The 113,041-nt window shown below is 68.8% G+C and carries 101 protein-coding genes (2 of these 101 only partly in view); 51 read left to right on the forward strand and 50 right to left on the reverse strand.

What is annotated here, in order from left to right:
- The 3 genes from AC1RAD_RS30615 to AC1RAD_RS30625 all read right to left on the reverse strand — a co-directional run.
- Nucleotides 1-1,337: the 5' portion of an ATP-binding cassette domain-containing protein gene (locus AC1RAD_RS30615; RefSeq protein WP_492738872.1), read on the reverse strand. It extends 1,075 nt beyond the left edge of the window; only the first 1,337 of its 2,412 coding nucleotides appear in the window; it begins with the start codon at nt 1,335-1,337; its stop codon lies beyond the left edge, outside the window.
- An 86-nt stretch (nt 1,338-1,423) separates the two neighbouring features.
- On the reverse strand, nt 1,424-1,834 hold the full coding sequence (locus AC1RAD_RS30620; protein ID WP_492738873.1) for a VOC family protein: 411 nt from the start codon (nt 1,832-1,834) through the stop codon (nt 1,424-1,426).
- Nucleotides 1,835-1,862: 28 nt separating this feature from the next.
- On the reverse strand, nt 1,863-2,309 hold the full coding sequence (locus AC1RAD_RS30625; protein WP_492738874.1) for a helix-turn-helix transcriptional regulator: 447 nt from the start codon (nt 2,307-2,309) through the stop codon (nt 1,863-1,865).
- 183 nt (nt 2,310-2,492) lie between these two features.
- On the opposite strand from AC1RAD_RS30625, the gene AC1RAD_RS30630 reads away from it, so the two are divergent.
- Nucleotides 2,493-2,699 carry a hypothetical protein gene (locus AC1RAD_RS30630; protein ID WP_062474353.1) on the forward strand — a complete coding sequence of 69 codons (207 nt, stop codon included), beginning with the start codon at nt 2,493-2,495 and terminating at the stop codon, nt 2,697-2,699.
- Nucleotides 2,700-2,785: 86 nt separating this feature from the next.
- Here the strand turns inward: AC1RAD_RS30630 and AC1RAD_RS30635 are convergent, their stop codons facing one another.
- The 7 genes from AC1RAD_RS30635 to AC1RAD_RS30665 all read right to left on the reverse strand — a co-directional run bounded on the left by AC1RAD_RS30635 (nt 2,786) and on the right by AC1RAD_RS30665 (nt 6,251).
- Nucleotides 2,786-3,412: a LysE family translocator gene (locus AC1RAD_RS30635; protein WP_492738876.1), complete on the reverse strand. Its 627-nt coding sequence runs from the start codon at nt 3,410-3,412 to the stop codon at nt 2,786-2,788.
- A gap of 70 nt (nt 3,413-3,482) precedes the next feature.
- Nucleotides 3,483-3,773, reverse strand: coding sequence for a DUF2277 domain-containing protein (locus AC1RAD_RS30640; protein ID WP_070062202.1), 291 nt, complete (start codon nt 3,771-3,773; stop codon nt 3,483-3,485).
- Between the two features lie 89 nt (nt 3,774-3,862).
- A complete protein-coding gene (locus AC1RAD_RS30645) occupies nt 3,863-4,300 on the reverse strand; it encodes a hypothetical protein (protein WP_095949607.1) in 438 nt (145 codons plus the stop codon).
- Nucleotides 4,301-4,481: 181 nt separating this feature from the next.
- Nucleotides 4,482-4,847 (reverse strand): nuclear transport factor 2 family protein, encoded by a 366-nt coding sequence (locus tag AC1RAD_RS30650; protein ID WP_062474347.1) that lies wholly within the window; start codon nt 4,845-4,847, stop codon nt 4,482-4,484.
- A gap of 75 nt (nt 4,848-4,922) precedes the next feature.
- Entirely contained in the window at nt 4,923-5,270 is a 348-nt protein-coding gene (locus AC1RAD_RS30655) for an NIPSNAP family protein (RefSeq protein WP_070062204.1), read from the reverse strand.
- Between the two features lie 25 nt (nt 5,271-5,295).
- The gene (locus AC1RAD_RS30660) at nt 5,296-5,520 is read right to left on the reverse strand and encodes a hypothetical protein (protein WP_492738878.1); all 225 of its coding nucleotides are present in this window, start codon (nt 5,518-5,520) and stop codon (nt 5,296-5,298) included.
- Nucleotides 5,521-5,846: 326 nt separating this feature from the next.
- A complete protein-coding gene (locus tag AC1RAD_RS30665) occupies nt 5,847-6,251 on the reverse strand; it encodes a hypothetical protein (protein WP_390341839.1) in 405 nt (134 codons plus the stop codon).
- Between the two features lie 394 nt (nt 6,252-6,645).
- Between AC1RAD_RS30665 and AC1RAD_RS30670 the strand changes: the two genes are divergently transcribed.
- The gene (locus tag AC1RAD_RS30670; RefSeq protein WP_492738880.1) at nt 6,646-6,993 is read left to right on the forward strand and encodes a TetR-like C-terminal domain-containing protein; all 348 of its coding nucleotides are present in this window, start codon (nt 6,646-6,648) and stop codon (nt 6,991-6,993) included.
- Here the strand turns inward: AC1RAD_RS30670 and AC1RAD_RS30675 are convergent.
- The 4 genes from AC1RAD_RS30675 to AC1RAD_RS30690 form a co-directional block, all read right to left on the reverse strand.
- A complete protein-coding gene (locus tag AC1RAD_RS30675) occupies nt 6,948-7,649 on the reverse strand; it encodes a VOC family protein (protein WP_492738882.1) in 702 nt (233 codons plus the stop codon). The two genes, AC1RAD_RS30670 and AC1RAD_RS30675, sit on opposite strands and share 46 nt — an antisense overlap.
- Nucleotides 7,646-8,158, reverse strand: a complete 513-nt coding sequence (locus tag AC1RAD_RS30680) for a phosphatase domain-containing putative toxin (RefSeq protein ID WP_095746495.1) — start codon at nt 8,156-8,158, stop codon at nt 7,646-7,648. Before AC1RAD_RS30680 ends, AC1RAD_RS30675 begins: the two co-directional genes overlap by 4 nt.
- Nucleotides 8,159-8,199: 41 nt before the next feature.
- Nucleotides 8,200-8,844, reverse strand: coding sequence for a putative DNA-mimic protein (locus tag AC1RAD_RS30685; protein WP_492738884.1), 645 nt, complete (start codon nt 8,842-8,844; stop codon nt 8,200-8,202).
- 84 nt (nt 8,845-8,928) lie between these two features.
- On the reverse strand, nt 8,929-14,919 hold the full coding sequence (locus AC1RAD_RS30690) for an alpha-2-macroglobulin family protein (protein ID WP_492738986.1): 5,991 nt from the start codon (nt 14,917-14,919) through the stop codon (nt 8,929-8,931).
- A 183-nt stretch (nt 14,920-15,102) separates the two neighbouring features.
- On the opposite strand from AC1RAD_RS30690, the gene opgC reads away from it, so the two are divergent.
- Both opgC and AC1RAD_RS30700 read left to right on the forward strand, forming a co-directional pair.
- A complete protein-coding gene (opgC, locus tag AC1RAD_RS30695; RefSeq protein WP_492738885.1) occupies nt 15,103-16,245 on the forward strand; it encodes an OpgC domain-containing protein in 1,143 nt (380 codons plus the stop codon).
- Nucleotides 16,246-16,293: 48 nt separating this feature from the next.
- A complete protein-coding gene (locus AC1RAD_RS30700; RefSeq protein ID WP_492738886.1) occupies nt 16,294-17,106 on the forward strand; it encodes a hypothetical protein in 813 nt (270 codons plus the stop codon).
- Here AC1RAD_RS30700 and AC1RAD_RS30705 read toward each other — a convergent pair whose 3' ends face one another.
- From AC1RAD_RS30705 to AC1RAD_RS30715, 3 genes are read right to left on the reverse strand one after another with little or no spacing between them, the layout of a single operon-like run.
- Nucleotides 17,107-17,883 carry an SGNH/GDSL hydrolase family protein gene (locus tag AC1RAD_RS30705; protein ID WP_492738887.1) on the reverse strand — a complete coding sequence of 259 codons (777 nt, stop codon included), beginning with the start codon at nt 17,881-17,883 and terminating at the stop codon, nt 17,107-17,109.
- A 46-nt stretch (nt 17,884-17,929) separates the two neighbouring features.
- Entirely contained in the window at nt 17,930-18,682 is a 753-nt protein-coding gene (locus AC1RAD_RS30710) for an anti-sigma factor (RefSeq protein ID WP_492738889.1), read from the reverse strand.
- A 16-nt stretch (nt 18,683-18,698) separates the two neighbouring features.
- Entirely contained in the window at nt 18,699-19,274 is a 576-nt protein-coding gene (locus AC1RAD_RS30715) for an RNA polymerase sigma factor (RefSeq protein ID WP_492738891.1), read from the reverse strand.
- A 186-nt stretch (nt 19,275-19,460) separates the two neighbouring features.
- Between AC1RAD_RS30715 and AC1RAD_RS30720 the strand changes: the two genes are divergently transcribed.
- The 6 genes from AC1RAD_RS30720 to AC1RAD_RS30745 all read left to right on the forward strand — a co-directional run bounded on the left by AC1RAD_RS30720 (nt 19,461) and on the right by AC1RAD_RS30745 (nt 26,641).
- Entirely contained in the window at nt 19,461-20,021 is a 561-nt protein-coding gene (locus tag AC1RAD_RS30720; protein ID WP_492738893.1) for a DUF3455 domain-containing protein, read from the forward strand.
- Nucleotides 20,022-20,118: 97 nt separating this feature from the next.
- Nucleotides 20,119-20,658, forward strand: coding sequence for a hypothetical protein (locus AC1RAD_RS30725; protein ID WP_354342697.1), 540 nt, complete (start codon nt 20,119-20,121; stop codon nt 20,656-20,658).
- A 28-nt stretch (nt 20,659-20,686) separates the two neighbouring features.
- Entirely contained in the window at nt 20,687-21,988 is a 1,302-nt protein-coding gene (locus AC1RAD_RS30730; protein ID WP_492738895.1) for a hypothetical protein, read from the forward strand.
- 71 nt (nt 21,989-22,059) lie between these two features.
- A complete protein-coding gene (locus tag AC1RAD_RS30735) occupies nt 22,060-24,252 on the forward strand; it encodes an ATP-binding protein (RefSeq protein WP_492738897.1) in 2,193 nt (730 codons plus the stop codon).
- Nucleotides 24,249-24,869, forward strand: coding sequence for a response regulator transcription factor (locus tag AC1RAD_RS30740; RefSeq protein WP_056572153.1), 621 nt, complete (start codon nt 24,249-24,251; stop codon nt 24,867-24,869). The genes AC1RAD_RS30735 and AC1RAD_RS30740 overlap by 4 nt, the downstream gene beginning before the upstream one ends.
- Before the next feature lie 425 nt (nt 24,870-25,294).
- The gene (locus tag AC1RAD_RS30745) at nt 25,295-26,641 is read left to right on the forward strand and encodes an MFS family transporter (protein ID WP_095949595.1); all 1,347 of its coding nucleotides are present in this window, start codon (nt 25,295-25,297) and stop codon (nt 26,639-26,641) included.
- Nucleotides 26,642-26,686: 45 nt separating this feature from the next.
- Here the strand turns inward: AC1RAD_RS30745 and AC1RAD_RS30750 are convergent, their stop codons facing one another.
- Nucleotides 26,687-28,165, reverse strand: a complete 1,479-nt coding sequence (locus AC1RAD_RS30750) for a rhomboid family intramembrane serine protease (protein ID WP_492738899.1) — start codon at nt 28,163-28,165, stop codon at nt 26,687-26,689.
- Between the two features lie 33 nt (nt 28,166-28,198).
- Nucleotides 28,199-29,596: an argininosuccinate lyase gene (gene argH, locus AC1RAD_RS30755; RefSeq protein WP_095746486.1), complete on the reverse strand. Its 1,398-nt coding sequence runs from the start codon at nt 29,594-29,596 to the stop codon at nt 28,199-28,201.
- Nucleotides 29,597-29,653: 57 nt separating this feature from the next.
- On the opposite strand from argH, the gene AC1RAD_RS30760 reads away from it, so the two are divergent.
- From AC1RAD_RS30760 to AC1RAD_RS30780, 5 genes are all read left to right on the forward strand, one after another.
- Complete coding sequence (locus AC1RAD_RS30760; RefSeq protein ID WP_492738987.1) at nt 29,654-30,727, forward strand: sensor histidine kinase; 1,074 nt, start codon at nt 29,654-29,656, stop codon at nt 30,725-30,727.
- Nucleotides 30,724-31,476 (forward strand): LytR/AlgR family response regulator transcription factor, encoded by a 753-nt coding sequence (locus tag AC1RAD_RS30765; protein ID WP_492738901.1) that lies wholly within the window; start codon nt 30,724-30,726, stop codon nt 31,474-31,476. Before AC1RAD_RS30760 ends, AC1RAD_RS30765 begins: the two co-directional genes overlap by 4 nt.
- Nucleotides 31,473-32,756, forward strand: coding sequence for an AI-2E family transporter (locus tag AC1RAD_RS30770; protein ID WP_492738902.1), 1,284 nt, complete (start codon nt 31,473-31,475; stop codon nt 32,754-32,756). The genes AC1RAD_RS30765 and AC1RAD_RS30770 overlap by 4 nt, the downstream gene beginning before the upstream one ends.
- A gap of 76 nt (nt 32,757-32,832) precedes the next feature.
- The gene (locus tag AC1RAD_RS30775; RefSeq protein ID WP_492738904.1) at nt 32,833-34,014 is read left to right on the forward strand and encodes an acetyltransferase domain-containing protein; all 1,182 of its coding nucleotides are present in this window, start codon (nt 32,833-32,835) and stop codon (nt 34,012-34,014) included.
- 10 nt (nt 34,015-34,024) lie between these two features.
- Nucleotides 34,025-35,350, forward strand: a complete 1,326-nt coding sequence (locus AC1RAD_RS30780; RefSeq protein WP_492738906.1) for an OprD family outer membrane porin — start codon at nt 34,025-34,027, stop codon at nt 35,348-35,350.
- 13 nt (nt 35,351-35,363) lie between these two features.
- On the opposite strand, the gene AC1RAD_RS30785 is transcribed toward AC1RAD_RS30780, so the two are convergent.
- A complete protein-coding gene (locus AC1RAD_RS30785) occupies nt 35,364-35,822 on the reverse strand; it encodes a winged helix-turn-helix transcriptional regulator (protein WP_095746483.1) in 459 nt (152 codons plus the stop codon).
- A gap of 120 nt (nt 35,823-35,942) precedes the next feature.
- Here AC1RAD_RS30785 and AC1RAD_RS30790 point away from each other — a divergent pair, with 120 nt between their 5' ends.
- Nucleotides 35,943-36,884 (forward strand): nitrilase family protein, encoded by a 942-nt coding sequence (locus AC1RAD_RS30790; protein WP_492738908.1) that lies wholly within the window; start codon nt 35,943-35,945, stop codon nt 36,882-36,884.
- Here AC1RAD_RS30790 and AC1RAD_RS30795 read toward each other — a convergent pair.
- Together AC1RAD_RS30795 and AC1RAD_RS30800 are read right to left on the reverse strand one after the other, a co-directional pair.
- Entirely contained in the window at nt 36,802-38,121 is a 1,320-nt protein-coding gene (locus AC1RAD_RS30795; RefSeq protein WP_492738910.1) for an MFS transporter, read from the reverse strand. The genes AC1RAD_RS30790 and AC1RAD_RS30795 overlap by 83 nt on opposite strands.
- Entirely contained in the window at nt 38,108-38,632 is a 525-nt protein-coding gene (locus AC1RAD_RS30800; RefSeq protein ID WP_492738911.1) for a GNAT family N-acetyltransferase, read from the reverse strand. Before AC1RAD_RS30800 ends, AC1RAD_RS30795 begins: the two co-directional genes overlap by 14 nt.
- A 48-nt stretch (nt 38,633-38,680) precedes the next feature.
- Between AC1RAD_RS30800 and AC1RAD_RS30805 the strand changes: the two genes are divergently transcribed.
- On the forward strand, nt 38,681-39,607 hold the full coding sequence (locus AC1RAD_RS30805) for a LysR family transcriptional regulator (protein ID WP_492738913.1): 927 nt from the start codon (nt 38,681-38,683) through the stop codon (nt 39,605-39,607).
- Between the two features lie 6 nt (nt 39,608-39,613).
- On the opposite strand, the gene AC1RAD_RS30810 is transcribed toward AC1RAD_RS30805, so the two are convergent.
- From AC1RAD_RS30810 to ppc, 5 genes are all read right to left on the reverse strand, one after another.
- On the reverse strand, nt 39,614-40,864 hold the full coding sequence (locus AC1RAD_RS30810; RefSeq protein ID WP_095949588.1) for an MFS transporter: 1,251 nt from the start codon (nt 40,862-40,864) through the stop codon (nt 39,614-39,616).
- A 211-nt stretch (nt 40,865-41,075) separates the two neighbouring features.
- Nucleotides 41,076-41,618, reverse strand: coding sequence for a hypothetical protein (locus AC1RAD_RS30815; protein ID WP_492738915.1), 543 nt, complete (start codon nt 41,616-41,618; stop codon nt 41,076-41,078).
- A gap of 35 nt (nt 41,619-41,653) precedes the next feature.
- Nucleotides 41,654-49,876, reverse strand: coding sequence for a glycoside hydrolase family 94 protein (locus tag AC1RAD_RS30820; protein WP_492738917.1), 8,223 nt, complete (start codon nt 49,874-49,876; stop codon nt 41,654-41,656).
- A complete protein-coding gene (locus tag AC1RAD_RS30825; protein ID WP_062474298.1) occupies nt 49,873-50,091 on the reverse strand; it encodes a hypothetical protein in 219 nt (72 codons plus the stop codon). Before AC1RAD_RS30825 ends, AC1RAD_RS30820 begins: the two co-directional genes overlap by 4 nt.
- A gap of 166 nt (nt 50,092-50,257) precedes the next feature.
- On the reverse strand, nt 50,258-53,104 hold the full coding sequence (gene ppc, locus AC1RAD_RS30830) for a phosphoenolpyruvate carboxylase (protein ID WP_070062227.1): 2,847 nt from the start codon (nt 53,102-53,104) through the stop codon (nt 50,258-50,260).
- A 106-nt stretch (nt 53,105-53,210) separates the two neighbouring features.
- Here ppc and hemC point away from each other — a divergent pair, with 106 nt between their 5' ends.
- Genes hemC through AC1RAD_RS30850 form a run of 4 tightly spaced genes read left to right on the forward strand, consistent with a single transcriptional unit; the run spans nt 53,211 to nt 57,291 of the window.
- A complete protein-coding gene (gene hemC, locus AC1RAD_RS30835; protein WP_492738919.1) occupies nt 53,211-54,116 on the forward strand; it encodes a hydroxymethylbilane synthase in 906 nt (301 codons plus the stop codon).
- Nucleotides 54,117-54,135: 19 nt separating this feature from the next.
- Entirely contained in the window at nt 54,136-54,906 is a 771-nt protein-coding gene (locus AC1RAD_RS30840) for a uroporphyrinogen-III synthase (protein WP_492738921.1), read from the forward strand.
- On the forward strand, nt 54,903-55,997 hold the full coding sequence (locus AC1RAD_RS30845; protein ID WP_062482753.1) for a uroporphyrinogen-III C-methyltransferase: 1,095 nt from the start codon (nt 54,903-54,905) through the stop codon (nt 55,995-55,997). Before AC1RAD_RS30840 ends, AC1RAD_RS30845 begins: the two co-directional genes overlap by 4 nt.
- A gap of 7 nt (nt 55,998-56,004) precedes the next feature.
- Nucleotides 56,005-57,291, forward strand: coding sequence for a heme biosynthesis protein HemY (locus AC1RAD_RS30850; RefSeq protein WP_062482750.1), 1,287 nt, complete (start codon nt 56,005-56,007; stop codon nt 57,289-57,291).
- Between the two features lie 22 nt (nt 57,292-57,313).
- Here the strand turns inward: AC1RAD_RS30850 and AC1RAD_RS30855 are convergent, their stop codons facing one another.
- On the reverse strand, nt 57,314-58,882 hold the full coding sequence (locus tag AC1RAD_RS30855; RefSeq protein WP_492738923.1) for an MFS transporter: 1,569 nt from the start codon (nt 58,880-58,882) through the stop codon (nt 57,314-57,316).
- Between the two features lie 111 nt (nt 58,883-58,993).
- Between AC1RAD_RS30855 and AC1RAD_RS30860 the strand changes: the two genes are divergently transcribed.
- Nucleotides 58,994-59,875, forward strand: a complete 882-nt coding sequence (locus AC1RAD_RS30860) for a LysR family transcriptional regulator (protein ID WP_492697203.1) — start codon at nt 58,994-58,996, stop codon at nt 59,873-59,875.
- 61 nt (nt 59,876-59,936) lie between these two features.
- Here the strand turns inward: AC1RAD_RS30860 and AC1RAD_RS30865 are convergent, their stop codons facing one another.
- Nucleotides 59,937-63,170 (reverse strand): Rne/Rng family ribonuclease, encoded by a 3,234-nt coding sequence (locus tag AC1RAD_RS30865; protein WP_492738925.1) that lies wholly within the window; start codon nt 63,168-63,170, stop codon nt 59,937-59,939.
- 548 nt (nt 63,171-63,718) lie between these two features.
- Between AC1RAD_RS30865 and AC1RAD_RS30870 the strand changes: the two genes are divergently transcribed.
- Genes AC1RAD_RS30870 through AC1RAD_RS30885 form a run of 4 tightly spaced genes read left to right on the forward strand, consistent with a single transcriptional unit; the run spans nt 63,719 to nt 66,916 of the window.
- Nucleotides 63,719-64,819: an RluA family pseudouridine synthase gene (locus AC1RAD_RS30870; RefSeq protein ID WP_492738927.1), complete on the forward strand. Its 1,101-nt coding sequence runs from the start codon at nt 63,719-63,721 to the stop codon at nt 64,817-64,819.
- The gene (locus AC1RAD_RS30875; protein ID WP_492738929.1) at nt 64,812-65,495 is read left to right on the forward strand and encodes an HAD family hydrolase; all 684 of its coding nucleotides are present in this window, start codon (nt 64,812-64,814) and stop codon (nt 65,493-65,495) included. The genes AC1RAD_RS30870 and AC1RAD_RS30875 overlap by 8 nt, the downstream gene beginning before the upstream one ends.
- A 10-nt stretch (nt 65,496-65,505) precedes the next feature.
- Nucleotides 65,506-65,874, forward strand: a complete 369-nt coding sequence (locus tag AC1RAD_RS30880) for a Rieske (2Fe-2S) protein (protein WP_070062237.1) — start codon at nt 65,506-65,508, stop codon at nt 65,872-65,874.
- Nucleotide 65,875: 1 nt separating this feature from the next.
- Entirely contained in the window at nt 65,876-66,916 is a 1,041-nt protein-coding gene (locus tag AC1RAD_RS30885; protein ID WP_056572114.1) for a S49 family peptidase, read from the forward strand.
- Nucleotides 66,917-66,929: 13 nt separating this feature from the next.
- On the opposite strand, the gene AC1RAD_RS30890 is transcribed toward AC1RAD_RS30885, so the two are convergent.
- Genes AC1RAD_RS30890 through AC1RAD_RS30900 form a run of 3 tightly spaced genes read right to left on the reverse strand, consistent with a single transcriptional unit; the run spans nt 66,930 to nt 69,444 of the window.
- Nucleotides 66,930-68,096, reverse strand: coding sequence for an MFS transporter (locus AC1RAD_RS30890; RefSeq protein WP_492738931.1), 1,167 nt, complete (start codon nt 68,094-68,096; stop codon nt 66,930-66,932).
- A gap of 2 nt (nt 68,097-68,098) precedes the next feature.
- Nucleotides 68,099-68,866, reverse strand: a complete 768-nt coding sequence (locus AC1RAD_RS30895; RefSeq protein ID WP_492738933.1) for an SAM-dependent methyltransferase — start codon at nt 68,864-68,866, stop codon at nt 68,099-68,101.
- Nucleotides 68,863-69,444 (reverse strand): Maf family protein, encoded by a 582-nt coding sequence (locus tag AC1RAD_RS30900; RefSeq protein ID WP_492738935.1) that lies wholly within the window; start codon nt 69,442-69,444, stop codon nt 68,863-68,865. The genes AC1RAD_RS30895 and AC1RAD_RS30900 overlap by 4 nt, the downstream gene beginning before the upstream one ends.
- A gap of 86 nt (nt 69,445-69,530) precedes the next feature.
- Between AC1RAD_RS30900 and AC1RAD_RS30905 the strand changes: the two genes are divergently transcribed.
- The 23 genes from AC1RAD_RS30905 to nagZ all read left to right on the forward strand — a co-directional run bounded on the left by AC1RAD_RS30905 (nt 69,531) and on the right by nagZ (nt 90,037).
- Nucleotides 69,531-70,088, forward strand: a complete 558-nt coding sequence (locus AC1RAD_RS30905; protein ID WP_095746469.1) for a YceD family protein — start codon at nt 69,531-69,533, stop codon at nt 70,086-70,088.
- Between the two features lie 173 nt (nt 70,089-70,261).
- Nucleotides 70,262-70,444: a 50S ribosomal protein L32 gene (gene rpmF, locus AC1RAD_RS30910; RefSeq protein ID WP_057592299.1), complete on the forward strand. Its 183-nt coding sequence runs from the start codon at nt 70,262-70,264 to the stop codon at nt 70,442-70,444.
- A gap of 61 nt (nt 70,445-70,505) precedes the next feature.
- On the forward strand, nt 70,506-71,603 hold the full coding sequence (plsX, locus tag AC1RAD_RS30915) for a phosphate acyltransferase PlsX (protein ID WP_492738937.1): 1,098 nt from the start codon (nt 70,506-70,508) through the stop codon (nt 71,601-71,603).
- The gene (locus AC1RAD_RS30920; RefSeq protein ID WP_070062242.1) at nt 71,603-72,580 is read left to right on the forward strand and encodes a beta-ketoacyl-ACP synthase III; all 978 of its coding nucleotides are present in this window, start codon (nt 71,603-71,605) and stop codon (nt 72,578-72,580) included. Before plsX ends, AC1RAD_RS30920 begins: the two co-directional genes overlap by 1 nt.
- Nucleotides 72,581-72,631: 51 nt before the next feature.
- Nucleotides 72,632-73,585 (forward strand): ACP S-malonyltransferase, encoded by a 954-nt coding sequence (gene fabD / locus AC1RAD_RS30925; RefSeq protein ID WP_492738939.1) that lies wholly within the window; start codon nt 72,632-72,634, stop codon nt 73,583-73,585.
- Between the two features lie 32 nt (nt 73,586-73,617).
- Entirely contained in the window at nt 73,618-74,361 is a 744-nt protein-coding gene (gene fabG, locus AC1RAD_RS30930) for a 3-oxoacyl-ACP reductase FabG (RefSeq protein ID WP_062475549.1), read from the forward strand.
- 100 nt (nt 74,362-74,461) lie between these two features.
- On the forward strand, nt 74,462-74,701 hold the full coding sequence (gene acpP / locus AC1RAD_RS30935) for an acyl carrier protein (RefSeq protein WP_007830471.1): 240 nt from the start codon (nt 74,462-74,464) through the stop codon (nt 74,699-74,701).
- A gap of 96 nt (nt 74,702-74,797) precedes the next feature.
- Nucleotides 74,798-76,042: a beta-ketoacyl-ACP synthase II gene (gene fabF / locus AC1RAD_RS30940; RefSeq protein WP_492738941.1), complete on the forward strand. Its 1,245-nt coding sequence runs from the start codon at nt 74,798-74,800 to the stop codon at nt 76,040-76,042.
- A 13-nt stretch (nt 76,043-76,055) separates the two neighbouring features.
- Nucleotides 76,056-76,538 carry a hypothetical protein gene (locus AC1RAD_RS30945; protein WP_492738943.1) on the forward strand — a complete coding sequence of 161 codons (483 nt, stop codon included), beginning with the start codon at nt 76,056-76,058 and terminating at the stop codon, nt 76,536-76,538.
- Between the two features lie 9 nt (nt 76,539-76,547).
- Complete coding sequence (gene rpoE, locus AC1RAD_RS30950; RefSeq protein ID WP_390341912.1) at nt 76,548-77,222, forward strand: RNA polymerase sigma factor RpoE; 675 nt, start codon at nt 76,548-76,550, stop codon at nt 77,220-77,222.
- Nucleotides 77,223-77,239: 17 nt separating this feature from the next.
- Nucleotides 77,240-77,914 carry a sigma-E factor negative regulatory protein gene (locus AC1RAD_RS30955; RefSeq protein ID WP_492738945.1) on the forward strand — a complete coding sequence of 225 codons (675 nt, stop codon included), beginning with the start codon at nt 77,240-77,242 and terminating at the stop codon, nt 77,912-77,914.
- Nucleotides 77,915-77,952: 38 nt separating this feature from the next.
- Entirely contained in the window at nt 77,953-79,020 is a 1,068-nt protein-coding gene (locus AC1RAD_RS30960) for a MucB/RseB C-terminal domain-containing protein (protein ID WP_223301400.1), read from the forward strand.
- 108 nt (nt 79,021-79,128) lie between these two features.
- Nucleotides 79,129-80,607, forward strand: a complete 1,479-nt coding sequence (locus AC1RAD_RS30965; protein WP_492738947.1) for a DegQ family serine endoprotease — start codon at nt 79,129-79,131, stop codon at nt 80,605-80,607.
- A 522-nt stretch (nt 80,608-81,129) separates the two neighbouring features.
- Complete coding sequence (gene lepA, locus AC1RAD_RS30970; RefSeq protein WP_070062248.1) at nt 81,130-82,941, forward strand: translation elongation factor 4; 1,812 nt, start codon at nt 81,130-81,132, stop codon at nt 82,939-82,941.
- An 11-nt stretch (nt 82,942-82,952) separates the two neighbouring features.
- Nucleotides 82,953-83,918, forward strand: a complete 966-nt coding sequence (gene lepB, locus AC1RAD_RS30975; RefSeq protein ID WP_062475534.1) for a signal peptidase I — start codon at nt 82,953-82,955, stop codon at nt 83,916-83,918.
- 41 nt (nt 83,919-83,959) lie between these two features.
- Nucleotides 83,960-84,331, forward strand: a complete 372-nt coding sequence (locus tag AC1RAD_RS30980) for a DUF4845 domain-containing protein (RefSeq protein WP_062475531.1) — start codon at nt 83,960-83,962, stop codon at nt 84,329-84,331.
- A 20-nt stretch (nt 84,332-84,351) separates the two neighbouring features.
- A complete protein-coding gene (gene rnc / locus AC1RAD_RS30985; RefSeq protein WP_056572447.1) occupies nt 84,352-85,038 on the forward strand; it encodes a ribonuclease III in 687 nt (228 codons plus the stop codon).
- A gap of 7 nt (nt 85,039-85,045) precedes the next feature.
- Nucleotides 85,046-86,011: a GTPase Era gene (era, locus tag AC1RAD_RS30990; protein WP_056572080.1), complete on the forward strand. Its 966-nt coding sequence runs from the start codon at nt 85,046-85,048 to the stop codon at nt 86,009-86,011.
- A 1-nt stretch (nt 86,012) separates the two neighbouring features.
- The gene (gene recO, locus AC1RAD_RS30995; protein ID WP_062475523.1) at nt 86,013-86,786 is read left to right on the forward strand and encodes a DNA repair protein RecO; all 774 of its coding nucleotides are present in this window, start codon (nt 86,013-86,015) and stop codon (nt 86,784-86,786) included.
- A 44-nt stretch (nt 86,787-86,830) separates the two neighbouring features.
- A complete protein-coding gene (locus tag AC1RAD_RS31000; RefSeq protein WP_492738948.1) occupies nt 86,831-87,706 on the forward strand; it encodes a DUF7164 domain-containing protein in 876 nt (291 codons plus the stop codon).
- Nucleotides 87,707-87,732: 26 nt separating this feature from the next.
- The gene (locus AC1RAD_RS31005; RefSeq protein ID WP_354342759.1) at nt 87,733-88,506 is read left to right on the forward strand and encodes a pyridoxine 5'-phosphate synthase; all 774 of its coding nucleotides are present in this window, start codon (nt 87,733-87,735) and stop codon (nt 88,504-88,506) included.
- Nucleotides 88,503-88,895 carry a holo-ACP synthase gene (gene acpS / locus AC1RAD_RS31010; RefSeq protein WP_056572075.1) on the forward strand — a complete coding sequence of 131 codons (393 nt, stop codon included), beginning with the start codon at nt 88,503-88,505 and terminating at the stop codon, nt 88,893-88,895. Before AC1RAD_RS31005 ends, acpS begins: the two co-directional genes overlap by 4 nt.
- Nucleotides 88,896-88,939: 44 nt before the next feature.
- Nucleotides 88,940-90,037, forward strand: coding sequence for a beta-N-acetylhexosaminidase (nagZ, locus tag AC1RAD_RS31015; protein ID WP_492738950.1), 1,098 nt, complete (start codon nt 88,940-88,942; stop codon nt 90,035-90,037).
- On the opposite strand, the gene AC1RAD_RS31020 is transcribed toward nagZ, so the two are convergent.
- The 3 genes from AC1RAD_RS31020 to AC1RAD_RS31030 are packed head-to-tail and all read right to left on the reverse strand — an operon-like array spanning nt 90,007 to nt 93,725.
- Complete coding sequence (locus tag AC1RAD_RS31020; RefSeq protein ID WP_492738952.1) at nt 90,007-91,905, reverse strand: glycosyltransferase family A protein; 1,899 nt, start codon at nt 91,903-91,905, stop codon at nt 90,007-90,009. The two genes, nagZ and AC1RAD_RS31020, sit on opposite strands and share 31 nt — an antisense overlap.
- Before the next feature lie 19 nt (nt 91,906-91,924).
- Nucleotides 91,925-92,452 (reverse strand): YgjP-like metallopeptidase domain-containing protein, encoded by a 528-nt coding sequence (locus tag AC1RAD_RS31025; protein ID WP_492738953.1) that lies wholly within the window; start codon nt 92,450-92,452, stop codon nt 91,925-91,927.
- Between the two features lie 7 nt (nt 92,453-92,459).
- Complete coding sequence (locus AC1RAD_RS31030) at nt 92,460-93,725, reverse strand: Hsp70 family protein (RefSeq protein WP_492738954.1); 1,266 nt, start codon at nt 93,723-93,725, stop codon at nt 92,460-92,462.
- Between the two features lie 94 nt (nt 93,726-93,819).
- On the opposite strand from AC1RAD_RS31030, the gene AC1RAD_RS31035 reads away from it, so the two are divergent.
- Entirely contained in the window at nt 93,820-95,154 is a 1,335-nt protein-coding gene (locus AC1RAD_RS31035; protein WP_492738956.1) for a galactosyl transferase GMA12/MNN10 family protein, read from the forward strand.
- A 21-nt stretch (nt 95,155-95,175) separates the two neighbouring features.
- On the opposite strand, the gene AC1RAD_RS31040 is transcribed toward AC1RAD_RS31035, so the two are convergent.
- The 5 genes from AC1RAD_RS31040 to AC1RAD_RS31060 all read right to left on the reverse strand — a co-directional run bounded on the left by AC1RAD_RS31040 (nt 95,176) and on the right by AC1RAD_RS31060 (nt 100,688).
- Nucleotides 95,176-95,970 carry a class I SAM-dependent methyltransferase gene (locus AC1RAD_RS31040; RefSeq protein ID WP_492738957.1) on the reverse strand — a complete coding sequence of 265 codons (795 nt, stop codon included), beginning with the start codon at nt 95,968-95,970 and terminating at the stop codon, nt 95,176-95,178.
- A 23-nt stretch (nt 95,971-95,993) separates the two neighbouring features.
- Nucleotides 95,994-97,535 carry a lysine--tRNA ligase gene (lysS, locus tag AC1RAD_RS31045; RefSeq protein WP_492738959.1) on the reverse strand — a complete coding sequence of 514 codons (1,542 nt, stop codon included), beginning with the start codon at nt 97,533-97,535 and terminating at the stop codon, nt 95,994-95,996.
- Nucleotides 97,536-97,681: 146 nt separating this feature from the next.
- Nucleotides 97,682-99,052, reverse strand: coding sequence for a glycosyltransferase family protein (locus AC1RAD_RS31050; RefSeq protein WP_492738961.1), 1,371 nt, complete (start codon nt 99,050-99,052; stop codon nt 97,682-97,684).
- A 17-nt stretch (nt 99,053-99,069) separates the two neighbouring features.
- Nucleotides 99,070-99,693 carry an LON peptidase substrate-binding domain-containing protein gene (locus AC1RAD_RS31055; RefSeq protein WP_307694803.1) on the reverse strand — a complete coding sequence of 208 codons (624 nt, stop codon included), beginning with the start codon at nt 99,691-99,693 and terminating at the stop codon, nt 99,070-99,072.
- A 29-nt stretch (nt 99,694-99,722) separates the two neighbouring features.
- Complete coding sequence (locus AC1RAD_RS31060) at nt 99,723-100,688, reverse strand: glycosyltransferase family 2 protein (RefSeq protein ID WP_492738964.1); 966 nt, start codon at nt 100,686-100,688, stop codon at nt 99,723-99,725.
- 90 nt (nt 100,689-100,778) lie between these two features.
- Between AC1RAD_RS31060 and AC1RAD_RS31065 the strand changes: the two genes are divergently transcribed.
- Complete coding sequence (locus AC1RAD_RS31065) at nt 100,779-101,339, forward strand: YggT family protein (RefSeq protein WP_056572059.1); 561 nt, start codon at nt 100,779-100,781, stop codon at nt 101,337-101,339.
- An 86-nt stretch (nt 101,340-101,425) separates the two neighbouring features.
- Here the strand turns inward: AC1RAD_RS31065 and accD are convergent, their stop codons facing one another.
- The 10 genes from accD to leuC form a co-directional block, all read right to left on the reverse strand.
- A complete protein-coding gene (gene accD / locus AC1RAD_RS31070) occupies nt 101,426-102,298 on the reverse strand; it encodes an acetyl-CoA carboxylase, carboxyltransferase subunit beta (RefSeq protein WP_062475492.1) in 873 nt (290 codons plus the stop codon).
- Nucleotides 102,299-102,322: 24 nt separating this feature from the next.
- Nucleotides 102,323-103,168 carry a tryptophan synthase subunit alpha gene (gene trpA / locus AC1RAD_RS31075; protein WP_307694801.1) on the reverse strand — a complete coding sequence of 282 codons (846 nt, stop codon included), beginning with the start codon at nt 103,166-103,168 and terminating at the stop codon, nt 102,323-102,325.
- Nucleotides 103,168-104,454 (reverse strand): tryptophan synthase subunit beta, encoded by a 1,287-nt coding sequence (trpB, locus tag AC1RAD_RS31080; RefSeq protein WP_062475486.1) that lies wholly within the window; start codon nt 104,452-104,454, stop codon nt 103,168-103,170. The genes trpA and trpB overlap by 1 nt, the downstream gene beginning before the upstream one ends.
- Before the next feature lie 47 nt (nt 104,455-104,501).
- Nucleotides 104,502-105,245, reverse strand: coding sequence for a phosphoribosylanthranilate isomerase (locus AC1RAD_RS31085; RefSeq protein WP_492738966.1), 744 nt, complete (start codon nt 105,243-105,245; stop codon nt 104,502-104,504).
- On the reverse strand, nt 105,242-106,066 hold the full coding sequence (truA, locus tag AC1RAD_RS31090) for a tRNA pseudouridine(38-40) synthase TruA (protein WP_492738968.1): 825 nt from the start codon (nt 106,064-106,066) through the stop codon (nt 105,242-105,244). The genes AC1RAD_RS31085 and truA overlap by 4 nt, the downstream gene beginning before the upstream one ends.
- Nucleotides 106,067-106,097: 31 nt before the next feature.
- Nucleotides 106,098-108,905, reverse strand: coding sequence for a FimV/HubP family polar landmark protein (locus tag AC1RAD_RS31095; RefSeq protein WP_492738970.1), 2,808 nt, complete (start codon nt 108,903-108,905; stop codon nt 106,098-106,100).
- 167 nt (nt 108,906-109,072) lie between these two features.
- Nucleotides 109,073-110,218 (reverse strand): aspartate-semialdehyde dehydrogenase, encoded by a 1,146-nt coding sequence (asd, locus tag AC1RAD_RS31100; RefSeq protein ID WP_062479697.1) that lies wholly within the window; start codon nt 110,216-110,218, stop codon nt 109,073-109,075.
- 90 nt (nt 110,219-110,308) lie between these two features.
- A complete protein-coding gene (gene leuB / locus AC1RAD_RS31105; protein WP_492738972.1) occupies nt 110,309-111,397 on the reverse strand; it encodes a 3-isopropylmalate dehydrogenase in 1,089 nt (362 codons plus the stop codon).
- Between the two features lie 43 nt (nt 111,398-111,440).
- Nucleotides 111,441-112,091 (reverse strand): 3-isopropylmalate dehydratase small subunit, encoded by a 651-nt coding sequence (gene leuD / locus AC1RAD_RS31110; protein WP_062479700.1) that lies wholly within the window; start codon nt 112,089-112,091, stop codon nt 111,441-111,443.
- Nucleotides 112,092-112,105: 14 nt separating this feature from the next.
- Nucleotides 112,106-113,041 carry the 3' portion of a 3-isopropylmalate dehydratase large subunit gene (gene leuC / locus AC1RAD_RS31115; RefSeq protein WP_070062267.1) on the reverse strand. The gene runs 486 nt beyond the window's last position, so only the last 936 of its 1,422 coding nucleotides appear in the window; its start codon lies beyond the right edge, outside the window; its stop codon occupies nt 112,106-112,108.

A 113,041-nucleotide genomic window follows, 5' to 3' on the forward strand; every position in this document is an offset into this window, starting at 1 on the left:
GCCTCGGGCTTGTGCTCCACGACCAGCACCGTGTTGCCCTTGTCGCGCAGGCGCAGCAGCAGCTCGTTCATGCGCTGGATGTCGTGCGGGTGCAGGCCGATGGTCGGCTCGTCGAAGACGTAGGTCACGTCGGTGAGCGAGGAGCCCAGGTGGCGGATCATCTTCACGCGCTGCGCTTCGCCGCCCGAGAGCGTGCCCGAGGGGCGGTCGAGGCTGAGGTAGCCGAGGCCGATTTCCACGAAGGAGTCGAGCGTGTGCGCCAGCTTGGCCAGCAGCGGCGCCACCGAGGGCTCGTTCAGGCCGCCGACCCACGCGGCGAGGTCGCTGATCTGCATCGCGCAGGCCTCGGCGATATTGAGCTTCTTGATGCGCGACGAACGCGCCGCTTCGCTCAGCCGCGTGCCTTCGCATTCGGGGCAGGTGGTGAAGGTCACGGCGCGTTCCACGAAGGCGCGGATGTGCGGCTGCATCGCCTCGACGTCCTTGGCCAGGAACGACTTCTGCACCTGCGGAACGAGGCCCTGGTAGGTGAGGTTGATGCCGTCGATCTTGATCTTGGTCGGCTCCTTGTGGAGCAGGGCGTCGAGCTCCTTCTTGGTGAACTTGCGGATCGGCTTGTCGGGGTCGAAGAAGCCGCAGCCGTTGAAGATGCGCCCGTACCAGCCTTCCATGCTGAAGCCCGGGATGGTGAGCGCGCCTTCGTTGAGCGACTTGCTGTCGTCGTAGAAGGCGCTCAGATCGAAGTCGGTGACCGCGCCCCGGCCCTCGCAGCGCGGGCACATGCCGCCGGTGCGGCTGAAGGTCTGCTTCACCGTCTTGCTGGCGCCGCGCTCCACGGTGATGGCGCCGGTGGCCTTCACCGAGGGCACGTTGAACGCGAAGGCGCTGGGCGAGCCGATGTGCGGCTTGCCCAGGCGGCTGAAGAGAATGCGCAGCATCGCGTTGGCGTCGGTCGCGGTGCCGACGGTGGAGCGCGGGTCGCCGCCCATGCGCTCCTGGTCCACGATGATCGCGGTGGTCAGGCCGTCGAGCACGTCGACCTCGGGCCGCGCCAGCGTCGGCATGAAGCCCTGCACGAAGGCGCTGTAGGTTTCGTTGATGAGCCGCTGCGACTCGGCCGCGATGGTGCCGAACACCAGCGAACTCTTGCCCGAGCCCGAGACGCCCGTGAACACCGTGAGCCGGCGCTTGGGCAGCTCGACGCTGATGTCCTTCAGGTTGTTCACGCGCGCGCCCTGCACGCGGATGAGGTCGTGGTGGTCGGCGGCGTGCCCGCCGTTCGCGTCCTTCGCGCGCGTTGCGCTCTTTGCTTCCTTCTTCGGGGCCTTGCTGCTCATCGGGTCTTTCTCTGGAAGGGACACGGGGCCGCCACGGCGGCGGCGCCCGTGCAGGAGATCAGGGGGCTGCGGCGCCGGAGGCCGGCTCAGCGTGTCTGCTGGATGCGGATCAGGTTGCCCGCCGGGTCGCGCACCGCGCAGTCGCGCACGCCGTAGGGCTGGTCGGTGGGCTCCTGCACGATCTCGGTGCTGCGGGCCTGCAGGCGCTCGAAGGTGCCGGCCAGGTCGGGCGTGGCCAGCAGCAGCGAGGCGAAGGTGCCCTTGGCCATCATCTCGGCGATGGTGCGGCGCTCGTCGTCGGTGAGCCCGGGCGTGGCGGCCGGCGGGTACAGCACGATGGAGGTGGCGGGCTGGCCGGCCGGGCCGACCGTGATCCAGTGCATGCCGCCGTAGGCGACGTCGTTGCGCACCTCGAAGCCCAGGGTGTCGCGGTAGAAGGCCAGCGAGGCCTGCGCGTCGGTGTGCGGGAGAAAGCTCGAGTGGATGCTGAGGTTCATGTCGATGGTCCGAAGTGTGTACGGGCCGTCATGCTAGGTGCGACTCGGGGTTTCGCGCTTCTCGATTCCTGATCGGCCGCGTCACTTGTTTGGCGACGCACGCCGGCATGCCCGCCGTCGCCTGCGCCGCCTCGCGCCGGTAGACGCCGGGCGACACGCCCACCAGCTCGGTGAAGCGCGTGGTGAAGGTGCCCAGCGAGGCGCAGCCGACTTCGAAGCAGACCTCGGTCACGCTCAGGTCGCCGCGGCGCAGCAGCGCCATCGCGCGCTCGATGCGCCGCGTCATCAGGTAGGCGTAGGGCGACTCGCCATAGGCCAGGCGGAACTGGCGGCTGAGGTGCCCGGCCGACATGTTCGCGTCGCGCGCGAGCGCTTCCACGTCCAGCGGCTGCGCATGCTCGCGGTCGATGCGGTCGCGCACGCGGCGCAGCCGTGCGAGGTCGGGCAAGGAGGGCTGGGGCTGCATGGCGGTCATCGGCGGGATCGTGCCACGTCGCTACGGCGTGCTCAAGCGCAGGCAAAGGTTCCACATCCCGTAACGAACTTCACACAAGCGCCTGCATCTGGACACCCGATGCGCACGCGGCGGGGCTTCAATACGGTACGGGCTCGCAGGAGGCGCGCCCGACCGTACAGCCCCACCCAAGGAGAACTCCGCATGACGAAAACACTCGCGCTTCTGCTGGCCGCCTCGGCCATCCTGGCTGGTTGCGTGGTCGCCCCCTACGACCGGGGCCCGCCCCCGCGCGGCCACGGCTACGACCGCGACCGCGACGGCGTGCCCAACCGCTACGACCGTGACCGCGACAACGACGGCGTGCCCAATCGCTACGACCGCCGGCCGAACAACCCCTACCGCTACTGACACCGGGGCCGAAGGCCCCCAAAGAAAAAGACCGCGAGGCGCGCAGCCCCGCGGTCTTTTTCTTTCTTGTGCGTGTGTGGATGTGCTCAGGTGGCGCGGCGCGCCATCAGCGCCCACAGGCCGGCCGCGCTCAGCAGCGAGCCACCAGCGAGGTGGAAGCGCCGCTGCGCGCGCGGCGAGGCGAGCAGCCGGCCGGCCGAGCTCGCGAACACCGCATAGAGCGTGGCGTTGAGCGTGGCCAGCGCCACGAAGGTCAGCGCCAGCACCCACATCTGATGCGACACGTCGGCGCCCGGGCTGATGAACTGCGGCAGGAAGGCCACGAAGAACACGATGCCCTTGGGGTTCAGAGCCGTCACCAGGTAGGTGTTGGCGAACAGGCGCCAGCGCGAGGCCGGTGCGGCCGGCGCGGCGGTCTCGGTGGACGAGATGCCGGCGCGCAGCAGCTTGATGCCCAGGTACAGCAGGTACAGGCCGCCGACCCACTTCACCACCGTGAACCAGAACGCCGACGCGGCCAGCAGCGCGCCCAGCCCCAGCAGCGACACCACCAGCGCGGTCGAGTCGCCCAGCGCCACGGCGGCCACCAGCGGCACGTTGGCGCGTCGGCCGTGCGACATCGAATAGCTGATCACCGTGAGGATGGTCGGCCCCGGAATGATCAGCAGCAGCGCCGAAGCGGCGACGAAGGCGAGCCAGAGTTCGATGGGCATGGGTGTTCCTGAAAGAGGGAAGGAGAGAGGGAAGGGCGGTGCGCCGTTCAGCGCGGGAACGAAGTCTTTTTCATGCGTCCGAGGTCGAAGCCGGTGCGCCGAAACGCAGCGCGGACCGCGCCTTGGCGCGCTCGGCCTCGATGGCACGGTCGCGCGGCTCGGCCGTGGTCACCAGCGATTCGATCAGCCGCGCAGCCGTGGCGGCCACCTCGTCCACGGCGCGCTCGAAGGCCTGCTCGTTGGCGCGCGAGGGCACGCTGAAGCCGCTGAGCTTGCGCACGAACTGCAGGGCGGCGGCGCGGATCTCCTGCTCGGTGGCAGGGGGCTCGAAGTTGTAGAGGGTCTTGATGCTGCGGCACATGGCGAATGCTCCGGTCAGGCGCGGCGCAGGGGCCGCGCGGCCAGTCTAGCGAAACAGCGCCTGGTTGCGCAGCACCCGCCGGGCAAAGGCTACTTCAGGCTCAGGACACCCAGCCCCAACCCGATGACACCCAGCACGAAGCTCACGAGGCTGATCTGCAGCGGGATGCGGTAGGCGGGATCGGGGTGGTCCCAGTGCGCGCGCAGCACCTCGAGCGCGGTGGCCCGGCGGATTTCCATCGCGCAACCGTGAAAGCCCTGCATGTTGATGCTGCTCTTGGGAATCTGCAGCGCGAGCCGGGTTTCGTAGTCGATCTCGATGCCGTCTTCGGGGAAGCCCGGGTCGCGGCCGATGCCCCGGATCATGCGGCAGCAGCGCTTGCCGGCGTTCGTCTTCAGCACCACCCAGGCGTTGCGCCCGCCCAGCGGCGCGAGCCGCAGGTTGTGCACGCGGATCAGCGAGAAAGCCTCGTAGTCCGCCGGGTTGGTGAACGAGCGTTGTTGCGTGACGTGGAGTCCTGTGACCATGATTTCCTCCCCCTGTGAATGAACGCCGGTGCGCCTGCCGGACAGCCCGTGCAGGCGTCGGTTTCGACGTTAGTTCAGAAGGCGGGAGGTGCCCATTGGCGTTGCCATGGAGAGAACGATTCAATCGTCAACAATGGTGAAGCAGGCGGGCGATCCGGTCGCGGCGCGCGCCTGCCCGGGCTCAGTCGCCGTCGTAGAAGAACTCTTCGCGCACGATCTTGCCGTCCTTGACGGTGTACAGCGCCATCTCTTCCATCGTGAAGCGCTGGCCCGTGGGCTTCATGGTCACGTCGAAGCGAAAGCCGACGATGAAGCGGTCGTCGTGCGGCCAGGGGCCGGCCACCTGGAACGAATGCACCTCGTGGTTGGCGACCCACCATTCGCCCTTGGCGCGGATGGCCGACAGGCCCACCGACTCGCGCGACATGCCGGGCGGCGCGCTGGCCTCGACGCTGACGGCCTCGGGCGCGTAGAGCGCCTGGGCTTCATCGAATGTCCCTGCTTTGCACAGCGCCACGAGCTTGGCGGCGATTTCCTGGGTGTTCATGCGTTTCTCCAGTGAGTTGGGGGGATGACGGGAGGCGCAGTGTAGGCCCGCGCACCGTGCGTCGTCGACAGATGTTCAACGCGCTGGTTCGTTGAGCGCGCGCAGGCTGTCGACGCCCTCCGGCGAGAGCCACAGCAGCGTGTTCAGGTAGGTCTCGATGCGGTCGACCAGCGCGCTGCGCGGGCCCTCGCGCCATTCGGTGGAACCGTAGAACGCCGCCTGCTCGGCCTCCAGCGCCTCGCGGCTCGCGTAGGCGCGCACGAGGTGGTAGCTCTCTTCCTCGTGGTCCGACCGGCCGTAGCCGACCACGTCCATGCCCTTGCTGCGCAGCATGGGCACCGCGCGTTCATGCATCGCGCGGTGGAAGTCGTCGAGGGTGCCGGGCTTGAGACGGTAGGTGCGGATTTCGAGCAGGCGGGTCATGAGGCGTCTTTCGCTGCAGCGTGAGTTACGCGTAGAGCAACGTAACCACCGTGAAATACAGAACCAGGAGACATGCCAGGATGCCCTTGGCGTTCTTCGTGACGAAATCAATGTAGCGTGACATGGCCTCGTCCGTGAGCCGAGCCTGCAGCGCATGTTCTGCAGGCAGAACAGCACGTAGCAGATAGCCGCCGAAGAAGATGATGGCCACGAGCACGACCATGAGGAGCAGTGGCAGAAGGAGGAACATGAGGGCTTGAGCGTATTCCGCTGGTTTCTACAGCCGGTCGTCAGAGGTCGACGAAGTCATCGGGCATTGCGGCGTGCGTAGCGACACAGTACCGCACGATGCTCTCGGGTGGAATGTCCCGGGAGAACAGGACTTCTGATTCCAGCTCGAATGTCGGGACCGTCTTCCCTCAGGACACCACGTCAATTCCGCCTCGAGACTTGATCTCGTAGAAAAAACCCCGTCCGTTCAATGCATGGTCAAGTGCAATTTCAAAACGTGTGGATGTGCTCACGTAGATGCTCGCACCCGTCTCTCGCATTGGAATTCGTCGCGGATATCGACCACTATCCCTCGCGGTGCTTGCTCAAGCAGGCCTTGATACTCGTCTCTTCGCGATTGAACTTCACGACGCCACTGTAGTCCGATGTGTCGAGTTGGAAGCGACCGTCGTCGCGGACATAGGCGACCAGAAACTGCGAAGCGGCGACGACAAGGTCCACGCGGTAGCCGTCGGCGCGTTTCGTCTGCCGAACGTGTGGCAGCAGGATGTTCTCCGAGGGGGAAGCCATCGCATCGTTGACGCAATCCACCATTGCTGCCTGCTCCGACTTTCGATAGCGGCCATCCACGATGGTCCGAAACTTTGACGGAGTCGCGACGGTGTTTACGCTCGTGGTGAACTCCCCGGTCGACACGGTGGTACAGCCAGACAAAAGGGCCACGATGGTGAGGGAGGCGGCAAGTTTCACAGGTTCCTTCGCTTGATTGCTGGACGTTGGTACTTCATGCCAGGAAAAGGGCGTCGAGTACGCATTTCTGACGTTGCTCAGTCTACCCACGTGCCGACGGCGGCAACGAGCACTTTGAGCTTCCGGCGAATTGGATCGTGAGTGGGGCAGGGGCGTGAATCACTGTTGCTCTTGTCGAGACCTCAAGAGTCATTCATTGCGGTAGTCCAGCTGACAATGCTGCCGCGGCTGTTGAGCGGCGCGTGCCTGTGGAGCAGCAGATCAGGCTTCCTTCATCGGAACTGCGCTCGGCATCGCTAGGACGGTTGCGTACGGAGTACGCAAGAGCTGATGTTGGGGCGCTTCGGACAGGCATGTCTGTCGGCTTGAGACAGTGAACCCGCTAAGCACGGTGGTGCGCACGCTGTCGTCGCACATGGGGCGCCACATCACGACGATCATTGCGGCCGCGGACCCCGACACCGAGCTGTCGAAGGCCTTTTGCAACCACTTCATCCTGTGGCGCCGCGACGAAGGGCGGGTGCTGTTGCAGCAAGCGGCCGAGGCGGGCGAGATCCGGCCGGATGCCGACCTCGAGATCGTGCTCGATCAGACTTACGGGCCGTTGTTCTTCAGGCCGCTGATGGGGCACGCGCCGCTCGATGCGGGCTTGGCACGAGCCCCGCGAGCGGCAAGCGCAAGCCCGCAACGCGTGCGTCACGGAACAAGGCGGCCTGAAGCGGTGGAGGTGTCGGTGGGCTGAAGCAGGTCCCACTTGTTGCCGCAAAGATCGAGGAAGACGGCAACCGTACCGTGCGGCTCGTGGCGTGGCGCTTCGAGAAAGCGCACGCCGTGGGATGTCATGTGTTCGTGGTCGGACGCGAAGTCCGTGGTGTGCAGGAACAGGAACACGCGTCCGCCGGCCTGCTTGCCGACGCTGGCGCTCTGCTCGTCGGTCACGGCCTTGGCCAGCAGCAGCGCGGTGCCGGCATTGCCGGTGTTGCGTGCTGGCGCAACCACCACCCAGCGCTTGCCCGGACCGCGCGGCGTGTCTTCGACCAACTCGAAGCGCAGCGCCTCGGTGAAGAAGCGGATGGCTTCGTCGTAGTCGTGGACGAGGAGGGTGACGGTGGCGAGTTGGCGGGTCATGGGAGGCGTTTGCGTTGCGCTGTCGTGTGTGCTGGCGCTGTCGTCCGCGATCGCGACGCAGCGCTCCATCAGGGCGGCCTCGCGCACCTCTTCGGTAGTGTTCACCTGGAACACGTTCTTGCCGCAGTCGCTGCAATACCGGACGCCGGGCGTGGCGGTGGCCTCGAGTGCGTCCCAGGGCTTGGGGCATGAGAGCGATCCGTCGTGCCCGCCTTCCGACGGCGCCTGCGGATCGACCGGTGCGCGACCGATGCGGATCGACTTCTTCATGGGGGCGGTGGGCGATGGGTGCCGAGGATGTACTGCGCGACCCATTCCGCCTGTTCCGGTGTGTCGGGCATGTCGACGCCCCGCGAGCGGCTCAGCAGGTGGAAGATGTTCTGGCGCGGAACGCCGAGCCCGTGCAGCAGGCTGCCCGCGATGAGGCCCGTGCGGCCGATGCCGGCGCGGCAGTGGATGGCGATGGCCTTTCCGCTCGCCAGTTCGGCGCCCAGTTCGGCAATGAAGGCCGCCGCGTCCTGCTGCGATGCCGGCAGGCCTCGGTCCGGAATCGGGAAATGCCGGAACACGATGCCATGTTCGGCGCACAGCGCAGGCTCTTCCCGGAGTTCAAGAGCCCTGATTTCCTGCGCCTCGAGCAGGGAGACCACCATGTCCAGCGAGGCACGCTGCCAGGACGCCACCTCGGCGCGCAGCAGGTCGCCGCCGCGCGGACGTGCCATCAGGCCCAGCCGATGCGGCGGTATGTCGCGGACCCAGTGGATGGTGGTCTCGAACATGGTCTGCGGACCTTACAGCCGATCGATCAGCCGCATCGCCCTCAGGTGAAAACGATCGCCGTCTTGTGCGCGATGCTCAGCCGCGCCGATTCGTACAGCAGCAGCCACGACTCGATCTCCCGGTAGAGGCCTTCGTCCTCGCCCATGCTGTCGGCGATCCGCGCGGCTTCCTCGTCCGACAGCTCGCCGTCCGAAAGCGTGATGCCGAGGGCGGGCGCCACCAGCACCAGTTCTTCGAGCAGGCGGTACGACGAGCCGAGCATGCCGCCCGGCAGGTCGGTCTCGTCTTCCCCGGCAAAGATCACTTCGTCGAAGTCGACCGGCAGGTAGAAACCTTCCGCGTCGGAGTGGCACAGCAAGTGGCTTTCGAACATGCCCGCCACGTCTTCGAGCGTCTCGTCTTCCGTGGGGTCGGCGTCCTCCGGCAGGGGCGTGGCGATCCAGCCGGGCGTCGTCACGCGGTGCGCGTAGGCGCGGCGCAGGTAGTGGATGAACGAGTAGGGCAGGCCATCGAGTGGCGCGCGGGATTCGAGCGGCGGCAGGCTGCGCGGCTCCACGTGCGGCGGCAGGCCGGCTTCGGCGAGCTTGCGGTTCGCGGCGGCGAAATCTGCCTCGAAGTGTTCGACGCTCTCGGGATCGTTCTCGATCAGGTCGGCGAGGATGCCGACGCAAATGGCCAGGCCCATGGGGTTCTCCAGGTTGTAGGTTCGCCGCGATGGTGACGAGGCGCGGTGAAGGCGGGATGACGGCCCGCCTTCACCATGACCGCGTTACTTCGCCGCCTCCACCTTCACCCGCGCATTCGGCGTCTCGCCGAACATCTCGGGCGCGTACATCGCTTCCACGCGGCTGGGCGGCAGCGCGAAGTCGCCGACGTTGTTCAGGCGCACGGTGTATTCCATCTTCACCACGCCCTTGGGCAGGTACTCGTAGTAGCTGCGGAAGGCTTCGAAGCTGCGCTCCTCGAACGCCGGCCAGCCGGCACCGCTCTTCTTCTCGCCCTGCGTGGCGATCTGCGAGTCGCGGCCCAGGCCGCTGCCCAGGATGGTGGCGCCGCCCGGGACCGGGTCGGTGATCACGACCCAGGTCATGTCGGTGCTGGCGTTGACCTCGATGTTCACGCGCAGCACGTCGCCGCGCGTGTACTTGCCGGCCACGGCCTGCTCGACCGGCGTGATGGTCTTCTTGAGCGCGTAGCCCGCCGCGAACGGCGCCTTCAGCTGCACGGCGGCCAGCGACTGCAGCGTGAACCACGGCTTGCCGGTGCCTTGCTGCGTCACCAGCAGCGTGTCGCGCACGGGCGCACCCGTGGGCGATGCGGACCAGGGCAGGAACATGGTGTTGTTGCGCAGGTTGCCCGGCGAGGCGGGCGCACCGAACATGGTGGTCTGGTTCGGGGCGCCGGTCGGGTCGCTGGCCTTCACGCGCTCCACCTTGCTCCAGTCGACCTGCGCCTTCACCGCGCCCAGCGTGGCGGCGGTGACGCCGGCCACCGGCGTGCTCTCGAACACCTTGCTGAACTTCTCCAGCGCCAGCCCGCCCCACAGGTTGGCGGTGGTGGTGTGCCAGGCGCCGTTTTGCTGGCGGCCGATGAAGCCGTTGGCGAGCTTGCCGATGTCGTCCTTCCAGGCCGGGTCGTCCATCACCGTGAGCAGCAGGCGCGCGGTGTTGACGTCGCCGTTGGTCATGAGCCACCACCAGTAGTCGTCCTGCTCGGTGCTGAAGATCAACTTGGTGCCCTGGTACGACAGCCGCGCCTTCAGCACGTTGTTGGCCTCGTCCAGGCGCTGCTGGCGCTGCGGCACGTCGTTCACGCGCTTGAGGATGTTGACCCAGTCGATCACCGCGCTGGTGGGCCACTGGTTCGGCGCGATGGTGATGCTGCCGAGCATGCTGCCCTTGGCCTTGCCATAGCGCGACAAGGCTTCGAGCGCGGCGAGCTTGCGCACGTCCAGGTCCTTGCGCGGGCTCCAGAACTCGCGCGTGACGCGGCCTTCGACGAACGCGATCAGGCCCGACTCCATCGGTGCGCGCGCGTCGTCGGCGAGCGCGAAGGCCGGGTTGAGCTGGGCCGCCTCGTGCGTGGCCGCGAGCAGGTACGACGTGAGGATGTCGCTGCCGCGGTTGGCTTCGCCGTCGCGCGGCGGGAAGTAGCTGGCCAGGCCGTCGCTGTCCAGGTAGGTGGGCAGCGTGGCCAGCACGCCCTGCCACATCTTCGCGTCGCGCAGGCCGACCGCCTTGCTGGTCTTCTGCTCGAGGCAGCTGAAGGGGTAGTTGGCGAACCAGTCGCGCACGCCCGGCAGGCCTTCGGCCAGCTTGGGTTGCAGCGACATCTTCAGGCCGCCGCGGCCGGGCAGGGCGTCGGCGGGCGGTGCCACGTCGAGCGTGAACGGCCCGTCGACCTGCACCAGCGTGGCCTGCTGCACCGTGAGCGGCACGGCGGGCACGATGCGCTGGCGCACCTTGAGCGCGTCGCGCGCGCCACCGACCGTGTCTTTCGCCTCGATCTCCCACAGGATCGCTTCGGCACGCGTCTGCGCGAGCTGCGCGGGCGCGGTCACGTTCCAGGCCACTTCACGCGATTCGCCGGCCGGAATGTCGACGGTCTGCGTTTCGAGCGTGAGCAGCGTGGCGCGCGGCGTGGCTTCCACCTTCATCGGTTTCTGCGTGGTGTTGCGCAAGGTGATCTGCGCGCGGAACTGGTCGTCCTCGCGCACCAGCGGCGGCAGGCCGCTGATGATCTGCAAATCTTGCGTGGCCTGGATGCTGGCCTGGCCGGTGCCGAACAGGCTGGTGCCCGCATCGGCCACGGCCACGATCTTGAAGGTGGTGAGCGCGTCGTTGAGCGGCACCGTCACCACGGCCTGGCCGTTGGCGTCGAGCACGATCTTCGGGTTCCACACGAGCAGGGTGTCGAGCAGTTCGCGCGTCTGGCCCTTGCCGCCGCCGCCGCCCGCGGGCACGGCCTTGCGCCCGTAGTGGCGTCGGCCGACGATTTCCATCTGCGCGGTGGAGGTGCTCACGCCCCAACTGCGCCGCTGCAGCATCGCGTTGAGCAGGTTCCAGCTGTCGTTGGGCATGAGCTCCAGCAGGGCCTGGTCGACCGCGGCCAGCGCCACTTCGGCGCCGGCGGCCGGCTTGCCGTCGGGCAGCTTGGCGGTGATGGTGACCTGCGCCTTGCTGCGGATCGGGTAGCTGGGCTTGTCGCTGGTGACGGTCACGTCGAGCTGGTGCGCGCGCGTGCCGACGCGGATCTCGGCCATGCCCAGTCGGTAGGCGGGCTTGCTCAGGTCGACCATCGCGGTGGGCGCGACGTATTCCTTGCCCTCGTACCAGAAGGCGGTCCACCACTCGCGCGGCGCCTTGAAGCCCCAGGTGAAGAAGCTGTACCACGGCACTTCGCGCAGTCGCCCGCGCAGCGCGAGCACGCTGATGTAGGCGTTCGGGCCCCACTCGGGCTTGACCTGCAACGAGACGGTCGGGTCCTTGCCGTCGAGCTGCACCACGTGCGTCTCGATGATGCCTTCGCGTTCCACCGCCACCAGCGCGGTGGCAAAGCGGAACGGGCTGCGCACCTGGAACTTGGCGACCTCGCCGGGCTGGTAGCTCTTCTTTTCGGGCAGCACGTCGATGCGGTCGTTGTCCTCGCCGCCGAACCACAGTTCGCCCTGCTTGGTCACGTAGACCGAGCTCACGGCGCTGGCGCTGCGGCCGTCGCTGTCGGTGGCGCTGGCCACCAGCTCGACCTCGCCGGCCTCCTTCAGCTCCGACTCGCACAGCAGCAGGCCGCGCGAATCGCTCTTGCCGGAGCAGACGGTGCCGATGTCCTTCGTTTCGGTCTTGTTGTCGTAGGTGTAGAAGCCGCCCACCATGCGCTTGCGGCTGGTGGTGGTGATGCGTGCCACGGCGCGCACGTTGAGCGTCACGCCGGCCTGGGGCTTGCCCGTGAGGTCGAGCGCGAGCGCCTGGAACTTGAGCTTCTGGCTGGTCGAGACCCAGCCCTCGGTCTTGATGCCGGCGATGACCGACGCGGGCCACAGCGTCTGCGTGCTGCGAATGGTCTGCACCTCGCCGTTCGGGTCGGCGTAGGTGGCTTCGAGCAGCAGCTCGCGCGCGGCCTTCACCTTGGGCACCTTGTCGATCGTGACCTTGCCGGCGCCGTCCTTGTTCAGCGTGAGCGGCAGCTTGTCGGCGATCACGCGGGTGTCGTTCACGCTGTTGAGGTCTTCCTCGCCGGCGCTCGTGTCGGCGGCGGTGGCGGCTTCGCTGCCGTCGCCGGCGGCGCGCGGCGGGTTGAAGCTGAAGGCGTCGTAGTCGGAAAAGCTCAGGCCCTTGCCGCGCACCATGGCCGACACGCGCACCGGCAGGTTGGCGGCGCCGCCGCCGGCCACGTAGTTGATCTGCACGTCGGTGGGCACGCTCGTGGCGGCCACCAGCGGCTTCTTCTCGGTGGGCGCGATGCGGCCTTCGAGCACGGGCAGTCGGAATTCCTCGACGCGGAAGATGCCGGTCGAGTAGGTGCGGTTGTTGCCTTCGTCGCTGGTGCCGTCGCCGCTGCGCAGCTCGACCTGGTACACGCCGAGCTTGGCGGCCGGCGGAATGGCAAAGCTGTTCTCTGCGCTCAGGCCGCCGGTGGCGGTCTTGCGCCAGGCCAGCGGCTGGGTGAAGCGCTGGCCGCTGCCCATGTGGGTGACGACCAGCGTGTCGGGCCGGTCTGCCGGCAGGCCGAAGCCCTTGCTGGTCTGGGTGCGCAGCAGGCTCTTCATCGACACCGTCTCGCCGGCGCGCAGCAGCGTGCGGTCGAAGATGGTGTGGGCGATGCCGTCGGGGCGCACGTCCAGGCTGGTGGGCACGTTGAAGCGCCAGGGCTCGATGCCGCGCTGCCAGTCGCTCCAGGTGAAGGCGAGGTCTTCCACGCCCTTGTCGTCCTTGGCGCGCGCGCTCACGAACCAGGCGCTGGTCTCGTACTCGTTCGGGCCGTTGCAGCTCGGTGCATCGGGCGACACGCCGTTGAGCATCACGATGCCGCTGGCGTCGGTGGTGCCGGTGGCCACGGCCTTGCCGTCGCAGCTGGACACGCGCACTTCGGCGCCCGCCACCACCTTGCCCTTGTCGAGCGTGGTGACCCAGGCCATGGAGTTCTCGCGGCCCAGCTTGAAGTGCACCGCCAGGTTGGTGGCCAGCGCGGTGGTGCGCACGTACATCGTGCGCCCGGCGTTGTAGCGTTCGTCGAGCAGGGCTTCGCCGAGTTTCTGTGACGCAATTTCAAGCACGTGGAAGCCCGGCGTCAGCGGGATGCCGACGACCTCGAAGGGGCGCGGGTCGCCGCTCTCGGCCTTGGGCATGTCCAGGGCCTTCACGCCCGGCTGGCCGCCGAGCAGCGACACCATGCGCGTCTGCACGTGCGAGCGTTCGTTCTTGTCGATCACCGGGGGCAGGGCGCCCTTCACGTCGCGGCGCGCGGTGTCGCGGCTGACCGTGTAGCTGTCGTAGCGGCGCACCTTGCGGTACCACGCGATGATCTCGGCGTCGGTCTTGGGGTTGAGGTCGCTCACCTTGCCGGGCGTGAGGGCCTGCACCATGAGTTGCGGCTCCACGCGGCGCACCGTGACCGGCATCATGGCCGGGGTGCCGGGCTCGGCCAGGCGCTCGATCACGCCGAAGGGCGAGGCCGCGAACTTGGCCAGCGGCGGCATCGCGCCGGTCGCCACCTTCAGCGGAAAGCTGCCGGGCGTGCCCAGCGCGCGGCCCGAGGCGTCCTGGAAGCCGGAAGGCAGCTCGATGCTGAACTGCGTGCTCTCGGCCAGCGGCGGGCCGAAGCTCGCGCTGTTGACCACGTCGTCGTCGTTCTGCGAGCCGCCGCCGCTTTCGAGCGTGGCCTTGATCGACTTGCCGTCGCCCTTGAGCACGATCTGCGAGGCCACCTTGCGCGTCACCGGCGCGTTGAACTGCAGCTGCATCGGGCGCAGCGGCAGGCAGGCGGCCTGCGCGTTCTCGCGCTCGCAGGTGAAGGACACGGCGAAGGGCTCGCGCACCTGGTAGTCGAAACGGCGTTCCACGTTGTTGGCGACACCCGACGGCGTGGCCACGCCCTTGCCGTAGACGACCTGCACCTTGGCGCCGGGCGTGAGCGTGCGGTTGCACTGCATCGTGATGAAGCGCAGCGGGTCTTTGGCGGCTTCCTTCTCGCGGTGGAAGGCCTTGAGCAGTTCGGTGCGCGCCTCGCCCTCGAGCAGCTTGGCCGGAATGCGTTCGCCGACGCCGTCGGCCGCGCACCAGACGTTCTGGCGCACGCTGTCGATCGTGGCCGCGCCGTTGAGCTCGAGCACGAACATCTGCTGCTCGTCGATGCGGGCGTAGGTGCCCGGCATGTAGTTGCGCACGAACGGGCCGCCGCTATTGAATTGATAGCGCTCGGGACCGGTCAGCTCGCCGCCGCCGGCCGGCTTGAAGGTGGGAACGCGGGTGACCGAGCAGCGCACGCCGGGCGGCAGGTCGTTCTCGAAGTCGTAGACCCAGGCCTTGGCGTCGGTCCAGCGGCCGGTGCCCTTGCCGGCCTGCGCGTCGGAGCAGCTCACGGTCAGCGGCGCGGGCGCCTTGGGGTCGCCGAAGTTGACCGCCGCCTGATCGAATTTGGCGACGACCTGGCGCACGCGCGCCACTTCGCCCTGCGGGGTCAGGCTGGTGATCTGAAGTGCAAAGCCCGGGCCCGCCGCGAGCGCGCCGGCGGCCAGTAGCAATGTCGGAATGAAACGGTTCACGGAGTTCTCCACCTTGAGGCAGCGCGCAGCGTAGCCGATTTGCATGGCGCTCCGGGAGTGCCAAGCGTCATAGGCCGTCCGTGTTTGAAGCGCGCGTTCGGTCGACGTACGCCGGTCTTCTTACAATCGCTGACGTCGTGCGTGCGCTGCGCAGACCGCCACCAAGACCTCGCCGCCGACCGAATGAAACGCTACTGGGAAATAGACGCCTTGCGCGGGCTGATGCTCGTGCTGATGACCGTCACCCACCTGCCCACGCGGCTGACCGATCCACTGGGCCAGCCTTTCGGCTTCGTGTCGGCCGCCGAGGGCTTCGTGCTGCTGTCGGCCTTCGTGGCGGGGCTGGTCTACAGCCGCATCGGCCACGTGCGCGGGGTCGACTCGATGCGCCAGGCCTTCTGGCGGCGCGTGCTCAAGGTCTACCTGTGCCAGGCGGCGATCCTGCTGTTTTTGTTCACCGTGATCGCCGCGCTCGGCGTGCACATCGACCAGCCGGCGGTCAAGAACCTCGTGTCGTACTACCTGGCCGAGCCGCGCGACGGCTTCCTGTTCGGGCTGCTGCTGATCTACGAGCCGCCGCTGCTGGACATCCTGCCGATGTACATCTTCTTCATGCTCATGAGCCCCTGGGTGCTGGCCTTTGCCATGCGCCACGGCTGGACGCTCGTGATGGTGGCCAGCGCCACGGTCTGGGCGATGGCGCAGTTCGGGCTCAGCGAATGGGTCTACGGGCTGGCGGTGCGCTACCTCGGCGTGCCGGTGCCGTTCCACGAGATGGGGGCCTTCAACACCTACGCCTGGCAGTTCCTGTGGTTCGCGGGCCTGTGCCTGGGCGCCAGCCGCAACGCGCCCGAGGCCCGGCCGCTGCGCTTTCCGGCCTGGCTGCTGGTGCTGGCGGCGGGCATCGCGCTGTACGGTTTCTACTGGCGCCACACCGGCATCAACGGCCAGGCGCCGTTCGGCGGCGATGTGGAAATGAACCTGCTGTTCGACAAGTGGCAGCTCGGCCCGCTGCGGATCGTGAACCTGGTGGCGCTGGGCATCCTGGCGGTGCGCTTCGGGCCCTGGCTCATGCGCAAGATCCCGCGCCTGCACTGGCTCGAGGCCATGGGCTCGGCCTCGCTGCCGGTGTTCTGCGCACATCTCGTGGCGGTGCTGCTGGTGCTGGCCTTCTATGGCGACAACCAGATGGCGCGGCCCTGGTGGGGCGACGGCCTGCTGCTGGCGGCGGTGTTTGCGGGGATGTACTTCGTGGCGCGCTTCACGCGCGGCGCCGACGTGCCGCCGCCGGCGGACGATGTGCCTTCGCAGCCGGCGCCGGCGTAGGTGTCTGCAGGGAGCACCGCTCGTTTTTTTGAGAAGAGGGGGAGGGCGATGATCGATTCCGTTGTCTGGAAACGTGCACTGGCGGCCTGCGTGCTGGCGTGGGGTGCGGCGGCGCATTCGGCCTTGCCGCAAGCAGCGCAACAGGACGTGCAACGGCGGCTGGATTGCTACGGTGCCGCCAACCCATCGGCCTGCGAAATCACGCTGGCCGACAGCGGCACCCCGTTCGGCCGCGTGTTCCGCGGCTCGGCGCTCATGATGGGCGTGGAGGTCGATGCCGCGACCCGTGCGCGCGCGATGGAAGACCTCCGCTCGGCGGCGGAGGAAGGCTATACGCCGGCCTATGAATCTCTCGCGGTCTTTCTCAGGCGCGGTGCGGGCCGAAGCGAGAGCCTGCAATGGCGCTGGCTGGCCGCTGAGCACGGCCACGCCGCTGCGGCGAAACATCTGGGCGGAAGCATCGACTTCGACGGGACAGACCGCCAATCGGCGGCCGACCGGATGTTCCTGTCGTGGGTCCACTGCCACCCCGCGTCGTTCGACAGCGACGGTCCCGTGATGAGCGAATTGAACACGGCGCGCAAGGCCTCGCCGGGCGCCGACCTGACGCAGGTGATCGCCCAGGTCCACGCGAAGCGGCTCAACGAAGCCAAGGCCAAGGCCGAGAACTTCCTGCACGGCTGCGTGCCGGGCGCCTACTACCTGGCCAGCCTGTCGCCCGACGACCAGGCCTGGGTGCGCAAGACGGTGCGCGCCCGCATGGCGCAGACGCTGAAGAACATCAAAGCGGCAGTGCGCAAGTTCCCCGACCTGGAGCTGCTCACGCTCCCCGAATACCAGGACCTGCTGCCGCCGCCCTGATCAGGGCGCGTTGGAAGGCGAGGTCGGCACCGCAGGCGGCATCGGAAGATGCGGCGCCACCACCGACTGCCACAGCCGGTAGCCCTCGTCCGTCAGGTGCAGCCGGTCGCCGCGGAACAGCTCGGGGCGCGGGCGGCCGTCCGCACCGAGCATCGGCGTGTGGATGTCGATGTACTCGCTGTTGGGCAGCAGGTTCAGGTAGGCCGAGATCACGTGGTTGGTCTCGCGGATCTGCGGCATGAGCTGCTCGCGCGACGGGCTGGGCTTGACCGAGATGAAGCTGATGCGCGCGTCGGGCAGCTCGGCGCGCACCGCGTTGGCAAAGCGCGCGAAGCTGTCCAGCACCTGCAGCGGCGTGCGGCCCTCGGCCAGGTCGTTGTCGCCCGCGTAGAGCACCACCTGCCGGGGCTTGTAGCGCACCACGAGGTCGCGCGCGAACAGGGCGCAGTCGGCCAGCGTCGAGCCGCCGAAGCCGCGGTTGACGATGCCGCCCGGCACGCGGGAAAAGTCCTGCGACAGGCGCGTCCACATGCGCACCGTGGAGCTGCCCACGAACACCACGCCGCCCGGCGCCGGAAAGCGCTCCTGGTCGGCGCGCGCGAAGGCGGCCAGTTCGTTGTGCCAGCGGGCCTTGGCGGCGAGGTAGGCGGAGGTGGTGTCGGCGGCCGTGGCGCCGTCGGCTTCGTAGGGGAAGGCGGCGGCCGCGGTCTGGGCCTGGGCGGTGAAGGCAGCGGTTGCCAGCAGCAAAGCGGCGGTGGCCGCCAGTGCGGATTTCATCGAAGGCATCGGAAAGAGAACGGAAGCGGAGAAATTCAGGACAGGGTCAGAGCGTTTTTTCGATCAGCGGGCCATGGAACAGCACCGGCCCGGTCGGGCCGCCCGCGCTCGGGACGCCGCCCTTGGGCTCCAGGCTGATCGCCAGCGCCGGCACGCGCACATCGGATGCCGAGGCGGCCAGCCGCAGCGCCGGTGCATTGTCCAGCACGCCGAGCGAGCGCGGCGCGCCGCCGGGCGGCAGGGCCCACAGCTGCAGCGACTTGTCGGCGCCTTCGCGGAAGCTGCCCACGCGCTGCAGCACGAGCTGCTTCTTCTTCGGGTCGAAGGTCACGAGCATGGAGGCGGCGGCCTTGTCGTCGGACAGCACGGCCACGTACTGCACGGCGGGCGCGTTGATCAGCTGCTCGCGCAGGTTCAGGCCCACGCCCACGGCCAGCACGGCCACGAGCGCGCCGGCCGCGGCCGCGCCGCGCCACAGCGCGAGGCTGCGCAGCCAGCCGCCGGTCGATGCAGACGCAATGGGCGCGGCGTTGTCGCGCTGCCGCTCGATAGCCTGCTGCGCCTGCTCGGCGTCGATCAGGTTGCGGATGCGGGTCCAGACGGCCGGGTCGGGCGCGACGGGCTGCTGCAGCTCGGTCATGCCGGCCAGCCGGCCCTGCCAGACCAGCGCGGCGGCGCGCACGGGCGCCTGTTCGCGCGCCAGGGTTTCGAAGCGGCGGCGGGCGCCGCCGCGCAGCGTGCCCAGCGCATGGCTGGCGGCCAGCAGTTCGAGCAGTTCGGGGTGGGCAAGGAGGTTCATGGGGCGGGTCTCGTGGTCAGGCGAAGCGGCCCATGCAGGTGCGCAGCTTCTCGAGCCCGCGCCGGATCCAGGTCTTCACGGTGCCCAGCGGCAGCTTGAGCTGTTCGGCCAGTTCGCCGTGGCTCATCTCGCGCAGGTAGGCCAGGCTGACCACCTCGCGCTGGCGGCCCTCGAGCTGGCTCAGGCACTGGTGCAGCGCCCAGGCCTGCTCGCTCGCATCGGCCATGTCGGCCGGGTTGGGCGCGTCGGATTCGAAGGTGTCGGCCATCAGCTCGTCGAACTCCTGCGTGAGCTGGGCGCGGTCGGCGGTGCGGCGGCGCAGCAGGTCGAGCGAGCGGCTGCGCACGATGAGCCCCAGCCAGGCCAGCGGCGGACTCAGCGAGGCGCGGTAGTCGCCGGCCACGCGCCAGATGGTGAGGAAGGACTCCTGCAGCACGTCTTCGGCCCACTCGCGCTGGCGCACCACCCGCATCGCCAGCCCCATGAGGCGGGGCGCGGTGCGGTCGTACAGCTGTCGCAGGGCGGCTTCGTCGCGATGGCCGATCCGGTCGATCAGCGCCATCAGTTCGGCGTCGGGGCTGGGTGCGGTCATCGGCGGATTGTGGGGCATCGGTGCGCATGCCCGAGGTACGGCCCGGCGGCGCGGGCGGATTCAGCGCGGCCGGTCTGAATCCAACGGGCGTCGGGCTGCGTACACGGGGCAGGGGGCGTCGACATGCAGAACTCCAGACGGCGGCTCTTTCTTTTTCACCACCGATCCGACACCGAGGAAACGACCATGCACATCCGCACCCTGACCGTCCTGGCTTCCACCACCGCAGCGGCGCTTGGCCTGGCCGCCTGTTCCGGCATGGGCGCCAAGCCCATGCCGGTGTTTTCGCAGGCCAGCCTGCCCGACGCCGTGAAGGTGCCCGCCGGCCACCGCGTGGCCATGGAAACCGTGGGCGCGGGCGACATCACCTACGAATGCCGCGCCAAGGCCAACACGCCGGGCGCGCACGAGTGGGTCTTCGTCGGCCCCGACGCCAAACTGATGGACCGCGCCGGCAGGCAGGTCGGCAAGTACTACGGCCCGCCCGCCACCTGGGAGAACGCGGACGGCTCGAAGGTCACGGCCACGCAGGTGGCGGTGGCGCCGAACGGCACCGGCAACATTCCCCACCAATTGGTGAAGGCCAACCCCGCCACCGGCATGGGCGCCATGCAGGGCGTGAGCTACATCCAGCGCGTGGCCACGCAGGGCGGCGTGGCCCCCGCCGCCGCCTGCGGCGCCACGAACATGGGCCAGAAACAGGTCGTGAAGTACCAGGCCGACTACATCTTCTACCGCGCCAGCTGACGCGTTAAGCGCCCTCATCCCGCCGCCGTTTGGAAACATTCGGCAACGTATACTGCGCCGCAAAACGGAGCGGGACCGCGTGCGCGCGGGGGCGGGAATGAAGCAAATTGCGATCGTGATCGCGCTCTGCGTGGGCGCGTGGTACTTCTTTATCGGCGGCCGCAAGCTCGACGAGGCCATGGCGCGCGACTACTACCGCAAGGAAGCGCACGCCATCTATTCGCGCGATGCGCAGGCGCTGTGCAAGCAGCTCAGCCGCAAGGCTGTGATCGAGAGCAAGGTCACGATGATGGGCCGCACCGTCGAGAGCAGCCACAACCGCGAGGAAGCCTGCGAGGCGGTCGAGAAGACCTTCGAGCTGTTCCGCACCGTGGGCGACCGCATGGGCGGCATCCTCACCATCGAGTACGAGTACCACATCGATGCCGTCGAGGTGGCCACCGACCGCAAGAGCGCCGTCGTCACGGGCACCAGCGTGCTCAAGATGGGCGAGGCCGCGCTCCAGTACAAGACCAGTTTCAGCCAGCGCCTGGAGCGCGAGCTCGGCCAGATGCGCCTCGTGCATTCCAGCGACGCCACGGTCGTGCGCATGGGCGGCGCGGGCGCCATGAGCCAGAGCGACTTCTTCCGCAAGTAGCCGCAGCAGCCGCACCACAGGCCCCGCCATGATCGACCGCGACTCCCTGCCGCCGCCCCCGCCGTTCTGGCACCGCCTCAACAGCTTCTTCGCCTTTCCGCTCCAGCTGCGGCCACTGGCCTACGGCCTGGTGCTGTCGTTCTGCAGCCTGCTGTTCGAGGCCGTGTTCTTCCTGCCCGATGCGCTGGCCTTCGTCGTCATCGAGGTCGGCATCATCCTGGCGGCCAGCCGCTACGGCTTCAAGGTCATTGCGCTGGGCGCGCGCGGCATCCGCGACTCGGCCGACTTCGGGCGCGAGTCGAGCGACGAGTGGACCTACCTGCCGTGGAAGCTCTTCGCCATCTCGCTGGTGCAGACGATGCTCATCGGCTGGCTCGCCTGGTACGAGCCGGTGCTGGGCACGGTGGGCCTCTTCATCATGTCCTTCACCTTCCCGGCGGCGGTGATCGTGCTGGTGCAGTCGGGCAGCTTCTTCCAGGCCATGAACCCGGGCTACGTGATGGACGCGATGCGCACCATCGGCTGGCCTTATGCGCTGCTGTGCTTCTTCCTGTTCCTGCTGAGCACGGGCGCGCAGGTGGCGATCTCGATGGTGCTGCCGGTGTTCGACGGGCGCATCGTGCTGCCGATCGTCAACTTCGCGTTCATCTACTTCGGCTGGGTGATGGCGAGCCTCCTGGGCTACGTGATGTACCAGCACCACGACGCCTTCGGCATCGACCTCGTGCCCGGCGCGGGCGCCGACATCGGTGCACCAGTCGACCGCCGCACGCCCGCGCAAATCGCCGCGCAGCGCACCGACGCCGAGGTGGCGCAGTGCATCACCGACGGCGACCTGGCCGCCGCGCTGGGCATCGCCTACGAGGCGCAGCGCACCGCCGACGCCGACGACCTGGCCGCGCAGCGCCGCTACCACCGCGTGCTGGCGCTCATGCCCGAAAAGAAGGACACGCTGTTCGACCACGCGCGTCGTTTCATTCCACTGCTGATGCGGCGCGACCTCACATCGGACGCGCTGAAGGTCTTCAAGGCCTGCCGCGCGATCGACAAGAGCTTCGTGATTGACGACCCGGCCATGGTCATCGCCATGGCCCGCGCCGAATGGCGCGGCGGCGACGCGCACGGCACGCTGGCGCTGCTGTCGGGCTTCGACAAGCGCTTCCGCGGCCACGCGGCGATCCCGCAGGCCTACGAACTCGCGGCCCGCGTGCTGGTGCAGGGGCTGGGCCGCGCGGACATGGCGCAGCCGATCCTCACGACGCTCGAGGCCCGCTACCCCGAGAGCGAGCAGACGCAGGAAGTGCGCTGGCTGCTGCGGCCGGCGGCCTGAGGGAGGGCCGGCCCGCGGATCAGGGCAAAATTCCGCACGCCGCGCCGGCCGGACCTGCGGACCTGCCTCCCATGCCGCCCCTTTCGCCCGAACCGTCTCTTCCTGCTTCCTCTTCTTCTGCATCGCCGGCGCGTTCCCGCCGCCGCGCGCTGGTGGCCTGGGCGGGCGCCGTCGCGCTGGCGCTGCTGCTGATCGCCGTGGCCGGCCAGTGGGCCGCGCGGCGCGAGGCGAACTTCCAGGCCGACTCGATCCGCCGCGCCATGGAAGTGCACGTGCTCGGCCTGCGCGACGCCGCCGGCAAGTACGGCTACCTGCCGTTCACCGCCGGCATGCACCCCGACGTGCTGGCCGTGCTGGCCCACCCGCAGGACCCCGCCGCGCGGCAGCGCGCCAACCACCACATCGAGGAGGTGAACCGCCTCGCGGGCTCCGACGCGCTGTACCTCACCGACCCGCAGGGCCTCACGCTGGCCGCGAGCAACTGGGCCACGCCGCAGAGCTTCGTGGGCGAGTCGTACGCCAACCGGCCGTACTTTCTCGACGCGCGGGCCGGGCGGCGCGGCCTGTTCTACGGCGTGGGCCAGACCACGGGCGAGCCGGGGCTGTTCATGTCGGCACCGGTACGCGCCGAGGGCGGCGGCGAGGTGCTGGGCGTGGTCACCGTCAAGGTCAGCCTGCGCCAGCTGCACGACGCCTGGGCCTTCGTGCGCGATCCGATCCTGCTGACCGACGCGCGCGGCATCGTGTTCCTGAGTTCGGTGCCGGGCTGGATGTACCAGGCCACGCGGGCGCTGAGCCCCGCCGACCTGGCCGGCATCGAGCACGACCAGCAGTATGGCGCGCGCACCCGCTTCGCGCCGCTGCCCTGGCGTGTCGAGCACCTCGAGGGCGCGCCGGGCTACCTGGTGCGCACCACGGTCGGCGGCAAGGCGCGCCGTTTTCTCGCTGTGGACGAGCCCTTGCCCGACCTGGGCTGGACCCTGACGGTGATGGCCGACCACGCCGAAGTCACCCGCGCGCGCGAGCGCACCTGGATGCTCGGCCTGCTGGGCGCCGGCGTGCTGCTGCTGGGCGCGCTGTACTGGCGGCTGCGCGAGCGCCGCTTCGCCGAGCAGCGCGACGCGCGGCGCGACCTGGAACTGCGCGTGCGCGAGCGCACCCACGAGCTGGACCAGGCCCACGCCTTTCGCAAGGCGATGGAAGACTCGCTGCTGGTCGGCATGCGCGCGCGCGACCTGCAGGGCCGCATCATCTACGTCAACCCGGCCTTCTGCGAGATGACCGGCTACGGCGCCGACGAGCTGCTGGGGCGGCTGCCGCCGTACCCCTACTGGCACCCCGACGACGTGACGCAGCACTGGTTCCACTACGAGGCCATGATGAGCGGGCAGCCTGCGCGCTCGGGCTTCGAGTCGCGCCTGCGGCACCGCGACGGGCACGAGGTCATCACCATGGTCTACACCGCGCGGCTCATCGACGCCGACGGCCGCCACAGCGGCTGGATGAGCTCGGTGGTCGACATCACCGAGCAGAAGCGCGCCGAGCTGCGCCAGCGCCAGAACGACGAGCAGCTGCAGCACGCGCAGCGCCTGGCCAGCCTGGGCGAGATGGCCTCCACGCTGGCGCACGAACTCAACCAGCCGCTGATGGCGCTGAGCAACTTCGCCAGCGCCGCCAAGGCCTTCGCCGCGCAGGGCAACCAGCCGCTGCTGGCCAGCAGCCTGGACGAGACCGTGGCGCAGGCCAAGCGCAGTGCCGAGATCGTGCGGCGCATCCGCGGCTTCGTGCGCCAGCGCACCGCCGGCACCGAAGACTGCGTGGTGGCCGCGCTGGTGGCCAATGCGCTGGCGCTGTTGCAGGGCGAGATGCGCCAGCGGCAGGTGCGCGCCGAGGTGCGCATTCCGCCCGCACTGCCGCCGGTGCGCGGCGACCGCGTGCTGCTCGAGCAGGTGCTGCTGAACCTGCTGTCCAACAGCCTGCAGGCGATGCAGCAGGGCACGCCGCCCGAGCGGCGCGTGGTCGAGGTCGAGGCCGAGCTGCGCGAAGGCCGCGTGCACATCCGCATCGCCGACCACGGCCCCGGCATCGACGCCGCGCTGGCCGAGCAGGTCTTCGCGCCCTTCTTCACCACCAAGGCCGGCGGGCTCGGGCTGGGCCTGAACATCTGCCGCACCATCGTGGAGGCCCACCGCGGCCGGCTGTCCTTTGCCGACCGGCCCGGCGGCGGCACGGTCTTCACCCTCGAACTGGAGGCTTCCCCGTGAACGCACCCCTGCTTGCCAACCACCTGTGCGTCGTCGACGACGACGAGGCCGTGCGCCGCTCCCTGGGCCTGCTGCTGCTGTCGCGCGGCCATGCGGTGCAGGCCTTTGCCTCGGGCGAGGCCTTCCTGGCCGGCGCCGACCTGCAGCGCCCGGGCTGCGCCATCCTCGACCTGCGCATGGAGGGCATGAGCGGGCTGCAGGTGTTCGACGCGCTGCGCGCGCAGGACAGCCCGCTGGTCGTGATCTTCCTGTCCGGGCACGGCGACATCCCGATGGCGGTCGAGGCGGTGCAGAACGGCGCCTTCGGCTGGCTGGAAAAGCCCTGCAACGACGAGCGCCTGCTCGACAGCATCGCCAAGGCGTTGCAGAAAGCCGAAGAGATTGCCGTGCGCCGCCAGGCCCGGCAGGCCGCGCAGGCGCTGTGGGCCAAGCTCACGCCGCGCGAGATGCAGGTCGCCCGGCTCGTGGCCGAAGGCCTGCCCAACAAGCGCATCGCGCAGGAACTGGCGCCGCTGGAGCTGCGCACGGTGGAAACGCACCGGGCGCACATGTTCGCGAAGTTGGGCTTTTCGAGCAGCCTGGAGCTGGATCGCTTCCTGCGCGAGCACGGGCTGTAGTTCTGTTCGGGGCGCGTGCCCAGGCCACCGGGTACTTCCCTCCGCGAATGTCCCCCGCCTTCGGCTCCTCCTTGATTTCGCTGCGGGAAGCACCCGGTGGCCTGGGCACAGGGCACGCTGTGGGTGCTCGCCGATCAACGACTGCACTGAACACGCTCACGCCGATGGGGCGCCTTGCGCAGCGAAATCAAGGAGGAGGGCGAAGCCCGGGGGACATTCGCGGAGCAAGGTGCCCCATCGGCGGGAGCGTCGCCCTGAAGGCGCCCCAACCTCTGGCTAGAATTTAGGGTTTACCCCTGCGTACCGGTACGCAGTCCCGCGGCGGGGGCCCTACGGACGACAGCGCGCCCCCGGCGGACCAGACTCCCCGGCACGGCTTTCCGCGGGCTTCGCGGGGGCTGCAGCCAGAGACAAGGACCCCCCGCATGACCGCCATTGCCAGCAGCAGCACGAGCGCCGGCGCTTCCAGCCCGGACGCGACCCGCGACACCACCCCCTACACCTTCGAGGAAAAGCGCAAGCGCATCTTCGCCATCTTTGCCGCTTCGTCCGGCAACCTGGTGGAGTGGTTCGACTTCTACGTCTACGCCTTCTGCGCGATCTACTTCGCGCCCTCGTTCTTCCCCAAGTCGGACCCGACGGTCCAGCTGCTGAACACCGCCGGCGTGTTCGCCGCCGGCTTCCTGATGCGCCCGATCGGCGGCTGGCTGTTCGGCCGGCTGGCCGACCGCAAGGGCCGCAAGACCTCGATGGTGACCTCGGTCGTCATGATGTGCGTCGGCTCGCTGGTCATTGCCTGCCTGCCCACCTACGCCCAGATCGGCGCCTGGGCGCCCGCGCTGCTGCTGGCTGCGCGCCTGCTGCAGGGCCTGTCGGTCGGTGGCGAGTACGGCACCACGGCCACCTACATGAGCGAAGTGGCCATGCGCGGCCAGCGCGGCTTCTTCTCGTCGTTCCAGTACGTCACGCTGATCGGCGGCCAGCTGCTGGCCGTGGTGGCCGTGGTGGTGCTGCAGCAGCTGCTCACCGAGGCCGAGCTCAAGGCCTGGGGCTGGCGCATTCCCTTCGTGCTGGGTGCCCTGGCCGCCGTCGTGGCGCTGATGCTGCGCCGCACGCTGACCGAAACGGCCAGCACCAAGACCCGCGCCGCCAAGGGCGCCGGCAGCGTCGCCGAGCTGTTCAAGCACCACAAGCGCGCCTTCCTCGTCGTGCTGGGTTACACGGCCGGCGGCTCGCTGATCTTCTACACCTTCACCACCTACATGCAGAAGTACCTGGTGAATTCGGCCGGCATGTCGATCAAGACCGCCAGCAACGTGATGACGGCGTGCCTCTTCCTGTACATGTGCATGCAGCCGCTGTTCGGCGCGCTGTCGGACCGCATCGGCCGGCGCAGCAACATGCTGCTGTTCGGCGCCCTGGGCGCGCTGATGACGGTGCCCGTGCTGAGCAACCTGCAAAACGTGAGCAGCCCGCTGATGGCCGGCGTGCTGATCACGCTGGCGCTGGCGGTGGTGAGCTTCTACACCTCGATCAGCGGCATCGTGAAGGCCGAGATGTTCCCGCCCGAAGTGCGCGCGCTGGGCGTGGGCCTGTCGTACGCGGTGGGCAACGCCATCTTCGGCGGCAGCGCCGAGTACGTGGCGCTGGGCCTGAAGTCGATCGGCCACGAGTCGTACTTCTACTGGTACGTGACGGCGATGATGGGTGTGGCCTTCCTGGTCAGCCTGCTGCTGCCGAAGCAGGCCACCTACCTGCACAACGACAAGTAAGCGCAGCGCCGCTTCATCAACGAACCCGGCCTCGCGCCGGGTTTTTTACGTGCGCTGCAAGGCGCGCGTGACCATGTCGTTGGGCGCCAGCCGCAGCAGGTGCGGCAGCAGGCCCAGGGCGCGATCGCGTTCGCCCGCGTGCAGCAGCCCGTTGGCGCACACCGAGAGCGTGTCGGCCAGCTCGGGGTGGTCGGGCGCGGTCTTCAGCAGGATGCGGCAGAGCTTGTCGGCGTCGCCGAACTGGCGGATGCGCGCGAAGCGGCGCGCCAGCCGGGCCATGTCGTCGGGCTTCAGGCGCACGCCGGGTTTGGCCTGGTCGAGGTAGGTCGTGAAGCTGGCGTGCTGCAGCGCCAGCGTGTCGGCGTCGGTGGCGGGCAGGCGGAAGATGCGGCGCGCGGCCTGGTGGAAGTCGTCGCTGGCGGGCTGCAGGCGCGCGGTGTGGAACCAGGCGCGCAGCGTGTCGGTGTCGCCGGGGCGCAGGGCGGCGGCGGCGCGCCATTCAACGCACGCGGGCTCGAACTTCATGGCCGCCGACAGCTTGCGCGCGGCGGCCACGTGCTGCGCGAAGCGGTGGTCGTCGGTCACCATTTCCGACTTCACGGTCTCGGGCGTCTTCACGCGGCCCAGCCACATCGCGCCGGCCATCAGCGCGGCGCCCGTCAGCAGGCCGCCCAGGTGGGCCATGTAGGCGATGCCCTGGCCGCCGATCCAGTGTTGCACCAGCTCGTTGACGATCCAGGCCGGCAGCAAGAGCAGGGCGGGCGCCGTGACGTAGTTGAAATAGAAGAACAGCTGGTAGAAAAAGCGGATGCGCCGCAGCCGGTACATCACGGCGTACATGCCCATCAGTGCCGAGATCGCGCCGGAGGCGCCCAGCCCGTAGCCGCCCTTGCCCGCATAGGCCCAGCCGGCCAGCAGCGCGGAGCCCACGCCGCCCAGCAGGTAGAAGCTCAGGTAGGTGCCGCGCCCCAGCGCCAGCTCGACCGAGAAGCCGAACAGGAAGAGGAACAGCATGTTGCCCAGCAGGTGGCCCGTGCTGCCGTGCAGGAAAGTGGCGGTGAGCCAGGTCCAGGGCTTGAACTCGGCGTCCTTGCCGTAGTCCTGCGACCAGCGCGCGGTGAACGGCGCGGGCAGCATCGCCTCGTACTGGCGGCGGTCGCGCTGCCATTCGTCGAAGCGCGGATTCGCGGGCGTCACGACCTGGTCGGCGCGCAGTTTCTTCAGGAAAGGCTGGTCGTTCTGCAGGCCTTCGAGCAGCTGCGGGTAGGCCTCTTCATGCGCCAGCATGCGGCGCGCCAGCTTGCCGCGCTTGGGGTCGGTCTTTTCGAGCCACTCGACGAAGGGCGGCAGCTCCAGTTCGGGCAGCACGCTCTGCACGTAGAACTGCGCGGCGCGCTCGCGGCCGTTGTCTTCGCTGCGCTGCGGCCCCCAGAACACGAGCATGTTCAGGAGGATCAGCAGCACCGTCATCCACGGCGGGTTGCGCCAGCTCGGCCTGTTTTCGAGCGGGATGGCGTAGAACATGAAGTGCGGCCCTCGGTGGCGTGGCCGCGGGCTTCAGCCCAGGCGCGCGCGGTGGCGGGCGACTTGGGCCTTCACTTGCACGGGCGCGGTGCCGCCCAGCACGTTGCGGGCGTTGAGCGAGCCGCGCAGGCTCAGCACGTCGTACACGTCTTTTTCGATGTTCGGGTTGAACTGCTGCAGCACCGCCAGCGGCAGCTCCGACAGGTCGACCTGGTGCGAGGTGGCGGCCTTCACGGCGTGGGCCACGGTTTCGTGCGCGTCGCGGAAGGGCAGGCCCTTCTTCACGAGGTAGTCGGCCAGGTCGGTGGCGGTGGCGTAGCCGCGCAGCGCGGCGGCCTCCATGGCCTGCGGCTTCACGGTGATGCCGCCGATCATCTCGGCAAAGATGCGCAGGGTGTCCTTGAGCGTGTCGACGGTGTCGAACAGCGGCTCCTTGTCTTCCTGGTTGTCCTTGTTGTAGGCCAGCGGCTGGCCCTTCATGAGCGTGATCAGCGCCATCAGGTGGCCGACCACGCGGCCGGTCTTGCCGCGCGCCAGCTCGGGCACGTCGGGGTTCTTCTTCTGCGGCATGATCGACGAGCCGGTGGTGAAGCGGTCGGCGATGTTGATGAAGCCGAAGTTCTGGCTCATCCAGATGATGAGTTCTTCGCTCAGGCGGCTCACGTGCACCATGCACAGGCTGGCGGCGGCGGTGAACTCGATCGCGAAGTCGCGGTCGCTCACGGCGTCCAGGCTGTTCTGGCAGACGCTGTCCATCTTCAAGGTGCGCGCCACGAGCTCGCGGTCCAGCGGGTAGCTGGTGCCGGCCAGGGCGGCGGCGCCCAGCGGCAGGCGGTTGACGCGCTTGCGCACCTCGCCCATGCGCTCGGCGTCGCGGCTGAACATTTCCACGTAGGCCAGCATGTGGTGGCCGAAGCTCACGGGCTGGGCCACCTGCAGGTGGGTGAAGCCGGGCAGGATCACCTCGACGTTCTTCTCGGCGATGTCGACCAGCGCCTTCTGCAGCTCGACCAGCAGGTCGCCGATGAGGTCGATCTCGCCGCGCAGCCACAGGCGCACGTCGGTGGCGACCTGGTCGTTGCGGCTGCGGCCGGTGTGCAGGCGCTTGCCGGCGTCGCCCACGAGCTGGGTCAGGCGGGCCTCGATGTTCAGGTGCACGTCCTCGAGGTCGAGCTTCCATTCGAAGCTGCCGGCCTCGATCTCGCCGCGGATCTGCGCCATGCCGCGCTCGATGGCGGCGTGGTCCTGCACGCTGATGATGCCCTGGGCCGCGAGCATGCCGGCGTGCGCCAGCGAGCCCTCGATGTCGGCTTGCCACAGGCGCTTGTCGAAGAAGACGCTGGAGGTGTAGCGCTTCACCAGGTCGCTCATCGGTTCGGAGAACAGGGCCGACCAGGCTTCGGATTTCTTGTCGAGTTGGTTTTGGGTCATGGGAGCCGTCCAGGAAGGCAATAATGGGTTGGTCACCCGATGGATCTGATGTCTGCGATGCGCAACCCGGCGATTTTATCGGCCAGCTCCCCCTCCACGTCCGCTTCGTCGCCGGAACGCGTGCGCACGCCCGTGCGCGGCGGCCCGGCGCTGTTCGATGCCTGCCAGATCGGCGTGGTGCTGCGCACCGTGGTGTTCGTCGAAGCGGTGGTGGCGGTGGCCACGCTGTTCGTGGTCGGCTCCTTCGGCGAATGGCTGGTGCAGGCGGCCACGGTCACCGGCGGCGCGCTGCCCGCCACGCTGCTGTGGCTGGTGGCGGCCTGCGGGCTCAAGAAGCAGTTGCGGCGCCTGCCGCCCCCGGGCCAGTACGCCGCGGGCGCCGTGCTGGGCGCCGTGGCCTCGCTGTATGGCTGCGGCCTGCTGCGCCTGACCGGCGTGATCGCCAGCGCCCCCTGGCTGGCCAGCGCGCTGGCCGGCGCGCTGTTCGCGGGGCTGGTGATGGCGGCGATGGTGCTGCGCGCGCGCGGCCAGACGCCGGCCGCCACCACGGCCCGGCTCGAAGAGCTGCAGTCGCGCATCCGCCCGCACTTTTTGTTCAACACGCTCAACAGCGCCATCGCGCTGGTGCGCGAGGAGCCGGCCAAGGCCGAGACCATGCTCGAAGACCTGGCCGAGCTGTTCCGCCAGGCGCTCACCGTGCCGGGCGAATCGGGCACGCTGGCCGACGAGATCGCGCTGGCCGAGCGCTACCTGGCCATCGAGCAGGTGCGCTTCGGCGAGCGCCTGCGCATCCGCTGGGACCTCGATGCCGCCGCCAGCGACGCGCGCCTGCCGCCCCTGCTGCTGCAGCCGCTGGTCGAGAACGCCATCAAGCACGGCGTGGAGCCCAGCCCCGAGGGCGGCAAGCTGCGCATCCGCACCGAGCGGCGCGGCGGCATGGTCGTGATCGAGGTGGTCAACAGCCTGCCGCCGTTGCGCTGGGCCGACGAGCCGCTGCCGCGCGGCCACGGCATCGCCCTGGACAACGTGCGCGAGCGGCTGCGCCTGTTGCACGACATGCAGATGCAGTTCAGCGCCGGCATGGACCAGAAGAACTACCGCGTACGCATTGCCATCCCCGCCGAATCATGAGCCTCAAGACCCTGATCGTTGACGACGAAGCCCTGGCCCGCTCGCGCCTGCGCACGCTGCTGCGCGACTGCAGCTCGCCCGCCGCCGAGGTGACGGCCGAGGCCGCGCAGGGCGAAGAGGCACTGGCCCACCTGGCCGCAATGGACCTCGACCTGGTGCTGCTCGACGTGCACATGCCCGGCATCGACGGCATCGAGGTGGCGCGCGCGCTGCGCAGCCGGCCCGACGCGCCGGCCGTGGTGTTCGTGACGGCGCACGCCAGCCACGCGGTCACGGCCTTCGAGCTGGAGGCGGTCGACTACCTCACCAAGCCCGTGCGCGCCGAGCGGCTGCAGCAGGCGCTGCAGAAGGTCGAACGCTTCCTGAAGGAGCGCCGTGCCGCGCAGCCGGCCGCCGAGGCCGCGCCCGAATGCGTGCTGATCCAGGACCGGGGCCGCGCCGAGCGCGTGCCGCTGTCCGAGGTGCTCTACCTCAAGTCCGAATACAAGTACCTCACGGTGCGCACCGCCACGCGCAGCCACATCCTCGATGGCTCGCTGAACGATTTCGAGGAGCGCTACCCGCACCGCTTCCTGCGCGTGCACCGCAACGCGCTGGTGGCGCGCGCGGCGATCCGTGCGCTCGAGCGCTACGACGACGGCGAGGACGCCGAAGGCTGGGCGCTGCGGCTCGATTCGGTGCCCGAGCCCGTGGCGGTGTCGCGCCGCCAGCTGGCCGCGGTGCGCGAGATGCTGAAGGAATCGCGATGACCGACGACACCCCGGCCGGCCCGAAGCCGCCGCCCGAACGGCCGGTGGCCGCCGAAGAGCCGCCGCCTGCGCCTGCACCCGCCCCGGCGCCGCCGCCACCGGTCGACCCCGTCGAGCCCGCAGCGCCGGTCGAGCCGAGCGCGACCGCCGAAGAGGCGACCTCCGCCCTGCGCAGGCGCTTCGTGCTGCACATGCCGGTCGACGTGCGCAGCGCCTCGCTCGTGGTGCTGGCCGTGCTCGCCAGCGTCTTCGCGTTGCGCTGGGGCCAGGCCGTGTTCGTGCCACTGATGCTGAGCCTGCTGCTGAACTACGCGCTGTCGCCGCTGGTCGAGCGCCTGCACCGCTGGTACGTGCCACGCTGGATCGGCGCGGCGGCGATCCTGCTGGGCCTGTTCGGCGGGCTCGGGTGGACGGGCTATTCGCTCTCGGGCAGCGCCTCGCAACTGCTCGACTCGCTGCCGGTCGCCGCGCAAAAACTCGGCCAGGCCATGCGCCGCGACAAGAACGCCAGCGCCACCCCGCTGGACAGCGTGCAGCAGGCCGCCGCGCAGCTCGAGAAAGCGGCCGAGGAAAACTCGGCGCGCGTCGCTTCGCGCAAGGGCGTGGCGCGCGTCGTGATCGAACGGCCGGGCTTCAACGTGCGCGACTACCTGCTCAGCGGCACCGTCGGCCTGCTCAACGCCTTGGGGCAGCTCACGCTGGTGGCCTTCCTCACCTACTTCGCGCTGTGTTCGGGCGACACCTTCCGGCGCAAGCTCATCAAGATCACCGGGCCCAGCCTGCAGAAGAAGAAGGTCACGGTGCACGTGCTGGACGACATCACGCGCAACATCGAGCGCTACCTGCTGGTGCAGATTTTGGTGAGCGGGCTGGTGGGGCTGGCCACCGGCCTGGCGTTCTGGCTGCTCGGCGTGGAGAACGCGGCCGTGTGGGGAATCATCGCGGCCGTGACCAACCTCATTCCCTACATCGGCTCGGTGATCGTGCTGGTGGCGGCGGGGCTCATGGCCTTCCTGCAGTTCAGCAGCATCGAGATGGCGCTGCTGGTGGGCGGCGTCTCGCTGGCCATCCACACGGTGGTGGGCAACCTGCTGATGCCCTGGCTCACCAGCCGCACCAGCCGCATGAACCCGGTGGCGGTGTTCGTGGGCGTGATCTTCTGGGGCTGGCTGTGGGGCATCTGGGGGCTGCTGCTGGGCATTCCGATCACCATGGTCATCAAGTCGATCTGCGACCGGGTGGAAGACCTGCAGCCGATCGGCGAACTGCTGGGCGGATAAACCGGCCCTTCAAACCCTTCAGGAGGGTGCGTCGTCCGATGCTGTAAATTATTGCGAATCAATTCGCAATAATTAAATGCCCGACGTTCCATCCGCTTCCTTGCCACCCGGGGCCGGCGCCCCGGCCCGGCTGCTCTCCATCGACGCGCTGCGCGGCCTCGTGATCCTGTTCATGCTGCTGGACCACGTGCGCGAGACCTTCTACCTGCACCACCAGGTGCCCGACCCGATGCTCGTGGCGCAGACGCCGCCGGCGCTGTTCTTCGGCCGCCTGCTGGCGCACCTGTGCGCGCCGGTGTTCGTGTTCCTGACCGGGCTGTCGGCCTTTCTCTACGGTGCGAAGCAGGCGGACGGCCGCGCGGCGGCGTCCTCGTTCCTGTGGAAGCGGGGCCTGTTCCTCGTGCTGCTGGAGGTCACGGTCGTCAACTTTGCCTGGACCTTCCAGTTCCCGCCGGCCACCGTGTTCCTGCAGGTGATCTGGGTGATCGGGCTGTCGATGCTGGCGTTGTCGGCGCTAGTGTGGCTGCCGCGCCAGGCGCTGGTCGTGTTGGGCGTGGTGCTGGTGGCGGGGCACAACCTGCTCGACGGCGTGCACTTTCCCGTCGGCCATGTGCTGCACGTGCCTTGGGCGGTGCTGCACGACCGGGGCTGGATCGAGCTGTCCGACGCCTTGAGGCTGCGCACGTCGTACCCGCTGCTGCCGTGGATCGGCATCATCGCGCTGGGCTATGTCACCGGGCCGTGGTTCCTGCCCGGCGCCGATGCGCCGCAGCGCCAGCGGCGGCTGCTCGCGTGGGCCGTGGGCCTGCTCATTGGCTTCGTGGCGCTGCGCGCACTCAATGCCTACGGCGACAAGCCCTGGGCAGCAGGCGACAGCGCGCTGACGACCGCGATGGCCTTCCTCAACGTCACCAAGTACCCGCCGTCGCTGCTGTTCATCGCGCTGACGCTCGGCGTGGGGCTGTGGCTGCTGCGCCTGTTCGAGCGCCGGCAGGGCGCGCCCTGGCTCGCGCCGCTGGCCGTGTTCGGCGCGGCGCCCATGTTCTTCTACATGCTGCACCTGTACGTGCTCAAGTTCCTCTACCTGGGGGCCGAGGCGGTCTGGGGCCCCAACCAGGGCCGGCTCTTCGGGTTCGACAGTGTCTGGATGGTGTGGCTGGTCACCGGGGTGCTGGCCTTTGCGCTGTATCCGGCGGTGCGCGCCTTCGCCGCCCTGAAGGCGCGGCGCCGCGACATCGCGTGGCTCAAGTACCTGTGAGCGGCTGGCGATGAGGCGGTTCTGCGGCGCGGCCCTCGCCATGCTGGGCACGTCCGCCCTCGCGGCCGAAGGCGGCGGCTTCGTCGAGGACACGCGCTGGCACGTGCTCCAGCGCAGCGTGTACGAGCACCGGAGCTACCTGCACGGCGATCGCAGCAACGGCGGGCGCAATGCCTCGCTGCCCCGGGCGCGGCGCAGCGATCACGCGCAGGAGTGGGGCTACGGCGTCATGGGCACCCTCGCGTCCGGCTTCACGCCGGGCTGGATCGGCTTCGGCGTGGACGCGCATGCGTCGCTCGCGCGCAGCCTCGACGGCGACGATCTGCGCGTCGGCAAGATCCGCATGCTGCCGGTGGACGGCGCGGGCTACGCGCAGGACGGCATCGCGCGCGGCGGCGTGGCGCTGAAGGCGCGCATCTCCGCCACCGTGCTGACGGTGGGCGAGCAGCGCGTCGAGACGCCGGTCTTCAGCGCGTCCGATTCCCGCCTGCTGCCCGAGACCATGCGCGGCTGGCTGCTGACGAGCCGCGAGTTCGACACGCTCACGCTGCAGGCCGGCCGCTTCACCGGATCGACCGACCGCCATGCGCGCGGCACGAACCACCCGTTGATCGTCAATTACCTCGACCCGAAGTCACCGCGCGGCGACGTGTTCGACTTTGCCGGCGGCACCTGGAAGGGCAGCGCTTCGCTGTCGCTCACGGCCTATGTCGCACGCCTGGAGGACACCTGGCGCACGGGCTACCTGGGCGCCCACTACACGGTGCCGCTCCCGGAGAAGCGTGCGCTGTCCTTCGACCTGCAGGTGTACCGCAGCAAGGACACGGGCCGCGCGTTGGCCGGCCCGGTGGACAACACCACCGCGAGCCTCATGACCAGCTACGCCCACGGCCCCCACCGTGTGGGCCTGGGCTGGCAGAAGGTCGCGGGCGACACGCCGTTCGACTACGTGACGCGCGGCGCCGTCTGGCTCGGCAATGCAGCGCAGCTGTCCGACTTCAATGCGCCGCATGAGCGGTCGTGGCAGCTGCGCTACGAAGTGGATGCCGCGCGTTGGGGAGCGCCCGGGTTGAGCCTGGGCGCGGCCTACATCCGCGGCAGTGGCATCGACGGCAGCCGGGTGCCGCCGCGCGGAGGCTACGCATGGCTGGGCTACGGGCAGGGCGGCCGGCACTGGGAGCGCGACCTCTGGCTGCGCTACACGGTCCAGCAAGGCAGCGCCAAGGGCCTGGCCTTCCTGCTGCGCTACGGCGAGCACCGCAACAACAAGGCGCAGGCCGAACTCAACACGCGCCAGATCCGCGTCGCGCTGGAGTACCCGATCGGCAACGACTGAGCGGGCGGCGCTGTCAGGGGGCCGTGACGGGCAGCTTCTTCACGAAGGTCGCGGCGGGGTCGAGCGGCTGGCCGTCGCGCGTGCGCAGGTCGATCGGCGCTACCGGCTCACCGTTCTCGCGCTCCAGCAGCACCGAGTGCGGCTCGCCGGGTGCGAACAGGTTCGCCTCGCCCCAGTGCCGCAGGCCGACCACCACGGGGAACAGGCCGCGGCCCTTGGCCGTCAGCGCGTACTCCTGGTAGAGCGAGCCGTCCGAGGCCGGCACGAGATCGAACACGCCTTCCTGCACCAGCCACTTGAGCCGGTCGGCCAGGATGTTCTTGGCCACGCCCAGGCTCTGCTGGAACTCGCCGAAGCGCCGCATGCCGTCGAAGGCGTCGCGCACGATCAGCAGCGACCACTGGTCGCCGACGATCTCGAGCGCGCGTGCCATCGGACAGGCGTCGAACCTCAGACTTTTTCTCCTGGCCATCGTGTGTTTGTCCTGTGCATCCCTGGGATGGCGGGATTAGACCGTAGCGTTGGATTGGTTGCAAATTAAAACCGATGCGACTAGCATCCGAGTGGTTTTAATTTGAAACCTGAAATGACCATGACCCTCCCGACCCCCGTTTCCCACGACATCCCCTCCAGCGGCGACGCCGTGCCCGGCCTGCGCGCCAGCCCTGTGCGCGTGGCCGTCGTGCAGTTCGACCCGCAGGTCGGCGTCGAGAACCTCGCGCGCAACGCCGCCGCGGTGCACGCACAACTCGAAGCGGCGGTGGCCGGCGGCGCGCAGCTCATCGTGCTGCCCGAGCTGGCGACCACCGGCTACTGCTTCAGCGGCCGCGCCGAGGCTTTCGCCCATGCCGAGCCCGTGCCGCACGGCCCCACGGTGCAGGGCTGGGTCGCGTTCGCGGCGCAGCACGGCGTGTACCTCGTCGGCTGCCTGGCCGAGCAGGACGGCATGCAGCTGTTCGACACGGCCGTGCTCGTCGGCCCCGAGGGCTACATCGGCCGCTACCGCAAGACGCATCTGTGGAACAACGAGAAGCTGTGGTTCACGCCCGGCAACGAGGGCTACCCGGTGTTCGAGACGAAGATCGGCCGCATCGGCCTGCTCGTGTGCTGGGACATCTGGTTTCCCGAGGCGCCGCGCATCGTGGCGCAGCAGGGCGCCGACATCATTTGCGTGCCCACGGGCTGGGTCTGGACGCCGCCGCCGCTGTACGACGCCAGCGGCGTGTGCATGGCGGCCTACCTGACGATGACGGCCGCGCACGCCAACAACGTCTTCATCGCCACCGCCGACCGCGTGGGGCAGGAGCGTGGCACGGGCTTCATGGGCAACTCGCTGATCGCGGGCACCAACGGCTGGCCGATGGGGCGCATCGCCGGGCCCGAGGAAGAAACCATCCTCTACGCCGACGTCGACCTGGGCGCCGCGCGCTCCGCGCCGATCTGGACGCCACTCAACGACCTGCACCGCGACCGGCGAACCGATCTGTACGACGCGATGCTGGGCTATCGGGGGGCGCAGGCACTGCCGCGCTGAGTCGGGCAAAGCGGACGATCATCCACGGCCCGAGTAGCGCCCCGAGCCCGACCGAGCTCCACGCCGCGACCCACGCGTACGTGCTGCCGAAGCCGAACCGCGCCTGCCCCCAGTCGAGCGCCAGCCCGAACACCCACGGGCTGAGCGCGCCCGCGCCGAAGCCCATCACCGAGCGCACCGAGAAGGCCACGCCGAGCCGGTGCGGCGCCACCACGTCGGCCAGCGCGGTCGAGTAGACCGACGAATCGGCGATGGCGAGCAGGTTGTACAGCGCCGCCATCGCGGCCAGCGCCCACAGCGGCCAGGTCCACATCCAGCCGAAAGTGAACGACAGGCTCAGGCTCGCGAGGGTGGCGATCATCATCACGCGCGCGCGGCCCAGCCGGTCGGAGGCCGCGCCGCCCACCACGCTGCCGAACACGCTCACGAGGTGCGCGAACGCCGCCAGCGCGATGCCCGCGGCCGGCCATGCGGTCGCGTCGCCACGGGACGAGGCCATGAGGTAGGCGGGCAGCCAGGCCCACAGCGCCATCAGCTCCCAGCAGTGGAAGGCGTAGGCCCAGTTGCCGGCCATCGCGGGCCGGTCGCGCACGGTCGCGTTCAGCGCCTGCAGCACGCCTTCGCGCGGCGCACCGGCGACCCGTGGCGCAGGCGGTGCCATGCGCCGCAGCGCGAGCTGGGCCAGCAGCACGCCCGCCACCGTGCAGCCTGCGGCCACCAGCAGCCCGGTGCGCCAGTGCGCCACCACGCTGAAGCCCGCCACCACCGCGAGCGACAGCGCGTAGCCCATCGATGCCGCGCCGAGGAAGAGGCCCATCGCGCGCCCGCGTACCGCCGGCCCGGCGTTGAGCGACAGCAGCTGCAGCCCCGGCGTGTACGAGGCACCTGCGCACAGCCCCGCCAGGCCGTACAGCAGCAGCGCCGAGCGGTGGTCGTGTGCGAAGAGGGCAAAGGCCAGCGACGCGGCCGCGCCGATCGCGCCGCCGACGGCGAAGATGCGGTGCGGGCCGAAGCGGTCGGCCAGCAGGCCCACCGCGAACAGCGAGCTCATGTAGCCCACGTGCCAGGCGCTCTGGATGGAACCGGCCTGCGCGGCCGTCATCTGCCAGTCGTCCCGCATGAACGGCAGCACGCCCGAGTAGGCCGTGACGATCATGCCCTGCAGCAGCCGGCTCGCGCACAGCAGCGCGAGCCATCCGCGCTGCGGCGCCGCCGGGGTGGGGTCAGCGCAGTGCACGCTGCATCAGCACGGTGTCGACCCACCGGCCGAACTTGAAGCCGACGTGGCGCAGCACGCCGACCGTCTCGAAGCCCAGGCGCGCGTGCAGCCGCTGCGAGCCCGCGTTGCCGCTGTGGCCGATGCACGCGACCATCTGCATGAAGCCTGCCTCGGTGCAGCGGTGGATCACCGCCTGCAGCAGCGCCGTGCCGATGCCGTGGCCGTGCATCTCGGGCGCGACGTAGATCGAGTCTTCCACCGTGTGCCGGTAGGCCGAGCGCGCGCGGTAAGGGCCGGCGTAGGCGTAGCCGGCCACCTCGCCATCCTTCAACGCCACGAGGTAGGGCAGGCCGCGTTCCTGCACGTCGATGCGGCGCGCCTGCATCTGCGCGACGGGGGGCACTTCTTCTTCGAACGAGCACAGGTCGTGCAGCACGTAGTGGCTGTAGATGGCCTGCACGCGGGCCATGTGGTGGGGCTCGGCATCGGCGATGTCGAGCGCGGCGGAGGCAACGGAAGAGGAGGACATGGCCCGATCTTGACGAGGCAAGATCGATAAGTGAAGCTTGGCCTGCCTATGCAACGCATAAGGAATACTTTGGAAAAGAACCTCAACCTCGACCAGCTCGCCACCTTCGCCCTGGTGATCGACACCGGCAGCTTCTCCGCCGCGGCCGACCGGCTCGGCCTGTCGCAGCCGGCCGTGAGCCTGCAGATGCGCCAGCTCGAACGCCGGCTGGCCGTGCGGCTCATCGAGCGCGTCGGCAAGCGCGCGCGGGCCACGCCGGCCGGTGCGGAGCTGCTGCGCCATGTGCCGCAGATCGAGGCCGCGGTCGAGAACGCCGTCGATGCGCTGGCCGACCACGCGCGCGGCGTCACGGGCCGCGTGCGGCTGGGCACGGGCGCCACGGCCTGCCTGTACTTTCTGCCCTCTGTGCTGCGCCAGCTGCGCGAGGCGTTCCCGGCGCTCAGCGTGGTGGTGAGCACCGGCAACACCGACGAGCACGTGCGCAAGGTGGAAGACAACAGCATCGACCTCGCACTGGTCACGCTGCCCGCGGCGGGGCGTTCGCTGAGCGTGATCCCGGTGTGCGACGACGAGTTCGTCGCCATCGGTCGTGCCGACCTCGCGCCGCTCAAGGCCCGCGTCACGCCGGCCGACCTGGCGCCGCTGCCGCTGGTGCTGTTCGAGCCCGCGGCCAACACGCGCAAGCTGGTCGATCGCTGGTTCGCGGCCGAGGGCCTGCAGCCGCAGCCCGTGATGGAGCTGGGCAGCGTCGAGGCGATGAAGGAGATGGTGGCCGCGGGGCTGGGCTACGGCCTGGTGCCCGGCATGTCGATGGCGGGGCGCGGCGCCCACCCGGCGCTGAAGGCCAGCCGCCTGGCCCCGCGCATGCACCGCACGCTGGCGGTGGTGATCCGTCGCGACAAGCCGCTCAACAAGGCGCTGCGCACGGTGCTCGAGGCGATCGTGGCGGCCGGCAAGAAGCCCGGCCGCCGTTGAAGGTACTTACTCCGGAATGGCCGCCAGCGGCGCCGCGCCGCCGCGTGCGCGGCCCAGCGTGCCGACGATGAGCGCGGCGATCAGCACCAGCACGCCGCTGAGCACCATGGTGGGCGAGATGCCGCGGCTGTCGACCATCAGGCCGCCGATCAGCGCGCCCGAGGCGATCGCCACCTGGAAGCCCGTCACCAGCAGGGCCTGGCCGGCTTCCTGCGCGTCGGGCACGGCTTCCATCATCCAGCCGGTGAGCGCCACCGGGATCAGGCCGAAGGCCACGCCCCAGATCACCACCACCACCGCTCCGGCCACCATGCCGGTGCCGATCAGCGTCGACAGCAGCAGCGCCGTGGCGAGCATCAGCGCCGCCAGCAAGGTGGTGCCGCGCACGCTGCGCGCCACCAGGCTGCCGCCCAGGAAGGTGCCGATGAAGCCCACCGCGCCGTAGACCAGCAGCAGCGTCGAGACCGCGTTGGCCTGCAGGCCGAACACCTGCTGCAGCAGCGGCTTCAGGTAGGTGTAGGCCGCGAAGTGGCCGGCAATGAAGAACAGCACCGCGAGCAGGCCGACCTGCGCCATGCGGCGCGTGAGCGGCGTGAGCAGGTCGCGCGCACCGATGGCGCGTTGCGGCGGAATGGCGGGCAGCAGCCACAGCTGCACCAGCAGCACGGCCGCGGCCAGCGCGCCGGTCACGGCGAACGAGGCGCGCCAGCCGAACATCGTGCCCAGCCACGAGCCCGCGGGCACGCCGAGCACCGTGGCGGCCGACACGCCGGCCAGCACCAGCGACATGGCGCGCGCCTTTGAGGCGTCGGGCACCAGCTGCGTGGCGGCGGCGGGCGCGAAGGTCCAGAAGCCGCCCACGGCCAGGCCGAGCATCAGGCGCGCGACCAGCATGGTCGTGAAGTTGGGCGCGAACGCGGCCAGCAGGTTCGAGGCGATCAGCAGCAGCGTGAGCGCGATCAGCACCGTGCGCCGGTCGAGCCGGCCCGACGCGACGATCAGCGCCGGCCCGGCGAAGGCGGCGAGCACGCCGGGCATGGTGATCATCAGGCCGGCCGTGCCGTCCGACACGTTCAGGCCGCGCGCGATGTCGGTGAGCAGGCCGATGGGCATGAACTCGGTCGACACCATCGCGAAGGTGCCGACGGCAATGGAGCCGACCGCGAGCCATGCGGAGCGGGTGGGGGCGGCCACGGCGTCGCGCGCGGGCGCCGCCAGATCGTCGATGCAGGGGGTGCTGCCGGAAGAATTCATCATGGAGATGCAGTCCTTGAACGCATCGGCGATGAAGACGCCAATGCCGGTGAGGGGGCATTGGAGTGTGCGAGCCGGCCGCCTTGCGACCAAGGGGCGGTGGAGCAGTAGACAGTTTCCCTGCGGCGAACAATCGACCCCTTTGCTGTCTGCAGCCGCCCGGGGATGCGGCAATGGCGCCTTTCGCCATCACCGTCTTTTTGAGTTGCCGAGATTAAGTGTGGGCAGGGCGCAACTGCAGCGCTTGTCCGTCGGCCACGAACGATTCGTCGACCAGCACGCGGAAGGCCGTGCCCTGCGCGAACTTCGGCTGCGCGACGGCCGGCGAGAGAAATTCGATGTCGAGTGCGACCGGCGTGCCGCGCGCGAGCGATGTGCCCTGCGGCACGCGCCAGCGCGCCGAGAAGCCTTCGGTGTCGAGCACCAGCGCGCCGCGGTATTCGCCGGGGCCCAGCGGCACGTCCTGCGCCGGCACCGAGGGGCGGCGGAAGGTGAGTTCCACGGCCAGGTGCGGCGTGAACTCGGGCAGCGCGTCGAAGCCCGCGGGCGGCGCCTGCTTCGGCGTGCGGCGCGGTAGCTTGCCGATGAGCCACCCGATCACGTTGCCGATGATCGGCACCCACAGCACCATCAGCAGCGTGGCGATGTCGCGCGTGGTGGTGCCGGGCGCCGCGTAGTGCCGCACGATGCCGCCGCCCACGGCCACGCACAGGAGGATCAGGACGATGACGCGTCGGCGGAACTGGATTTTGGTCATGAATGCGCGGGGTGAAAGCGGGTCCGGACCATAACCTACGCCGTCATCTGCCCCTTGCCTGCCGCTTGAGCGACCCGCAGCACCGCATCCGCCGGCAGCGCCTGCCAGTCGATCCATTCGCCCACCGCCACATGGTGCGTCGGCGCGGCGGCGCCTTCGACGGTGCCCCACTGCAGCGTGAGCCGGTGCTGGCCGAGCCGCAGCGCGAGCTCGAAACCCGGCCAGTGCGCGGGCACATGCGGCGTCATCGACAACTGCCTGCCCTTCACGTTCAGGCCCAGCAAGGTCTCGACGGCCGCGCGGTGCAGCCATGCGGCCGAGCCGGTGTACCAGCTCCAGCCGCCCCGACCCACATACGGCGCGGCGCCATAGACGTCGCCCGCCATCACATAGGGCTCCAGCTCGTAGACCGGGCCGCGCGCGGGGTGCTGCGAACGGTGGGCCGGACTCAGGCCTTCGAAGCTTTGCCACGCCGCTTCATGGTCGCCTTGGAGCGCCTGCGCCATCAGCGCCCACACGGCGCCGTGCGAGTACTGGCCACCGTTCTCGCGCACGCCCGGCGGGTAGGCCTGGATGTAGCCCGGGTTGTGGGTCGACTGGGCAAACGGCGGCGCCAGCAGCCGCAGCAGGCCGGCCGGTTCGTCGTGCAGGTGCTTGCCGATGGCGGCCATGGCCGGGCCGGTGTGGGCCGCGTCCGAGGCGCCCGACAGCACCGACCAGGCCTGTGCGATCAGGTCGATGCGGCACTCGCTGTTGATCGACGAGCCCAGCGGCGCGCCGTTGTCGAAGAAGGCGCGGCGGAACCAGGCGCCGTCCCAGCCGGCGTCGTGCAGCGCGGCGATCCAACCCGTGCGCGCTTCGGTCCAGCGCGCGGCGCGTTCGTGTTCGCCGCGCGCCTCGGCGATAGGCGCGAAGCGCTCGACCACGCTGCACAAAAACCACGCGAGCCACACCGATTCGCCACGGCCCTCGTGGCCGACGCGGTTCATGCCGTCGTTCCAGTCGCCGGTGCCCATCAGCGGCAGGCCGTGCACGCCGGTCTTCAGGCTGCGGTCGATGGCGCGCGCGCCATGGTCGAACACGGTGGCCATGCGGCCGCTGTTCTGCGGCGCGTAGTAGGCGTCTTCGGCGCCCTCGGGAATGCCGGGGCCTTCGATGAAGCCGACCATCTCGTCGAGCAGCGAGACATCGCCCGTCACCTCGACGTAGTGCGCCGACGCGTACGGCAGCCACAGCAGGTCGTCGGAGAAATGCGTGCGCACGCCGGCGCCGCCGGGCATGTGCCACCAGTGCTGCACGTCGCCTTCGGGGAACTGGCGCGCCGCGTTCACGAGGATCTGTGCGCGCAGGCGCGGCGGGTCGGTGAGCGCGAAGGCCATCGCGTCCTGCAGCTGGTCGCGAAAGCCGAAGGCACCGCCGGCCTGGTAGAAGCCGGCCTTCGACCAGAGCCGGCAGGCCAGCGTCTGGTACACGAGCCAGCGGTTGACCAGCGCATCGAACAGCGTGTCGGGCGTGCGCACCTGCAGGCGGCCCAGCAGCTCGTCCCAGAAGCCGCGCACCTGCGCCAACGCCTCCGGCACGTCGCGCTGACGCCAGCGGCGCGCAAGCTCGAGCGCCGCGTCGGCATTGCCCGCGTGGCCCAGCACGAAGCTGAAGCGCGCGGTCTCGCCCGCCGCCACGACGAACTCACCGCCAATCGCCGCGCAGGCATCGAGCCCGCTGCCGGCGCGCCGCGCCAGCGTGTCGGGCACTTCGACGATGCCGCGGCCGGCGAAGAACTCGCTGCGGTCGCAGGTCCATTGCGTGGCCCCGGTTGTCGCGCCTTGCAGGCCTGCGAGCAGCAGGAAAGCCGCGCTGCCGCCGAAGCCCGCGCTCGATTCGCGTTGCTGGCCGAACACGGCCGGCTGGTCTTCGGGCTTCCAGCAATGCACGGTGCGCCGTTCGCCGCGCGCGGCGCCCAGTTGCCACTCGACCATCGCGAGCGCGCGCAGGCGGCGCTGGCCAGCGCCTTCGTTGCGCACGCGCACGTGCACCAGCTTGACGGCCTCGTCGCGGTCCGCGAAGAAGGTGGCTTCGAGTGCGAGGTCGCCCTGGCGGCATTCGAAGACGGTGTAGCCCTGCCCGTGCCGCACGCGGTGGCGGGTGGTGCCGTCACCACCGCCGGCAGGTGTCAGCGGCAGCATCTCGCGCGTCGCCACGTCCTGCAACAGGTAGTGCTCGAAGGCCGGGTCCTGCACCGGGTCGTTCGACCACGGCGTGACCTGGTGCATGCGGCTGTTGCCGGCCCAGGTGTAGCCGGTGCCCCATTCGGACACCTGGAAGCCGAAGGTGGCGTTGGCGATCACGTTGATCCACGGGCGCGGCGTGCGGCGGTCGGGGCCGACCTCGAAGCGGAACTCGCCACTCTCGGCGTCGAAGTCGCCGGTGGGTGCGGTGACACTCGACGAGGTCGCCTGCCGGCTCAACAGCGGCGTGCGGTGCTGCACCGGCGCGCTGCTGTCGTCGGCGATCGTCGGGCTGCGTGCCTCGTGCAACGCCGCCACCTGCACTTCGAGCGCGCGGCCGTCGGCCGTGAACACCACGCGCGCCAGGCTGGAGAGCGCGGCCTTTTCCGAAGGCACCACGTCCTGGTCGCGCAGCAGGTAGAAGCCGGCGGTGTCGTTGCGCGGAAAGCTGTTCTGCGTCTGCTGTGCGACGCGCGTGCGCAGCATCTCGATCTCGCGCTGCAGCGGCATGAGGTACGAGTTCGGTTCGCTGTTGAGCACCACGAGGTCGCAGGCCACGCCGCCGAAACCCCACCACGGCTGCGCGCGCAGCAGCGTGTTGATCAGGCCCATGCCGTTCATCGAGTGGATGTAGACGAGCACGATGGGCTTGTCGCCCGAGATGCCGAAGCGCCAGATCTGGCGCAGGTCGATCAGCCCGCGGTCGCTCATCACGCGCGGCGTGGTGTAGGTGAGGATGGTCGTCAGGTCCTGCAGCGCCAGGTTCTGCGCGGGCGCGATGCTCAGGTCGCGCAGCCGCACCTGCGCCAGCGTGGCGGCCATGCGGGTGGCGCGCTCCACGTGCATGGGCTGCAGGTAGCGGTCGATGCAGGGCATCAGCGCCTCGATGCTCTCGTCGGCGGCGGTGGCGAAGCTCAGGCGCGCGGTGGTGCCCGGCGCGATCGACAGGCGCACGCGCAGGCAGGCGATGGGGTCCAGGCCGTTCACCTGCTTGCCCTGGGCCGTGAGCGGTTGCGGGTCGAGCGCAGGGTCGGCCAGCGTGCGGTTGCGGCCGATGAAGGCGCGCCGGTCCGTCATGCAGTCGATCGACAGCACGTTGGCGTCGACCGAGGCCACGAAGTGCACCGCGGCCACCACGGCATCGCCATGCAGGCGCGGCTTGCGCGACAGCAGCAGCGCGCGCCATGCCGGTTCCCAGCGCGATTCGACGAACAGGTTGGCAAAGGCCGGGTGCGCCTCGTCGGCCTTGGGGTTCGACAGCACCGGCTCGAAGTACGAGATGAGTTCGAGCGTGCGCGTTTCGTCGCCCGAGTTGTGCAGCGTGATGTTGCGCAGCTCGGTGTCGTCCTCGGGGCTGATGAGCACCGTGGTGCGCACCTGCAGCCCGGGGCCGGTCGCATCGAACTGCACCTGGTCGGCCAGGAAGCGGGTGCGGTAGTGCCAGTCGGCGCCGGGCGCGGGCAGGGCGGTGAGCGAGGTGAGCTCGGCTTGCCCTCCGTCTCTTTCGATATCGCGCACATAGAAGAAGGTGCCGTAGCTGTCGCGCAGCGGATCGTCGCGCCAGCGCGTCACGTTGAACGAACGCCAGCGGCTCACGCCCGCGCCGTTGGCCCGCAGCGCCACCGTGTAGCGGCCGTTCGACAGCAGGTGCGTGGGCTGGAAGCCCGGCCCCGTCGGATCGACCACGCGCGGCTGGAACAGCGGCGCCAGCTCGGCCTGGCTGGGCTCGGGCGGCGTGCGCGGGTCGGCGCTGCCGATGATCTGGCGCGGCGTGCGCTCGTGCAGCAGCGACTCGTGCGCCTGCACCAGCGCGGCGCTGCCGAACCAGCGGCGCGGCGCGTCGTCGCGCAGCACGTTGCACAGCGCCACCAGCGACATGCCCTGGTGGTGCGCCATGAAGTTGCGCACCACGGTGAAGTCCTGGCCCTCGGCCTGGCGCGAGGCGGTGAAGTCGATCGCGTCGTGAAAACCGAACTCGCCGCGCGCACCGAGCGATTCGAGCAGCGCGAGGTTGCGCACCGCCGCTTCGGGCGCGAACGGTGCGGCCATCAGGCTGGCGTAGGGCGCCACCACGTGGTCGGTCGGCGGCGTGCGCCGCAGCGCCAGGCGCGGCACGCCGAAGGGCGAGTACTGGTACGCCAGCGAATGGTCTTGCGCGAAGTAGGCCGACTCGGACACGCCCCACGGCATGTTCTGCGCGCGGCCGAAGGCCTGCTGCTCGGCGATGGCCGCGGCGTTGGCCACCTGCAGCAGGCCGTCGGTGGGCTCGGTCATCACGAGCGCGGGCATGAGGTACTCGAACATCGAGCCCGACCACGACTTCAGGCTGGGCTGGAAGCCCACCAGAAGGAAGGGCCGGCCCAGCGCCATCCAGTGGCGGCGCGGCACGTCGCCCTTCGCAATCGCCAGGAAGCTCAACAGGCGCGACTCGGAGGCCAGCAGGTCGTAGTAGCTCGCGTCGAGCACGTTCTCCTCGACGCGCAGGCCGATGTGGAACAGGTGGCGCTTGGCGTCGTAGAGACCGCTGAAATCCATGCCGTCGTGCAGCGCGTCGCAGCGTCGGGCCAGTGCTTCCAGCGCGGGGGCCTCGTGGGCCTGACAGTTGTCTTCCGCCGCGAAGGCGCGGCAGGCCTGCGCCACGGCCACGAGGTGGCCCGCGAAGTTGCCGCTGTCCACGCTCGACACATAGTCCGGCGGCAGCGGCTTCAGCGTCTGCGTGTCGTACCAGTTGAACAGGTGGCCGTTGTGCTTGTGCATGCGGTCGACGGTGTCGAGCGTGGCCGTGAGGCGCGCCAGCAGGGCTTCTGTGTCGATCCATCCGAACTCGCGTGCACAGCAGGTGGCCAGCAGGTACATGCCGATGTTGGTCGGCGAGGTGCGGTGCGCGAGGGTCGGCTGCGGTTCGAGCTGCAGGTTGTCGGGCGGCAGGTGGTGGTCGTCCGGGCCGACCACGTGCTCGAAGAAGCGCCAGGTGTCGTGCGCCAGCGTCTCGAGGTAGCTGCGTTGCGCGGGCGCGAGCGGGTCCTCGGCTTGCGCGTCGACACGGCTGCCCCACCAGGCCGCGAGGGGCGCCAGCGACCAGAGCACGAAGAGCAGCGGGCCGAGCACCGGCCAGGCACTCCAGTTCGCGAGGACCGCGAGCACCAGGCACACCGCGCTGCTGAGGGCCGCGCTGCGCACGAAGGGCTTCAGGCGCTGGCTCGATTGCGCCTGCGCCTGGTCGGCCGTCGTCCACTGCAGCAGGTGCCTGCGGCTCACGACCAGCCGCCAGGTGGCGAGGAAGGCCGCGTCGAGCAGCAGGCGCGTCTGCGCCGCCAGCTGCACGAACTGCCAGGCCGCACCGGCCAGGGCGCGCAGCAGCTCGACCGCGCCCGCGTCGAAGAAGTGGCGCAGCTCGATGGCGCGGCGTGTCGGCACCAGGCCGGCCAGCGCGCCCAGCAGCGGGCCCAGTGTGAGCGCCGCACCGACGGCGGTCAGCGCCCAGCCCAGCGGCATGGCCTGCGTGAAGATCACCAGCACCAGCAGCGCGAAAGACGCCGGCACCACCAGCGAGCGGCGCAGGTTGTCGCTCATCTTCCACAGGCCCAGCGCGTCGATGCCGAAACGGCGCGCGCGCCACATCAGCGGCAGCAGCTGCCAGTCGCCGCGCACCCAGCGGTGCACGCGCGAGGCGGCCACGCCGGCATGGTGCGGATGGTCTTCGACCAGCACCACGTCGCTGACCATCGCGCAGCGCGCGACGCTGCCTTCGAGCAGGTCGTGGCTCAGCACGGCGCTGTCGGGCAGTCGGTCGTTCAGCGTGGCGTGCACGGCGCGCACGTTGAGCAAGCCCTTGCCGGTGAAGGAGCCGCTGCCGAACACGTCCTGGTAGATGTCGGAGGCGCCGCTGCCGTAGGGGTCGAGCCCGCACTGCCCGGCGAACACCCAGTGGAAGAAGGAGCGCTCGCTGCGCATCGGGAACGGCGTGACGATGCGCGGCTGCAGGATGCCGAAGCCCGCGACCACGCGCCGGCTCGGCATGTCGATCTCGGGCGCGTTCAGCGGATGCGCGGCAATGGACACGAGGTCGCGCAGCGCGCCGGGCGGCAGGCCGGTGTCGCTGTCGAGCGTCAGCACATAGGGCGTGCGGCCGGACGCGAGCTGCTGACCCGGTGCGAGCGGCAGAAAGCCGCTGGCGTCGCCGCTGGCCAGCAGGCGCATCAGCATTTCGAGCTTGCCGCGCTTGCGTTCCCAGCCCATCCAGCGCTGCTCGGTCTCGCTCCAGCTGCGCGGACGGTGCAGCAGCAGGAAGCGCGGCGCGGCGCCTTCGGTCGGTGGGTACTTGGCGTTGAGCGCGGCGATGCGTTGCTGGGCGTCATCGAGCAAGGGCGCGTCGTCGGGCATCGCCGCTTGCGAAGCGTCGGCCCAGTCGGTCAGCAGCGCGAACTGCGCGTGGGGCTCGCGGTTGGCGAGCCAGTGCAGTTCGAGCCGGTGCGCGAGCCTGGCGTTGTTCGCGGTCGAACCCAGCATCGTGGGCATGACGACGAGCGCGCGGTGCCGCTCGGGAATGCCGCTCGCGAAATCGAGGCGTGGCAGGGCCTGCACGCGCACCGACTCCGCCATGATGCGTTGCGCCAGTGCAATCAGCGCTTCGGACAGCGGCCACGCGAGCAGCAGCAACGCCGCGACGGTGGTCCAGTCGCCGCGATGCGGCAGGCTGTGCAGCACGGCGGCCAGCAGCAGCGCAGTGCCGAGGGCGACGGACCCCACGTAGACAGGCAGGCGCCAGCCGCGATGGCTGCGCGCGGGGCGTGTGTGCGCGGTGCGTGCGGCTTGGCCCGGCGCTGCGTTCGCCTGCAGCGATGCGATCAGCGCGGGCCGGCCCTGGCCGAAGAGGTAGTAGCCGGCGGTGCCGTCGGCGCGGTCAGTCTCTGCGCCGGCTTCGTCGGCCGGCGCACTGGACGCCAGCGTGACCACGGCCTGCGCCACTTCGCGCTCGGGCCGTTCGGTGCTGCGCGCCACCTGCTCCATCGCATGCGTGATCTGCTGGCGCGTGAGTTCGCTCTCGTTCGCGAAGCTCGGCAGTTCGCGCAGCACGCGCAGCGAGCGGCTCACCGGTTCGATGAGGTCGCTCCACTCGACCTGGCCGATCATGCGCAAGGTCGTGATGATGTTGCCGACCGTGAGGTTGGCCGCGGCCTGCGCGTTCTGCGCGTCGCCGATCAGCGCCGGGCCGTTGGGGCAGTGCTGCTCGGTCCAGCGCACCAGCGCGGGCATGTCGTCACCGTGCTCGACGGGCAGGCGCTGCCACAGCTGCGTGAGGTAGCTGTCCTGCAGGCCGTGGCTCTGCAGCGCGCGGTAGAGCACGTCGAGGTCTTGCACCGAGAGGTGCGGCGCCGCGTCCCAGGCGGCATGGGCGATCTCGCGCGCGACCTTGTTCTCGGCAATGCGCTCGGCCACGCGGCGCAGGTTTTCGAGCAGCACCACGCGCAGGGTGGTGGGCAGGGCCCACAGCTCGCCGAGCATGAGCTCGTCGATGTCCTGGTAGGCGTTGAGGAAGGCCGTGAACAGCGTCTTGTTGAGCACGCTGTCGGTGTGCGCCACATAGGCCCACGCAATGCCGTACACGCGCGGCAGCCCTGCCAGCGGCGGCGTGACGAGCTTGGGCAGGCGCGCGTAGTAGCTGCGCGGCACGCCGTCATGGATCTGCTGGAGCTGCGCCTCGACGAGGTGGAAGTTGTCGAGCAGCCATTCGGCTGCCGGCGACACATAGCGCCCGCTCAGCGAGATCAGCGCGATGTAGTCGAAGGCGGCGCGCAGCGACTCTAGGTTCTCGTCGACACGCGGAAAGAAGGGCGCGCCTTCGCGCGCGCGGTGGTATGCGTCTTCCACCACCTGGGCACGGGCCAGGCTGTGGCCGTGCTGTTCGAAACGTTGGGCACCGAAGAGTTCGGCGCGAATCGGGAGGGCTACCGGGTCGTGCGGACCGAGCAGAAGGGTCCGGGCGTAGTGACTGAGCCCTTGGAGGCGGTCGACGACGGCAGCGGCGCTCAAGTGACCGCGAACAGGCCGATGCCCAACACCACGGCCACGCAGGCCATCGTGACAATGCGGCCCGCAGCGAGCGCGCGCACACGTTGCATGTGGCTTCGCAGCGAGAACCATCGCCCATGGGCACGTGCACAGTGGTGCATGTGGGAAGCCAGGGCCTCGAAATCGCTGCCGACGAAATCGATCTGAGAATGGGAAAGGGACTGCGGGACGGACATTGCAACGGGCTCCTGTGAAACGACTTCGAGCTGCCGCGCGATTGCGAGAACTGTGAACGTGTCCCGACCGTACCCTTTTAAATGACCTTACAGGTACCTCATTGCCGACAGCGCACGTAGGAAAGGGCGCACAAGGCGCCCTTTATCCATGGAGGCTACCTGCAGATCAGCCCGTGTTGCGCAGCCCCGCCGCCACCCCGTTGATCGAGATGTGGATGCCGCGCTGCAGCCGCTCGCCGCCGTCGCCCGCGCGATAACGCCGCATCAGCTCGACCTGCAGGTGGTGCAGCGGGTCGATGTACGGGAAGCGGTGGCGCACCGAGCGCTGCATCTCGGCATTGCCCTCGAGCCGCTGCTTGGCGCCCGTGATGAGCGTGAGCGCGTCCGAGGTGCGTTGCCATTCGGCCTCGATCATCGAGAACACCTTCTGGCGCAGCTTGCGGTCGGTGACCAGCTCGGCATAGCGCGAGGCCAGCGCGAGGTCGCTCTTGGCCAGCACCATGTCCATGTTCGACAGCAGCGTGCGAAAGAACGGCCACTGCGCGTACATGCGCTGCAGCAGCGCCTGGCGTTCCTTCTTGCCCGCGGCGGTGCCGGCGGCGGCCAGGAACTGCTCCACGCCCGAGCCGAAGCCGAACCAGCCCGGCAGCGTGAGGCGGCACTGGCCCCAGCTGAAGCTCCACGGCACCGCGCGCAGGTCGTCGATCTTGTGGCTCGGGTTGCGCGAGGCGGGGCGCGAGCCGATGTTGAGTTCGGCGATCTCGCGGATCGGCGTCGAGCCGAAGAAGTAGTCGCCGAAGCCCGGGGTCTCGTACACCAGCTTGCGGTACGCGGCCATGCTCGCGGTCGAGAGCTCGCCCGCGGCCGACAGGAAGTTCGCCGGTGCCGACTTGCCCTGCGGCAGCAGCGTGGCTTCGAGCGTGGCGGCCACCAGCGTCTCGAGGTTGCGCCGGCCGATCTCGCGGTTGGCGTACTTCGAGCCGATCACTTCGCCCTGCTCGGTGAGGCGGATCTGGCCGCGCACCGTGCCCGGCGGCTGCGCCAGGATGGCCTGGTAGCTCGGGCCGCCGCCGCGTCCCACCGTGCCGCCGCGGCCGTGGAACATGCGCAGGCGGATCGGGTTCTTTTTCTTCTTGTTCAGCTCGTCGAACAGCGACACCAGCGCGATGCCCGCGCGGTACAGCTCCCAGTTGCTGGTGAAGATGCCGCCGTCCTTGTTGCTGTCGGAGTAGCCCAGCATCACGTCCTGCTCGGCGCCCGAACGTTCGATGAGCGCCTGGATGTTCGGCAGCGCGTAGAAGGCGCGCACGATGGGCGCGGCGTTGCGCAGGTCTTCGATGGTCTCGAACAGCGGCACCACGATCAGGTCGCAGGTCGCGTTGCTGTCCATTGCGCCGCGCAGCAGGCCCACTTCCTTCTGCAGCAGCAGCGCTTCGAGCAGGTCGCTCACCGTTTCGGTGTGGCTGATGATGTAGTGGCGGATGGCCGCCGCGCCGTAGCGCGCACGCGCCGTGCGCGCGGCCGCGAAGATGGCCAGTTCGCTTCGGGCGAGCGGCGAGTAGTCGGCGTCGGGCACGCGCAGCGGACGCGCGTCGTCGAGCAGCTTGAGCAGCAGCGTCTGCTTGGCCTCTTCGGCCAGCGACGCATACGAGGGCTCGATGCGCGCGGTGGCCAGCAGCTCGGCGATCACGGCCTCGTGCTTGTCGGAGCTCTGGCGCAGGTCGACCGTGGCCAGGTGGAAGCCGAACACTTCCACCGCGCGGATCAGCGGGCGCAGGCGCGGCGCCGCGAGCACGGTGCCGTGCTTCTCGACCAGCGACTCTTCGATGGTGCGCAGCTCGGCCAGGAATTCTTCGGCATTGGCATACGGGTTCTGCGGCGCGACCGCATGGCGCGCGGCCTCGCCGCCGCTGAGTTCGCGCAGCGTGGCCGCCAGGCGCGCGTACACGCCGGTGAGGGCGCGGCGGTAGGGCTCGTCCTTGCGGTGCTCATTGGTGTCGGGCGAACGCTCGGCCAGCGCCTGCATCTCGACCGACACATCGACCAGCGTGGCCGACAGCGACAGCTCGCCGCCCAGGTAGTGCACCTCGGTGAGGTAGTGGCGCAGCGCGAGCTCCGACTGGCGGCTCAGTGCGTACTCGAGCGTTTCGGCCGTGACGTTGGGGTTGCCGTCGCGGTCGCCGCCGATCCACTGGCCCATGCGCAGGAAGGGCGCGACCGAGGGCGTCTGCCCGCCTTGCACCAGCGCCTTCTCGAGGTCGGCGTACACGCGCGGGATCTCGCGCAGGAAGGTGGCTTCATAGTAGCTCAGCGCGTTCTCGATTTCGTCGGCCACCGTGAGCTTGGAGAAACGCAGGATGCGCGTCTGCCAGATCTGCGTGACGCGGATGCGCACCTGGGTTTCGTTGTCGGCCAGCTCGATGGGCGAGAGCGCGTCTTTTCCGCCCGCATAGGCGTTCTGGCGCAGCTTGATCTCGTCGCGCGTGGTCAGCAGCAGGGCGATGGCGCGCTCGGCGTCGAGGATGCTCTTGCGCTGCACTTCGGTCGGGTGCGCCGTGAGCACGGGCGACACGTAGCTGTGGGCCAGCGAGGCGACGATCTCGTCGGGCTTGATGCCGGCCTTGCGGATGCGGGCCAGGGCGGTCTGCAGGTCGCCGTCGGCCTGCACGCCTTCGCGCTCGGCCTCGGTGCGGCGGCGGATCTGATGGCGGTCTTCGGCGAGGTTGGCCAGGTGGCTGAAGTAGGTGAAGGCGCGGATCACGCGCACCGTTTCGGCGGCGCTCAGGCCCTTGAGCAGGTTCTTCAGCGCGCGGTCGGCGGCATGGTCGGCGTCGCGTCGGAACGACACCGACAGGGTGCGGATCTTCTCGACCAGCGCGTAGGTTTCGTCGCCCTCCTGCTCCCGGATCACGTCGCCGAGGATTCGGCCCAACAGCCGGATGTCGTCGATCAATGGCTGGTCTTCGGTCTGGCGGCGCTTGGCGGGAGATGCAGGAGTCTTGCTGGCTTTCATTCGATGTTGTTCCTGGGGACTTGAATGGACGCGCCGCCTCCGTTGCTGCGGCGCAACATGCTAGCATTCCAGAGGTCAGAAACCATGTACTTTTTTGGGAGCGATCTTGAGCAACATCGTGATCGCCACGCGCGAAAGCCGGCTGGCCCTGTGGCAGGCCGAACACGTGCAAACGCTTTTGCAAGAACGAGGCCACAGTGTCAGCCTGCTGGGCATGACCACCCGTGGTGACCAGATCCTGGACCGCACGCTGAGCAAGGTCGGCGGCAAGGGCCTCTTCGTCAAGGAACTCGAAGCCGCGCTCGAAGACGGGCGCGCCGACATCGCCGTGCATTCGCTCAAGGATGTGCCGATGGAGCTGCCCGAGGGCTTCACGCTGGCCTGCGTGCTGGAGCGCGAAGACCCGCGCGACGCGCTGGTGTCGCCGCGCTACGCCTCGCTCGACGCACTGCCGCAGGGCGCGGTGGTCGGCACCTCCAGCCTGCGCCGCGTGGTGCTGCTGCGCGCGCAGCGGCCCGACCTGCGCATCGAACCGCTGCGCGGCAACCTCGACACCCGCCTGCGCAAGCTCGACGAAGGCCACTACGACGCCATCGTGCTCGCGGCGGCCGGGCTCAAGCGGCTGGGCCTCGAAGACCGCATCCGCGTCGCCTTCGACCCCGACACCATGCTGCCCGCCGCAGGGCAGGGCGCCCTCGGCATCGAGGTGCGCGCCGATCGCCAGGACCTCATCGACCTGCTGGCGCCGCTCGCCCACAAGGGCGACTGGCTCAGCACCACCGCCGAGCGCGCCGTGAGCCGCGCGATGGGCGGCAGCTGTTCCATGCCGCTCGCGGCCCATGCGCGCCGCCAGCCCGACGGCACGCTGCGCATCGACGCCGCCTGGGGCGACCCCGAAGGCGACGCGCCGCTGGTGCGCGTGCACGCGCAGGCCGAGGCCGGCGACTTCGCGGGGGCCGATGCCCTCGGCCAGCACGCCGCCGGGCTGCTGCGCGACGCCGGTGCCCACTGATCACGGTGGGCGCCGAGCGATGCGCGCGGGGCCTGTCATCGTCACGCGGCCGGCGCACGAAGCGGCGGCGTGGGTTCGTGATTTCCAGTCGGCCGGTCTCGAGGCCGTGGCGCTGCCGCTGATCGCCATTGCGCCCGCACTCGACGTCGAACCGCTGCGCGCCGCCTGGGCGCGGCTCGCGGACTACGCGGCGCTCATGTTCGTGAGCGCCACCGCCGTCGACCACTTCTTTCAGCACCGGGGCACCGCGGCACTCGCCGGTTGCCGCTTCTGGGCCACCGGCCCCGGCACCGAGCGCGCGCTGCTGCGCGCCGGCGTGCCGCCCGCCGCCATCGACGCGCCACCACCCGGCGCCACGCGCTTCGACTCCGAGGCGCTGTGGGCGCTGGCCCACGGGCAGGTGTCGCCGGGCGTGCGCGTGCTCATCGTGCGCGGCGGCGACGAGGCCGGCCAGCCGGCCGGGCGCCAATGGCTGGCCCGCGAGATCGATGCCGCCGGCGGCGTGCGCGACACCGTCGTGGCCTACCGGCGCCTCGCGCCCGCGCTCGACGAGGCGCAGCGTCGCATCGCGACCGAAGCCGCGGGCGGACACGGCATCTGGCTCTTCAGCAGCTCGGAAGCCATCGGCAACCTGCAGCGCGCCATGCCGGGCACCTCGTGGCAGGCCGCGCGCGCCATCGCCACCCATGCACGCATCGGCGAAGCCGCGCAGGCCGCGGGTTTCGGGGCGTTGCGTGTCTGCACACCCCTGCGGGAAGCGCTGATCGCGTCGATAGAATCCTTCGCATGAGCGCCGCGTCCCCGTCCGACGACCTTTCTCCCCCTTCCGCCGCCCCGGTGCAGGTGCCCGCCACGGTGGCGCCGCACCAGACGCCCGCCGCCCAGGCGGCTGCGGCCACCCTGCTGGCACGCATCGGCATGGGTCTCGTGGCCCTCGTGGCGCTGATCGCGCTGCTGTCGACCATCGCGCTGTGGCAGAAGGTCGGCGGCATGAAGGAACAGCTCGCGCGCCAGAGCGCCGAGGCCACCGCCCAGTCGATGGAAGCGCGCACGCTGGCGCGCCAGGCCAGCGACACGGTGCGCGACGCCGCCGCCCGCGTGGCGCTCATCGAGACCCGCGTGGCCGAAGTCGCGCTGCAGCGCTCGCAGCTGGAAGAACTCATTCAAAGCCTCTCGCGTTCGCGCGACGAGAACCTGGTGATCGACATCGAATCCGCCGTGCGCCTCGCGCTGCAGCAGGCACAGGTCACCGGCAGCCTCGAGCCGCTGCTCGCCGCGCTCAAGGCCGGCGACCTGCGCATCGCACGCGCCGCGCAACCGCGGCTCGCGCCCGTGCAGCGCGCCATGCAGCGCGATGCCGACCGCCTGCGCAGCAGCGCCAGCACCGACAGCGCCGAAGCCCTGCAGAAGCTCGACGAACTGGTGCGCAGCGTGGACGACCTGCCCACGCTCAATGCGGTGGCCGTTCGCGGCAACGGCGTCAACGCCTGGCGTCCCGAACCCATTCCCGCCGATGCGCCCTGGTGGCAGCGCGTGCTGCTGACGATTCGCGGCGAAGCCCGCTCGCTGGTGCGCGTGGGCCGCATCGAGAGCCCCGAGGCGGTGCTGCTGGCGCCCGAGCAGTCGTACTTCCTGCGCGAGAACCTCAAGCTCAAGCTGCTCAACGCGCGGCTGTCGCTGTTGTCGCGCCAGATGGACGCCGCGCGTGGCGAACTGGGCCAGGTCACCACATCGCTCAACCGCTATTTCGATCCGGCCTCGCGCCGCACGCAGGCCGCGGCCACGCAGCTGCAGCAACTGCAGCAGCTCGTGCGCAGCACGGAGCCGGTGCGCATCGACGACACGCTGGCCGCGCTGACCACCGCGGCCGCAGGGCGCTGATCCGCTCATGCGCGCTGCAATCTGGCTCCTCGCGCTGTTCGCCGTCGCCGCGGCGGTGGCGCTCTTCGCCGGCAACAACCAGGGCACGATCACCGTGTTCTGGCCGCCGTGGCGGGTCGATCTCTCGCTGAACCTCGTGCTCGTGATCCTGCTGCTGACCTTCGTGCTGCTGCACGTTGCGTTGCGGGCGCTCGCGGCGCTGTTCTCGCTGCCCACGCAGGCGCGCCACTGGCGGCTGCAGCAGAAGGAACGCATGCTGCACTCCGCCTTGCTCGATGCGATGGTGCAGCTGATCGCCGGCCGCTTCTCGCGCGCCCGCAAGGCTGCGCAGGCCGCGCTCACGCAGGAAAAGACACTGGCCGCGCTTGGCGCCGAGCTGCCGCAGGCGCAGCAGGTGCGCGTGCTGTCGCACCTGCTGGCCGCCGAAAGCGCGCAGGCCCTGCAGGACAAGGCCGCGCGCGACGCGCATCTGCAGCAGGCCCTCAACGAAAGCGCCGACCGCACCGTGCTCGCGAGCCCTGAAACCCGCGAAGGCGTGCAGCTGCGCGCCGCGCGTTGGGCGCTCGACGACCGCGACCCCACGGCCGCGCTCGCACGGCTCGAAGAACTGCCGCAGGGCGCGCAACGCCGCACGCTGGCGCTGCGGCTGCGGCTCAAGGCCGCGCGGCAGGACCGTCGCACGGTCGAGGCGCTCGACACCGCGCGCCTGCTGGCCAAGCACCGCGCCTTCTCCGACGCGGCGGCGCAAAGCATCGTGCGCGGCCTCGCGACCGAACTGCTGACTGGCGCCCATGACCCGGCGCAGTTGCTGCGTGCGTGGTCCGAGCTGGATTCGGCCGAGCGTCAGATGCCCGAGGTGGCCATCCACGCGGCCCAGCGGATGGTCGCGCTGCGCGGTGACCTGGCGCTGGCACGTGGCTGGCTGCTGCCGGCCTGGGAGCGCATGGTGGCGAACCCGCGCGGCCTCGGCGACGGGCTGCGCGTGAAGCTCACGCGCGCACTCGAAGCGGGGCTCGACTCGGTGGACGCCGACTGGCTCGCGCGCATCGAGAGCGCGCAGCGCAACAACCCGCGCGACGCCAACCTGCAGTACCTCGCCGGCATGGCCTGCATGAAGCGCCAGCTGTGGGGCAAGGCCCAGCAGCTGCTCACGCAGGCCGGGCTCGGTTTGCAAGACCCCGACCTCTACCGGCGTGCCTGGCTCGCGCTGGCCCAGCTGGCCGAGGCGCGCGAAGACCACGCGCAGGCCGCCGATGCGTGGAAGCGCGCGGCGCAGGTCGACAACACCCCCTGAGCGTTGTCTCGGTCCGCCGGCTTCAGGAGCACGCGGACTCCTTGGCGGCCGCCAGGCCCGTCGTTCGCACCGACGGCTTGCCGTTGCCGAAGATCAGCAGGCTGAAGCCGGCGAGCACCCACACCCCGATCCCGCCGTAGAGCATCACCCAGCCGAAGCTGTGCACCAGCGCCGCATGCACGGCGGCGCCCGACGGATCAGCCTGTACCAGCGCTGGGAACTGCTCGGGCAGCGACGCGAAGCTGCCCGCCGCGACTTTCTCGGCCAGCGCGCGCAGCTGCTCTGCATCGAGCGACGCGGACAAGGCCTGCTTCAGGTGCGCGTGAATCCCTTCGAGCAGCAGGAACCCCATCAGCGCAATGTTGATGGCCAGCGTGATCAGCCGCGCGCTCATGTCCATGCCCGAGGCCATGCCCGCGCGCGCGCTCGACACCGAGCCGGTGGTGGTGTTGGTGACGGGCGTGTTCGTCAGCCCCAGCCCGATGCCGGCCAGCAGGCAGCCGGGTAGCAGCGTGAGCCAGCTCGCGTGTGCCACGCCGCTGCCCCAGCGCATCGCGATGAAGCCCAGGCCGATCACGAACAGCCCCGCCGGAATGACGACGCCGGGCCGGTAGCGCATCGACAGGCGTTCGGCCAGCGGCGGCAGCACCAGCGTGGGCAGCGTGTAGGCCAGCAGCGCCGAGCCGGCCGTGACGGCGTCGTAGCCCAGGCCGCTCTGGAAGTAGATCGGCAGGTAGATCATGAACGGCCAGAAGCTGAAGTTCATGCCGATGGAGCCGACGATCGAGCCCGAGAAATTGCGGATGCGGAACACCGAGAAGTCGAACATCGGGTGCGGGTTGATCTTCTCGACCCACACGAAGACTGCGAAGCAGGCCAGTGTCGCGACGAGGATGCCCACGGCCGCGGGGCTCGCGAAGCCCAGGCCCGGCCCCTGCGTGATGAAGTAGGTCAGGCCGAACACCGCGAGCGACAGCGTGACGATGCCCGGCAGGTCGAGCCGTTTCGCGTCGGGGTCGCTGGACTCTTCCACGCTGCCCCACACGAGCGCCAGCGCCAGCACGGCCAGCGGCACGTGGACCAGGAACACCCATTCCCAGCTCGACAGCGCGACGATCGCGCCGCCGACGATCGGCCCGAAGCCCAGCCCCATGCCGAACACCACGCCCCAGATCGCGAAGGCCTTGCTGCGTTCCTTGCCTTCCTGGAACTGGTGCGACAGCACCGCGAGCTGGCAGATCAGCATCGCGCCGCCGGCCAGGCCCTGCAGGAAGCGGCTGACGATCAGCACCCATGCGTTGCCCGCGATGCCGCACGCCAGCGAGGTGAGGCCGAACAGCACCACGCCGACGATCAGCACGCGCTTGCGGCCGTAGCGGTCGGCCAGCGTGCCGGCGGCCATCAGCACCGTGGTGCAGGCGATGGTGTAGGCGTTCATGATCCACTGCATGTCGCTGAAGTCGCCATGCAGTGATTTTTCGAGCGTGGGAAGAATGACCGGCACGCTGGAGATTTCCAGGCCGAACATCAGGGCAATCAGGCAGACCGCGGACAGGGCGATCCGGTTCTTGCCGGCAGGGGAGAGGGACATCGGACGGTTTCCAAAAAGGCAGAGTGGCCGATTCTGGTGAAACCCTCTTCATGATGGAAATGATTTGATTTCCTAGAATTCATTAAAAAACATCATTTATCCAGGATCGCCATGGACTTCGACCCCACGCTGTTGCGCGCCTTCGTGGCCGTCAAGGAAACCGGCGGCTTCACGCGCGCCGCCGAGCGCCTGCACCTGACCCAGTCGGCCATCAGCCACCAGATCCGCAAGCTCGAGGAGCAGGTGGGCCGGCCGCTGCTGCACCGCACGACGCGCCGCCTCACGGTGACCGAGGACGGTGAAGACTTCCTGCGCTACGCAACGCAGATCCTCGACACGCTCGATGCCATGACGCGGCGCTTCCAGCCCTCGCCGATCTCGGGCGTGGTGCGCTTCGGTGTGCCGGACAACTTCATGGGCGACCGCCTGCCGCCGCTGCTCTCGCAGTTCGCGCGCGGGTTCCCGGCGGTGCGCATGGAGGTCTGCGTGAGCATGCACACCGACTTGCGCGCGGCCATCCGCGCCGGCGAGCTCGACCTCGCGGTCGTAATGTCGCCGCCCGACGTGGTGGAGGGCACCTGTCTGCGGCGCACGCAACTGGTGTGGGCTGCGGCCGAGGCCTTCGAGGCGCCGAAGGGCGCATCGCTGCCGCTGGCCTTCTTTCCGAAGCCGTGCGTCAACCGGCAGGTGGCCGGGTCGGCGCTCGACCTCGCGTCGTCGCTCGACTGGCACGTGGTCTTCACCTCGGCCAGCCCGCAGGGCATTCGCGCGGCGGTGCTGGCGGGGCTCGCGGTGACGGTGCTCACGCGCGAGGAGGTGGAGCCGGGCATGAAGATCGTCGACGGCCGCTACGGCCTACCGCCGCTGCCGAGCGTGAACTTCTCGCTGATCTGGAGCGAGAACGGCAAGACGCCGTGCGCCTGCCGCTTCGGGCAACTGATCCTGGAGATGCCGGACCTGCCCGGCGTCGAGGCACTGCCGCAGCAGGCCTGAACTCCGAAGCAAAAAAAACGGCGCCACGAAGGCGCCGTTTTCATTTGCGAGGGAGCAGGGCTCAGAGCGAGCGCTGCTGTTCCTGCGGCTGCTGTTGCTGCTGTTCGAACGGCAGCGACATCGAACCGAGGTCGCGGCGGGTTTCGACCAGCACCAGCGGACCTTCGTCGAGCACGATCACCGGCGGGCGTTCGCGCGGCACGTGCACCGGCTTCGGCTCGGCGGCGATCGCGGCGCGCGCCTGCGCGATGCGTTCGGCATCCGAGTTGACCCACTGCAGGCCCGAGCTTTCTGCGATCTGCGCGAGTTCGTTCAGCGGCAGTTCGAAGGCCTGCACCTTGGGCAGTGCGCGGCCGTTGCCGGCGGGCGCTGCTGCTGCGGGCTTGGCTGCGGCTTCGACCACGATGGGCGCTGCGACGGGTGCCGGTGCGGGCGCGGCGGGGCGCTCGAAGCGCGGCTGCTCTTGCACCTGCGGCGCGGGTTCGCGCACTTCGAACGCGGTGGCGACCACGGCCACTGCGGCGGCTTCCGCCACCAGCGGCAGTTGCTGCTGCGGCTGGCGCTCGGCCTGGCCTTCGGCAGCCACGGCGCCTTCGGCGACCGGTGCGGCGTCTGCGCCGTTGGCTTCGTTGCCACCGTTGCCGGCGTCGTCACGCGGACCGCGTTCGCGGCGGTCACGGCCGTAACGGTCGCGCGAACGGCCGCGGCGCTCTTCGCCTTCGCGGCGCGGGGCTTGCTGCTCGTTGCCTTCGTTGTTGCCTTGCTCGGCATCGCCGGCGGCAGCCGATTCGGCCACGCGTGCGTCGCCTTCGTTGGCGGCAGGCGCGTCGTTGCGGCGCTCGCGGCGGTCGTCGTTGCGCTCGCCGCGCGGGCCGCGCGACTCGTCGCCACGGCCGTTGCGGGGCTGGCGCTCGCCGTCGCCGGCGGTGGCTTCGTCGCGCGGCTGTTGCTGCTGCGCGTCGCCGTTGCGCTCACCGCGCTCGTTGCGTTCGCCGCCACGTTCACCACGCTCGCCGCGCTCGCCACGTTCACGGCGCTCGCCGCGGGCGCGGGGTGCGCGTTCCGCTGCGGCATTGCCGTTTTCGTCGCCACCGGGTGCCGGTTGCTGTTGCTGCGCGTCGAGGTTCAGGTTGCCGTCGAGCAGGGCTTCGGCCGGTGCGTTGCGGCCTTCGCCACCTTCGCGGCGCTCGCCGCGACCGCCACGGCGTTGTTCGCCGTCGCGCGGTGCGCGTGCTTCACGGGGCTCGCGTTGCTCGCGTGCCGGGTTGGTGCTGTCGTTGCGCTGCTCGGTGTTGCGAGCCTCGCCGCGGCGTTCGCCGCCTTCACGGCGCTCGCCGCCGCGTCCGCCACGGCGGTCACCGTCGCGTCCACCCGAACGGCCGCCGCCTTCGCCACGGCCTTCGCCGCCGCGTCCGCCGCGGCGTTGTTCGCCATCGGCGCTGCGCGCACCGCGCGTTTCGCCGTCACGGCCCGGGCGACCGCCTTCGCGGCGGGGCTTCGGTGCTTCGACCGGAATGGCGCTGGGGGCCGGTGCCGGTGCGGGCGCCGGCGAGGCGCCGCCGAAGAAGCTCTTGATCCAGGCCATGAAGCCGGTCTGTGCCGGGGCCGGAGCGACCACCGCGGGCGGGGCCACCGGGGCGGGCGCGGGCGCAGCGCGCACCGCTTCGGGCTTGGGCGGCACCACGGGCGCGGGTGCGTCGGGCAGCACGCCCTTGATGACCGGCGTCTGCTTGTTGGTGGGTTCTTGCGAACGGCGCGTGACCGAGGTCGGGTCTTCGATCTCGTCGGCCATCTTGTAGCTGGCTTCGATGTGATCGAGGCGCGGGTCGTCGTGCTTCAGGCGCTCGAGCTTGTAGTTCGGCGTTTCGAGCGTCTTGTTGGGCACCATCAGCACGGTGACGCGCTGCTTGAGCTCGATCTTGGCGATTTCGGGGCGCTTTTCGTTCAGCAGGAACGAGGCGACTTCCACGGGCACCTGCACATGCACGGCGGCCGTGTTGTCCTTCATGGACTCTTCCTGAATGATGCGCAGGATCTGCAGCGCGCTCGATTCGGTGTCGCGGATGTGGCCCGAGCCGCCGCAACGGGGGCAGGGGATCGACGAACCTTCGGACAGCGCCGGCTTCAGGCGCTGGCGGCTCATTTCCATCAGGCCGAACTTGCTGATCGAACCGAACTGCACGCGGGCGCGGTCTTGCCGGAGCGCGTCGCGCAGGCGGCTTTCGACTTCGCGGCGGTTCTTCGACTCGTCCATGTCGATGAAGTCGATGACGATCAGGCCGCCCAGGTCGCGCAGGCGCATCTGGCGGGCCACTTCGTCGGCGGCTTCGAGGTTGGTGCGGGTGGCGGTTTCTTCGATGTCGCCGCCCTTGATGGCGCGGGCCGAGTTCACGTCGACCGAGACCAGTGCTTCGGTGTGGTCGATCACGATGGCGCCGCCCGAAGGCAGCTGCACGGTGCGGGCGTAGGCCGACTCGATCTGGTGCTCGATCTGGAAGCGGCTGAACAGGGCGGCGTCGTCGCGGTAGCGCTTCACGCGGGCGGCATGCTCGGGCATGACGTGCGCCATGAACTGCTGCGCCTGGTCGTAGATGTCGTCGGTGTCGATCAGGATGTCGCCGATGTCGTGATTGAAGTAATCACGGATCGCGCGGATGACCAGCGACGATTCTTGATAAATCAGGAAGGCGCCCTTGCCGCCCTTGGCCGCGCCGTCGATGGCGGTCCACAGCTTGAGCAGGTAGTTCAGGTCCCACTGGAGTTCGGGCGCCGAGCGGCCGATGCCGGCGGTGCGCGCGATGATGCTCATGCCCTTCGGGTACTCGAGCTGGTCCATCGCCTCCTTGAGTTCGGCGCGGTCGTCGCCCTCGATGCGGCGCGACACGCCACCGCCACGGGGGTTGTTGGGCATCAGCACGACATAGCGGCCGGCCAGCGAGATGAAGGTGGTGAGGGCGGCGCCCTTGTTGCCGCGTTCTTCCTTTTCGACCTGGACGGTGAGTTCCTGGCCTTCACGGATCACGTCCTGGATGCGGGCCTGGCTGGCCGACACGCCTTCGGCGAAGTACTGCTTGGAGATTTCCTTGAACGGCAGGAAGCCGTGGCGGTCTTCGCCGTAGTCGACGAAACAGGCTTCGAGCGACGGCTCGACGCGGGTCACGACCGCCTTGTAGATGTTGCCCTTGCGCTGTTCGCGCCCTTCGATTTCGATTTCGTAGTCGAGCAGTTTCTGCCCGTCGACGATGGCCAGGCGGCGTTCTTCGGCCTGCGTGGCATTGATCAGCATCCGCTTCATGATGCGTTGTCCTTATATGTATCGTTCTACCGGCTCATGACGAGCCAACGATGCACGGACGACGCCCGCGAAACCAGGGAATTGCCGCTTGGCCCCGGATGCTGTGACTGCCGCGCCAGGCGCGAACAGGCCTCTCGAGCGTCAGCTCAAGAAGACAGCCGGGGTGGGGGCGCGTGGATGGGCGCGAGCCAGATTCGGTGTTGGGTGGCTGCCTTTTTGACAGCCGGTTGCGCAAGGGTGGCGCGCACTGCGGGCGATTCAATGCCTGAGGCGACTGGTCGAAACCAGGTCGACCAGCGCAGGCATATTTGAATCAGCAGCATCAACACAACAAGGGACTCGCTTCGATCCGCCTGCAGCTTGGAAGCTGCAGGCTGGGTATTCCGTATCGGTGTTTCGTGGGTGTCGGCTTGACTTGGGTGCCTGGCCTGCCACTTTGCGCGATTGCGCGGGGTTTGCGGGCTGGACGCCAAAGCGGCATCGACCTCACAGCATGGTCGTCAGTGCTCTAAACTTCTGTCTAATCAAGCACTTACACGACCGCGCTGGTGAAAAACATTATAGGTGCGAAGAAAAGCCCCGCGGGGGCTCCAAATCCCGCAGATCGACCCGCGGGCGCCGACACCGGCACGCCGCACGCCGCCATCCACTTCCTGACCGTTGACGCCGAATCTGCTGGGCAGCGGCTCGACAACTTCCTGTTTCGCCATCTGAAAGGCGTGCCGAAGACGCACGTCTACCGGATCATCCGGTCGGGCGAAGTGCGCATCAACAAGGGCCGGGCCCAGGCCGAGACCCGCATCGAAGACGGTGATCTGGTCCGGATTCCGCCCGTGCGGATCTCGCCACGCGCCGAAGAGGGCGCCACGCCGCCCGCACCGGCGCGCGAGTTTCCCGTGCTGCTCGAAGACGAGGCCGTGCTGGCCATCGACAAGCCCGCTGGCGTCGCGGTGCACGGCGGCAGCGGCGTGAGCTTCGGCGTGATCGAGCAATTGCGCACGGCGCGCCCGGGCGCCAAGTTCCTGGAACTGGTGCACCGGCTCGACCGCGAAACCTCCGGCATCCTGCTGGTCGCCAAGAAGCGCAGCGCACTGGTGGCATTGCAGGACCAGTTTCGCGAGCGCGAGACCGGCAAGACCTACCTGGCGCTGGTCGAAGGCGACTGGCCCGCCAACAAGAAGGTGCTGGACGCGCCGCTCGCCAAGTACCTGCTGCCCGACGGTTCGGGCGCCGGTGCCGGCGAGCGCCGCGTGCGCGTGGTCGCCAAGGACCACCCCGACGCGATGCGCGCCGTCACGCTGGTGCGCGTGCTGGCCCGCCTCAGCCTGCCGGGCGACGCCGCGCCGCTGTCCTTGCTGGCGGTGACCATCAAGACCGGGCGCACCCACCAGATCCGCGTGCACCTGGCCTCGGCCGGGCATCCGATTGCCGGCGACGACAAATATGGCGAGTCCGAGCGCCAGCGCGCCTTGCACAAACTCGGCCTCAAGCGCATGTTCCTGCATGCGTGGCGGCTGCAATTCAACCACCCGGCCAGCGGCGAGCGCATTGCGCTGCAGGCCGGGCTGCCGCCTGAGCTGCATGCGCTGATGTCGCGCGCGGCGCTCGAGGCGATGGCGCAACACCCCACCCCCACGGCCCATGACTGATTCTTCCGCCCGCCCTGCACGTTCCCCGCGCTTCGACCTGATCGCCTTCGACTGGGACGGCACGCTCTACGACTCCACCCGCCTGATCGTGCGCTGCATCCAGGCGGCCGTGGTCGATGTCGGCGGTGCCAAGCCCAGCGAGGACGATGCCGCCTGGGTGATCGGCCTGGGCCTGGCCGAGGCGCTCGCGCGCGCGGCGCCCGATGTGCCCAAGGAAAAGTACCCCGAGCTCGGCGCCCGCTACCGCTACCACTTCCTGCAGCACCAGGACGACCTCGTGCTGTTCGACGGCGTGCTGCCCATGCTCGATGCGCTGCGCGCGCGCGGCCATAAGCTGGCCGTGGCCACGGGCAAGTCACGCCGCGGCCTCAACGAGGCCCTGAAGACGGTGGCGCTGCGCGACCGCTTCGACGCCTCGCGCACTGCCGATGAAACCTTCGGCAAGCCGCATCCGCGCATGCTGCTCGAACTCATGGAAGAGCTCGACGTGCCGGCCGAGCGCACGCTGATGATCGGCGACACCACGCACGACCTGCAGCTGGCGCAGAACGCCGGCTGCGCCAGCGTGGGCGTGGGCTTCGGCGCGCATGCGTCGTCGACCTTCGACGAGTTCAAGCCGCTGTACGTGGCGCAGTCGATCGCCGAGCTGCAGGCCTGGCTGCTCGAGAACGCCTGAGGGCCAAGGCATGAGCGACTCGCGCATCCCGCTGTGCAATGCCTCGGACCTGGTCGAGGGCGGCAACGCCGTTCCCTTCGACGTGGTCCACGGCGGCGAAACCTGCCGTGCCTTCGCGGTGCGCTTCGAGGGCCTGCCGCATGCGTACCTCAACCGCTGCAGCCATGTGGCGATGGAGATGGACTTCCAGCCCGACCGCTTCTTCGACGACAGCGGCCAGTGGCTGCTGTGCGCCACCCACGGCGCCGTCTACAAGCCCGACACCGGCGAATGCGCGGGCGGGCCGTGCCGCGGCGGGCTCGTGAAGATCGCGCTGAGCGAAGAAGACGGCGTGGTGCACTGGCATACTGACTGGAACCTCCAACCTCTTTCCTTCTGACATGACCGATCCGAATCGCAGGGAACCCCAGGGTTTCGAACCGCTGGAGCCGGCCGTCCCCCTTACGACATCCCAAGACAGCCCCCGCACCATGGCCCAAGATCCCACGCAGCGCCCCGGGTGGGAGCGCGCCACGCTCGAGAAACTCGCGTTCGCCTCCCTGAATGAGCAGAAGGCCACGCGCCGCTGGAAGACCTTCGTGCGCCTGGGCTGGCTGGCCTTCTTCGTGTTCCTGGCCTGGTTCGCGTTCTCGCGCAGCACGCCCAGCACCGCCAAGACCACGGCCCACACGGCCGTCGTCGAGATCAAGGGCGAGATCGCCAACGGCGGCGACGCCAGCGCCGAGTTCGTGATCGCCGCCATGAAGACGGCCTTCGAGGACGAGGGTGCCAAGGGTGTGGTGCTGCTGATCAACTCGCCCGGCGGCAGCCCGGTGCAGGCCGGCATCATCAACGACGAGATCAAGCGCCTGAAGGCCAAGCACAAGAAGCCGGTCTACGCGGTGGTCGAGGAAACCTGCGCCTCGGCGGCGTACTACATCGCCGCCGCGGCCGACAAGATCTTCGTCGACAAGGCCAGCATCGTCGGCAGCATCGGCGTGCTGATGGACGGCTTCGGCTTCACCGGCGTGATGGAAAAGGTCGGCGTCGAGCGCCGCCTGCTGACGGCCGGTGAGAACAAGGGCTTCCTCGATCCGTTCAGCCCGATGAACGACGCGCAGCGCGCGCATGCCCAGTCGATGCTCAACCAGATCCACACGCAGTTCATCAACGTGGTGAAGACCGGCCGCGGCGACCGCCTCAAGCTCGACACCCCGGGCCTGTTCAGCGGCCTGTTCTGGAGCGGCGAGCAGGCCGTCGAGTTCGGCCTGGCCGACCAGCTGGGCAACGTCGACTTCGTGGCACGCGAGGTGATCAAGGCCGAGGAAGTCATCGACTACACGCGCCGCGACAACGTGGCCGAGAAGCTGGCCAAGAAGTTCGGCGCCGCCATGGGCGCGGCCTCGGTGAGTGCGCTGAAGACTTCGCCGGCGCTGCGCTGAGCGCGGCTTTTTTTCAGGCGGCGCTGCTGTCGCCGCTGCCGGTGAACCGGGCCGAGGCCGCCAGCGCGGCGGCAAAGGCCACCACCACATAGAGCGCGGCGGTCAGCGTGCTGACCCGCGCCAGCAGGCCGATCACCGCGGGCCCTGCCATGAACCCCAAGTAAGCGATGGCCGACACGGCGGCAATGCCATTGGCGGGCGCCACGCCCGGCACGCGGGCCGAGGCGCCGAACAGGATCGGCACCACATTCGCGAAACCAACGCCGACGCCTGCGAAGCCGAGCAGTGCGAGCCAGGGCAGGTCGGTCAGCAATACCAGCGTCATCGCCCCCGCCGCGAGGAGGCCACTGCCGCGCAGCAAGGCCGTGGGTGAGAAACGGGCGCGCATCGCATCACCGCCAAAACGTGCGGCTGCCATCGCGGCGGAAAAGCTCGCATAGGCCAGCGCGGCCTGCTGCTGCGGGCTGCCCAGTTCCTGCTGCATGTAGAGCACGCTCCAGTCGTAGATGGCGCCCTCGGCGATCAGCCCCAGCGCGGCCAGCACGCCGAGCACCGCGAGCACGCCGCGTGGCAGACGAAAGCCGTGGTCCGCCGCAGCCGCACCGTCGGCGGGTGCGGCCGGCGTGGGCAGCATGCGCGTCGACGCGATTGCGACCAGCCCGATCATCACCACGGCCACCGTCCACAAGTGGGTCTGCGGCGCCATGCCGGCGGCCAGCGCCGCGCTGCCGCTCGCGGCGCCGACCATGCCGCCGAGGCTGAACATGCCGTGCATGCCGCTCATCAACGGCTGATTGCCGCGCAATTCGAGCTGCGCGGCTTCGGTGTTGATCGCCACGTCGAACACGCTGGTGACCAGGCCGAACACCGCCAGCAGGCCCAGCAGCGCGGCATAGCCGGGCATCGCGATCAGGCCGGCGATCAGCAGGGCGTAGACGCAGCCGCACAGCGCGGCCATGCGGCGCGGGCCGTGGCGGCCGATCCAGCGCCCGGCGCTGGTCAGGCCGACCATCGCGCCGGCGCCCGCCGCGAGCATGGCGAGCCCGAGCTGCGCCTCGTCGATGGCGTAGTGCGCCTTGACCGTCGGCACGTGCACGCCCCAGGTCGCAAAGATGAAGCCCGACGCGAAGAACTGGGCGCGCGACGCCCAGCGCGTACCGGCCGTGACGCCCGGCCCCACCGTCAGCGCCCGATGGCGAACACGGCGGGCAGGCGCTCGTCGGTCGTGGCCTGCGGCTTGGCAGCGCGCCAGGCTTTCACCGTCTCGCTGCGCACCTGCGCGGTCGCCAGCGTCAGGCCGCGCGCGACGGCGAGCCGGGTGTTGTGCTGCAGCGTCTGCACCAGCGCCTGCAGCAGGGCGGCATTGCGGTACGGCGTTTCGATGAAGAGCTGCGTCTGGCCGGTCTTGAGTGCGAGCGTCTCGAGTTCGCGGATGCGCGCCTGGCGCTCGCCGCCGTCCTGCGGCAGGTAGCCGACGAAGGCGAAGTTCTGTCCGTTCAAGCCGCTTGCTGCGAGGGCCAGCAGCAAAGACACCGGTCCGGTGAGCGGCACGACGGTGATGCCCAGGTCGTGCGCGGCGCGCGCCACCGACGAGCCGGGGTCGGCCACGGCGGGCATGCCGGCTTCGCTCAGCAGGCCGACGTCGTGGCCTTCGAGTGCGGCGGCGAGCAGCGGGCGGGCGTCGAACTGGCCAGCGTGGTCGCCTTTCTTGTGCACCTCGCGCGGCAGTTCCTGGATGTTCTGCGCCTGCAGCGGCGCGGCCAGCGGCACGACGGCGTCGATGCGCTTCAGGTAGGCGCGGGTCGACTTGGCGTTCTCGCAGATCCAGTGCGTGATGCCGGCGGCGGCCTGCAGCGTGCCCAGCGGCAGGGCGTCCTGCAGCGGTGCCTGGAGATCGCAGCCGAAATCGAGCGGCGCGGGGACGAGGTAAAGCTTGCCTGGGGTCGTCACAGCAGGTCGACCCCCGCAGCGCGCAGCATCCGGCAGGTGCGGATCAGGGGCAGGCCGACCAGTGCGGTCGGGTCGTCGCTGTCGATGGCGTCGAGCAGCGCGATGCCGAAGCCCTCGCTCTTGGCGCTGCCGGCGCAGTCGTAGGGCTGCTCTGCTAATAGATAGCGCTCGATGGCGGCATCGGAGAGATCGCGGAACACCACGCGCACGGGAGCGATGTCGCGCTGGGCGAAGCCCGTGGCATGGCAGACGACGGCCACGGCAGTCTGGAAGATCAGCGTCTGGCCGCGCATCCGACGCAATTGGGTGGTGGCCCGTGCGTGGTCGCCGGGCTTGCCGAGCGCCTCGCCCGCCAGGTCGGCGACCTGGTCGGAGCCGATCACCACCGCGTCGGGAAAGCGTGCGGCCACGGCGTTGGCCTTTTCCAGTGCCAGGCGCTCGGCCAGCGCGCGGGGCGTTTCGCCGTCGAGTGGGGTTTCGTCGACTTCGGGGGCGTGCACCTCGAAGGGCAAATGGAGGCGGGTGAGCAGTTCGCGCCGGTAGCGCGAGGTTGAGGCGAGGATCACGGTGCGTTGCATGCAGCGATTGTGCGTGAGCGACCGGACCCGACCGGCTCGACGGGTTGCTCACCTGGGAGGGCGGCTGGCGCGCTAGACTGGGGCGGATGAAGAGAGAATTTGCCCCCGAAAGGCTCAATGTGCCCGCGTTCACCGCGGCGGCCGCCACGCTGGATGGCGCCGATCCGGTCCCGGGTTTCGCGCGCCTGGTCGCCGAACTGGCGACGCCGGCCACCGACGCCGTGGTCCGCTGGGAAGCGACCGGCGAAGAGCGCCCCGGCGCTGACGGCAAGGCGACGCCCTGGCTGCACCTGGACGTCGAAACCACCGTGCCGCTGGTGTGCCAGCGCTGCCTGTCGCCGGTCGATACCGAACTGTTCGTGGACCGCTGGTTCCGTTTCGTGGCCGACGAGGCCACGGCCGAGGCGGAAGACGAGGAGTCCGATGAAGACCTGCTGGTTGTCAGCCGCGATTTCGACCTGCGCGGGTTGATCGAGGACGAGCTGCTGATGGAAATCCCCGTCATGCCGGTCCACGACGTGTGCCCGACGCCGGTGCGCCTGTCCTCCAGCGACGACGATTTTCAGGCGGCCGAAGAGGCCAAGCCGAACCCCTTTGCCGTGCTCGGCGCGTTGCGTCCGCGCAAGCCCGAAGAGGGAAAGTAGCCCTTTCTCTCTGGCTGGGCTATAATCATGGGCTTCGCGCGCGCCGCCGTGAGCAGCAATGCATACAAGGCAAAGGCAGAACGTGGCATTCCATGCATGCCGCCGGAGCTTTCGCCTCATTGCCACCGCTTGAGCCCGCATCCAGTCACCCACCTAACCGTCCAGGAGCCATCATGGCCGTCCAGCAAAACAAGAAGTCGCCTTCCAAGCGCGGCATGCACCGTTCCCACAACGCCCTGGGCGTGCCCGGCATCGCTGTCGAGCCCACCACCGGCGAAACGCACCTGCGCCACCACATCAGCCCGAACGGTTTCTACCGCGGCCGTCAGGTGCTCAAGAACAAGTCCGAAGCCTGATCTCGAATCCCAAGGCCAAGGCCCGAAGCTACTTTTGCTGTAGCGTCGGGCCTTTGTTTTGATGGCTGCGCCTTTTTCTCCCGAACTCACTGCTGCGCCCGCCGCAATCACGCTCGCCGTGGATTGCATGGGGGGTGATCATGGGCCGCGTGTCACGCTCGCGGCCTGCCGCGCGTTTCTCGAGCGGCACAGCGAAGCCTCGTTGCTGCTCGTCGGTGCGCCGGCCGCATTGACGGGGTTTGCCGACCATCCGCGCGCCCGCATCGTGCCGGCCAGCGAAGTGGTCGGCATGGACGATCCCATCGAAATCGCCCTGCGCAAGAAGAAAGACTCTTCGATGCGCGTCGCGATCCAGCAGGTCAAGGATGGCGCGGCGCAAGCGGCGATATCTGCTGGCAACACGGGCGCATTGATGGCGATCGCACGCTATCTGCTCAAGACACTCGATGGCATCGACCGTCCTGCCATTGCGCCCCAGCTGCCCAATGTGAAGGGTGGGGCGACCACCGTGCTCGATCTCGGTGCGAACGTCGATTGCGACGCTGAAGACCTGCTTCAGTTCGCGGTGCTGGGCTCGGCGCTCGTTTCGGCATTGACCGGCAACGAATCGCCCTCGGTCGGTTTGCTCAATATTGGTGAGGAAGCCATCAAGGGCAGCGAAACCATCAAGAAGGCCAGCCAACTGCTGCGTGCAGCTGCCAACTCCAAGGATCTGAACTTCTACGGCAACGTCGAAGGGAACGACATTTTCAAGGGCACGACCGACATCGTTGTGTGCGACGGATTTGTCGGCAATGTGGCGCTGAAGGCCAGCGAAGGCGTCGCGTCGATGATCGGCGAGTTCATTCGCGTCGAGTTTTCGCGAAACATTCTCACGAAACTGGCGGCTATTGTTGCTTACCCGGTTCTAAAAGCATTCAAAGGTCGCTTGGATCACCGCCGCTACAACGGCGCGGCCTTGCTGGGCTTGCGCGGGCTAGTGTTCAAGAGCCATGGCTCGGCCGACGAAGTGGCTTTCGGCCATGCGTTGGATCGCGCTTATGATGCCGCTCGCAACAACCTGCTCGATCGCGTGCGGGCCCGTATCGCCCACGCCGCGCCTTTGCTAGCGCGGCAGGAGTCGGCGGTGCCGACCGACGCGACAGCCCTTCACGCTTGATGACCCCTTTTTCGCGCATTACCGGCACCGGCAGCTACCTGCCCCCCCGCCGCGTCACCAATGACGACCTTGCCAAGGATCTGGCGACACGCGGCATCGAAACTTCCGATCAGTGGATCGTCGAGCGCACCGGCATTCACGCGCGCCACTTCGCGGCGCCCGATGTCAGCAGCAGCGATCTCGGCCTCGAAGCCGCGAAGCATGCACTGGAAGCCGCCGGCCGCAAGGCGAGCGACGTCGACCTGATCATCGTCGCGACCTCGACGCCGGACATGGTGTTCCCGTCGTCGGCCGCGATCCTCCAGCACAAGCTCGGCATTGCCGGCTGCCCGGCCTTCGACGTCCAGGCGGTCTGCAGCGGTTTCGTCTACGCACTGACGGTGGCCGACGCGATGATCCGCACGGGCACCGCGCGCTGCGCGCTGGTGATCGGCGCCGAAGTGTTCTCCCGCATCCTCGACTTCAACGACCGCACCACCTGCGTGCTGTTCGGCGACGGCGCGGGCGCGGTGGTGCTCGAGGCCTCCGACGAGCCCGGCATCCTGGCCAGCGACTTGCATGCCGACGGCAAGCACGTCGGCATCCTGTGCGTGCCGGGCCACGTGTCGGGCGGCAACGTGCTCGGCACGCCGCTGCTGCACATGGACGGCCAGGCCGTCTTCAAGCTGGCGGTCCGCGTGCTCGAAGACGCCGCGCGCGCCACGCTCGCCAAGGCCGGCAAGACCGAGGCCGACATCGACTGGCTGATCCCGCACCAGGCCAACATCCGCATCATGGAGGGCACAGCCAAGAAGCTGAAGCTGCCGCGCGAAAAGCTGGTCGTCACGGTGCACGAGCACGGCAACACCTCGGCCGCCTCGATCCCGCTGGCGCTCGACGAAGCCGTGCGCTCGGGCAAGGTGAAGAAGGGTGAGACCCTCATGCTGGAAGGCGTGGGCGGTGGCTTCACCTGGGGCGCGGTGCTATTGAATCTGTAGTGCGTCGCGACGCCCCGAAGCGGGCGTCGGCGCGGTGACGAAGAAACAACAATGAAATCCTTTGCTTTTGTCTTTCCGGGTCAGGGCTCGCAGGCGGTCGGCATGCTCGACGCCTGGGGCGATCACCCGGCCGTGGTCGAGACCTTGCGTGAAGCCTCCGAAGCGCTGGGCGAAGACATCGGTGCACTGATCAAGAGCGGTCCCAAGGAAGAACTGGCGCTCACCACCAACACGCAGCCCGTGATGCTGGTGGCTGGCGTGGCCGCCTGGCGTGCCTGGCTGGCTGAAGGCGGCGCCACGCCGTCCGTGGTCGCCGGTCATTCGCTGGGCGAGTATTCGGCGCTGGTGGCCTCGGGCGTGCTCACGCTCTCGCAGGCCGCACCGCTGGTGCGTTTTCGTGCGCAGGCCATGCAGCAGGCGGTGCCGGTCGGTGTCGGCGCGATGGCGGCGATCCTCGGCATGGCGTCCGACAAGGTGGTCGCCGGCTGCGCCGAAGCCACCGCCACGTTCGGCCCCGGCAGCGTCGAGGTGGTCGAGGCCGTGAACTTCAACGATCCGATGCAGACCGTGATCGCCGGCAGCAAGGCTGCGGTCGACAAGGCCTGCGAGCTGTTGAAAGCCAATGGCGCCAAGCGCGCATTGCCGCTGCCGGTGTCGGCGCCGTTCCATTCGAGCCTGATGAAGCCCGCGGCCGAAGCCCTGCGCGAGAAGCTCGCGAGCGTGGCGTTGGCTGCGCCGCAGATTCCGGTGCTCAACAACATCGACGTGGCCGTCGAGACCGATGCCGACCGCATCCGCGACGCCCTGGTGCGCCAGGCCGCCGGTCCGGTGCGCTGGGTCGAGAGCGTTCAGGCCTTGAAACTGCGCGGTGCAACCGCCATCATCGAGTGCGGTCCCGGCAAGGTGCTGGCCGGCATGGTGAAGCGCATCGCCCCCGAACTGGACGCCGCGTCGGTGTACGACCCGGCCACCCTCGCGGACGTCCGACAATCGCTCGCCGGCTGAACGCCGCCAGGCCCCGATACTTTTTCTCTTTTATGAGCACTCCCAAATTCGAAGGCCAGGTCGCCCTGGTCACCGGCGCAACGCGCGGCATCGGTGCCGCCATTGCACTCGAACTCGCGCAGCGCGGCCTCAAGGTCGTGGGCACCGGCACCACCGATGACGGCGCTGCCAAGATCACCCAGGCGCTGAGCGCGTTCGACGGCCGCGGCCGTGCGCTCGACGTGAACGACGGCGCTGCTGTCGAAGCCCTGATCGACGAGATCGTGCAGGCTTACGGCGCGATCCATGTGCTGGTCAACAACGCCGGCATCACGCGCGACACGCTTGCCATGCGCATGAAGGACGACGACTGGGATGCGGTGCTCGACACCAACCTCAAGGCCGTCTTCCGTCTCTCGCGCGCGGTGATCCGCCCGATGATGAAGCAGCGCTATGGCCGCATCATCAGCATCACGAGCGTGGTGGGCGCGTCCGGCAATGCCGGCCAGGCCAACTACGCGGCCGCCAAGGCCGGCGTGTCGGGCATGACCCGTGCGTTGGCCCGCGAACTCGGCAGCCGCAACATCACGGTCAACTGCGTCGCGCCGGGCTTCATCGAAACCGACATGACGGCCAGCCTGCCGGAAGCCCAACAACAGGCGCTGCTCTCGCAGATCCCGCTGGGCCACCTGGGCAAGCCGGCCGACATCGCGCATGCGGTGGCCTACCTCGCATCGCCGCAGGCCTCGTACGTGACGGGGCAGGAGCTGCACGTCAACGGCGGCATGCACATGTAGCCGAAAGGCGCAATCTTTTTCCGTACCGGAGCGCGGGGCAAATGCCACGGGCCGCCCGGCTAAAATCCACCAGTTACCTACAACCCTTAGAGGGAATCAAATGAGCGATATCGAAGCACGTGTCAAGAAAATCATCGCCGAGCAACTCGGCGTGGAAGAGTCCCAAGTGACGAACGAAAAGGCTTTCGTGGCCGACCTCGGCGCTGACTCGCTCGACACGGTCGAACTCGTGATGGCACTCGAAGACGAGTTCGGCATCGAGATCCCGGACGAAGACGCAGAGAAGATCACGACGGTGCAGAACGCCGTCGACTACGCCACCAAGAATCAAAAGGCCTGATCGGCCAGCTGACACTGCAACGACGGCCGGCGGCTCTTTTTTCAACCGCCCGCGCCGATCGGCAGCTGTCCAGCGCTTCCAGAAAGGTTTGCCGGCATGACCAAACGCCGCGTCGTCGTGACCGGACTCGGTTGCATCGCTCCTGTCGGAAACACCGCAACCGAATCCTGGACCAACCTGTTGGCCGGGAAGTCGGGCATTGCGAACATCACCGCGTTCGATGCAAGCGCCTTCGCCTGCAAGTTCGCCGGTGAGGTCAAGGGTTTCGACATCACCCAATACATCTCGGAGAAAGAAGCGCGTCACATGGACCGCTTCATTCATCTGGGACTCGCCGCCGCCATCCAGGCGGTGCAGGACAGCGGACTGCCGACCGGCGAAGCGCTGTCCTATGAAAAGGCCGTGCGCATCGGCTGCAACATCGGCTCGGGCATCGGCGGTCTGCCGATGATCGAACAGACGCACGGCGAATACGCGAGCCGCGGCCCGCGCCGCATCTCGCCGTTCTTCGTGCCGGCGTCGATCATCAACATGATCTCGGGCCACGTGTCGATCAAGTACGGCTTCAAGGGCCCGAACATCGCCGTCGTGACCGCCTGCACCACCGGCCTGCATGCCATCGGCACGTCGGCACGCATGATCGAGTACGGCGATGCCGACGTCATGATTGCAGGCGGTGCGGAATCGACCATCTCTCCGCTGGGCATCGGCGGCTTCACCGCGCCTCGCGCGCTGAGCACCCGCAACGACGATCCCACCACGGCTTCGCGCCCGTGGGACAAGGACCGCGACGGCTTCGTGCTGGGTGAGGGCTCCGGCGTGCTGGTGCTCGAAGAGTACGAACACGCCAAGGCACGCGGCGCCAAGATCTACGCCGAAGTCTCCGGCTTCGGAATGACCGGCGACGCGTACCACATGACCGCGCCCGACGTCGACGGCCCCCGCCGTTCGATGGCGATGGCACTGGCCAATGCGGGTGTCAATGCCGACGAGGTCCAGTACCTGAACGCGCACGGCACCTCGACGCTGATTGGTGACCTCAACGAGACCAATGCGGTCAAGCTGGCTTTCGGCGATCACGCGAAGAAGCTCGTCGTCAATTCGACCAAGTCCATGACCGGCCACCTGCTGGGCGGCGCGGGCGGCATCGAATCGGTGTTCACGGTGCTCGCGCTGCATCACCAGAAGAGTCCGCCGACGATCAACATCTTCAACCAGGATCCGGAGTGCGATCTCGACTACTGCGCCAACGAGGCGCGCGATCTGAAGATCGATGTCGCGGTCAAGAACAACTTCGGCTTCGGCGGCACCAACGGCACGCTGGTGTTCAAGCGCGCTTGAGCGTCGCTCTCCCATGCACAGCGCACCGTCGGTGACCTATCCGGTGGGGCGCACCCGCGGCGCGACCCGGATTCTTCTGGCCCTTTGGACCCTGGGCGTCTGCTGCGCCGGCGCGGCCTGCTATCTGTTCGATAGCAATGGCTGGCGTCAGTTGCTGCTGCTCCTCAGCGTCGTCTTCTCTGGTGTCGCGGCAGGCTTTGGCCTGCGGCGGGACGGTGCGGCGACGCTGCATTTCGACGGATCGCACTGGTCGCTGACCGGTGCCGATCCGACGCGCGGCGTGCTCGCCGCGCGCGCCGTGGTGGCGCTCGATTTCCAGTCGCTGTTGCTGGTCCGCCTGGCCGAACCCGGCCGCGCGGCCCGCTGGGTCTGGCTCGAGCAGCGGGCCATGCCCGAGCGCTGGCGCGACGTGCGCCGTGCGGTCTACGCGCGGCCCCCGGTCGCCGAGGTGGCCGGCGACCCCTGGCGCGCGACCGCTCCGGCCGACGCGCCCTGATCCGTTTCGATGACCACTTCCTTGCCTCCCGTACCTCCGGAGTCCGCGCTGCCCGATGAGGCGGCGCAGGCGCCGCGCCCGGGTGAGGTCGATTTCCAGCTGGTGCAGCGCACCGTCGCGGGCGACCAGAAGGCGTTCGAGCTGCTGGTCATCAAGTACCAGCGCCGCATCGAACGGCTGATCGGGCGCATGGTGCGCGATGTCGACCTGATCGAGGACATCGCCCAGGAAACCTTCATCCGCGCCTACCGCGCGCTGCACCAGTTTCGCGGCGAGGCCCAGTTCTACACCTGGCTGTACCGGATCGCCGTGAACACCGCCAAGAAGGCGCTGGTGGACATGAAGCGCGATCCGACCGTCTCCGAAAGCGCACTGCGTTCGTCCTCGGACGACGAAGATGAAACTTACCGCCCTGGAAACGAACCAACCACCGATGAAACCCCCGAATCGGTCATGGCGGCGAACGAAATCGCCAGTGCCGTCGAGGCTGCCATGGAAGCGCTCCCCACCGAGTTGCGCCAGGCAGTCACGCTGCGCGAGATCGAGGGGATGAGTTACGAAGAGATTGCCGAGGTCATGGATTGCCCGATCGGCACGGTGCGCTCGCGTATTTTCCGGGCGCGCGAGGCCATTTCGGCCAGGGTCAAGCCGCTGCTGGACAACCAGTCCGGCAAGCGTTGGTAGATCAGCAGGTGAATGACATGAATCAGACGATGACGGTTCGGGAACAGGTGTCCGCACTGGCGGACGGCCATTTGCAGGGCGAGGCGTTCGCGCGTGCGATCGAATCCGTCTGCGCCGAGGACGACTCGCGCGACGCCTGGCACGCCTACCACGTGGTGGGCGATGTGCTGCGCTCGTCGGCGCATTCGCGCTGCAGCGACACCTCGGCCTTCCTGGCGCGCTTCCAGCAGCGGCTGGCGCAAGAGCCGGTCGTGATGGCGCCGCCCGCGGCCGTGGCACCGCTGGCTGCCGTGCCGGCCGCGAAGCCCGTGCGGCAGCGTGCCGAGGCGGCCAACGAGCCGGTGTTCCGCTGGAAGCTGGTGGCCGGCGCTGCGTCGCTGATGGCCGTGGCGGCCATCAGCTGGACGCTGGTCGGCAACGGTGCCGCGGTGCCCAACGGCGGTGCCCAACTGGCGGCGGTGCAACCGCCCGTGGCGAACTCGGTGCTGGCGGCCGCGGCCGGTGGCAGCGAGCTGCCGGGCAACGGCGCCCTGACGCCGACCCGCGTGCTGGTCGGCAATGGCAATCCGCAGGTCATGCTGCGCGATCCGCGCCTTGACCAGCTGCTCGAAGCCCACCAGCAGGCCGGTGGTGCATCGCAAATGCCGTCCGGTTTCCTGCGCAACGCCACCTTCGAGGGCCCCACGCGCTGATTGCGCGACCGTCGCCGCCTGCAATGACCGTTGTTCACATGCCGATTTCCGCACGCACCCTGGTGCTCGCGTTTGCTGTTCTTTGCCTGGGGCAGATGGCCACCGCGCAGACCCGCTACGGCGCGGCGAACACGAAGAGCGTGCCCTCGGCGCAGACCGACGAACCGCCGGCCATGGGCGTGACCGAGTGGCTGCAGCGCATGCATGCGGGCGCGCGACAGCGCAGCTACGTGGGCACCTTCGTGGTATCGGCGCCGGGCGGCGACCTGTCGAGCGCGCGCATCTGGCATGTGCGCGACGGCGATCACCAGCTGGAGCGCATCGAAGCGCTGTCGGGCCCGCCGCGCTCGACCTTCCGGCGCAACCGCAACGTGATGACCTTCCTGCCCGAGGCGAAGGTCGTGAAGGTCGAGAAGCGCGAGAACCTCGACCTTTTCCCCAACCTGCCCGACAAGCCCGATTCGTCGGTGGGCGACTACTACGACGTGCGCGCCATCGGCAAGGACCGCGTCGCGGGCTTCGATGCCGACGTGGTGCAGCTGGTGCCGCGCGACGGCCTGCGCTTCGGCTATCGCATCTGGAGCGAACGCCGCTCCGGTCTCGTGGTGAAGCTCCAGACCGTCGACAGCGACACCCGCGTGGTCGAGCAGTCGGCGTTCTCCGAGCTGCAGCTCGATGCGCCCGTGAAGGCGCAGGCACTGGCGCAGATGATGGCCAACACGAGCGGCTACCGAATCGAGAAGCTCGAACTCGAGCGCAGCACGGCGCAGGACGAAGGCTGGATGCTGCGCACACCCGTGGCCGGATTCAAGCCCCGAAGCTTCTTCCGACGCCCTGCGCTGCCCGCCGGCGACGGCAAGCCGCCCAAGCCCGAAGCAACCACCGTCCAGTGGACCTTCTCCGACGGCCTGGCGACGGTCTCGCTCTTCATCGAACGCTACGACCCCGCGCGCACGCCAGGCGATGGCGTGCTGACCATCGGTGCCACTAACGCGATCCGCCGGCGACTGCCCGCACCGGCCAGCGACTGGTGGCTGACCGCGGTCGGCGAGGTGCCGCAGCAGACGCTCAATGCCTTTGCCCAGAGCCTCGCGCGCACGCGCTGACGGGCGATGCGCTGACGCCGTGCAGGCGTTCGGGCTGAACCAAGCCGGCGCCGGGTACTCATAGCCTCTGTCGTTATTTGCAGCTCTGTTCTTTTGGAAAGACAACCGATGATGTTCAAAGTCGAGGGACACAAGCTTCGTTCCGGTCTGCTGGCCTTTGCGCTGGCGCTGACGGCCGGCGCCGCTTTCCTGCCGGTCGAGTCGGTGCATGCGCAGACGCGCACGCTGCCCGACTTCACCGACCTGGTCGACCAGGTCGGTCCGTCCGTGGTCAACATCCGCACCGTCGAGAAGGTCGCGCAGCGCGGCGGTGGCAATGGCGAGATGGACGAGGAGATGCAGGAGTTCTTCCGCCGCTTCTTCGGCCAGCCGCTGCCGGGCACGCCGCGCCAGGGGCCGCGCCCGAACCGTCCGCAGCAGGAAGAAGAGCGTCCGCGCGGCGTGGGCTCGGGCTTCATCCTGACGGGCGACGGCTACGTCATGACCAACGCGCATGTGGTGGAAGACGCCTCCGAGGTGCTGGTCACGCTGCCCGACAAGCGCGAGTTCAAGGCCAAGATCATCGGTGCCGACAAGCGCACCGACGTGGCCGTGGTGAAGATCGAAGCCACGGGCCTGCCCGCGGTGAAGGTGGGCGACATCTCCAAGCTGCGCGTGGGCGAGTGGGTGATGGCGATCGGCTCGCCCTTCGGCCTGGAGAACACCGTCACGGCCGGCATCGTGAGCGCCAAGCAGCGCGACACGGGCGAGTACCTGCCGTTCATCCAGACCGACGTGGCCATCAACCCCGGCAACTCGGGCGGCCCGCTGATCAACATGCGCGGCGAAGTGGTGGGTATCAACAGCCAGATCTATTCGCGTTCGGGCGGCTTCATGGGCATCTCGTTCTCGATCCCGATCGACGAGGCGATCCGCGTCAGCGAGCAGCTGCGCACCTCGGGGCGCGTCTCGCGTGGGCGCATCGGCGTGCAGATCGACCAGGTCACGAAGGACGTGGCCGAGGCCATCGGCCTGGGCAAGGCGCAGGGCGCGCTGGTGCGCGGTGTCGAAGCCGGTTCGCCGGGCGAGAAGGCCGGCGTGGAGCCGGGCGACGTCATCACCAAGTTCGACGGCAAGGCGATCGAAAAACCGAGCGACCTGCCGCGCCTCGTGGGCAATACCAAGCCGGGCACCAAGAGCACGCTCACCGTGTTCCGCCGCGGCAGCTCGCGCGACCTCAGCGTGACCATCGCCGAGATCGAGCCGGACAAGCCCGCCAAGCGCGCAACCGACCGCGACGAGCCGGCTGCGAAGCCGTCTGCTTCCGCGGTCCTCAAGTCACTCGGCCTCGCGGTCAGCGACCTCAGCGATGCGCAGAAGAAAGAGCTCAAGCTGAAGGGCGGTGTGAAGGTTGATGCCGCCAACGACGCCGCGGCGCGGGCCGGCCTGCGCGAGGGTGACGTCATCCTGGCGGTGGGCAATCTCGAGGTGGCGAATGCCCGCGAATTCGAGGCGGCGGTCGCCAAGGCGGACAAGGCCAAGTCGCTGAGCGTGCTCTACCGCCGAGGCGACTGGGCGCAGTACGCCTTGATCCGACCCGCACGCTGATACGGCGGCGGCGTCAAGTGGCCCCACCCGGCAGTCGGGTTTGGGGCCATTTTTTCGAGGTGTTTACGACGCTTCGGCGCCAGCCTCTAAAAAAATCCGGGGCCTTGAAAACACCGAGATTTGTTTGCGATCACTAACTTATAAAAGGGCTAAGGACGAATTTCGGTAGAATAGACAGCTCCTGGCGGCCAGTCAGCGCATAAAGAGGGCGATGGCCTTCACGATGCGAGATGTCACACAGCCGTCCACCGGTGCTCCACAGATCGCCCACAAGTTGTTCAGCTACTGCTCCACCGATCCTGTTGATAAGTTGTGAGTATCTTTGATGTTGTGGACCTGCAACGAGCCCTTTGGACCCTGTTCCCGGATGTACGTGCTTCCCTTTTTGCCTACAATGAAGTTCCAACTACTGCAGTTGCCATTGCTTGTTGGTTCAGGGCGCGTCTCCAGAAGACGCGCCCTTTTTTCTTGGCCCCGCCCCTCGGCGCCCGAGCCAATTCAAGTACTTAAGCGTTCCCGTTGATGAATCACATCAGAAATTTTTCGATCATTGCGCACATCGATCATGGCAAGTCGACGCTCGCAGACCGTTTGATCCAACGTTGCGGCGGCCTCGCGGAACGCGAGATGGAAGCGCAGGTGCTCGACTCGATGGACATCGAAAAAGAGCGTGGGATAACCATCAAGGCGCAGACCGCCGCGCTGCACTACAAGGCACGCGATGGACAGGTCTACAACCTCAATCTGATCGACACGCCGGGCCACGTCGACTTCTCGTACGAAGTGAGCCGCTCGCTGTCGGCATGTGAAGGCGCATTGCTCGTTGTCGACGCATCGCAAGGCGTTGAGGCGCAGACGGTGGCCAACTGCTACACCGCGCTCGACCTCGGCGTCGAAGTGATCCCGGTGCTCAACAAGATCGATCTGCCGAACGCAGATCTCGACAACGCGCGCACCGAAATCGAAGACGTGATCGGCATCGATGCGACCGACGCGATTCCGTGCTCCGCAAAAACCGGTGTCGGCATCGACGACATCCTCGAGACCATCGTCGCGCGCATGCCCGCACCGCGCGGCAATCCCGACGGCCCGCTGCGCGCGATGATCATCGACAGCTGGTTCGACCCGTACGTCGGCGTCGTGATGCTGGTGCGCGTGGTCGATGGCCGCCTCGTGAAGGGCGAGCGCATCAAGATGATGGCGTCGGGTGCGATGTACAACGCCGACAGCATCGGCGTCTTCACGCCCGCCAACGAAGCGCGCGCGTCGCTCGAAGCCGGCGAGGTGGGCTACATCATCGCGGGCATCAAGGAGCTGCAGGCGGCCAAGGTCGGCGACACGGTCACGCTGATCCGGCCCGGCACTGGTGGCGCGGCCGCCACGGCCACCGAGGCGCTGCCCGGCTTCAAGGAAATCCAGCCGCAGGTGTTCGCGGGCCTGTACCCGACCGAAGCCAGCGAGTACGACTCGCTGCGCGACGCGCTCGAGAAGCTCAAGCTCAACGATTCGTCGCTGCGCTACGAACCCGAAGTGAGCCAGGCGCTGGGCTTCGGCTTCCGCTGCGGCTTCCTGGGCCTGCTGCACATGGAGATCGTGCAGGAGCGCCTGGAGCGCGAGTTCGACCAGGACCTGATCACGACCGCGCCGAGCGTGGTCTACCAGGTGGTGCGCAACGACGGCGAAGTGATCATGGTCGAGAACCCGTCCAAGATGCCCGACGTCGGCAAGATGGCGGAAATCCGCGAGCCCATCGTCACCGTGCACCTGTACATGCCGCAGGAATACGTCGGCTCCGTCATGACGCTGGCCAACCAGAAGCGCGGCGTGCAGCTGAACATGGCCTACCACGGCCGCCAGGTCATGCTGACCTACGAGATGCCGTTGGGCGAAATCGTGCTCGACTTCTTCGACAAGCTGAAGTCGGTGAGCCGCGGCTACGCCTCCATGGACTACGAGTTCAAGGAGTACCGGGCCTCCGACGTGGTGAAGGTCGACATCCTGCTCAACGGCGACAAGGTCGATGCGCTGTCGATCATCGTGCACCGCAGCCAGTCGCAGTACCGCGGCCGGGCGGTGGTGTCGAAGATGCGCGAGATCATTTCGCGCCAGATGTACGACGTGGCGATCCAGGCGGCCATCGGGGTCACGATCATTGCGCGTGAGACAATCAAGGCACTTCGCAAGAACGTGCTCGCCAAGTGCTACGGCGGCGACATCTCCCGCAAGAAGAAGCTGCTCGAGAAGCAGAAGGCGGGCAAGAAAAGAATGAAGCAGATCGGTTCCGTCGAAGTCCCGCAAGAGGCCTTCCTCGCGATTCTGCAAGTCGAAGACTGATCACCACGAACATGGCATACCTCACCACCCTGGTTCTCGCGGCGTTCGCCAGCTACGTCGGCGCCTGGTATTTCGGCGCGCTCGAAGGCAACTTCGCGCTGCTGCTGTTCGTGGCCACGGTGGTCACCGGGGTCTACTGGCTGGCCGAGCGCTTCTACTTCCTGCCGCAGCGCGAACGCGCCGCCGCCACGCTCGAGAGCTCCATCGCCGAACGCAACACGCGCCTGGCGGGGCAGGGCATCACCCAGGTCGACACCACCGACGCCAAGGCCAGCGAACGCCTGCTGATGCAGCCCTGGTGGCTCGACTGGACGGCGGGCCTGTTCCCCGTGATCCTGGTGGTGTTCCTGCTGCGCTCGTTCCTGTACGAGCCATTCAAGATTCCCTCGGGCTCGATGATGCCCACGCTGCTGACCGGCGACCTGATCCTGGTCAACAAGTTCACCTACGGCCTGCGCCTGCCGGTCGTCAACACCAAGCTCACCGACGGCACGCCGCTGGCGCGCGGCGACGTGGTGGTGTTCCGCTATCCGCCCAAGCCCAGCATGGACTACATCAAGCGCGTGGTCGGCATCCCGGGCGACGAGGTGGCCTACCTGAACAAGAAGCTCACGATCAACGGCCAGCCGGTGGGCAAGGCCCCGATCGCCGACTACCTCGATGGCGAGTCGATGCGCATCCTGAAGCAGTTCGACGAAGACCTCGGCGGCAAGCAGCACAAGATCCTCAACGACGAGAACGCTCCCGCCTTCGTGCCGGGTGCCAGCGACTTCCCGTTCCGCGAGAACTGCCGCTACTCGGTCGAGGGCGTGGTGTGCAAGGTGCCCGAAGGCAACTATTTCATGATGGGCGACAACCGCGATAATTCGGCCGATTCCCGTTTCTGGGGATTCGTACCGGACAAGAACATCGTGGGCAGGGCCTTCTTCGTCTGGATGAACTTCGGCGATCTCGGTCGCATCGGTCCGTTTCAATAATTAATCAACAGTCAACGTTACTGTTCGAGGGGTAAGAGGGCATGAGAACCAACAGTCGGTCCGTCCGTGGCAGTGCCGCGCACCAGCGCGGCATCTCGTTCATCGGCCTGGTGTTCGTCGCGGCGGTGCTGGGCTGCGTGGGCGTCGTCGTCGCGCAGGTCATTCCGACGCTGATCGAATGGCAGGCCATCGACAAGGCCGCCAACAAGGCCAAGGAAGGCGCCACGGTGCCCGAGATCCGCGCGATCTTCGACCGCGCCCAGGCCATCGACGACTTCAAGTCGGTCAGCGGCCGGGACCTCGAGATCAAGAAGGTGGGCGACAAGGTCGTCGTGTCGTATGCGTACGAGCGCGAGATCCCCCTGTTCGGGCCGGCCTACCTGACGCTCAAATACAAGGGCGCGTCCCGCTGACCGCGGTGTCGAACAAGAAGGTGGACGGCAGCCTCGTCGCGCTGCAGGCGCGCCTTCAGTACACGTTCTCGGACCCGCGCCTGCTCCAGCTCGCGCTCACGCACCGCAGTTTCTCGGCCGATCACAACGAGCGCCTCGAGTTTCTCGGCGACTCGGTGCTGAACCTGGCCGTCTCGCATCTGCTGTACATCCGTCTCTCGGAACTGCCCGAGGGCGACCTGTCGCGCGTGCGGGCCAACCTGGTCAAGCAGGACACGCTGCACCGGCTCGCGCTGGGGCTGGCGCTGTCGCCGCTGCTGCGCCTGGGGGAAGGCGAAGCCCGCTCGGGCGGCCCGAACCGGCCCTCCATCCTGGCCGACGCGCTCGAAGCGCTGATCGGCGCGGTCTACCTGGACGCCGGCTTTGCCGCCGCGCAGGCGCTGGTGCACCGGCTCTACGAGGCGGTCGAGATCAATCCGCGCATGGAAGCCGCCGCGAAAGACCCGAAGACCGAATTGCAGGAATGGCTGCAGGGCCACAAAATGAAGCTGCCGGTGTACCGCGTGGCAGCGACGCTGGGTGCAGCGCACAAGCAGACCTTCGATGTCGAGTGCGAGGTGCCCGAGCTGGGCCTTCGCGAGCGCGGCATCGGCGGCTCGCGCCGCGCCGGCGAGCAAGCTGCCGCGGCCGCCATGTTGATCCGGCTCAAGGCACGCGGCGCCGCGTGAAATCAGAATGAACGATGTAACCAATCCCGCAGCGGGACCCGAAGACACCGCAGGCGACACGCCTGCCACCGGGCCGCAGCACTGCGGCCTGATCGCCATCGTCGGCAAGCCCAATGTGGGCAAGTCGACGCTGCTCAATGCGCTGGTCGGCCAGAAGATCAGCATCACCTCGCGCAAGGCGCAGACCACGCGCCACCGCATCACCGGCATGCGCACGCTGGGCGCCACGCAGTTCGTGTTCGTCGACACGCCGGGTTTCCAGACCCTGCATGCCAACGCGCTGAACAAGTCGCTCAACAAGACCGTGCAGGGCGCGGTCGGCGACGTCGACCTGATCCTGTTCGTGGTCGAGGCCGGCAGCTTCACGCCGGCCGACGAGCGCGTGCTCAAGCTGCTGGGCAAGGGCATCCCCACGGTGCTGCTGGCCAACAAGCTGGACAACGTGCACCGCCGCGGCGACATCGCGCCCTGGCTGCAGACCATGCAGGCCAAGCACAGCTTCGCCGAGTTCGTGCCGATGTCGGCCAAGAACGCGAAGGACGTCGAGCGCCTGTTCGGCATCTGCGAGAAATACCTGCCCGAGCAGCCTTGGTTCTACGACGAGGACGAGCTCACCGACCGCAGCGAGAAATTCCTCGCCGGCGAACTGGTGCGCGAAAAGCTCTTCCGCCTCACGGGCGACGAGCTGCCCTACACCTCGACCGTCATCATCGACAAGTTCGAGGAAGAGCCGCCCCAGAAGAAGGGCCAGAAGCGCCTGCTGCGCATTGCCGCCACCATCGTGGTCGAGCGCGACGGCCACAAGGCCATGGTGATCGGCGACAAGGGCGAGCGCATCAAGCGCATCGGCATGGAAACCCGCGTCGAGCTCGAGAAGCTGGCCGACGCCAAGGTGTTCCTCGAGCTGTGGGTGAAGGTGCGCTCCGGCTGGGCCGACGACGAAGCCCGCGTGCGTTCCTTCGGCTACGAATGAAGTGGCCGCCGCTCATCGCGTTTCGCATGAACCGGCTTACGTGCTCCATCGCTACGACTGGAGCGAGTCGAGCCTGATCCTCGAGGTCTTCACCCGCCACCACGGACGCATCGCGCTCGTGGCCAAGGGGGCGAAGCGGCCGAGTTCCAATTTCCGTCCCGTGCTGCTGCCGCTGCAGCCGCTGCAGCTCAACTACGGCGGCGACGCCGAGATCCGCACGCTCAAAGGCGCCGAATGGATGGGCGGCCACGTCATGCCGACCGGCGAGGCGCTGCTCTCGGGCTACTACGTCAACGAGCTGCTGCTGCGCCTGCTGGCGCGCGACGACGCGCACGAGGCGCTGTTCGACGCCTACGCCGGCGTGGTGCAGGTGCTGGCCGGCGACCATGCGGGCGCCCAGGCCGCGACGCAGGCCGCCGCGCTGCGCGCCTTCGAGCTGCTGCTGTTGCGCTCGGTCGGCCTGCTGCCCTCGCTCGACGTGCAGACGCTCACCCTGGAGCCGCTGGCGGCCCGCACGCGCTACACCCTCGTGCCCGAAGCCGGCCTGCGCCAGGCCGCCAAGGACGAGGCCGCGCTGGCCGGCGCCGACTGGCAGGTGCTGCAGAGCGTGCTCGACGACCGCACCCCGTTCACCGCCACCCTGCGCGAGGTCGCGACCATGAACGCCGGCAGCAACAGTGCCCTGCGCAACCAGCTGCGGGCCTTGCTCAACTACCATTGCGGCGTGACCACGCTGCGCACGCGGCAGATGATGAGAGATCTGCAAGCGCTCTAGCCCGGCGCACGATCGATCGAAACGCCAACCTGAAAACCGAAGCCATGCGTCTGGGTGTCCTCGTCTACGTCGACGACAAGAAAGAAATCGTCGACGAGTTCCACTGGCTGTACCGGAGCATGATCGTCTCCGGCGTCTTCGCGCGCGGCGGGGAGCTGATCGCGGTGTGCCACCCGAACGTGATCGCCCGGCTGCCCACCGACGACCGGATCGTCGTGATTCCGGGCCTGCCCTACGCCGACCAGCACCCCGAATGGGCCGGCTACGGCTACATCAATTCGATCGCGAACCTGTGCGACCCGGCGGTGCTCGCCGTGTGCCGCAACTACGACGCGATCCTCAAGACCGACTGCGATACCTTCGTCACGCCGGCGCTGGCCAGCTTCGAGCCGACCGGCCTGTGCTTCGGCTTCGGCGCCTATGCGTACCAGGAAGAGGTGCGCCGCAAGCTCTCCGAGTGCAGCGCGCGCTGGGGCTTTCCGCATTCGGGGCTGCACAACGTCGGCGCGTCGGTGCTGGGGCCGACCGAGTTCGTGGGCAACTTCGTGCAGGCCCAGCTGGACTACTGCCACAAGCTGCTCGACGAGGAGTTCCGCGACTTCCAGGGCGAGTGGCCCGGCTGGTGCAAGAACGTGCTCACCATGTACGCCGGCGAGCTGGCGCTGCGGCGCACCTACCCGCAGCGCTGCTCGCTGGGCCTGCTCGACCACCTGCCGTACACCGATCGCAGGCTGGGCGGTGACGTGCTGCATATCCACGGCTGGCACACCGACCAGTACTGGTCCAAGCACCATTTCCGTGCCGGCGCCTACGACCACATGGCGCCCGGCGACATCGACAGGACGACGCTCGGCGGCTACTGTCACTGGCTTGCTGTCACCCCCACCGACGACCTCCGGGCCGGCGCGGGCGGCGCATGAACGAAGAGAAGAAAGCGATTGCGTCCATGAGCGATACCTCGTCCTCCCTCCCTCGCACCACCACGGCCCTGTCGGTCAACCTCAACAAGGTGGCCTTGGTGCGCAACACGCGCCACCTCGGCATCCCCAGCGTGGTGGGCGCCGCCCAGGCCTGCCTGGCCGCAGGCGCGCAAGGCATCACCGTGCACCCGCGCCCCGACGCGCGCCACATCCGCGCGCACGACGTGAGCGACCTGTCGGAACTGCTCGCCAAGGACTGGCCGGGCATCGAGTTCAACATCGAAGGCAACCCCTTCCACAACCTGATGGACTTCGTGCGCGAACTCAAGCCGCACCAGGCCACCTTCGTGCCCGACAGCGAAACCCAGTCGACCAGCGACCACGGCTGGAGCTTCCCGGAAGACGCCGAGCGCCTGCGCCCGCTGATCGCCGAAGCCAAGGCGCTGGGCGTGCGCGTGAGCCTGTTCATGGACCCGATCCCCGAGATGATGGCCGCGGTCAAGGCCGTGGGCGCCGACCGCGTCGAGCTCTACACCGAAGGCTACGCCGCCTCGCGCGGCACGCCGCAGGAAGCCGCCGTGCTCGCGCGCTACGTGGCCGCGGCGCAGGCCGCCCATGCGGCGGGCCTGGGCGTCAATGCTGGCCACGACCTGAGCCGCGACAACCTCACGCCGTTCCTGCGCGCGGTGCGCGGCGTGCACGAGGTGTCGATCGGCCATGCCTTCGTCGCCGATGCGCTCGAACTCGGGTACGCCGCGACCACGCGCGACTACCTGCGCTGCATCGCCGACGCCGCATGATCTACGGCATCGGGACCGACATCTGCGACGTGCGCCGCATCGCGGCCACCTTCGAGCGCCAGGGCGAACGCTTCGCCCGCCGGGTGCTGAGCGACGCCGAGTTCGCCATCTGGCAGGCCCGCGCCGCGCGCTGGCCCAAGCGCGGCCTGAGCTACCTCGCCACGCGTTTTTCCGCCAAGGAAGCCTTCAGCAAGGCCATCGGCCTGGGCATGCGCATGCCGATGAGCTGGCGCCTGTGCGAGATCGCCAACCTGCGCAGCGGCAAGCCGGTGATCGTGCTGCACGGCGAGCTGAAAGACTGGTTCGAGGCGCAGGGCCTGACGGCGCACGTGACCGTCACCGACGAAACCGAGTACGCCGCCAGCTTCGTGGTGGTGGAAAAGGCCTGAACGAATCTCCGGCGCCGTTGCGCCTTGCCGACCGATCGACAGACATGACCGAACTGAACCACGCGCCGCTCCTCATCGATGTGGCCGGCACCGAACTCACCGCCGCCGACCGCCGGCGCCTCGCCAACCCGCACGTGGGCGGCGTGATCCACTTCACCCGCAACTGGCAGGACCGCGCGCAGATGACCGCGCTCAATGCCGAGATCAAGGCGATCCGGCCCGACCTGCTGATCTGCGTCGACCACGAAGGCGGCCGGGTGCAGCGCTTTCGCACCGACGGCTTCACGCGGCTGCCCTCGATGCGCAGCCTGGGCGAGCTGTGGATGCACGATGCCCTGCGCGCCACGCAGGTCGCCACTGCGGCCGGGCAGGTGCTGGCCGGCGAGTTGCGCGCCTGCGGCGTCGACTTCAGCTTCGCGCCGGTGCTCGATCTGGACTACGGCGGCAGCAGCGTGATCGGCGACCGCAGCTTCCACTGCGACCCGCGCGTGGTCGCGCTGCTCGCCAAGAGCGTGATGCACGGCATGCTGCAGATGGGCATGCGCAACTGCGGCAAGCACTTTCCGGGGCATGGTTTCGTGCAGGCTGACTCGCACGTCGAGATCCCGGTCGACCGGCGCAGCCTGAAAGCCATCCTGGCCGACGACGCGCGGCCCTACGACTGGCTGGGCGGCACGCTCGCGGCCGTGATGCCCGCGCACGTGATCTACCCGAAGGTCGACAAGCGGCCGGCAGGTTTCTCCGAAAAGTGGCTGAAGGACATCCTGCGCCAGCGCTTCGCGTTCGACGGCGCGGTGTTCAGCGACGACCTGAGCATGGAAGCCGGGCGCTACATCGACGGCCAGCTGCTGAGCTACACCGACGCCGTGCTGGCGGCCCTTGCGGCGGGTTGCGACCTGGCGCTGCTGTGCAACCAGAGCATCGGCGAAGGCCGGCCGCTGGACGAGATGCTCGACGGCTTCACCGCCGCGGCGGCCGATGGTCGCTGGCAGGGCGATGCGGCCAGCGAGGCGCGGCGCCGGTCGCTGCTGCCGGGCGGTGAAGCGCTGGGTTGGCAGGCGCTCACGGCCTCGACGCGCTATGTGCAGGCGCAGCGCCTGCTGGCCGGCGCTCAGCCCCGGAAGGGCCGCACCGGCAGCTGATTCGCCGCGGGGCCGAGCAATGCGGCCACCTCGGGCGTCTCGAACAGCGACTCCAGCCAGGGCTTGTCGGCCAGGCCGGCCTGGAAGAACACCTGCAGCAGCCGCAGGGTTTCGGTGCGCAGCGCGCGCGTCAGCATTTCAGCGTCGATCCGCGGCGTGCCGGCGGACGCTGCGCAGGCCTGCGCCACGGTGCGCAGCAGCTGTTCGGCGAAGTCGCGCTGCGGCGGCCACAGGTGCGCGTAGAGCTGGGCGATGAGGTCGATGTCTTCCACGCGGCTGCGCGGCAACAAGTGACGCAGCACCGCGCGCCGCGCGCGCATGGCGAGCGAAGCGGCGTGCGCGAGGTCTGCCGGCGGCGCGACCGGTGCCGCGCGGTGCAGCAGTTCGGGAATGACCGCGAAGCGTGCGCCGGCCACGATGCAGCGGCACAGCATCTGCAGGCTGTCGTGCACCGCGAACTCGGGGTCGTGGCGTACGCCGGTGCGTTTCAGGAAGCGGCGGCGCACCAGGCAGGCCGACAGCCGCAGCGGCTCGGGGCCTAGCGCTTCGGCCACGATTTCATCGTGCCGCTGGGCGTATTTCAGCGGCCCGGCGGGCGTCTCGCTCCAGCAGCCGACGATGTCCAGGTCCGGGCAGGCGGCGAGCAGTGCAGCCTGCCGCTGCAGGCGGCCGGGCAGGGCGCGGTCGCCCGTATCGGCGAAGACGACGTGATCGCCGGTGGCCTGCGCGAGCGCGAGGTTGCGCAAGGTGGCGCGGTCGCAGGGCACGGGCAGCGCGATCCAGCGCAGGTCGGGGGCGATGGCGCGCGCCTCGCTTTCAGCTGACGCCGGCAGACCCGCCGCCACCACGACCAGCTCCAGCGCCACATCGGCCTGTGCGGCCCAGCCGCGCAGGTCCTGCAGCCAGTCATCACCGCTGCCGTCGGGCACCACGCTGACGGTGAGGCAGACCGTCACGCGCGGCATCGCCACGGGCGGCACGCGGTCGGGCTGCTGGGCGCGCCAGGCGAAGTAGCGTTCGAGCGCGGGGCCGATGTCCGGCGGCGCGAAGGCCCGCTCGAGCGTGTCGAGCCCGTCGCGTTCGAGCTGCGCGCGGCGCGGCGCATCGGCGACCAGCGCGACCACGGTGTCGACCAGCTGGTCGTAGGGCACGCCCACCACCGCATCGCGGAAGGCGGGGTCGATCTCGCTGTCGGGGTAGAGCTCGCAGACCACGGCCTTGCGATGGCGCAGCAGGATCGACAGCCGGGGCGTCTCGACCACGCGGGACGCTTCCCAGTTGTGCAGGTTCAGCATGACCTTGGCGCGGCGCATGCGGTCTTCGCGCTCGGCCTGGGTCCAGAACCCGCCGCGCGTCATCTCGACGCGCAGGCCGCGCGCCATCAGCGCTTCCAGCACGTCGATCCGGCGCTGCGTGAACGAGCCGAAGAAGCAGACGTCGATGTCGCGCTCCTCCTCGGGCAGGACTTCCGACAACGGCAGGATGCGGGCTGCGTCCGGCTCCCAGCCGAGCGGCACGTAGTCGGCGTTCTGGTAGCCGAGCTCGCGGTGGCGATGGAAGTTGGTCTTGCTGTACTCCCACAGGTAGCAGCGCGGGAGCAGGTCGAGGTAACGGTCGTTCCAGGCATGCGTGCCTTCGACCATCGGCTCGAAGTTGACGACGATGCAATTCGGGTGGAACGGCTCGAGGCTCTTCCAGGGGAAGTTCCAGAAGAAGAACAGGATGTTGATCGCGCCGGGGTCGATGTTCGCCGGCGTGTAGCTCGTCGGGTAGCCCAGCTGCTCGGCCGCCAGGCGGTAGGTCCGCACGATGTCGCCGCAGACCGCGTCTTCGGACAGGGACGTGAAGTGCAGCCGTGGCAGGGTCATGGGCGACGACTGTACCGGGTCAGTCCGCGGCCGGCGCGCCCACGGCCGCGGGCCACAGCGGCGCACCGCCCGCCTCCAGGTGCGTCAGGTACAGGCGCAGCTCGAACTCGAAGCGGTGGTACTCGGGCTCCATGTGCGTGCACAGCGCGTAGAAGGGCTTGTCGTGGTTCTTCTCGCGCGTGTGGGCCAGCTCGTGCACGACGATCATGCGCAGCCATTCGAGCGGCACGGTCTTGAACAGGCTGGCCACGCGAATCTCGCGCTTGGTCTTGAGCTTGCTGCCCTGCACGCGCGCGATGGTGGTGTGGGTGCCCAGCGCATGGCGCACCACGTGCAGCTTGTTGTCGAACACGGCCTTGGCCAGCGGCTCGGCCTTGCGCATGTACTCGCCCTTGAGCTCGCAGGCGTAGTCGTACAGCGCGTGGTCGGTGCGGATGTCGTGCAGGCCGGCGTAGCGTCCGCGCAGCAGGGCGCCGAGCTTGTCGGCGGCCATCAGCTCGCTCACCTGCGCCAGCAGCGCGGGCGGGTACGCGGACAGGTACTTCATCTGCGGCTCACCCCGCCGTGCGCGCCGAGTAGGCGAGCCCGGCCGCCACGCCGCCGAGCAGGTCGCCCTCGATCAGCGGCACGCCGGCGAAGCTCGCGCGCAGCGCGCGCTGGAACGGGCGCAGGGCCGACGAGCCGCCGGTGAGGTAGATGGCGTCCAGGTCGCCGCTGCGCAGGCCGGCGCGCTTCACGCAGGCGTGGGCGCAGGCCACCACGTTCTCGAGCGGCGCCGCGAGCTGCTGCGCCATGTCGGCCGGCGTCAGCGCCGACACCAGCCCCGGCTCGATGCACGACAGGTCGATCTGCACCTCGGCGTCGCTGACCGAGCCGTTGATCTTGGCCTGCTCGACCTCGCTGGCGATGCGGTGACCGTGGCGCTCCTCGAGCACCGTCATCAGCCGGTCGTGCAGCTGCCGGTCGCTGTAGCTGGTGCGCAGCTCACGCGTCTGGCGCACGGCCTTCGGGGCGTAGAGCCAGTTGATCAGGTGCCAGGACGACAGCTCGAAGAACACCTTGCTGGGCACCTCGCGTCCGCTCGGGCCGAGGTGGCGCAGGCCGAGCAGCGGCATCACGCGCTCCAGGTTCAGGCGCTGGTCGAAGTCGGTGCCGCCGATGTGCACGCCGCTGGTGGCGAGCACGTCGTCGGCACGGTCGATGCGCGTCATGCGCTCGGGGCCCAGGCGCACCACGGTGAAGTCGGAGGTGCCGCCGCCGATGTCGACGATCAGGATCAGCGATTCGCGCGTGACGCGCTGCTCGTAGTCGAAGGCCGCCGCAATGGGCTCGTACTGGAAGGACACGTCGCGCAGGCCGGCGGCGCGCGCGGCGTGGCGCATGCTTTCCTCGGCGCGCTGGTCGCGCTTGGCGTCGTCGTCGACGAAATGCACCGGGCGGCCGATGACCACGCGCTCGGGGCGCTGCCCCAGCTCGCGTTCGGCGCGCGTCACCAGCTCGTGCAGGAAGCGCGCGATGATGTCCTCGAAGCTGACCAGCCCGTCGTAGACGGCGGTCTTCTCCTGCATCAGCGGGCTGCCGAGCAGGCTCTTGAGCGAGCGCATGAGCCGGCCTTCGACGCCGGACAGGTACAGCGCGATGGCATCGCGGCCGAAGTGCGTGCTGCGGTCCTCGGCGTTGAAGAAGAGGGCGGTCGGCAGGGTGGTGGCGCTGCCTTCGATGGGCAGCAGGCGCGCGGCCTCGCCGGGGGAGGCAAAGGAAACCGCGGAATTCGAAGTGCCGAAATCGATGCCGATGGCCGGGGTGCGTAGGGGATTCATTCAAGCAGGAAATCGGAGGGCCCAAGAGTGTAGAGGGTCGGCCGGAGCGCGCGATAGACTGCGCCCCAATGACCACCCCACCCGGACGCCGTCGATGCCGCTGTGCCTGACCTTCTTCGACCGGCTCGACGAGCCGGTGCTGCGCAACCACAGCCACTACTGCCGCCGTTTCGGCTACCCCCATGCCTGGGTGGAGAGCGAGCGTGCCGGGCATCCCGCGCTGCGCGACTGCGCCAAGTACGCCGAGATGCTGCGCCGCCTGCGCGGGCTCGACGAAGGCGACTGGCTGCTCTTTCTCGACGGCGATTCGGTGGTGTTCCATCCGGTGGCTGTCGAAACGCTCCTGGAAGGCCGCGACCTGCTCGTGGTGGACGGGCCCAAGGGCCTGCCGCTGTGCAACCTGATGATCCTGCGCAACACGGCGGCCAACCGCGCGCTGCTGCATGCGCTCATCCGGGCGACGAGCCAGGTGGTGGCGCGCGTCACGCCCCGCCTCGACGCCGCGGCGCTGCTGCGTCCGGCCGGCATGCTGTCGTGCAACGGGCTCATCGGCGACTGCTACGTGAACGTCTCGTGGCGCATCGCGAACTGGTTCACCGCCCGCATCTTCGTGGTGCACCTGGCGCCCTTGGTGGAGCTGGATGCCGAGGGCCGCGTGCTGGAAGAGCTGCTGCACGACGCGAACCTGCAGCGCCTGCTGGTGCGCCGGGTGAACGCGGCGCTGATCGACGGCGAGCCCGTGCTGCCACCGCCGGCCTACCCGGCGATCTCGGAAGACGCCTATTCATGCGTCAACCCGCAGGCGCCCATTGCCTTCGTCACGCTCTACACGCACCACATCAATGACTATGCGCGTGTGTCGGAGCACAACGTGCGGCGCTACAGCGAGCGGCACGGGTACGGCTACCACGTCTACCGCGCCATCCCGGGCGAACTCGATCCGTCGATCAGCGGCGCCTGGGTGAAGAGCTGGCTCGTGAAGCGGCATCTCGCGCAGCACCAGTGGGTGGTGTGGATCGACGCCGACACGCTGTTCGTCAACCAGACCCAACGCATCGAGCCGCTGCTCGAAGGCCGCGACCTGCTGTTCGCCAAGGACATCGGCGCGTGGGACGTGAACTCGGGCGTGATGGGGTTCCGCCACACCGAGCGCAACCTCGAACTGCTCACGCAGCTGTGGGAGCGCATCACCGGCGTCGATGACAAATCGACCGTTTACGCCAGCCAGGGCGACCAGTACTACACGAACGTGGTGCTGGGCGAGCACGGCCTGATCGGCGATGCGGTCGTGACCGACCTGCTGAGCATCAACACGCCGCCGCACCTGGCGGGCGACGACAGCCTGCTGGTGCATTTCGTGGGGCTCGGGGAGCCCTACCGGTCGGTGTACATGGCGGAAGTCGACGCGCGCTCCAAGCGCCTGGGCTGAGCGGGCGGCGCGCGCCGCGCTTCAGCCGCCGAAGGTGTAGGTCGTGGGGTAGCTGTTCGACGCCATCTCGCGCTCGCTGTCGTCGCGGAAATCGCCGTGGTGCGGGCTGAGCAGATACAGGTTGCGGTCGGCGCACAGCCGCGCCAGGTCGTCGGCCGATGCGACCTGCAGCGAGAGCCCGCCCAGCGTCAGCACCAGGGGGAAGGGCTCGGCCTGGTGGCGCTCGTAGATGCCGCGGCCTTCGCCGAGGTAGTCGAGCCGGTGGTCGATCACGCGAAAGCCCGTCTGGTAGAACATCTTGCGCGCGTCGAAGTCCGTGAAGAAGCGCAGGTGCGTGAAGTCGAGCAGGCCCCAATGGGTGTAGCGCCAATGCCCGCGCATGGCGTCGTACAGCATCGGCAGGTTGGACGCGTTCGGCAGGCTGACCAGGATCTGCGCATCCGGCGCGATGATGCGCTTCAGGCCGCTGAGCAGCTGCCACGGATTGACGAGGTGCTCGAGCACGTCGAACAGGCACACGAGGTCGAAGGGGCGCGTGAGGCCCATCGCGGCGAAGTCGACGGTTTCCACGTCCTGCTCGACGACCTTGTCGAAATGTTCGCGCGCCACCTGCGCCGCCGAGGCGTTGAACTCGCAGCCCCAGAGTTCGCAGCCGGGGTGGCGCCGGCGCAGTTCGTGGCCCACGCCACCGGAGCCGCACCCGATGTCGAGGGCGACCGTGGGAGGACGCTGGATCATGTCCAGGCACTCGGGCCTGGGGTTGAACGGGTAGACGTATTCCTTCTTGTCGCGGTCTTGCCAGAGAAAGTCGGTCACGGACAGCGTCCCCGTCAGGTGGGTCAGCCTTCCCGGCGCAGCGCCGGGAACAGGATCACGTCGCGGATGCTCGGCGAATCGGTCAGCAGCATCATCAGGCGGTCGATGCCGATGCCGCAGCCGCCGGTGGGCGGCATGCCGTATTCGAGGGCGCGCACGAAGTCGTGGTCGTAGAACATGGCTTCGTCGTCGCCGCTGTCCTTGGCGGCCACCTGCGCGTTGAAGCGCGCGGCCTGGTCTTCGGCGTCGTTCAGCTCGCTGAAGCCGTTGCCGAATTCGCGGCCGGTGATGTACAGCTCGAAGCGCTCGGTGACCTCGGGGCGCTCGTCGTTGGCGCGCGCCAGCGGCGAGATCTCGGTCGGGTGCTCCATGATGAAGGTCGGCTGCCAGAGCTTCTCTTCCACGGTTTCCTCGAAGTACATCACCTGCAGGCTGGCGAGGCTGCGCTGCGAGAGCTTGTCCTTTTCTTCGCTCAGGCCGAGCTTGCGCAGGGCGTTGATGAGCCAGGCGGTGTCGTCCACGCCATCGCCGGCATCGGTGTGCTTGAGGATCGCTTCGCGGATCGTCAGGCGCTCGAAGGGCTGCGTCAGGTCGACGGCCTTGCCGCCGTAGGTGAGCTGCTGCGTGCCCACGGCCTTGTCGGCGATGGTGCGGATCAGCGTCTCGGTGAAGTCCATGAGGTCGCGGTAGTTCCAGTAGGCCGCGTAGAACTCCATCATCGTGAACTCGGGGTTGTGCCGCACCGAGATGCCCTCGTTGCGGTAGCTCCGGTTGATCTCGAACACGCGCTCGAAGCCGCCGACGATCAGGCGCTTGAGGTACAGCTCGGGCGCGATGCGCAGGAACATTTCCTGGTCGAGCGCGTTGTGGTGCGTCTTGAAGGGCTTGGCGTTCGCGCCGCCCGGGATCGGGTGCAGCATGGGCGTCTCGACTTCGAGGAAGTCGTTGGCCACCATGAACTCGCGCAGCGCGCTCACGGCCTTGCTGCGCGCGGTGAAGCGCACGCGGGCCGACTCGTCGGTGATCAGGTCGACATAGCGCTGGCGGTACTTCTGCTCCTGGTCGGCCATGCCGTGGAACTTGTCGGGCAGCGGACGCAGGCTCTTGGTGAGCAGGCGCAGGCGGCTGACCTTGATCGACAGCTCGCCGGTCTTGGTCTTCATGAGCGTGCCTTCGGCACCGAGGATGTCGCCGAGGTCCCAGCGCTTGAAGTCGGCGTACGCCTCTTCGCCGATGGCGTCGCGCGTCACGTACAGCTGGATGCGGCCGGTGGCGTCCTGCACGGTCGCGAAGCTGGCCTTGCCCATCACGCGCTTGAGCATCATGCGGCCAGCCACGCTGACGGCGACGGCCTGTGCGTCAAGGGCTTCCGGCTCGGTGCCGCCATGCTGCTCGACCAGCGCCGCGGCGCGGTGGCCGGGTTTGAAGTCGTTCGGGAACGCGACCCCCTTGCCTTCGATCTGCGCCGTGCGCAGCAGCTTGAGCTTTTCGCGGCGTTCGACGATGAGCTGGTTGTCGTCGGCCGTGGACGTGGGAGAAGAGGAGGGCAGTTGTTCGTCGGACATGGGAGGCGTGTGGGGGCGCAGCAAGAAGAGGGAGGGTGTGCGCGGGCCGTGCATTTTAGCCCATCGGCCTTGAGCGGAATCGGCCTGAAGCGCCCGTCAGTTCTGTGAGGGTTGCTATCAAAAGTAGAGCTTAACCCTCAACGTTTTCAGCCGTTCGGCGGTGTCTCGGCGTCTGGCGTGCCTGCGTGGCGGTGCGCGATCCGTTGGGCGTCGTGCTGCATCACCAGCGTGCGCAGGCGATCCGGGTAGCCCATGTAGTGCAGCATGAAGCTGTCGCCGTCGTACAGCGCGGGGTGCGAATTGAAGGACACGCCATCGGAACGCGGCATGGCCGCGTCGCCGCCGGCCTCGGCCCAGGCGGCGACGAAGAAGGCCTGGTCGCCGCCCGAGGCGTAGACACCGCGCTTGTCCTGCACGGCGTCGATCAGCGCTTGCACGCGCTCCAGGTAGGCGATGCAGGCCGGCGTGTTCGAGAACACCATGAAGCCGCTGTTGAATTCGTAGCCCGACACGTCGCGCGCCAGCGCCACCGGCCGGCCACGCAGCAGGGACGCGAGCGGCCGTGCGCGGTCGTGGATGAGGATGTCGGCATCGACCCACGCGACCTGCTCGTGTTCGGCCAGGTGCTTGAGCAGCAGCCGGGGCTTGATCCAGTTGCCGGCTACGCGGCCCCGCAGCTCGGCGGGCAGGTCCCGGTAGACGTGGTGGGTGTGGCCGTGGTGGTCGGCGTACGCGGCGATGTTGCGTTCCGACAGCATGGCGTAGCCGGCGATGTTGGGCGTGTAGCTGGTCAACAAGGCGACGGGGCGGCCGGGGTTGCGTACTTCGTAGTCCGGCTGGCCCGTGGGGGCTGGCGGCAGGTCGTCGTAGAGCTGGCCGTCGCGCGCGAGCACTGCGTTCAGGTGCGCGACGAAGAGGCCCCGCACCCGCATGTCCTGGACATCGATGTGGACCGCGGGATTGAACGAGAGCACGAAGGCCGAGACCTCCGGCAGGTAGTGGCCGAAGCGGGCGAACAGCAGGTTGGGGTAGTGCCGGCCGTCGATGAGCTGGTGGTGCGGATGGGCCGCCAAGCCTTCGAGCTCCCGGTGCGCCCAGCGGTCGGTGCCCGCGTCGGGCGCGGTGCGCAGGCGTTCGAGCACTTGGGCCACCAGGGCCGTCGCCTCGGGGCCCGCACGCAGCATGAAGCAGCTGCCTTCGGGGCGGTGGTGGTGCTCGTTCTCGGCGATCCAGTAGGGCGCGTCGCCGATCACGGTCGGCGCGGGCAGTGGGGCGAGAAAGGCCGCGTCGTCGTCCGCGAAGACCAGCAGCGTGCCGTCGGGCGCATCGGCCAATGCCGAGCTCACCACGCTGTACTTGTAGACCAGCAGCGTGCGCGCGCTGTTGTGCGGCGTGCCGATGGCGTGCAGGCGGTGCGCGTAGCCCCAGCGGGCGCAGTAGGCGTGGTGGTTGTCTGCGAAGGCCTCCGCGCCCGCGCGCAGCAGGATCGAGTGGAAGCGGACCGGCGCCGGGCTCATCTCGCAGCGGGCCGTGTCTAGTCGGTGATGCCGGTGCGCGCCAGCAGGTCGCTGACCAGCTCCAGGCGCATCAACGGGCTGTCGAGCTCCATCAGGCGCTGCTTGAGTTCGAGCTGCATCGGCACCAGCTCGCACCAGCGGTTGGCCACCCACCCGCAGTCGTCGAGGCGATAGGGCGCGCCGATCGGCAGGCGCACGGTGTCGCCCTGCGCGTGGCGGCGCTCTTCGAGGGTGTCGATCAGGCGGCGCAGCGCGGTGGCGGTGTGGCGCAGGTCGTCGGGGATCTCGAGGTCGACGTCGTCGGCGACGGCTTCGACCTCGGCGATCCACAGGCCGTGCTTCTGCAACTCGCTGCTGCGCACACGAAAGCGCTGCGTGCCGACACATTCGATCTGCAGCAGGCCGCTTTGCGGCGCGTCGAAGGTGCGGATGTCGGCGAGCGTGCCGACGGCGGCAAAGCTCTCGGCTTCGGCGCCGGCCTTGCGCACTTCGGCGCCGCTCGTGAGGCTGACGACGCCGAACGGGGTGCCGGCCTTGCGGCACTTGCCGACCATGTCGAGGTAGCGGACCTCGAAGACACGCAGCGGCAGCAGGCCACCGGGAAACAGGACCGTACCGAGCGGAAAGAGAGGAATGCGCACGTTGAAAAGGACCGGGCCAGTCGCCGCGGTCAGCTGGGTTGAAGGATCAGGTTGAGGACGGTCGCGTGCTCGGGCCGCAGTATCCCCTGTGTCTGGAACGCGTGGCGCGCGTGGTTGAGCAGGTTCAGGATCGACTGCTGGCACTCGGCGGCGCTCTGGCCCCAGCGTGTGTCGACCTCGGACAAGGCACTGTGTGCCGCGCGATGCAGGTCGACCAGGTGGGCCAGGGTCTGGGGCATGTCGTCGGGGCTGCGATACAGCGTCAGCAACTGCTCGCACTCGCGGCCCTGCAGGCGCGGGAAGACCAGCGGCAGCAGGCGTCGGTAGATGCGGTCCCTCGAGGTGTAAAGGCGGTCGCGCGGCAAGCTGCGCGAGGTCATGCCCGGGTGGATGCGGTAGCGCGTCAGCGGCTCTGGCAGGTTCGCGAAATGCGCGCCATGCAGCATGCAATCGACCCAGAAACCGAGGTCGTCGACGGCATAGAGATTGGGGTCGAACTGCAGCCCGTGCGCGCGGTAGAAGTCCAGGCGCCCGGTCGTGCTCTGGTTCGCGAGGTAGTCGTAGCCTTCGACCATGCGGGCCTTGATCGTCGCGTCGTCCAGCGGCAGGCCGGTGACGCCGGCCTGGTCCTGGAAGTGCTCGAGCTGGCTGCCGACGACGGTGACCGACGGGTTGCTTTGCAGGAACGCGACCTGCTTGGCGAAGCGGTCCGGCGTGGCGCAGTCGTCGTGGTCGACGCGCGCCAGGTAGGTGCCCCGGGCCATCGCCATGGCGAGGTTCATGTTGGCCGGCAGGCCGACGTTGCAGGCGTTGCGGTGCCGCCGGATGCGCGGGTCGTCGAAGGCCGCCAGGCGCTCCCAGGTGCCGTCGGTGCTGGCGTCGTCCATGACCAGCAGCTCGAAGTCGGTGAAGGTCTGTGCCTGCAGCGACTGCAGCGTCTCGATGAGGAACTCGCCGCTGTTGAAGGTGGGGAGCACGACGCTGAGCAAAGGCATGGGGTTCCGTAGGGCGGTGTGGCCGGGGGCGAGGCTTGTGGTCCAGAATCGGAGCAGTCGCGCGCGTGCGCACCTCCCTGCCCATCCGACATGTTGTACCAGATACCCTCGTTTCTTCTCGACGTGATCGTCGGCCTGCTCGGCGGCGCCTGCCTGCTGCGCCTGTACATGCAATACCACCGCGTGCCCTTCGGCAATCCGCTGGGGCGCTTCGTGTTCGCCATCACCGACTGGATCGTGCTGCCGCTGCGGCGCATCGTGCCCGCGGTGAAGCGCTGGGACCTCGCGAGCCTGATCGCGGCCTGGCTGCTGGTGATGCTCAAGTTCCTGGTGCTGTGGCTGCTCGCCGGCAGCCTGGCGCGGATCACGGCGCTGCCGCTGGTGTCGCTGGTCGGCCTGCTGCAGCTGGCGGTGTCGGGCCTGACGGCGCTGCTGGTGGTGTATGCGGTGCTGTCGTGGATTCCCGGCGCTTCGCCGATGCTGCTCGACCTGATCTCGCGCCTGGCCGAGCCGCTGGTGCGGCCGTTTCGCCGCTTCATTCCGCTGATCGGCGGGGTCGACCTGTCGCCGCTGGCCGCCATCGTGGTGCTGCAGGTGGTGGCGATCGTGCTGGGCAACCTGCTGGTCTTCGCGTTCCGGCTCGGCGCCTGACGCGTCGGGGGACCCCAGACAGCAAAACGCCCGCACCGCCTTTCGGCGTGCGGGCGTTCAGGCCGAAGCCTGAGCTACGGTGAAGGTCAGAGCACCGCGTCGGCCGGCTGGCGCAGCAGCATGGCCAGCGTGCTGGCGATGGTCTTGCGCAGTTCGCGGCGGTCGCTGATGAAGTCGATCGCGCCCTTGGTCTGCAGGAACTCGGCGCGCTGGAAGCCTTCGGGCAGCGTCACGCGCACGGTCGACTCGATCACGCGCGGACCGGCAAAGCCGATCAGCGCCTTGGGTTCGGCGATCACCACGTCGCCCACGAAGGCGAAGCCGGCGCTCACGCCGCCCATGGTCGGGTCGGTCAGCACGCTGATGTAGGGCAGGCCCTTCTTCGCCAGGCGCGTGAGCGCGGCGTTGGTCTTGGCCATCTGCATCAGCGAGAGCAGGCCTTCCTGCATGCGCGCGCCGCCGGTGGCGGTGAAGCACACGAAGGGCACCTTCTGCTCGATGGCGGTCTCGACGCCGCGCACGAAGCGCTCGCCGACCACGCTGCCCATGGAGCCGCCCATGAACTCGAACTCGAAGCAGGCCACGACCACGCTGATGCTGTGGACGGAGCCGCCCATGACGACCAGTGCGTCGGTCTCGCCGGTGTTCTCCAGCGCTTCTTTCAGGCGCTCGGGGTACTTGCGGCTGTCCTTGAACTTCAGGGCGTCGACCGGCAGCACTTCCTGGCCGACTTCGTAGCGGCCTTCGGCGTCCAGGAAGGCGTCCAGGCGCGCGCGGGCGCCGATGCGGTGGTGGTGGCTGCAGCTCGGGCAGACGTTCTGGTTGTGCTCGAGGTCGGTCTTGTACAGAACGGTCTCGCAGGCCGGGCATTTGATCCACAGGCCCTCGGGCACCTGGCGGCGCTCGGACGGGTCGGTTTGTGCGATCTTGGCGGGTAGCAGTTTTTCAAGCCAGCTCATGGGGGCTCCTTGTGAGGGCAGTGATTATCGACCAGCCGCGTTCTTGGCCGTGGCGGCCGGCAGGGCGTCGAGCGCCTCGCGGATGCCGGCCAGGAATTCGCGCACCGTGGGCACCACGTTGTCGCGGGGCTGGTCTTCGATGAGTTGAATGATCTTGGTGCCGATGACCACGGCGTCCGCCGCCGAGCCGATGGCCTGCGCCGTGCGCGCGTCGCGGATGCCGAAGCCCACGCCGACGGGGATGCTCACGTGCTCGCGGATGCGCGGGATCATGCGCCCGACCGCCTCGGTGTCGAGGTGGCCGGCGCCGGTCACGCCCTTGAGCGACACGTAGTACACGTAGCCGCTCGCGATGCGCGCCACCTGCGCCATGCGCTCGGGGGTGCTGGTGGGGGCCAGCAGGAAGATCAGGTCGATGCCGGCGGCCTTCAGGTCGGCGGCGAAGTCCTCGCATTCCTCGGGCGGGTAGTCGACGACCAGCAGGCCATCGACGCCGGCCGCGGCCGCGTCGCGGATGAAAGCCTTCTTGCCGTGCACGAGGTCGTAGCGCTCGACCGGGTTGGCGTAGCCCATGAGCACGACCGGCGTGGTCGTGTCCTTCGTGCGGAAGGCGGCCACCATGGCGAGCACCTGCTTCATGCCGACGCCCAGCGCCAGCGCGGCTTCGCCAGCCTTCTGGATCACGGGGCCGTCGGCCATCGGGTCGGAGAAGGGCACGCCCAGCTCGATCACGTCGGCACCCGCCTCGACCATGCCGTGCATGAGTTCGGGCGTGATGTCGGCGAAGGGGAAACCGGCGGTGACGTAAGGAATCAGCGCGCGACGGCCTTGCGTTTGCAGGGCCTGGAACTTGGCGGCAATGCGGCTCATCACTTGCCTCCCTTCACGCTCAGGCCGCGCATCGAGGGGCGGTCGTAGAAATCGACGCCCGACAGGTCGGCGACGGTGCCGATGTCCTTGTCGCCGCGGCCCGAGAGGTTCACGAGGATGGACTGATCGGGGCGCATGGTCTTGGCGAGCTTCAGGGCGTAGGCCATGGCGTGGCTGGATTCGAGCGCGGGGATGATGCCCTCCGTGCGGCACAGGTAGTGGAAGGCTTCGAGCGCCTCGACGTCGGTGATGCCGACGTACTCGGCGCGGCCGATGTCGGCCAGGTAGGCGTGCTCGGGGCCGACGCCCGGGTAGTCGAGGCCGGCGCTGACGCTGTGCGTCTCGGTGATCTGGCCGTCGTCGTTCTGCAGCAGGTAGGTGCGGTTGCCGTGCAGCACGCCGGGGCTGCCGCGCAGGATCGAGGCGGCGTGCTTGCCGCTGTCCAGGCCTTCACCGGCCGCTTCCACGCCGATGAGGCGCGTGCCCGCGAACGGAATGTAGGGGTGGAAGATGCCGATCGCATTGCTGCCGCCGCCCACGCAGGCGACCACCACGTCGGGCTGTTTGCCCTCGGCTTCTCCGGTGATGCCGTCGGCCGCGAGCATGGCGGGCATCTGCGCGATGCACTCGGTGCCGATCACGCTCTGGAAGTCGCGCACCATCGTCGGGTAGGGGTGCGGGCCCGCCACCGTGCCGATGATGTAGAAGGTGTTTTCGACGTTCGTGACCCAGTCGCGCATGGCCTCGTTGAGCGCGTCCTTCAGCGTCTTGCTGCCGGATTCGACGGGCACGACGGTCGCGCCCAGCAGGTTCATGCGGTAGACGTTGGGGCTCTGGCGCTTCACGTCCTGGCTGCCCATGTAGACCACGCATTCGAGGCCGTAGCGCGCGCAGATGGTGGCCGTGGCCACGCCGTGCTGGCCGGCGCCGGTCTCGGCGATCACGCGGGGCTTGCCCATGCGGCGCGCGAGCATCGCCTGGCCGATCACGTTGTTGATCTTGTGCGCGCCGGTGTGGTTCAGGTCTTCGCGCTTCAGGTAGATCTGCGCGCCGCCCATTTCACGGCTGGTGCGCGCGGCGTGGTAGATCGGCGAGGGGCGGCCGACGAAGTGCTTCAGCTCGTAGTGGAACTCGGCCAGGAAGGCCGGGTCGTCCTTGAATTTGGCGTACGCGTCGCGCAGCTCGTTGATCGCGTGCGTGAGCGTTTCGCTCGCGAAGGTGCCGCCGTAGGGGCCGAAGTGGCCGCTGGCGTCGGGTTGCTGGTAGTCCTGAAATTGGCTTTGCATGGTTCTCGATCGATGGGCCGCAGCCCGAATGCGATCGGGTGCGGCGGCTAACTGGAGAAGGACGAAGCGTCGGCAGCCGAGGCTTTGACAGTGTTCGCCGCATCTGCGGCTCTCACGGCGGCGACGAATGCCCGGATCTTTCCGGCGTCCTTGAGGCCCTTGTGCCCGGGACCGTCGATTTCGACGCCCGAACTCACATCAACGGACAGCGTCTTGCAGCGCGTCCGCAGGCAGTGAATGCCATCGCTCACGTTTGCAGGTGTGAGCCCACCACTCAAGACGAGGTGAGCGTCGACGGCGGGTGGAAGAAGTGACCAATCGAAAGCCTTGCCGCCTCCGCCATAACCTTCGACATGGGCGTCGAGCAGGATGGCCTGGGCGCGGGAGTAATCGGACGCGTATTTTACGAGGTCGAAGCCGGCCCCGGCAGCCCCCAGCGGAATCCGGGCGGCGCGCATGTAACGAAAGCGTCCCGGGCCGGTGGCTTCCTCGCACTGTTCGGGCGTTTCTTCCCCGTGGAACTGCGCGATGGCGCCTTTCACGCGGGCCAGGGAGGCCAGGACTTCGGGAGCGTCCGCGTTCACGAACAACAGCACGGGCGTGATGAAGGGCGGCAGGCGCGAGGCCAGTTCGGCGGCGCGCTCGGCGCTCACGGCGCGCGGGCTCTTCGGGTAGAGCACGAAACCGATCGCGTCAGCGCCGGCCTCGACCGCCGCGTCCACGTCGGCCTCACGCGTGAGGCCACAGATCTTGATGCGGGTGCGCGGAGCGAGAGGAGCGGGGGATGTCATGGCGGGCCATCATACGAAGCCCGCGCGCCCTGGAACGTGGCCTCGGCCGGCAGACCCCACTTGGCGTCGTACAACGGGCCGAGAAAGTACAGGCCGTCGGCGGAGAAGGTGGGCGCCGCGACCTTGCGGCTGCGCGCCTCGAGCACCTCGGTGATCCATTCGGGCCGCTCGTCGCCGCGGCCGATGCGCACCAGGCTGCCCATCAGGTTGCGGATCATGTGGTGCAGGAAGGCGTCGGCCTCGAATTCGAAATGCCAGCGGCAGCGCTCGCCGTCGCCCACGCGCGTGATCTCGAGGCGCCGCAGGTCCTTGACCGGCGAGAGGGCCTGGCAGGCAGAGGCGCGGAACGAGCTGAAATCGTGCCGGCCCACCAGCAGCGCCGCCGCGGCGCGCATCGCATCGCCGTCGAGCGGGTACATCGACCAGCCGACCCGGCCCGCATCGAGGCTGGGCCGCACGGGCGACTGCGAGAGCACGTAGACGTAGCGGCGCGCCAGGGCGCTGGCGCGGCAATGGAATTCCTCGGGCACCGGGTGCGCCCACTGCACCGCGATGTCGTCGGGCAGGTAGCGGTTGGTGCCGCGCATCCAGGAGAACGGGTCGCGTTCGATGTCTGTGTCGAAGTGCACCACCTGCATCAGCCCGTGCACACCGGCGTCGGTGCGGCCGGCGCACAGCGTGCTGACCCGGCTGCCGGCGGACAGGCCGGCGAACTTCGCGAGGGCGGCTTCGAGCTTGTCCTGCACCGTGCGGCCCGAGCGCTGGCTCTGCCAGCCCTCGTATGCCTGGCCGTTGTAGCGGATGCCGAGTGCCAGCCTCACGAAGCGATCAGAAGGGCAGTCGGCAACCGGCTCAGCGCAGTTCGGCGAGCAGTTGCTTGGCTTGCGACTTGAGGTCGCCGGCGCTTTCGGCTTCGACTTCCTCGACCAGCGAGCGGGCGCCTTCGACGTCGCCGATGGCCTGCAGTTCGCGGGCCAGCGAAAGCTTCACGGCGTGCGGGTTGTCGTCACCGTCGTCGTCCAGGGCGGACGGCGAGGTGGCCACGGCCGCGGAACGCGGTGCTTCGGCGGCGGCGGAGCGGGCCGGCAGGCCGGCGAGGGCGCTCATGTCGAACTCGATGAAGCCCGAGTCGGCAGGCAGCGTGTCGCGCAGCATGGCCGGGCGGGTGTTGTGCTCCGCGTCGTTCAGCGACGAGGGGCGCGTGTGGGCAGTCAGGGCGCCGGGAGCCGTGTCGAAATCGTTTTCGAGATCGACAGGTGCCGCGGCGTGGCCGTTGCTCAGCGGGGCCGGTGCGGCCGTCGGCGCGTAGACCGACTTCGGCAGGCTGGCGCCCACCGGAGCGGGCGCCGGTGCGGGCGGCTGGGTCAGGTCGAGGTTGAAGTCCAGCGGCGCGACCGAGGGCATGAAGGCCGGCGGGGCCGACGCCACGGGCGGTGCGGCCGGGGGCGGCGGTGCCACGACGGCGGCTGCGGCTGCGACTGCGGCAGCCGGCTTGGCGGCAGCGGCCAGCGCGCCGGCGAATGCCGCGGTTTCGGCCTGGCTGGCGCCTCGCGCGGTGCCCGTGCCCGATTCGTACAGCGGGTTGCCCGGGTCGAGGTCCTTGCCCATGTCGACCACGCGGTTCCATTCGGAGCCCGCGCCGTTGGTCAGCTTGTGCACTTCGGTGGCCAGGCCGTCGAAGGCGCGCACATCGCGGCGCTTGGCGTGGATTTCGAGCAGCTTCAGGTGGATGGCGGTGCGGTCCGGGTTCAGGCGCAGCGCTTCACGCAGGATTTCCTCGGCCTGCAGGTCGCGGCCGTAGGCGAGGTAGACGTCGGCTTCGGCGACCGGGTCGACATCGCCCGCATCGAGCTGGCTCGGCGAGTACGACAGCGATGACACGGTGGAGTCGCCGCGGTTCTTGGTGTCGACCGATTCGCCGCCGCTGGCGCCGAAGAACGAGTCCTTGGGAATGCGGCTCTCGAGGAACACGCTTTCGCTCATTTCTTCGCGGCGGCGGCCCAGCACGCGGTACAGCAGGAAGCCGACCAGCAGCGCGATCAGCGCGGCGCCGGCGAGCATCAGCGGGTTGTCGAGCAGCTCGTCGAGGAAGCTGCGCTCCGGCGGGGGCGGCGGCGGTGCCGCCTTGACCACGGGCTTGGGCGCGACGACAGGCGCGGCGGCTGCAACTGCAGCGCTGGCTGCGGCTGCCACGGGCAGGGCGGCTGCGTCGGTGGCCGACGGTGCGGCGGCCGCGGCGGGTGCTGCAGCGGAGGCCGCGGCGACCGGGGGCGTTGCAGCGGGCGCGGCTGCCGGCGCCGGCGTTGCCGGTGCGGTGGCTGCGGCGGCAGGGGCCGCGGCGGGTGCAGGAGCGGCCGCGACCGCTGGCGTCGGCGTCGTGGCACCGGTCAGCGGTGCGGGAACGGCGATGCCGGGCGTGGTGGCCGGCGCTGCGGGCGCTGCGGCGGCAGCGGACGATCCGGTGCCCGTGCCGGTACCGGCCTTGAGCTTGTTCAGCTCGTTGATGTTCTTCGTGAGTTCGGCGACGCGGTTGCTGCTGTCCTGCGCCTGGCGGGCCTGCGCGACCTTTTCATCGGCGGCGCGCGCGGCGGCGTTGCCTTGCGACACCGTGAGCTTGTCGGGTGCGCTGGCGGCGGCATTGCGGTCTTCCACGCTGGCCTGCAGCTTGCCCGAGGCCTGGCGGCTCGCGGCGGCCACGTTGGTGGTCGGGGCGTTTTCGGCGAGGCGCTGACGGTAGCTGCCGAAGTCGCGGCTTTGCGCGGTGATCGTGCGGCGCGCGTCAGCGGCTGGCACGGCGCTCGCTGCGGCGGCGTTCGGCAGGTCGAGCACGGCACCGGCCTTCATCCGGTTGACGTTGCCGCCGACGAAGGCGTCGGGGTTGGCGTTCAGCAGCGCGACCAGCATCTGGTCGAGCGAGACATCGGCGGGCTTGTGGGCGGAGGCGATCTTGCCGGCGGTGTCGCCACGGCGCACCGTGACTTGCTCGCCACTGCCGCCGCTGGGGGCTGCGACGGCGGCACGTGCCGGCGCAGGAGCCGGTGCGGCCGCAGGGGCCGGTGCTGCTGCCGCGGGTGCGGGCGTTGCAGCGACCGCGGGCGCGGGTTCGCGGCGCACGCGCGGGGCGGGCGCGGGGCGCTCGACCGGCGTGGCGATCTGCGGTGCGATGGGCGCGACCGGCGCGGCTGCCGCCTGGCGCGTGGCCGGCGGATCGAGCAGCACGGTGTAGTCGCGCACGATGCGGCCCGAGGCGCCATTGGCTTCGAGCAGCAGGTCGATGAAGGGATCGTTGAGCGGGCGGTTGCCGGCCAGGCGCACCACGTACTGGCCGCCGGCGCGGCGCTGCAGCGTGGCTCTCACGTCGCCGAGGGCCGCGTTGTACGGGATGCCTGCGTTCTTGAAGGCTTCGGCCGTGGCGATGTTGATCTTCAGGCCTTCCGCCTCGTTGGCGGCCATTTCAGTGACATCGATCTCGGCGCGCAGCGGTTCGCCCAGTGCCGACTGCACCCGCAGCGGTCCCAGAGCGAAGGCGCTGGCGTCGGCGCTGGCCAGTCCCAGCGTCAGGGCCGCAGCGGCACCCAGGATGGAAAGGCGCCAGCCATTCGACGGCAGGGCGGGGCGGGCGGCCGAAGGGCGGGCCGCGGGCAACAGATGTCTTGTCATGCTGATAGGGGCGGCTCAGGCCCTGAATTTGTAAGAGGACGTTAGCATCATCACCATGCACTGACAAGGCAATGCGCCTGATCTACCCAGTGCGCGCATACTTCCGATGACATCCTGTGTTGCCTTTTGGCAACATTTTTGTATTTCAAGGCCCTGAGCTGCCCGCATCAGGCTTCGAGCAAGATGCGCAGCATGCGACGCAGCGGTTCGGCCGCGCCCCACAGCAGCTGGTCGCCGATGGTGAAGGCGCCGACGTACTCGGGGCCCATCGCCAGCTTGCGGATGCGGCCGACCGGGATGTCCATGGTGCCCGTCACGGCCACCGGCGTCAGGTCCTTCACGGTGGCTTCGCGCGTGTTCGGCACGACCTTGGCCCAGGGGTTGTCGGCGGCGATCATCGCTTCGATGTCGGCCACCGGCACGTCCTTCTTGAGCTTGAAGGTCAGGGCCTGGCTGTGGCAGCGCATCGCGCCGATGCGCACGCAGAAGCCGTCCACCGGCGTGGCGGCGGTGCCGAAGCCCGCGCCCTGGCCGAGGATCTTGTTGGTCTCGGCGCCGCCCTTCCACTCTTCCTTGGACATGCCATCGCCCAGGTCCTTGTCGATCCAGGGGATCAGCGAGCCGCCCAGCGGCGCGCCGAAGTTGGCGATTTCGGAGGCGCTCAGGTTCTGCTGCTTGTGCAGCACCTTGCGGTCGATCTCGAGGATGGCCGACTTCGGGTCGTCGAGCAGCGCGCGCACTTCGGCGTTCAGGGTGCCGAACTGGGTCAGCAGCTCGCGCATGTGCTGCGCGCCGCCGCCCGAGGCCGCCTGGTAGGTCATGCTGGTCATCCACTCGACCAGGCCGGCCTTGTAGAGGGCGCCCACGCCCATGAGCATGCAACTGACGGTGCAGTTGCCGCCGACCCAGTTCTTGCCGCCCTTGGCGAGCGCGTTCTGGATCACGGGCAGGTTGACGGGGTCGAGCACGATGATCGCGTCATCGTTCATGCGCAGTGTGGAGGCCGCGTCGATCCAGTGGCCGTTCCAGCCGGCGGCGCGCAGCTTGGGGAACACCTCGCTGGTGTAGTCGCCGCCCTGGCAGGTGATGACGATGTCGCACTTCTTCAGTGCCTCGATGTCGTTCGCATCCTTGAGCGTGGTTTCGTTCTTGGCCATCGCCGGGGCCTTGCCGCCCGCGTTCGAGGTCGAGAAGAAGACCGGCTCGATGAGGCCGAAGTCGCCTTCGGCCTGCATGCGGTCCATGAGGACCGAGCCGACCATGCCGCGCCAGCCCACGAGGCCGACCAGAGGTTGCTTGGATGCGTTCGCCATTTCAGTTTGCCCTTAGTGAAGAAAGAAAAAATCAGTCTTTTTTGCCCCCGACTCGTCGGCCGGGGGAGGGCGTGACGAAGCGGGCTGCGGTTAGCCGGTAATCGTCTTTTTGGTGATGGCTGCTACGACCGCGTCGCCCATTTCGCGGGTGCCGACGCGCTTCGTGCCTTCGGACCAGATGTCGCCCGTGCGCAGCCCGGAGGCGAGCACGTGCTTGACCGCCGACTCGATACGGTCGGCAGCTTCGGGCTGGTTGAGGGAGAAGCGGAGCATCATGGCAGCGGACAGGATTGTAGCCAAAGGATTGGCAACCCCTTTGCCAGCAATGTCGGGCGCGCTGCCGTGGCTGGGCTCGTACAGGCCCTGGTTGCTCGCATTGAGCGAGGCCGAGGGCAGCATGCCGATGGAGCCGGTGAGCATCGCGGCCTCGTCCGAGAGGATGTCGCCGAACATGTTGCCGGTGACCACCACGTCGAACTTCTTGGGCGCCTTCACGAGCTGCATGGCCGCGTTGTCGACGTACATGTGGTCGAGCTCGACGTCCGGGTACTCCTTGCCGACCTCGGTCACGATGTCCTTCCAGAACTGGAAGGTCTCCAGCACGTTGGCCTTGTCCACGCTGGTCACGCGCTTGCTGCGCTTGCGGGCGGCCTCGAAGGCCACGCGGGCGATGCGCTCGACCTCGGGGCGCGAGTAGCGCATCGTGTCGAAGGCCTCTTCAGCGCCGGGGAAGTGACCATCGGTGGCGATGCGGCGGCCGCGCGGCTGGCCGAAGTAGATGTCGCCGGTCAGCTCGCGGATGATGAGGATGTCCAGGCCCGCGATCAGCTCGGGCTTCAGGCTCGAGGCGCCCACCAGCTGCTCGTAGCAGATGGCCGGACGGAAGTTGGCGAACAGGCCCAGGTTCTTGCGCAGCCCCAGGATGGCCTGCTCGGGCCGCAGCGGGCGGTCGAGCTTGTCGTACTTCCAGTCGCCGACGGCGCCGAACAGCACCGCGTCGGATTCCTTCGCGAGCTTGAGCGTCGAATCGGGCAGCGGGTGGCCGTGCGCCTCGTAGGCCGCACCGCCGACCAGTGCCGATTCCATCTCGAGCTTCAGGTCGAGGACTTCGAGCACCCTGACGGCTTCCGCCACGATTTCGGTGCCGATGCCGTCACCCGGGAGAACTGCGATTTTCATAAGTTGGTCTGAGGTTTTTTCTTGAAAACGGAAATGCCGCCGATCACGAGATCATCGTGTGCGCGAGCCAGGGCTTCTGCGCCAGGCGCTCGGTCTCGAAGGCCTTGATCTTGTCCTTGTGGCGCAGCGTCAGGCCGATGTCGTCCAGCCCGTTGATCAGGCAGTACTTGCGGAAGGCCTGCACGTCGAACGCGAACTCCTGGCCGTCGGGCTTCACGACCACCTGGCGTTCCAGGTCGATGGTCAGCGTATAGCCCGGGAAGGCGAAGGCTTCGTCGAACAGCTGCGAGACCTGCGACTCGGGCAGCACGATCGGCAGCAGGCCGTTCTTGAAGCTGTTGTTGAAGAAGATGTCGGCGTAGCTCGGCGCAATGATCGCGCGAAAGCCGTACTGGTCGAGGGCCCACGGCGCGTGCTCGCGAGACGAGCCGCAGCCGAAGTTCTTGCGCGCCAGCAGCACCGAGGCGCCGGCGTAGCGCGGCTGGTTCAGCACGAAGTCGGGGTTCGGCTTGCGGCTGGCCGGGTCCTGGCCCGGAAAGCCGGCGTCCAGGTAGCGCCACTCGTCGAACAGGTTCACGCCGAAGCCGGTCTTCTTGATCGACTTGAGGAACTGCTTGGGAATGATCGCGTCGGTGTCGACGTTCTCGCGGTCCATGGGGGCCACGAGGCCCTTGTGCACGGTGAATTTCTGCATGTGATGTCTCCAGATCAGGCGAAGGTGCGCACGTCGACGAAGTGGCCGTGCACCGCGGCAGCGGCGGCCATGGCCGGGCTCACGAGGTGGGTGCGGCCACCGGCACCCTGGCGGCCTTCGAAGTTGCGGTTGCTGGTCGATGCGCAGCGCTCGCCGGGCTCGAGGCGGTCGGCGTTCATCGCCAGGCACATCGAGCAGCCGGGCTCGCGCCATTCGAAGCCCGCGGCCTTGAAGATCACATCGAGCCCTTCGCGCTCGGCCTGTTCCTTCACCACGCCCGAACCGGGCACGACCATCGCGAGCTTCACGTTCTTCGCGACCTTCTGGCCGAGCTTCTTCACCACGGCGGCGGCTTCGCGCATGTCCTCGATGCGGCTGTTGGTGCACGAGCCGATGAACACCTTGTCGATGAAGATGTCGTTCATGGCCTTGTTGGGCTCCAGGCCCATGTAGACCAGCGCGCGCTCGATGGCGCTGCGCTTGCTGGCGTCCTTTTCCTTGTCGGGATCGGGCACGCGTCCGTTGATCTCGACCACCATCTCGGGCGAGGTGCCCCAGGTGACCTGCGGCTGGATCTGCGCAGCGTCGAGCTCGACCACGGCGTCGAAGGTCGCGCCGGGGTCGGACTGCAGCGTGCGCCAGTAGCTCACGGCCTGGTCCCATTCGACGCCGGTGGGCGCGAGCGGGCGGCCCTTCACGTAGGCGATGGTCTTTTCGTCGACCGCCACCAGCCCGGCGCGCGCGCCGGCCTCGATGGCCATGTTGCAGACCGTCATGCGGCCTTCCATGCTCAGGTCGCGAATCGCCGAGCCGGCGAATTCAATGGTGTAGCCCGTGCCGCCGGCGGTGCCGATCTTGCCGATGATGGCCAGCACGATGTCCTTGGCCGTGCAGCCCAGCGGCAGCTTGCCTTCGACCTTCACGAGCATGTTCTTGGCCTTCTTGCCCAG

It is taken from the genome of Variovorax sp. GW823-FHT04B03 (assembly GCF_058796495.1).

Bases quoted from the DNA above. Each gene is read 5' to 3' on its own strand.
- AC1RAD_RS30620 (WP_492738873.1), bottom strand. From the start codon at position 1,834: ATGAACCTCAGCATCCACTCGAGCTTTCTCCCGCACACCGACGCGCAG.
- AC1RAD_RS30625 (WP_492738874.1), bottom strand. From the start codon at position 2,309: ATGACCGCCATGCAGCCCCAGCCCTCCTTGCCCGACCTCGCACGGCTG.
- AC1RAD_RS30630 (WP_062474353.1), top strand. From the start codon at position 2,493: ATGACGAAAACACTCGCGCTTCTGCTGGCCGCCTCGGCCATCCTGGCT.
- AC1RAD_RS30635 (WP_492738876.1), bottom strand. From the start codon at position 3,412: ATGCCCATCGAACTCTGGCTCGCCTTCGTCGCCGCTTCGGCGCTGCTG.
- AC1RAD_RS30640 (WP_070062202.1), bottom strand. From the start codon at position 3,773: ATGTGCCGCAGCATCAAGACCCTCTACAACTTCGAGCCCCCTGCCACC.
- AC1RAD_RS30645 (WP_095949607.1), bottom strand. From the start codon at position 4,300: ATGGTCACAGGACTCCACGTCACGCAACAACGCTCGTTCACCAACCCG.
- AC1RAD_RS30650 (WP_062474347.1), bottom strand. From the start codon at position 4,847: ATGAACACCCAGGAAATCGCCGCCAAGCTCGTGGCGCTGTGCAAAGCA.
- AC1RAD_RS30655 (WP_070062204.1), bottom strand. From the start codon at position 5,270: ATGACCCGCCTGCTCGAAATCCGCACCTACCGTCTCAAGCCCGGCACC.
- AC1RAD_RS30660 (WP_492738878.1), bottom strand. From the start codon at position 5,520: ATGTTCCTCCTTCTGCCACTGCTCCTCATGGTCGTGCTCGTGGCCATC.
- AC1RAD_RS30675 (WP_492738882.1), bottom strand. From the start codon at position 7,649: ATGAAGAAGTCGATCCGCATCGGTCGCGCACCGGTCGATCCGCAGGCG.
- AC1RAD_RS30680 (WP_095746495.1), bottom strand. From the start codon at position 8,158: ATGTTCGAGACCACCATCCACTGGGTCCGCGACATACCGCCGCATCGG.
- AC1RAD_RS30685 (WP_492738884.1), bottom strand. From the start codon at position 8,844: ATGGGCCTGGCCATTTGCGTCGGCATCCTCGCCGACCTGATCGAGAAC.
- opgC (WP_492738885.1), top strand. From the start codon at position 15,103: ATGAAACGCTACTGGGAAATAGACGCCTTGCGCGGGCTGATGCTCGTG.
- AC1RAD_RS30700 (WP_492738886.1), top strand. From the start codon at position 16,294: ATGATCGATTCCGTTGTCTGGAAACGTGCACTGGCGGCCTGCGTGCTG.
- AC1RAD_RS30705 (WP_492738887.1), bottom strand. From the start codon at position 17,883: ATGAAATCCGCACTGGCGGCCACCGCCGCTTTGCTGCTGGCAACCGCT.
- AC1RAD_RS30710 (WP_492738889.1), bottom strand. From the start codon at position 18,682: ATGAACCTCCTTGCCCACCCCGAACTGCTCGAACTGCTGGCCGCCAGC.
- AC1RAD_RS30715 (WP_492738891.1), bottom strand. From the start codon at position 19,274: ATGACCGCACCCAGCCCCGACGCCGAACTGATGGCGCTGATCGACCGG.
- AC1RAD_RS30720 (WP_492738893.1), top strand. From the start codon at position 19,461: ATGCACATCCGCACCCTGACCGTCCTGGCTTCCACCACCGCAGCGGCG.
- AC1RAD_RS30725 (WP_354342697.1), top strand. From the start codon at position 20,119: ATGAAGCAAATTGCGATCGTGATCGCGCTCTGCGTGGGCGCGTGGTAC.
- AC1RAD_RS30730 (WP_492738895.1), top strand. From the start codon at position 20,687: ATGATCGACCGCGACTCCCTGCCGCCGCCCCCGCCGTTCTGGCACCGC.
- AC1RAD_RS30735 (WP_492738897.1), top strand. From the start codon at position 22,060: ATGCCGCCCCTTTCGCCCGAACCGTCTCTTCCTGCTTCCTCTTCTTCT.
- AC1RAD_RS30745 (WP_095949595.1), top strand. From the start codon at position 25,295: ATGACCGCCATTGCCAGCAGCAGCACGAGCGCCGGCGCTTCCAGCCCG.
- AC1RAD_RS30750 (WP_492738899.1), bottom strand. From the start codon at position 28,165: ATGTTCTACGCCATCCCGCTCGAAAACAGGCCGAGCTGGCGCAACCCG.
- argH (WP_095746486.1), bottom strand. From the start codon at position 29,596: ATGACCCAAAACCAACTCGACAAGAAATCCGAAGCCTGGTCGGCCCTG.
- AC1RAD_RS30760 (WP_492738987.1), top strand. From the start codon at position 29,654: ATGCGCAACCCGGCGATTTTATCGGCCAGCTCCCCCTCCACGTCCGCT.
- AC1RAD_RS30765 (WP_492738901.1), top strand. From the start codon at position 30,724: ATGAGCCTCAAGACCCTGATCGTTGACGACGAAGCCCTGGCCCGCTCG.
- AC1RAD_RS30770 (WP_492738902.1), top strand. From the start codon at position 31,473: ATGACCGACGACACCCCGGCCGGCCCGAAGCCGCCGCCCGAACGGCCG.
- AC1RAD_RS30775 (WP_492738904.1), top strand. From the start codon at position 32,833: ATGCCCGACGTTCCATCCGCTTCCTTGCCACCCGGGGCCGGCGCCCCG.
- AC1RAD_RS30780 (WP_492738906.1), top strand. From the start codon at position 34,025: ATGAGGCGGTTCTGCGGCGCGGCCCTCGCCATGCTGGGCACGTCCGCC.
- AC1RAD_RS30785 (WP_095746483.1), bottom strand. From the start codon at position 35,822: ATGGCCAGGAGAAAAAGTCTGAGGTTCGACGCCTGTCCGATGGCACGC.
- AC1RAD_RS30790 (WP_492738908.1), top strand. From the start codon at position 35,943: ATGACCCTCCCGACCCCCGTTTCCCACGACATCCCCTCCAGCGGCGAC.
- AC1RAD_RS30800 (WP_492738911.1), bottom strand. From the start codon at position 38,632: ATGTCCTCCTCTTCCGTTGCCTCCGCCGCGCTCGACATCGCCGATGCC.
- AC1RAD_RS30805 (WP_492738913.1), top strand. From the start codon at position 38,681: ATGCAACGCATAAGGAATACTTTGGAAAAGAACCTCAACCTCGACCAG.
- AC1RAD_RS30810 (WP_095949588.1), bottom strand. From the start codon at position 40,864: ATGATGAATTCTTCCGGCAGCACCCCCTGCATCGACGATCTGGCGGCG.
- AC1RAD_RS30815 (WP_492738915.1), bottom strand. From the start codon at position 41,618: ATGACCAAAATCCAGTTCCGCCGACGCGTCATCGTCCTGATCCTCCTG.
- AC1RAD_RS30825 (WP_062474298.1), bottom strand. From the start codon at position 50,091: ATGTCCGTCCCGCAGTCCCTTTCCCATTCTCAGATCGATTTCGTCGGC.
- ppc (WP_070062227.1), bottom strand. From the start codon at position 53,104: ATGAAAGCCAGCAAGACTCCTGCATCTCCCGCCAAGCGCCGCCAGACC.
- AC1RAD_RS30840 (WP_492738921.1), top strand. From the start codon at position 54,136: ATGCGCGCGGGGCCTGTCATCGTCACGCGGCCGGCGCACGAAGCGGCG.
- AC1RAD_RS30845 (WP_062482753.1), top strand. From the start codon at position 54,903: ATGAGCGCCGCGTCCCCGTCCGACGACCTTTCTCCCCCTTCCGCCGCC.
- AC1RAD_RS30850 (WP_062482750.1), top strand. From the start codon at position 56,005: ATGCGCGCTGCAATCTGGCTCCTCGCGCTGTTCGCCGTCGCCGCGGCG.
- AC1RAD_RS30855 (WP_492738923.1), bottom strand. From the start codon at position 58,882: ATGTCCCTCTCCCCTGCCGGCAAGAACCGGATCGCCCTGTCCGCGGTC.
- AC1RAD_RS30860 (WP_492697203.1), top strand. From the start codon at position 58,994: ATGGACTTCGACCCCACGCTGTTGCGCGCCTTCGTGGCCGTCAAGGAA.
- AC1RAD_RS30865 (WP_492738925.1), bottom strand. From the start codon at position 63,170: ATGAAGCGGATGCTGATCAATGCCACGCAGGCCGAAGAACGCCGCCTG.
- AC1RAD_RS30875 (WP_492738929.1), top strand. From the start codon at position 64,812: ATGACTGATTCTTCCGCCCGCCCTGCACGTTCCCCGCGCTTCGACCTG.
- AC1RAD_RS30880 (WP_070062237.1), top strand. From the start codon at position 65,506: ATGAGCGACTCGCGCATCCCGCTGTGCAATGCCTCGGACCTGGTCGAG.
- AC1RAD_RS30885 (WP_056572114.1), top strand. From the start codon at position 65,876: ATGACCGATCCGAATCGCAGGGAACCCCAGGGTTTCGAACCGCTGGAG.
- AC1RAD_RS30900 (WP_492738935.1), bottom strand. From the start codon at position 69,444: ATGCAACGCACCGTGATCCTCGCCTCAACCTCGCGCTACCGGCGCGAA.
- AC1RAD_RS30905 (WP_095746469.1), top strand. From the start codon at position 69,531: ATGAAGAGAGAATTTGCCCCCGAAAGGCTCAATGTGCCCGCGTTCACC.
- rpmF (WP_057592299.1), top strand. From the start codon at position 70,262: ATGGCCGTCCAGCAAAACAAGAAGTCGCCTTCCAAGCGCGGCATGCAC.
- plsX (WP_492738937.1), top strand. From the start codon at position 70,506: ATGGCTGCGCCTTTTTCTCCCGAACTCACTGCTGCGCCCGCCGCAATC.
- AC1RAD_RS30920 (WP_070062242.1), top strand. From the start codon at position 71,603: ATGACCCCTTTTTCGCGCATTACCGGCACCGGCAGCTACCTGCCCCCC.
- fabD (WP_492738939.1), top strand. From the start codon at position 72,632: ATGAAATCCTTTGCTTTTGTCTTTCCGGGTCAGGGCTCGCAGGCGGTC.
- fabG (WP_062475549.1), top strand. From the start codon at position 73,618: ATGAGCACTCCCAAATTCGAAGGCCAGGTCGCCCTGGTCACCGGCGCA.
- acpP (WP_007830471.1), top strand. From the start codon at position 74,462: ATGAGCGATATCGAAGCACGTGTCAAGAAAATCATCGCCGAGCAACTC.
- fabF (WP_492738941.1), top strand. From the start codon at position 74,798: ATGACCAAACGCCGCGTCGTCGTGACCGGACTCGGTTGCATCGCTCCT.
- AC1RAD_RS30945 (WP_492738943.1), top strand. From the start codon at position 76,056: ATGCACAGCGCACCGTCGGTGACCTATCCGGTGGGGCGCACCCGCGGC.
- rpoE (WP_390341912.1), top strand. From the start codon at position 76,548: ATGACCACTTCCTTGCCTCCCGTACCTCCGGAGTCCGCGCTGCCCGAT.
- AC1RAD_RS30955 (WP_492738945.1), top strand. From the start codon at position 77,240: ATGAATCAGACGATGACGGTTCGGGAACAGGTGTCCGCACTGGCGGAC.
- AC1RAD_RS30960 (WP_223301400.1), top strand. From the start codon at position 77,953: ATGCCGATTTCCGCACGCACCCTGGTGCTCGCGTTTGCTGTTCTTTGC.
- AC1RAD_RS30965 (WP_492738947.1), top strand. From the start codon at position 79,129: ATGATGTTCAAAGTCGAGGGACACAAGCTTCGTTCCGGTCTGCTGGCC.
- lepA (WP_070062248.1), top strand. From the start codon at position 81,130: ATGAATCACATCAGAAATTTTTCGATCATTGCGCACATCGATCATGGC.
- lepB (WP_062475534.1), top strand. From the start codon at position 82,953: ATGGCATACCTCACCACCCTGGTTCTCGCGGCGTTCGCCAGCTACGTC.
- AC1RAD_RS30980 (WP_062475531.1), top strand. From the start codon at position 83,960: ATGAGAACCAACAGTCGGTCCGTCCGTGGCAGTGCCGCGCACCAGCGC.
- era (WP_056572080.1), top strand. From the start codon at position 85,046: ATGAACGATGTAACCAATCCCGCAGCGGGACCCGAAGACACCGCAGGC.
- AC1RAD_RS31000 (WP_492738948.1), top strand. From the start codon at position 86,831: ATGCGTCTGGGTGTCCTCGTCTACGTCGACGACAAGAAAGAAATCGTC.
- AC1RAD_RS31005 (WP_354342759.1), top strand. From the start codon at position 87,733: ATGAGCGATACCTCGTCCTCCCTCCCTCGCACCACCACGGCCCTGTCG.
- acpS (WP_056572075.1), top strand. From the start codon at position 88,503: ATGATCTACGGCATCGGGACCGACATCTGCGACGTGCGCCGCATCGCG.
- nagZ (WP_492738950.1), top strand. From the start codon at position 88,940: ATGACCGAACTGAACCACGCGCCGCTCCTCATCGATGTGGCCGGCACC.
- AC1RAD_RS31020 (WP_492738952.1), bottom strand. From the start codon at position 91,905: ATGACCCTGCCACGGCTGCACTTCACGTCCCTGTCCGAAGACGCGGTC.
- AC1RAD_RS31025 (WP_492738953.1), bottom strand. From the start codon at position 92,452: ATGAAGTACCTGTCCGCGTACCCGCCCGCGCTGCTGGCGCAGGTGAGC.
- AC1RAD_RS31030 (WP_492738954.1), bottom strand. From the start codon at position 93,725: ATGAATCCCCTACGCACCCCGGCCATCGGCATCGATTTCGGCACTTCG.
- AC1RAD_RS31035 (WP_492738956.1), top strand. From the start codon at position 93,820: ATGCCGCTGTGCCTGACCTTCTTCGACCGGCTCGACGAGCCGGTGCTG.
- lysS (WP_492738959.1), bottom strand. From the start codon at position 97,535: ATGTCCGACGAACAACTGCCCTCCTCTTCTCCCACGTCCACGGCCGAC.
- AC1RAD_RS31050 (WP_492738961.1), bottom strand. From the start codon at position 99,052: ATGAGCCCGGCGCCGGTCCGCTTCCACTCGATCCTGCTGCGCGCGGGC.
- AC1RAD_RS31060 (WP_492738964.1), bottom strand. From the start codon at position 100,688: ATGCCTTTGCTCAGCGTCGTGCTCCCCACCTTCAACAGCGGCGAGTTC.
- AC1RAD_RS31065 (WP_056572059.1), top strand. From the start codon at position 100,779: ATGTTGTACCAGATACCCTCGTTTCTTCTCGACGTGATCGTCGGCCTG.
- accD (WP_062475492.1), bottom strand. From the start codon at position 102,298: ATGAGCTGGCTTGAAAAACTGCTACCCGCCAAGATCGCACAAACCGAC.
- trpA (WP_307694801.1), bottom strand. From the start codon at position 103,168: ATGAGCCGCATTGCCGCCAAGTTCCAGGCCCTGCAAACGCAAGGCCGT.
- trpB (WP_062475486.1), bottom strand. From the start codon at position 104,454: ATGCAAAGCCAATTTCAGGACTACCAGCAACCCGACGCCAGCGGCCAC.
- AC1RAD_RS31085 (WP_492738966.1), bottom strand. From the start codon at position 105,245: ATGACATCCCCCGCTCCTCTCGCTCCGCGCACCCGCATCAAGATCTGT.
- AC1RAD_RS31095 (WP_492738970.1), bottom strand. From the start codon at position 108,905: ATGACAAGACATCTGTTGCCCGCGGCCCGCCCTTCGGCCGCCCGCCCC.
- asd (WP_062479697.1), bottom strand. From the start codon at position 110,218: ATGGCGAACGCATCCAAGCAACCTCTGGTCGGCCTCGTGGGCTGGCGC.
- leuB (WP_492738972.1), bottom strand. From the start codon at position 111,397: ATGAAAATCGCAGTTCTCCCGGGTGACGGCATCGGCACCGAAATCGTG.
- leuD (WP_062479700.1), bottom strand. From the start codon at position 112,091: ATGCAGAAATTCACCGTGCACAAGGGCCTCGTGGCCCCCATGGACCGC.